Source organism: Larkinella ripae, from assembly GCF_054780775.1.
This window is the reverse complement of record NZ_BAAGVR010000014.1, coordinates 288,357-403,699: the sequence shown is the minus strand read 5'-3', so window position 1 is coordinate 403,699 and position 115,343 is coordinate 288,357. Positions and strand designations below refer to the sequence as shown.

General features: G+C 54.2%; 97 protein-coding genes and 1 tRNA gene (2 of these 98 cut by a window edge). 51 read left to right on the top strand and 47 right to left on the bottom strand.

Translation table 11 applies throughout. The annotated features are described in order from the left end of the window. The 3 genes in view from ACYVHX_RS08495 to ACYVHX_RS08485 are tightly spaced (at most 15 nt apart) and all read right to left on the bottom strand, a layout consistent with a single transcriptional unit that may run on beyond the window. A protein-coding gene (locus ACYVHX_RS08495; protein WP_460671207.1) for a DUF58 domain-containing protein crosses the window boundary here: on the bottom strand, positions 1-50 show its 5' portion. Its footprint begins 1,291 nt before the window's first position; 50 of the gene's 1,341 nt are visible here — the first part of the coding sequence; it begins with the start codon at positions 48-50; its stop codon lies off the left edge, out of view. Continuing rightward, positions 47-1,021, bottom strand: a complete 975-nt coding sequence (locus tag ACYVHX_RS08490; RefSeq protein WP_460671206.1) for an AAA family ATPase — start codon at positions 1,019-1,021, stop codon at positions 47-49. Before ACYVHX_RS08490 ends, ACYVHX_RS08495 begins: the two co-directional genes overlap by 4 nt. A gap of 15 nt (positions 1,022-1,036) precedes the next feature. Next, the gene (locus tag ACYVHX_RS08485; RefSeq protein ID WP_460671205.1) at positions 1,037-2,221 is read right to left on the bottom strand and encodes a DUF4350 domain-containing protein; all 1,185 of its coding nucleotides are present in this window, start codon (positions 2,219-2,221) and stop codon (positions 1,037-1,039) included. 171 nt (positions 2,222-2,392) lie between these two features. On the opposite strand from ACYVHX_RS08485, the gene ACYVHX_RS08480 reads away from it, so the two are divergent. The 6 genes from ACYVHX_RS08480 to ACYVHX_RS08455 all read left to right on the top strand — a co-directional run bounded on the left by ACYVHX_RS08480 (position 2,393) and on the right by ACYVHX_RS08455 (position 9,157). Beyond that, entirely contained in the window at positions 2,393-2,929 is a 537-nt protein-coding gene (locus ACYVHX_RS08480) for a DUF2911 domain-containing protein (RefSeq protein ID WP_460671204.1), read from the top strand. Positions 2,930-2,985: 56 nt separating this feature from the next. After that, positions 2,986-4,935 carry a M1 family metallopeptidase gene (locus ACYVHX_RS08475; RefSeq protein WP_460671203.1) on the top strand — a complete coding sequence of 650 codons (1,950 nt, stop codon included), beginning with the start codon at positions 2,986-2,988 and terminating at the stop codon, positions 4,933-4,935. A gap of 54 nt (positions 4,936-4,989) precedes the next feature. Beyond that, the gene (locus ACYVHX_RS08470) at positions 4,990-5,877 is read left to right on the top strand and encodes a hypothetical protein (RefSeq protein WP_460671202.1); all 888 of its coding nucleotides are present in this window, start codon (positions 4,990-4,992) and stop codon (positions 5,875-5,877) included. A gap of 96 nt (positions 5,878-5,973) precedes the next feature. Beyond that, complete coding sequence (locus ACYVHX_RS08465; protein ID WP_460671201.1) at positions 5,974-7,239, top strand: MFS transporter; 1,266 nt, start codon at positions 5,974-5,976, stop codon at positions 7,237-7,239. 144 nt (positions 7,240-7,383) lie between these two features. Then, a complete protein-coding gene (locus ACYVHX_RS08460) occupies positions 7,384-8,613 on the top strand; it encodes an MFS transporter (protein ID WP_460671200.1) in 1,230 nt (409 codons plus the stop codon). 118 nt (positions 8,614-8,731) lie between these two features. Further along, positions 8,732-9,157 (top strand): DUF3244 domain-containing protein, encoded by a 426-nt coding sequence (locus ACYVHX_RS08455; protein ID WP_460671199.1) that lies wholly within the window; start codon positions 8,732-8,734, stop codon positions 9,155-9,157. Positions 9,158-9,206: 49 nt separating this feature from the next. Here the strand turns inward: ACYVHX_RS08455 and ACYVHX_RS08450 are convergent, their stop codons facing one another. Continuing rightward, the gene (locus tag ACYVHX_RS08450; protein ID WP_460671198.1) at positions 9,207-9,986 is read right to left on the bottom strand and encodes a FecR family protein; all 780 of its coding nucleotides are present in this window, start codon (positions 9,984-9,986) and stop codon (positions 9,207-9,209) included. A 107-nt stretch (positions 9,987-10,093) separates the two neighbouring features. Beyond that, positions 10,094-10,636, bottom strand: a complete 543-nt coding sequence (locus ACYVHX_RS08445; RefSeq protein WP_460671197.1) for an RNA polymerase sigma-70 factor — start codon at positions 10,634-10,636, stop codon at positions 10,094-10,096. Positions 10,637-11,064: 428 nt separating this feature from the next. Here ACYVHX_RS08445 and ACYVHX_RS08440 point away from each other — a divergent pair, with 428 nt between their 5' ends. Then, positions 11,065-11,361 carry an SCP2 sterol-binding domain-containing protein gene (locus tag ACYVHX_RS08440; RefSeq protein WP_460671196.1) on the top strand — a complete coding sequence of 99 codons (297 nt, stop codon included), beginning with the start codon at positions 11,065-11,067 and terminating at the stop codon, positions 11,359-11,361. 42 nt (positions 11,362-11,403) lie between these two features. Beyond that, complete coding sequence (locus tag ACYVHX_RS08435) at positions 11,404-12,846, top strand: Gfo/Idh/MocA family protein (RefSeq protein ID WP_460671195.1); 1,443 nt, start codon at positions 11,404-11,406, stop codon at positions 12,844-12,846. 80 nt (positions 12,847-12,926) lie between these two features. Here ACYVHX_RS08435 and ACYVHX_RS08430 read toward each other — a convergent pair whose 3' ends face one another. Both ACYVHX_RS08430 and ACYVHX_RS08425 read right to left on the bottom strand, forming a co-directional pair. Next, entirely contained in the window at positions 12,927-13,313 is a 387-nt protein-coding gene (locus tag ACYVHX_RS08430) for a RidA family protein (protein ID WP_460671194.1), read from the bottom strand. A gap of 80 nt (positions 13,314-13,393) precedes the next feature. Then, positions 13,394-14,107 (bottom strand): pyridoxine 5'-phosphate synthase, encoded by a 714-nt coding sequence (locus tag ACYVHX_RS08425; protein ID WP_460671193.1) that lies wholly within the window; start codon positions 14,105-14,107, stop codon positions 13,394-13,396. 126 nt (positions 14,108-14,233) lie between these two features. Between ACYVHX_RS08425 and ACYVHX_RS08420 the strand changes: the two genes are divergently transcribed. The 3 genes from ACYVHX_RS08420 (at position 14,234) to rlmN (ending at position 16,439) form a co-directional block, all read left to right on the top strand. Next, positions 14,234-14,689 carry a GatB/YqeY domain-containing protein gene (locus tag ACYVHX_RS08420; RefSeq protein ID WP_460671192.1) on the top strand — a complete coding sequence of 152 codons (456 nt, stop codon included), beginning with the start codon at positions 14,234-14,236 and terminating at the stop codon, positions 14,687-14,689. A 110-nt stretch (positions 14,690-14,799) separates the two neighbouring features. Continuing rightward, positions 14,800-15,387 (top strand): CvpA family protein, encoded by a 588-nt coding sequence (locus ACYVHX_RS08415; RefSeq protein WP_460671191.1) that lies wholly within the window; start codon positions 14,800-14,802, stop codon positions 15,385-15,387. Then, the gene (gene rlmN / locus ACYVHX_RS08410; RefSeq protein ID WP_460671190.1) at positions 15,384-16,439 is read left to right on the top strand and encodes a dual-specificity RNA methyltransferase RlmN; all 1,056 of its coding nucleotides are present in this window, start codon (positions 15,384-15,386) and stop codon (positions 16,437-16,439) included. Before ACYVHX_RS08415 ends, rlmN begins: the two co-directional genes overlap by 4 nt. Before the next feature lies 1 nt (position 16,440). On the opposite strand, the gene ACYVHX_RS08405 is transcribed toward rlmN, so the two are convergent. Next, the gene (locus ACYVHX_RS08405) at positions 16,441-17,865 is read right to left on the bottom strand and encodes an apiosidase-like domain-containing protein (RefSeq protein ID WP_460671189.1); all 1,425 of its coding nucleotides are present in this window, start codon (positions 17,863-17,865) and stop codon (positions 16,441-16,443) included. Positions 17,866-18,125: 260 nt separating this feature from the next. On the opposite strand from ACYVHX_RS08405, the gene ACYVHX_RS08400 reads away from it, so the two are divergent. Beyond that, positions 18,126-19,541: an inorganic phosphate transporter gene (locus ACYVHX_RS08400; protein WP_460671188.1), complete on the top strand. Its 1,416-nt coding sequence runs from the start codon at positions 18,126-18,128 to the stop codon at positions 19,539-19,541. 1 nt (position 19,542) lies between these two features. Here the strand turns inward: ACYVHX_RS08400 and ACYVHX_RS08395 are convergent, their stop codons facing one another. After that, positions 19,543-20,355, bottom strand: coding sequence for a lysophospholipid acyltransferase family protein (locus ACYVHX_RS08395; RefSeq protein WP_460671187.1), 813 nt, complete (start codon positions 20,353-20,355; stop codon positions 19,543-19,545). Between the two features lie 226 nt (positions 20,356-20,581). On the opposite strand from ACYVHX_RS08395, the gene ACYVHX_RS08390 reads away from it, so the two are divergent. After that, complete coding sequence (locus tag ACYVHX_RS08390) at positions 20,582-21,274, top strand: porin family protein (protein ID WP_460671186.1); 693 nt, start codon at positions 20,582-20,584, stop codon at positions 21,272-21,274. Between the two features lie 186 nt (positions 21,275-21,460). Here ACYVHX_RS08390 and ACYVHX_RS08385 read toward each other — a convergent pair whose 3' ends face one another. After that, positions 21,461-22,090 (bottom strand): hypothetical protein, encoded by a 630-nt coding sequence (locus ACYVHX_RS08385; RefSeq protein WP_460671185.1) that lies wholly within the window; start codon positions 22,088-22,090, stop codon positions 21,461-21,463. Between the two features lie 317 nt (positions 22,091-22,407). Here ACYVHX_RS08385 and ACYVHX_RS08380 point away from each other — a divergent pair, with 317 nt between their 5' ends. Next, the gene (locus ACYVHX_RS08380) at positions 22,408-22,782 is read left to right on the top strand and encodes a hypothetical protein (protein WP_460671184.1); all 375 of its coding nucleotides are present in this window, start codon (positions 22,408-22,410) and stop codon (positions 22,780-22,782) included. Positions 22,783-22,832: 50 nt separating this feature from the next. On the opposite strand, the gene ACYVHX_RS08375 is transcribed toward ACYVHX_RS08380, so the two are convergent. Beyond that, a complete protein-coding gene (locus tag ACYVHX_RS08375; RefSeq protein WP_460671183.1) occupies positions 22,833-23,864 on the bottom strand; it encodes an aldo/keto reductase in 1,032 nt (343 codons plus the stop codon). A 135-nt stretch (positions 23,865-23,999) separates the two neighbouring features. Between ACYVHX_RS08375 and ACYVHX_RS08370 the strand changes: the two genes are divergently transcribed. After that, positions 24,000-24,278 carry a hypothetical protein gene (locus ACYVHX_RS08370; protein WP_460671182.1) on the top strand — a complete coding sequence of 93 codons (279 nt, stop codon included), beginning with the start codon at positions 24,000-24,002 and terminating at the stop codon, positions 24,276-24,278. Here the strand turns inward: ACYVHX_RS08370 and ACYVHX_RS08365 are convergent, their stop codons facing one another. Next, entirely contained in the window at positions 24,279-26,594 is a 2,316-nt protein-coding gene (locus tag ACYVHX_RS08365; protein ID WP_460671181.1) for a glycosyl hydrolase family 95 catalytic domain-containing protein, read from the bottom strand. It lies immediately after the preceding gene. Positions 26,595-26,708: 114 nt separating this feature from the next. Between ACYVHX_RS08365 and ACYVHX_RS08360 the strand changes: the two genes are divergently transcribed. After that, positions 26,709-27,233, top strand: a complete 525-nt coding sequence (locus tag ACYVHX_RS08360) for a DUF6265 family protein (RefSeq protein ID WP_460671180.1) — start codon at positions 26,709-26,711, stop codon at positions 27,231-27,233. Between the two features lie 84 nt (positions 27,234-27,317). Further along, positions 27,318-28,430 (top strand): MBL fold metallo-hydrolase, encoded by a 1,113-nt coding sequence (locus tag ACYVHX_RS08355; protein ID WP_460671179.1) that lies wholly within the window; start codon positions 27,318-27,320, stop codon positions 28,428-28,430. Between the two features lie 7 nt (positions 28,431-28,437). Here ACYVHX_RS08355 and ACYVHX_RS08350 read toward each other — a convergent pair whose 3' ends face one another. Beyond that, entirely contained in the window at positions 28,438-29,790 is a 1,353-nt protein-coding gene (locus ACYVHX_RS08350) for a neutral/alkaline non-lysosomal ceramidase N-terminal domain-containing protein (protein WP_460671178.1), read from the bottom strand. Between the two features lie 224 nt (positions 29,791-30,014). On the opposite strand from ACYVHX_RS08350, the gene ACYVHX_RS08345 reads away from it, so the two are divergent. The 6 genes from ACYVHX_RS08345 to ACYVHX_RS08320 all read left to right on the top strand — a co-directional run bounded on the left by ACYVHX_RS08345 (position 30,015) and on the right by ACYVHX_RS08320 (position 35,468). Next, positions 30,015-30,830: an MlaE family ABC transporter permease gene (locus tag ACYVHX_RS08345; protein ID WP_460671177.1), complete on the top strand. Its 816-nt coding sequence runs from the start codon at positions 30,015-30,017 to the stop codon at positions 30,828-30,830. A 3-nt stretch (positions 30,831-30,833) separates the two neighbouring features. Further along, positions 30,834-31,610 (top strand): ABC transporter ATP-binding protein, encoded by a 777-nt coding sequence (locus tag ACYVHX_RS08340; RefSeq protein WP_460671176.1) that lies wholly within the window; start codon positions 30,834-30,836, stop codon positions 31,608-31,610. A 140-nt stretch (positions 31,611-31,750) separates the two neighbouring features. Further along, positions 31,751-32,791: an MlaD family protein gene (locus ACYVHX_RS08335; protein WP_460671175.1), complete on the top strand. Its 1,041-nt coding sequence runs from the start codon at positions 31,751-31,753 to the stop codon at positions 32,789-32,791. 21 nt (positions 32,792-32,812) lie between these two features. Further along, positions 32,813-33,652 (top strand): glutamate racemase, encoded by an 840-nt coding sequence (gene murI, locus ACYVHX_RS08330; RefSeq protein WP_460671174.1) that lies wholly within the window; start codon positions 32,813-32,815, stop codon positions 33,650-33,652. 59 nt (positions 33,653-33,711) lie between these two features. Further along, positions 33,712-35,232, top strand: coding sequence for a PQQ-binding-like beta-propeller repeat protein (locus tag ACYVHX_RS08325; protein ID WP_460671173.1), 1,521 nt, complete (start codon positions 33,712-33,714; stop codon positions 35,230-35,232). 59 nt (positions 35,233-35,291) lie between these two features. Further along, positions 35,292-35,468 carry a hypothetical protein gene (locus tag ACYVHX_RS08320; RefSeq protein ID WP_460671172.1) on the top strand — a complete coding sequence of 59 codons (177 nt, stop codon included), beginning with the start codon at positions 35,292-35,294 and terminating at the stop codon, positions 35,466-35,468. 40 nt (positions 35,469-35,508) lie between these two features. On the opposite strand, the gene ACYVHX_RS08315 is transcribed toward ACYVHX_RS08320, so the two are convergent. After that, a complete protein-coding gene (locus tag ACYVHX_RS08315; RefSeq protein WP_460671171.1) occupies positions 35,509-36,633 on the bottom strand; it encodes a hypothetical protein in 1,125 nt (374 codons plus the stop codon). A 301-nt stretch (positions 36,634-36,934) separates the two neighbouring features. Between ACYVHX_RS08315 and ACYVHX_RS08310 the strand changes: the two genes are divergently transcribed. Together ACYVHX_RS08310 and ACYVHX_RS08305 are read left to right on the top strand one after the other, a co-directional pair. Beyond that, positions 36,935-38,434, top strand: a complete 1,500-nt coding sequence (locus tag ACYVHX_RS08310) for a capsule assembly Wzi family protein (RefSeq protein WP_460671170.1) — start codon at positions 36,935-36,937, stop codon at positions 38,432-38,434. 391 nt (positions 38,435-38,825) lie between these two features. Further along, the gene (locus ACYVHX_RS08305) at positions 38,826-39,272 is read left to right on the top strand and encodes a hypothetical protein (RefSeq protein ID WP_460671169.1); all 447 of its coding nucleotides are present in this window, start codon (positions 38,826-38,828) and stop codon (positions 39,270-39,272) included. Positions 39,273-39,304: 32 nt separating this feature from the next. Here ACYVHX_RS08305 and tatC read toward each other — a convergent pair whose 3' ends face one another. From tatC to ACYVHX_RS08290, 3 genes are all read right to left on the bottom strand, one after another. After that, the gene (gene tatC / locus ACYVHX_RS08300; protein ID WP_460671168.1) at positions 39,305-40,183 is read right to left on the bottom strand and encodes a twin-arginine translocase subunit TatC; all 879 of its coding nucleotides are present in this window, start codon (positions 40,181-40,183) and stop codon (positions 39,305-39,307) included. A 95-nt stretch (positions 40,184-40,278) separates the two neighbouring features. Further along, complete coding sequence (locus ACYVHX_RS08295) at positions 40,279-41,571, bottom strand: serine hydroxymethyltransferase (RefSeq protein ID WP_460671167.1); 1,293 nt, start codon at positions 41,569-41,571, stop codon at positions 40,279-40,281. 89 nt (positions 41,572-41,660) lie between these two features. Then, positions 41,661-42,530: a cupin domain-containing protein gene (locus ACYVHX_RS08290; protein WP_460671166.1), complete on the bottom strand. Its 870-nt coding sequence runs from the start codon at positions 42,528-42,530 to the stop codon at positions 41,661-41,663. Positions 42,531-42,673: 143 nt separating this feature from the next. Here ACYVHX_RS08290 and ACYVHX_RS08285 point away from each other — a divergent pair, with 143 nt between their 5' ends. The 7 genes from ACYVHX_RS08285 to ACYVHX_RS08255 all read left to right on the top strand — a co-directional run bounded on the left by ACYVHX_RS08285 (position 42,674) and on the right by ACYVHX_RS08255 (position 53,977). Beyond that, complete coding sequence (locus ACYVHX_RS08285) at positions 42,674-43,510, top strand: phytanoyl-CoA dioxygenase family protein (protein ID WP_460671165.1); 837 nt, start codon at positions 42,674-42,676, stop codon at positions 43,508-43,510. A gap of 219 nt (positions 43,511-43,729) precedes the next feature. Then, positions 43,730-45,895, top strand: coding sequence for a protein-disulfide reductase DsbD family protein (locus ACYVHX_RS08280; protein WP_460671164.1), 2,166 nt, complete (start codon positions 43,730-43,732; stop codon positions 45,893-45,895). 59 nt (positions 45,896-45,954) lie between these two features. Further along, positions 45,955-46,863, top strand: a complete 909-nt coding sequence (locus ACYVHX_RS08275; protein WP_460671163.1) for a TIGR01777 family oxidoreductase — start codon at positions 45,955-45,957, stop codon at positions 46,861-46,863. Between the two features lie 118 nt (positions 46,864-46,981). After that, positions 46,982-48,928: a polysaccharide biosynthesis protein gene (locus tag ACYVHX_RS08270; RefSeq protein ID WP_460671162.1), complete on the top strand. Its 1,947-nt coding sequence runs from the start codon at positions 46,982-46,984 to the stop codon at positions 48,926-48,928. Positions 48,929-49,080: 152 nt separating this feature from the next. Beyond that, positions 49,081-50,289, top strand: a complete 1,209-nt coding sequence (locus ACYVHX_RS08265) for an acetyl-CoA C-acetyltransferase (protein ID WP_460671161.1) — start codon at positions 49,081-49,083, stop codon at positions 50,287-50,289. Positions 50,290-50,299: 10 nt separating this feature from the next. Beyond that, on the top strand, positions 50,300-52,453 hold the full coding sequence (locus tag ACYVHX_RS08260; RefSeq protein ID WP_460671160.1) for a 3-hydroxyacyl-CoA dehydrogenase NAD-binding domain-containing protein: 2,154 nt from the start codon (positions 50,300-50,302) through the stop codon (positions 52,451-52,453). Positions 52,454-52,480: 27 nt separating this feature from the next. Further along, positions 52,481-53,977, top strand: a complete 1,497-nt coding sequence (locus ACYVHX_RS08255) for a M20/M25/M40 family metallo-hydrolase (RefSeq protein ID WP_460671159.1) — start codon at positions 52,481-52,483, stop codon at positions 53,975-53,977. A gap of 138 nt (positions 53,978-54,115) precedes the next feature. Here the strand turns inward: ACYVHX_RS08255 and ACYVHX_RS08250 are convergent, their stop codons facing one another. Both ACYVHX_RS08250 and ACYVHX_RS08245 read right to left on the bottom strand, forming a co-directional pair. After that, positions 54,116-54,760, bottom strand: coding sequence for a porin family protein (locus tag ACYVHX_RS08250; RefSeq protein ID WP_460671158.1), 645 nt, complete (start codon positions 54,758-54,760; stop codon positions 54,116-54,118). A gap of 297 nt (positions 54,761-55,057) precedes the next feature. Further along, positions 55,058-56,650 carry a MutS-related protein gene (locus ACYVHX_RS08245; RefSeq protein ID WP_460671157.1) on the bottom strand — a complete coding sequence of 531 codons (1,593 nt, stop codon included), beginning with the start codon at positions 56,648-56,650 and terminating at the stop codon, positions 55,058-55,060. 390 nt (positions 56,651-57,040) lie between these two features. On the opposite strand from ACYVHX_RS08245, the gene ACYVHX_RS08240 reads away from it, so the two are divergent. Continuing rightward, the gene (locus ACYVHX_RS08240) at positions 57,041-57,745 is read left to right on the top strand and encodes a hypothetical protein (RefSeq protein ID WP_460671156.1); all 705 of its coding nucleotides are present in this window, start codon (positions 57,041-57,043) and stop codon (positions 57,743-57,745) included. A gap of 338 nt (positions 57,746-58,083) precedes the next feature. After that, positions 58,084-60,543, top strand: coding sequence for an OmpA family protein (locus ACYVHX_RS08235; RefSeq protein ID WP_460671155.1), 2,460 nt, complete (start codon positions 58,084-58,086; stop codon positions 60,541-60,543). Between the two features lie 268 nt (positions 60,544-60,811). On the opposite strand, the gene ACYVHX_RS08230 is transcribed toward ACYVHX_RS08235, so the two are convergent. Beyond that, positions 60,812-68,197: a putative Ig domain-containing protein gene (locus ACYVHX_RS08230; protein ID WP_460671154.1), complete on the bottom strand. Its 7,386-nt coding sequence runs from the start codon at positions 68,195-68,197 to the stop codon at positions 60,812-60,814. 318 nt (positions 68,198-68,515) lie between these two features. On the opposite strand from ACYVHX_RS08230, the gene ispE reads away from it, so the two are divergent. Next, positions 68,516-69,322, top strand: a complete 807-nt coding sequence (ispE, locus tag ACYVHX_RS08225) for a 4-(cytidine 5'-diphospho)-2-C-methyl-D-erythritol kinase (protein WP_460671153.1) — start codon at positions 68,516-68,518, stop codon at positions 69,320-69,322. Between the two features lie 78 nt (positions 69,323-69,400). Here ispE and ACYVHX_RS08220 read toward each other — a convergent pair whose 3' ends face one another. Continuing rightward, a complete protein-coding gene (locus ACYVHX_RS08220; RefSeq protein ID WP_460671152.1) occupies positions 69,401-75,628 on the bottom strand; it encodes a putative Ig domain-containing protein in 6,228 nt (2,075 codons plus the stop codon). Between the two features lie 449 nt (positions 75,629-76,077). Here ACYVHX_RS08220 and ACYVHX_RS08215 point away from each other — a divergent pair, with 449 nt between their 5' ends. Beyond that, positions 76,078-76,683, top strand: coding sequence for a cytochrome c oxidase subunit 3 (locus tag ACYVHX_RS08215; RefSeq protein ID WP_460671151.1), 606 nt, complete (start codon positions 76,078-76,080; stop codon positions 76,681-76,683). A gap of 52 nt (positions 76,684-76,735) precedes the next feature. Here the strand turns inward: ACYVHX_RS08215 and ACYVHX_RS08210 are convergent, their stop codons facing one another. From ACYVHX_RS08210 to ACYVHX_RS08180, 7 genes are all read right to left on the bottom strand, one after another. After that, entirely contained in the window at positions 76,736-77,323 is a 588-nt protein-coding gene (locus ACYVHX_RS08210) for a YceI family protein (RefSeq protein ID WP_460671150.1), read from the bottom strand. Positions 77,324-77,353: 30 nt separating this feature from the next. Continuing rightward, positions 77,354-78,049, bottom strand: coding sequence for a hypothetical protein (locus ACYVHX_RS08205; protein ID WP_460671149.1), 696 nt, complete (start codon positions 78,047-78,049; stop codon positions 77,354-77,356). 41 nt (positions 78,050-78,090) lie between these two features. Then, positions 78,091-78,564: a QcrA and Rieske domain-containing protein gene (locus ACYVHX_RS08200; protein WP_460671148.1), complete on the bottom strand. Its 474-nt coding sequence runs from the start codon at positions 78,562-78,564 to the stop codon at positions 78,091-78,093. A gap of 76 nt (positions 78,565-78,640) precedes the next feature. Next, complete coding sequence (locus tag ACYVHX_RS08195) at positions 78,641-80,263, bottom strand: porin family protein (RefSeq protein WP_460671147.1); 1,623 nt, start codon at positions 80,261-80,263, stop codon at positions 78,641-78,643. Beyond that, positions 80,235-80,804, bottom strand: coding sequence for an RNA polymerase sigma factor (locus ACYVHX_RS08190; protein ID WP_460671146.1), 570 nt, complete (start codon positions 80,802-80,804; stop codon positions 80,235-80,237). The genes ACYVHX_RS08195 and ACYVHX_RS08190 overlap by 29 nt, the downstream gene beginning before the upstream one ends. 163 nt (positions 80,805-80,967) lie before the next feature. Beyond that, complete coding sequence (locus tag ACYVHX_RS08185) at positions 80,968-81,825, bottom strand: hypothetical protein (RefSeq protein ID WP_460671145.1); 858 nt, start codon at positions 81,823-81,825, stop codon at positions 80,968-80,970. 156 nt (positions 81,826-81,981) lie between these two features. After that, positions 81,982-83,229, bottom strand: coding sequence for a bifunctional 3,4-dihydroxy-2-butanone-4-phosphate synthase/GTP cyclohydrolase II (locus ACYVHX_RS08180; protein ID WP_460671144.1), 1,248 nt, complete (start codon positions 83,227-83,229; stop codon positions 81,982-81,984). A gap of 202 nt (positions 83,230-83,431) precedes the next feature. Between ACYVHX_RS08180 and ACYVHX_RS08175 the strand changes: the two genes are divergently transcribed. The 3 genes from ACYVHX_RS08175 (at position 83,432) to ACYVHX_RS08165 (ending at position 86,940) form a co-directional block, all read left to right on the top strand. Further along, entirely contained in the window at positions 83,432-85,417 is a 1,986-nt protein-coding gene (locus ACYVHX_RS08175; protein ID WP_460671143.1) for a T9SS type B sorting domain-containing protein, read from the top strand. Between the two features lie 158 nt (positions 85,418-85,575). Further along, positions 85,576-85,911, top strand: coding sequence for a YbaB/EbfC family nucleoid-associated protein (locus tag ACYVHX_RS08170; RefSeq protein WP_460671142.1), 336 nt, complete (start codon positions 85,576-85,578; stop codon positions 85,909-85,911). 3 nt (positions 85,912-85,914) lie between these two features. Then, positions 85,915-86,940 carry a glycosyltransferase family 2 protein gene (locus tag ACYVHX_RS08165; protein ID WP_460671141.1) on the top strand — a complete coding sequence of 342 codons (1,026 nt, stop codon included), beginning with the start codon at positions 85,915-85,917 and terminating at the stop codon, positions 86,938-86,940. A 12-nt stretch (positions 86,941-86,952) separates the two neighbouring features. On the opposite strand, the gene ACYVHX_RS08160 is transcribed toward ACYVHX_RS08165, so the two are convergent. Next, a complete protein-coding gene (locus tag ACYVHX_RS08160) occupies positions 86,953-87,174 on the bottom strand; it encodes a PspC domain-containing protein (RefSeq protein WP_460671140.1) in 222 nt (73 codons plus the stop codon). A 409-nt stretch (positions 87,175-87,583) separates the two neighbouring features. Between ACYVHX_RS08160 and ACYVHX_RS08155 the strand changes: the two genes are divergently transcribed. Further along, positions 87,584-87,790 (top strand): cold-shock protein, encoded by a 207-nt coding sequence (locus tag ACYVHX_RS08155; RefSeq protein WP_124875441.1) that lies wholly within the window; start codon positions 87,584-87,586, stop codon positions 87,788-87,790. 93 nt (positions 87,791-87,883) lie between these two features. Here ACYVHX_RS08155 and ACYVHX_RS08150 read toward each other — a convergent pair whose 3' ends face one another. The 7 genes from ACYVHX_RS08150 to lysS form a co-directional block, all read right to left on the bottom strand. Beyond that, positions 87,884-88,948: a hypothetical protein gene (locus tag ACYVHX_RS08150; protein WP_460671139.1), complete on the bottom strand. Its 1,065-nt coding sequence runs from the start codon at positions 88,946-88,948 to the stop codon at positions 87,884-87,886. Positions 88,949-89,146: 198 nt separating this feature from the next. After that, entirely contained in the window at positions 89,147-89,875 is a 729-nt protein-coding gene (locus ACYVHX_RS08145) for a hypothetical protein (protein ID WP_460671138.1), read from the bottom strand. After that, the gene (locus tag ACYVHX_RS08140; protein ID WP_460671137.1) at positions 89,875-90,405 is read right to left on the bottom strand and encodes a hypothetical protein; all 531 of its coding nucleotides are present in this window, start codon (positions 90,403-90,405) and stop codon (positions 89,875-89,877) included. Before ACYVHX_RS08140 ends, ACYVHX_RS08145 begins: the two co-directional genes overlap by 1 nt. Positions 90,406-90,436: 31 nt before the next feature. Continuing rightward, positions 90,437-91,072, bottom strand: coding sequence for a response regulator transcription factor (locus tag ACYVHX_RS08135; RefSeq protein WP_460671136.1), 636 nt, complete (start codon positions 91,070-91,072; stop codon positions 90,437-90,439). Positions 91,073-91,148: 76 nt separating this feature from the next. Then, on the bottom strand, positions 91,149-91,688 hold the full coding sequence (locus tag ACYVHX_RS08130; RefSeq protein ID WP_460671345.1) for a sensor histidine kinase: 540 nt from the start codon (positions 91,686-91,688) through the stop codon (positions 91,149-91,151). 666 nt (positions 91,689-92,354) lie between these two features. After that, a complete protein-coding gene (locus ACYVHX_RS08125) occupies positions 92,355-92,816 on the bottom strand; it encodes a 3-oxoacyl-ACP synthase (protein WP_460671135.1) in 462 nt (153 codons plus the stop codon). Positions 92,817-92,823: 7 nt separating this feature from the next. Continuing rightward, the gene (gene lysS / locus ACYVHX_RS08120; RefSeq protein ID WP_460671134.1) at positions 92,824-94,554 is read right to left on the bottom strand and encodes a lysine--tRNA ligase; all 1,731 of its coding nucleotides are present in this window, start codon (positions 94,552-94,554) and stop codon (positions 92,824-92,826) included. Between the two features lie 192 nt (positions 94,555-94,746). Here lysS and ACYVHX_RS08115 point away from each other — a divergent pair, with 192 nt between their 5' ends. Together ACYVHX_RS08115 and ACYVHX_RS08110 are read left to right on the top strand one after the other, a co-directional pair. Then, entirely contained in the window at positions 94,747-95,598 is an 852-nt protein-coding gene (locus ACYVHX_RS08115; RefSeq protein ID WP_460671133.1) for an SPFH domain-containing protein, read from the top strand. An 83-nt stretch (positions 95,599-95,681) separates the two neighbouring features. Next, entirely contained in the window at positions 95,682-95,855 is a 174-nt protein-coding gene (locus ACYVHX_RS08110; protein WP_460671132.1) for a type II toxin-antitoxin system antitoxin, read from the top strand. Between the two features lie 53 nt (positions 95,856-95,908). On the opposite strand, the gene ACYVHX_RS08105 is transcribed toward ACYVHX_RS08110, so the two are convergent. Further along, entirely contained in the window at positions 95,909-96,745 is an 837-nt protein-coding gene (locus ACYVHX_RS08105) for a type III pantothenate kinase (RefSeq protein ID WP_460671131.1), read from the bottom strand. 180 nt (positions 96,746-96,925) lie between these two features. Here ACYVHX_RS08105 and ACYVHX_RS08100 point away from each other — a divergent pair, with 180 nt between their 5' ends. From ACYVHX_RS08100 to ACYVHX_RS08080, 5 genes are all read left to right on the top strand, one after another. Further along, the gene (locus ACYVHX_RS08100; protein ID WP_460671130.1) at positions 96,926-98,167 is read left to right on the top strand and encodes a serine hydrolase domain-containing protein; all 1,242 of its coding nucleotides are present in this window, start codon (positions 96,926-96,928) and stop codon (positions 98,165-98,167) included. Further along, entirely contained in the window at positions 98,164-98,310 is a 147-nt protein-coding gene (locus ACYVHX_RS08095) for a hypothetical protein (RefSeq protein ID WP_460671129.1), read from the top strand. The genes ACYVHX_RS08100 and ACYVHX_RS08095 overlap by 4 nt, the downstream gene beginning before the upstream one ends. Positions 98,311-98,329: 19 nt before the next feature. Beyond that, positions 98,330-98,806, top strand: coding sequence for a Panacea domain-containing protein (locus tag ACYVHX_RS08090; RefSeq protein ID WP_460671128.1), 477 nt, complete (start codon positions 98,330-98,332; stop codon positions 98,804-98,806). Beyond that, on the top strand, positions 98,793-99,155 hold the full coding sequence (locus tag ACYVHX_RS08085; RefSeq protein ID WP_460671127.1) for a hypothetical protein: 363 nt from the start codon (positions 98,793-98,795) through the stop codon (positions 99,153-99,155). Before ACYVHX_RS08090 ends, ACYVHX_RS08085 begins: the two co-directional genes overlap by 14 nt. 80 nt (positions 99,156-99,235) lie before the next feature. Then, complete coding sequence (locus ACYVHX_RS08080; RefSeq protein ID WP_460671126.1) at positions 99,236-100,207, top strand: DUF4886 domain-containing protein; 972 nt, start codon at positions 99,236-99,238, stop codon at positions 100,205-100,207. A gap of 18 nt (positions 100,208-100,225) precedes the next feature. Here ACYVHX_RS08080 and ACYVHX_RS08075 read toward each other — a convergent pair whose 3' ends face one another. The 6 genes from ACYVHX_RS08075 to ACYVHX_RS08050 all read right to left on the bottom strand — a co-directional run bounded on the left by ACYVHX_RS08075 (position 100,226) and on the right by ACYVHX_RS08050 (position 107,717). After that, on the bottom strand, positions 100,226-100,786 hold the full coding sequence (locus ACYVHX_RS08075; RefSeq protein ID WP_460671125.1) for a cupin domain-containing protein: 561 nt from the start codon (positions 100,784-100,786) through the stop codon (positions 100,226-100,228). 295 nt (positions 100,787-101,081) lie between these two features. After that, complete coding sequence (locus ACYVHX_RS08070; protein ID WP_460671124.1) at positions 101,082-104,144, bottom strand: CotH kinase family protein; 3,063 nt, start codon at positions 104,142-104,144, stop codon at positions 101,082-101,084. 919 nt (positions 104,145-105,063) lie between these two features. Then, on the bottom strand, positions 105,064-105,909 hold the full coding sequence (locus tag ACYVHX_RS08065; protein WP_460671123.1) for a DUF2382 domain-containing protein: 846 nt from the start codon (positions 105,907-105,909) through the stop codon (positions 105,064-105,066). Between the two features lie 51 nt (positions 105,910-105,960). Then, positions 105,961-106,380: a YsnF/AvaK domain-containing protein gene (locus ACYVHX_RS08060; protein ID WP_460671122.1), complete on the bottom strand. Its 420-nt coding sequence runs from the start codon at positions 106,378-106,380 to the stop codon at positions 105,961-105,963. A gap of 366 nt (positions 106,381-106,746) precedes the next feature. Then, a complete protein-coding gene (locus tag ACYVHX_RS08055) occupies positions 106,747-106,995 on the bottom strand; it encodes a hypothetical protein (protein ID WP_460671121.1) in 249 nt (82 codons plus the stop codon). Between the two features lie 230 nt (positions 106,996-107,225). Beyond that, entirely contained in the window at positions 107,226-107,717 is a 492-nt protein-coding gene (locus ACYVHX_RS08050) for a hypothetical protein (RefSeq protein ID WP_460671120.1), read from the bottom strand. A 458-nt stretch (positions 107,718-108,175) separates the two neighbouring features. On the opposite strand from ACYVHX_RS08050, the gene ACYVHX_RS08045 reads away from it, so the two are divergent. Beyond that, the gene (locus tag ACYVHX_RS08045) at positions 108,176-108,835 is read left to right on the top strand and encodes a DUF4142 domain-containing protein (RefSeq protein WP_460671119.1); all 660 of its coding nucleotides are present in this window, start codon (positions 108,176-108,178) and stop codon (positions 108,833-108,835) included. A 195-nt stretch (positions 108,836-109,030) separates the two neighbouring features. After that, positions 109,031-109,393 carry an SPW repeat domain-containing protein gene (locus tag ACYVHX_RS08040; RefSeq protein WP_460671118.1) on the top strand — a complete coding sequence of 121 codons (363 nt, stop codon included), beginning with the start codon at positions 109,031-109,033 and terminating at the stop codon, positions 109,391-109,393. A 424-nt stretch (positions 109,394-109,817) separates the two neighbouring features. On the opposite strand, the gene ACYVHX_RS08035 is transcribed toward ACYVHX_RS08040, so the two are convergent. The 4 genes from ACYVHX_RS08035 to ACYVHX_RS08020 form a co-directional block, all read right to left on the bottom strand. Next, positions 109,818-110,675 carry an alpha/beta fold hydrolase gene (locus tag ACYVHX_RS08035; RefSeq protein ID WP_460671117.1) on the bottom strand — a complete coding sequence of 286 codons (858 nt, stop codon included), beginning with the start codon at positions 110,673-110,675 and terminating at the stop codon, positions 109,818-109,820. Positions 110,676-110,902: 227 nt separating this feature from the next. Continuing rightward, positions 110,903-110,973 (bottom strand) — tRNA-Gln (locus tag ACYVHX_RS08030). Between the two features lie 87 nt (positions 110,974-111,060). Continuing rightward, positions 111,061-111,960, bottom strand: a complete 900-nt coding sequence (gene fabD, locus ACYVHX_RS08025; protein ID WP_460671116.1) for an ACP S-malonyltransferase — start codon at positions 111,958-111,960, stop codon at positions 111,061-111,063. 161 nt (positions 111,961-112,121) lie between these two features. Further along, positions 112,122-112,514, bottom strand: coding sequence for a thiol-disulfide oxidoreductase DCC family protein (locus ACYVHX_RS08020; protein WP_460671115.1), 393 nt, complete (start codon positions 112,512-112,514; stop codon positions 112,122-112,124). A gap of 224 nt (positions 112,515-112,738) precedes the next feature. On the opposite strand from ACYVHX_RS08020, the gene ACYVHX_RS08015 reads away from it, so the two are divergent. Both ACYVHX_RS08015 and ACYVHX_RS08010 read left to right on the top strand, forming a co-directional pair. After that, positions 112,739-113,473, top strand: coding sequence for a succinate dehydrogenase cytochrome b subunit (locus ACYVHX_RS08015; RefSeq protein ID WP_460671114.1), 735 nt, complete (start codon positions 112,739-112,741; stop codon positions 113,471-113,473). A gap of 75 nt (positions 113,474-113,548) precedes the next feature. Beyond that, on the top strand, positions 113,549-115,343 hold the 5' portion of the coding sequence (locus ACYVHX_RS08010) for a fumarate reductase/succinate dehydrogenase flavoprotein subunit (RefSeq protein WP_460671344.1). 143 nt of this gene lie beyond the right edge of the window; 1,795 of the gene's 1,938 nt are visible here — the first part of the coding sequence; the start codon lies at positions 113,549-113,551; its stop codon lies beyond the right edge, outside the window.

Genomic DNA, 115,343 nt, shown 5'->3' with positions numbered 1-115,343 from the left:
AGCATCAGCCAGACGCGGGTCGAGACGTAGAGCGCGCGGACGGTTTTCATCGGGGTACCTCAATCTTCTGCACCACCTGCCCGATTACTTCGTCCGCCGTGCCGCCTTCCATCTCGCGTTCGGGCGTGAGCAGTATGCGGTGGCGCAAAACCGGCCCGGCCAGCTCCTGCACGTCTTCGGGCGTGACGAAATCGCGGCCCCGGAGCGTCGCCAGCGCCTTGGCACTGTTCAGCAGGGCCACCGAAGCCCGGGGAGAAGCGCCCAGAAACAGCGATGGGTTGGTGCGCGTGTGCTGCACAATCTGGGCAATGTATTCAAACAGCTTATCCTCGATGTGCACCTGGTGGACCTGGGTCCGCAGCGCCTGCAACTGTTCGGCGGTCAGTGCCGATTGCACCGCTTCGACGGCGTCGGCCAGGCTGCGCCGTTCGTGGTGGCCTTTCAAAATGTTGATTTCTTCCGGAATGGTGGGGTAACCGACCACGATTTTAAACAAAAACCGGTCGAGCTGGGCTTCGGGCAGACGATACGTCCCTTCCTGTTCGACGGGATTTTGCGTGGCCAGCACCAGAAACGGATCGGCCAGGGGGTGGGTGATGCCGTCGTTGGTGACCTGCCGTTCTTCCATGACCTCGAACAGAGCCGCCTGCGTTTTGGCCGGGGCGCGGTTGATCTCGTCAATCAGGACGATGTTGGCGAAAATGGGTCCGCGCCGGTATTCAAAATCCGTGGTTTTCGGGTTGAAAATGGACGTTCCGAGCACATCGGACGGCATCAGGTCGGGCGTGAACTGAATGCGGCTGAAATCAACCGAAATGGTTTTCGCCAGCAGTTTGGCCATCAGCGTTTTGGCCACGCCCGGAACCCCCTCGATCAGCACGTGGCCGTCGGCCAGCAAGGCCGTCAGCAGCAGGTCGATGGCTGACGTCTGGCCAATAATGACCCTGCCCATTTCGGTGCGGATGGCCTCAACGGCGGTTTTCAGGGTGGTTAAATCCAGGCGGTTTTCGTAGGGAGACATGGTGTGAAAAGGCGGTTAGGCTTTCGCATTGACATAAAATTTTTCAATCAGTTCATTCAGCCGCAGCAGGTCGTACTCGCTCATCATCTGCTGTTGGGAAAAGGCAATCTGGCGAAACAGCGCCTGCACATCCGAGTCCGAAACGCCACTTTTGCGGGCCAGCGTCTGCTTGAATTCTTCGTCCGGTCTGGAGGTGTCCAGGCCAAACTGCTCCCGAACATACGCCCGAAAATACTGAATCTTTTTCTGGGCCAGGTTGCTGTGATCAGCCCGCTGGTAATACAGCTGTCCCACGGTTTTGACAAATTCCAGCGAGGTGTTTTTGGGCGGCTCGACCACCGGAATGATGCGTTGCGTGCGCTTTCCGGCCAAAAAAACGTACAGCAGCAGCCCCACAATCGTCAGGTAGTAAGCCCACGTCAACGGCGGCTGGGTCAGAACGTAGCGCAGGAGCGACTGTTCGCTTTCGTCGAAACGGCCCTGTTTCTGGTATTCGTCCCAGAAAGTCGGTTGCGGGGGCAGATACGACAGCGCCTTGTAGGCGTAATCGGCGGTGGCGGAGTCCAGAACGTAAAAATTGGTGAAAGCCAGCGGCAGGTTGTGGATGTAGAAATCGCCCTTGCCGTACCTGATTTTCAGGAAAATCGGCTCGTTCCGGGCGTTGCGCCCCAGCACCGTGGTGTGGGCGGCTTTCGTGGTGACGAGAAAATTCCGCCCGTCGTCGTGCCGGAAATGGTAATCGGGGCGGTTTTTCAACGCCGGATTGGTGAAGTTCATCCCCAGGGTCGTGTCGCGCAGCGAGGGAGTTTTCAGATCCGCCCGGAAGCCCAGCAGCCGACCCAGCGAATCCGGAAATTCGTAGGCCGACAGAAAAACCGTATTGCCCCGCTGCACGTACGCCAGCAGCTTCTCGCGGTCGAAACGGCTCAGGCGCAGGAAATGACACACAAAAATATACGTGCTGCGGGCGGGCAAAGTGCTGTCCGACAAGTGGTTAAAAGTCGGTTTTCGCAGGCTCGTGACGGGTTGCCGGTTCAGCAGGTCGGGCAGCAGATCGAACACCACTTTCGTGCCGAACGGGATCTTATCCTTGTTGCTGTACGTCGGGTTCCAGTTGATGGGCTTCGGGCGGTAGTATTCAAACAACCCATAAGCCACCACGGTAGCGAGCAGAAAAAGCAAGTATTTATTCGGTTTCAAACGGTAATGGTTTGTTTCTTGCAGGACGACAGAACGGCTGGCGCTGGCATCCGGGCAATTGATGACGATTCAATCAGCTCGCGGGTTTTGGTGCAAGTTATACGAAGTTAGAAACCCGCAACCAAACAAATTTTTATAACTTTCCTGCTTTCCATGCAAAATCATTGATTTATGAAAAAAGTCCTGTGGATTATCGGCATCATTGCGGTTTTGGTCGTCGTTGCTTTTTTGGGAATTCGTTCGTACACCAAGTCGTCCAGCCCGGAGGCTACTGCCGAAATTAACCAGAATGGCGTTCAGGTAAAAGTAGAATATTGTCAGCCTTATAAAAAAGGCCGTAAAATTTTCGGCGGCTTGGTGCCCTATGGCGAAGTCTGGCGGACGGGGGCCAACGAAGCGACCCTCATTACGCTGGAACAGAACGTGACCGTGGCGGGTCAGCCGCTCGACGAAGGCGAGTATTCGCTCTGGACCGTGCCGTCGGAAGGCAGCTGGGTGGTGATTTTCAACCGCGAAACCGGCCAGTGGGGCACGGATTACGACCAGGCCAAAGACGTGTTGCGGGTGCCGGTGGTGGCCCGCAAACGCAATGCCGTCGCCGAACAGTTTTACATCAGTTTTGCACCGCAAGCGGGGGGCACCGATATGCTGCTGGCCTGGGATCAGACCGAAGCTCTGGTGCCGATTCGGGTGCGGGCAAACGAATAAAACCGCCCCATCAGTTGAACGGGCCGATGCGTCGGAAGTCGGCCAACCCTGAATGCATGAAGGATCTTGCCCTCATTTTCTGTCTTTTCGGGATGGTCCGGACCGGCTTTGCGCAGTCGGACTCAGCGGCCCGGCCGCTGAGTCCGCGCCTTGCCAATTACCAGATCCGGGTTCAGCTTGACACCCAAACCCGGCGGCTGGAGGGCACCGAAACGCTGGTCTGGAAAAATCCATCCACGGACGTGATTCGGGAATTGCAGTTTCACCTCTACCTGAACGCTTTTCGCGACGACCAGTCGACGTTCATGCGCGAGTCGGGCGGCCAGTTGCGGGGCGAATTCATCGACCGGGATGAGGCCGAATCCTACGGGTCCGTCGATATTCTGTCGATAAAAGCCCGGGCGGGTGCCGCCGGCAGGGGGGAGGATCTGACGGACTACTACCGATTTTTTCAGCCCGACGATGGCAACCGCGCCGACCGGACCGTGATCCGGGTGCCGCTTCGCCAGCCGGTTGGCCCCGGTCAGACCATCACGCTTGACATTGCTTTTCGGGCCAAACTGCCCCGGATTTTTGCCCGGACCGGTTACAGCCGGGATTTTTTTCTGGTGGCGCAGTGGTTTCCCAAAATTGGCGTTTATGAACCCGCCGGGACCCGCTCGGCGAAAGAAGGCCGGTGGAATTGCCACCAGTTTCATGCGCATTCGGAGTTTTACGCGGATTACGGCGTCTATGAAGTGACGCTGACGACACCCCGGCAATTCCGGATCGGTGCGACCGGCCAGTTGAAAAATGAGCGACAGAACGCCAACGGCACGAAAACCCAGCGCTGGTACGCGGAGGATGTTGTCGATTTTGCCTGGACTGCTTCGCCGGATTTCGCGGTTTTCGACGACCGCTGGCGGCACGTTGCCATTCGCGCCCTGATGCAGCCCGAACACGCCAGCCAGGCGCAGCGGCACATCGACGCGGCCAAAACCGCCCTGGCCTATTTCGATAAACACCTCGGCCGCTATCCATTTACCACCCTGACCATCGTTGATCCGCCCGTCTGGGCGCTGGGCGCGGCCGGCATGGAATACCCGACGTTCATCACGGCCGGAACAAGCTGGGGCATGCCGGCCGGTTGGCGGCTGCCCGAGCAGGTAACCATTCATGAGTTTGGGCACCAGTATTTTATGCAACTGCTGGCGACGAACGAGTTTGAGGAAGCCTGGATGGACGAGGGCATCAACCAGTATTACGAAGGCCGGATTATGGACGAAACCTACGGACCGAAAGCCTCCATCATCGATCTGTTCGGTTACCGGATGGGGAACCTGGAAGCGTCGCGCGATTATTATGTTCACCTCGATCAGCCGGCAATTGAACCTGCGTTTGGCAATGTCTGGCAGCTTCCCGATGCCTATTACGGCGAACTGATTTACTTCAAACCCGCCACCTGGCTGCGGACGCTCGACGGGCTGGTGGGTCGCCCGGTGATGGACGAAATCATGCGGACGTATTTTAACCGCTGGAAGTTCAGGCACCCCGGCAGCGCAGACTTTATTGCGATTGTCAACGAAATTGTCAAAAAACGGCTCGGAAACCGCCTTGGCGCAGACATGAACTGGTTTTTTGATCAGCTGCTGTACGGCAACCGGGTGTGTGATTACGAATTAAATGCCGTTCGTAACCGGCCGCAGGGAGAAGGGTACCAATCGGAAGTGACGGTTTTTCGGCGGGGCGATGCGCAACTGCCCGTGGAGGTGCTGGTGCATTTTGCGGACGGAGCCGAACGGCTGCTGCGGTGGGATGGCCAGGCCCGCAACCACACGTTTGTCGTGACGCACCCAACCCGCGCGGAATGGGCTCACGTCGATCCCCAGCAGAAAATCTACATCGATACCAATCTGAACAACAATAGTTACACGACCCGGCCGTCCGCCCTCCCGGCGGCCAAATACGCGGCCAAGCTGCTCTTCTGGGTGCAGAACTGGATGCAGTGGCTGATGTGGCTGGTTTGACGGAGAGAAGGATGAATGATTGATGATGAACGATGAATGTTTTTTTGAGACAGGATGGTGATTGTTAATTCATTTTGGGTGACGGTGCGTTCGTGGCGGCTGGTGTTGTGGCTGTACGGAAGCGGTTTCTTGCTGGGCTTGCTGATGCTGTTACCGGCGTATGCGGCTCTGCGCCAGGAAACCGGTTTTTCGCGGGAATACCTGAAAGTACTGGACGGTTTTGATTACACGGTTTATACCGATTTCAGGCAGTACCACGGGTCGGTGATCAACCCTTTGCTGACACTCGGTTTCTGGCTCGGCGTTCTGTATTTGGTTCTCGGACTCTTTGTTTCGGGCGGTATTTTAGGGCAGGTTTCGGGTGCGTCGGGTCGTTGGCAACCCTTCCGGGTGGGGCGGTTTCTGGCCGTTGGTGCGCATTATTTCGGGCGGTTTTTTCGCTTGTTTCTGTGGACCGGCGGTTTTCTGGCGCTGGCGGCTTTGCTTTTTGGGCTGGTTGGGGGCCTGGTCCTGTCCGGGCTGAGTGAGGTGCTGAATGAGCAGGAAATGATTTATATGCTGCTCGGATTTTCCCTGCTCTTTTCCCTGGTGGCCCTGGTGGTGCTGTGCGCCGGCGATTACGCCAGAATCCTGCTGTTTCGCGAGGATACCACCCGGACGCTCGCGGCACTGCGGCAGGCGCTGCGGCTGGTGCTGGCTGATTTTCGAGTAATTTTTGGTTTATATCTGCTTCTGATGAGTATGGGAGGGGGCGGTTTTGCTATTTACCTATGGATTGATTCCTGGATTGAGAGCCGTGACTGGCCGGGCCTGCTGGCGGTGTTCGCGGTTCAGCAGGTTTTTATTTTTTCAAGACAGTTTCTGAAGGTTTGGACGCTGGCCACCGCCACCCAGGTGCTCGCAAACCGCCCGCACCAACCGACTATTTATCAATCCGTTTAGCGGCCTGAAGCGCAATCGGTGCTACCTTTGTGCAGTCGTGGCGAAATCGGTATCTTGCCATCTTTTATTTTATCCTAACTTCCTTTGACCAAACGAATGCAGTCCACTGTTCCTCCTCCACCGAAAGTTTCGTATAAAGCCTTATTCGGTCTCCCCGTTATTGTAGCCGCTTTGGGCTATTTTGTAGACATCTACGATCTGCTGCTGTTTGGGATTGTGCGCGTTCCGAGTCTGAAAGAGTTGGGATTGAACGACGAGCAGATTTCCAGCGTCGGAGCCAACATCATCAACTGGCAGATGGGCGGTTTACTCATTGGCGGTATTCTCTGGGGCGTTCTGGGCGATAAACGCGGGCGGCTATCGGTGCTGTTCGGGTCCATTCTGACCTACTCCATCGCCAACATTGCCTGCGGTTTTATCGACCGGGTTACGTTCATGAACCCCACCGATTATTACGCCCTGATGCGGTTTGTGGCCGGCGTCGGGCTGGCGGGCGAACTGGGCGCGGGCATCACGCTCGTCTCGGAAGTGTTGCCGAAGCAACTGCGGGCCATCGGGACGTCGCTGGTGGCCGGGGTTGGGCTGTTCGGGGCGGTTTTTGCGTATTTCACCGTCGAGTTGTTCAACTGGCAAAATGCGTTTTTTGTGGGTGGGGCCATGGGCATCGGCCTGCTGCTGCTGCGGGTTGGCGTCATCGAATCCGGGATGTTCACGCAGGTGTCGGAACAGCGCGAGGTTGAAAAAGGAAATTTCTTCGCGTTTTTTACCAACAAAAACCGGTTTTCACGCTACATGAAGTGCATCGGAATCGGGTTGCCAACCTGGTTTGTGATCGGTATTCTGGCCACGTTCAGCAATGAATTCGGCAAAGCATTCGGGATTACGGAGCCCGTCAAACCGGGTCTGACCATCATGTGGTGCTACGTGGGGCTGGCCTTCGGCGATCTGGCGAGTGGTGTCATCAGCCAGGGACTGCGGTCGCGCAAGCAGGCGGTGGCGCTGTTGATGGGGTTCACGTTGCTGGTCAGCCTGGTTTATATCTTCGTGATGCCCAAAACCGTAACGGGCCTGTACATGTATTTCCTGGCGATGGGATTCGGAATCGGCTACTGGGCCATGTTTGTCACCATCGGCGCGGAACAGTTCGGAACCAACCTGCGGGCGACTGCGGCCACCACCGTGCCAAACATGGTGCGCGGCATGGTCATTCTGATGACAAGCCTGTATACATCTCTTAAACCGTCGATTGATGTGGTCAATGCGGGGGTCGTGGTCGGCGTTCTCAGTTTCGCGATCGGTTTTTACTCCATTCTGACCATTCCCGAAACGCACGGCAAAGATTTAAATTATTTGGAGGAATAAGGAATGAAATGATGAATGTAAAATGATGAATATCAAATGTAGAAGTAGTCAGAAGCCCTTAAAACACGTTTACATTTGATATTCATCATTTTACATTTATCATTCATCTAACAAGTAAGCCTAACTTCAAGCCCACCTGCTCGCATGACGCCCTCCTCTTCTGCTGGCTTCCGACCGCTTTTCTCGCTTCCGGTTATTGTAGCCGCATTGGGGTATTTTGTGGATGTCTACGATCTGCTGCTGTTCAACATTGTGCGGGTGCCCAGCCTGAAAGATTTGGGATTGGATGAAAAGCAGGTGTCGGTCATTGGCGGAACGGTGTTGAACTGGCAACAGGCCGGTTTGTTGCTGGGCGGTATTTTGTGGGGGGTTCTGGGCGATAAACGCGGACGACTTTCGGTGCTGTTCGGGTCCATCATCACCTACTCCGTTGCCAATGTTGCCTGCGGGTTTGTGCAGGACCCAATAACGTATGCGCTCCTGCGGTTTGTGGCCGGTTTGGGGCTGGCGGGCGAACTGGGTGCGGGCATCACGCTCGTTTCCGAAATTCTGCCGAAAGAACTCCGGGGCTACGGCACCTCGCTGATTGCGGGCGTGGGTTTGTTTGGCGCGGTGGTGGCGTATTTCACCGTCGTGCTGTTCGACTGGCGGACGACCTACTTCATCGGGGGCGGTTTGGGTTTATTGCTGTTACTCCTTCGCGTGTCGGTTTTTGAATCGGGAATGTTTCTGACCATCAAGGAGCAGGTCGTTCAGCGGGGCAATTTTTGGTCGCTGTTCTCGAACCGAAAGCGGTTGCTGAACTACCTGCGGTGCATGGGACTGGCGGTTCCGACGTATTTTGTGATCGGCATTCTGGCCACGTTCAGCAACGAATTCGGCAAGGCGCTGGGGCTGACCGAACCGGTTACGCCGGGCCGGGCGGTGATGTTCACGTACATCGGGATGGCGGTCGGTGATCTGGTGAGCGGCCCGCTGAGCCAGTGGCTTCGGTCGCGTCGGCGCGCCATTGGTGCCCTGATGACCTTGAATCTGATTTTTGTCGCGGTTTACCTCTTTGCCGGTATTTCGTCGGTATCGTTATTTTATGCGATTTGCGTTGGGCTGGGCTTCTCCATCGGGTATATTGCCTTGTTTCTGACGGTTTCGGCCGAACACTTTGGCACGAATCTGCGCGCGACGGCTACCACTTCCATCGCCAACAACGTCCGGGCTACCACCCTGCTGACCATTCCGCTCTTTCAATCCCTCAAGCTCTCGGTGGGCGTCATCGGCGCTGCGGCCCTCGTTGCCTTCCTTTGTTTCCTCATCAGTTTCTGGTCACTGGCTACGCTGGAAGAAACCTACGGCAAGGAGTTGAATTACGTGGAATAGGCAACTCTGAACCGTTCATCCTTTTTTTCGGCCATTTCTCCCAGGACTCCGCTCCTGCGATTACCGGACGCATCTTTTTGGTGAATTAGAACAGTGAACAACAAATCTAACGAACACCATGAAAACGATCGTCCGCACGGCCAATGCCTTTCTTTTGGGCGCCCTACTTTTTGTCGGAACCGCAGCCTTTGCACAAGTGCAGGCCAATGAGAAGCCCTTTCTGGTAGCTACCTACCCATCAGCCAACCCGTTAAAGTTGTGGATGAACGTACAGAAGAACGATCCGAAAAGTAAAATCGTCGTTCGGCTGCTCGATCAGAATAACCGGATCGTTTTTTCGGAAACCATGCCCCGGAATATGGACAAATACCGCCAGCGGTTTGATATGAGCGCCATGACGGATGGCGCGTACACCTTACAGGTCACCAACGGCAGCGAAACGGTCGAAAAAGCATTTCAGGTGAAGACCTCAGGCATTGAGGAACGTTCGACGCAGCGGGTGCTGACCATCGTTCCGGTGAACGAGAACCTGACGGGAATGTAAAACGAAGAAGTGGGGGAGCGAAAAGCGTCAGGCGGTTTTAGTCGCTCCCTCATTCCTGATGAGCCCAGGCTGTGTACAGGGAAGGATCGACGTTGCGCCGGATCAATTGGGTCGATTTTTCGTTGTATTCGGCCATACCGCCCTGTTGCAGCGCGTATTTTTTCATTTCCCCCAGTAATCCCGCCGGGTGAACGATGAAATTGATCTGCCCTTTCTCAACCACCACCCGTACTTTTTTATTCTGCTCACTGACGTACAGGCGGGCTTTTCGGGCTTCGGTCACGACGTGATCGGCCGTATGAACCAGCAGCCGAAAACCGATGGGTTGCTGATTCACAACCACCAGGGCTTCGCCCTCAACCCAGATGTTGCGGTTTGGCCCCGACCAGTCGGAAGACACCTTGACGCTGGAGTTTTTGTTCAGAATAACGGCCGAGCGATCCGGCAGGTCAACCCGCATGTACTGTTCCGATCCCGATTGGTAGATAACGTCGGCGGGCAACTGCGCCTGGCGCAGCAGCCGAATGCTCAACCCGAGGGCGACAATGCAACTGATCCAGATAATAATTCGCAGAACTTGCTGCCCGATCGTACGGTAAAGCGGGGGTTCGGGTTCGGCCGGTACGTTTTTGGTCTGCCGGGCAATGCCTGCCCACATCCGTTGCCAGTCGGGCGATTCAAGGCCGGAAACCGCCGGATTGCTCCATTGTTTGCGCATCAACCCGCGCAAATGCGATTCATTGTCCGGATTTTGCAACCAGCCGATCACCCATTGTTCTTCTTCAGGGCTGCATTCATTGCGGACGTATTTAACCAACAAATCCTCCATTTATAAATGGGTGATTGAATGAATGAGTACATGACCGGGCCGCCGGAGCGATGAATAGCTGCCGCAACGATAAGCGTGATCTTTGATGCTATTCACTCATTCAAAATTTAATACGCGTGTCGTTCAAAGTAGGTGCCTAAGGTTTCGTAGGCTTTTTCCAAATGCTCGTCGATGGTCCGGGTCGACAGATTCATGCGATCCGCAATCTGCTGGGACGTATAGCCTTCGTGGCGACTGAGTAGATAAATTTCACGACGACGCGGGGGAAGCTGGGCGACGGCCTGCTGGTAGAGGAGTTCCAATTCCTGGTAAAGGACCTCTTCTTCGGTATCGGTGCCCGATTGCGTGGTCAAACGTTGTAGGATTTCCTGGGGCTGGCACTGGCTGTGCCGTTCGCGAAAAGCGGCCAGAACCAGGCTGTACGTCATGGTGAATAAATAGCCGTTCAGGGGCGTATCTTCGTCGAGGCTGCTGCGCCGTTCCCAGAGCGAAGTGAACACGTCACGCACAACCTGCTGAGCCGCTTCCGGCGATTTGAGAAAGCTAACCGTGAAGTAGTAGATCCGCTGAACATAGCGGTCGTAGACGCGCCGAAAGGCCGTTGGATCAGCGTTTCGCAGTTGTCGAAGAAGTACCTGTTCAGCCTGCATTCTACAATACACGTTTTAAGAGATGTCTGATTAATGCGATTGTCAGACAGAGAATAAACAAATTAATCGACAGCCTCCAAACAGTACACTCCCGGATTTATACCTGTTTGCTTCTGAAATCCACCCATTTGCCCGAATACACTTCGTACTGACCAAATAAGCTTCGGTAGTTGGACCCCATCGACGTGTACAGATTGTGGAGGTAAATATACACAGAATTGACGGAAATGCAGAAAATGAGCTTACCGTTCAGTAAACAATTGCCGCAAAGGGCAGTACTACCCATGTAGATAGGTTCAGATTCGTTCAGGAATTAATTAATGGGTCTGAACTTACTAAAATTTTTTCATATTCTGCTTTTTTTTATCGAAAACCCTCTAGTTTTATTAGCTATTATCCTATTTTGCCCCGAAACAAACCACACGAACATGACTTTACAGGAATTCACCGAAGAGATCCGGCGCCGGGTTGGCACTGACAGCGGTCTGAATGCAACCGTTAAACTCGCTACGGATCAGGGCGTTATTTACATCGACGGGCGGCAATCGCCAACCGTTGTTTCCAACGAAGATGCAGAAGCCGACAGCACCATCCGGGTTTCGCTGAGTGATTTGCAAAAGTTGGGAACCGGTGAACTGAATCCCATGACGGCTTTTATGTTTGGTAAGCTGAAAGTGCAGGGCGATATGGGCCTTGCCATGAAAATCGGACAGAAATTAGGGTAGATGGTCCACCCAATTTTTCGTGTTCTAAATCCCTGAACCCTTATGAAATTCTCTTCCCTTTCCCGCCGGCAGTTCCTTCAGGGCAGCGCCCTGGCAGTCGCCGGTTTTACGATCGTACCGCGTCATGTGCTGGGCGGCCCCGGTTTTGTAGCCCCCAGCGATAAATTGAACATAGCCGCGGTCGGGTGCGGAGGTAAGGCCGACGTTAACATTCGGCTGGCGCACAACAACGGCTCCGATAACCTGGTCGCGCTCTGCGACGTGGACGACCGGCAGGCGAAGAAATTCCGGGCGCAGTTTGCCAAAGCGCCCTATTTCAGGGATTACCGCCAGATGTTCGACAAGGAAGCCAAAAACTTTGATGCGGTGATTATCTCGACGCCCGACCACATGCACGCGCCCATTGCGATGGCGGCCATGCAGCTGGGCAAGCACGTTTACTGTGAAAAACCGCTGACGCACGACATTTACGAAGCCCGAATGCTGACCGAAGCCGCCCGGAAATACAAGGTGGTGACCCAGATGGGCAACCAGGGCAGCAGCGGTGACGATACGCGCAAAGTAGAAACCTGGATTCAGAAGGGCCTGATCGGTCACGTTCATACCGTCAATTGCTGGACCAACCGCCCGGTTTGGCCGCAGGGCGTACGGTCGCCGAAAGACAAGGGCGAATCGCAGCCGGTGCCGTCGGAGGTTGACTGGGATTTGTGGCTCGGCACGGCCCCGCTCCGCCCGTACCACGAAGCCTATATGCCGACGCGCTGGCGGGGCTACTGGGACTTCGGAACCGGCGCTCTGGGCGATATGGGCTGCCACTTCATGGACGTGCCGTTCCGGGCGCTGAAGCTGAAATACCCGACTTCGGTGGAATGCAGCGTGGGCTCGGTGTATTCGGATTTCTTTGAGGAAGCTTTCTACGACGACGTTTGTCCCCCTTCGTCGGCAATTCACCTGACCTTTCCGTCGGACGACCGGAAGGTGAAAGAAATCAGGCTTTCGTGGTACGACGGCGGCATTCGCCCCCAGGTGCCGGAAGGGATTCCCTACGAGAAAGTATTTACCAACATCGACGGCGGCATTATGTTCATCGGCAGCAAGGGCATTCTGGTGGCTGAGTTGTTTGGCAACAATCCGCGGTTGTTTCCGGAAGAAAAATTCGGGGACAAAAAAATGCCGGATGCCGAAAAACCGCTGGTCGAAGGAAAAACCGAGGGGCATCAGCAACAATGGGTGAAAGCCTGCAAACAGGGTTTCGGCGCTTATACCAGCTCGTCGTTCGACGAAGCCGGGCCGTTGACCGAAACGGTGTTGATGGGTAATCTGGCGACACGCAGTTACCTGCATCGGGAATCAAAAACCGGTGGCGGCTACGGTTTTCCGGGCCGTAAAAAACTGTTTTGGGATGGCGCCAATATGAAAATCACCAACTTCGATTACGCCAATCAGTTCGTAAAACGGCAGTACCGGGGAAGTTATTCGCTGTAAGGAGTTTCTAATCAACTGCTACCAAACCGGCAAGGCCCTGGCGACTCCGCCGTTGAGCCTTGCCGGTTTTAGTTTTGAATTCAGTCCTTTCTTCGCACCGCCACCGCGTCAATCTCGATCAAAAAATCGTAGTGCAATTCGTTCGTCGGAACCACGGCGCGGGCGGGCTTGTGCGCCCCGAAAAAACCGGCATACACGGCATTGACCTGATCCCAGAGCGCAATATCGGCAATGTAAACCGTGGTTTTCAGGACGTGGTTCAAGTCGCTTCCGGCCGCTTCCAGAATGGCGCGGAGATTTTCCAGCACCTGACGGGTCTGGTCGTTGATCGAACCGGTCATTTTCTCCTTCGTAACGGGGTGGATTGGCAACTGCCCGGACACAAAGATCAGGTCGCTCCAGACGGTGGCCTGGGCGTAGTGCCCGGCCGGAAGCGGAGCGTTGGGCGTTTCGATGGATTGAATCATGGGAGTTGGCAAGAAACAGAAAACACGCGCAGCAGGACGTTACCACCAGGAGGGACGTCTTTTCTTTCTCGTTTGGCTGTTCATTCCAATTGTTTCAGATAGAGTTGAATGGTATTTTCGAGGCCAAAATAAAGGGCATCACTGATGAGCGCGTGGCCAATCGACACTTCCAGCAAACCGGGAAGGCTTTGTTGAAAATACCGCAGATTCTCCAGACTCAGATCGTGACCGGCATTAAGTCCCAGACCCAGGTCCAGGGCGGTTTTGGCGGCCTGAACAAACGGAGCAATGGCGGTTTCCCGGTTTTCGGCGTAGTGGGCGGCATAAGGCTCGGTGTAGAGTTCAATCCGGTCCGTACCCACTTCTTTGGCGCCCTGCACCATGGCCTCATCGGCATCGACGAAAATCGACACCCGAATGCCCAGGTCCTTGAACCGCTTGACGAGATCGGTCAGATACGCCCGGTTTGACAGGGTATCCCAGCCGGCGTTGGACGTAATCGCATCAACGGCATCGGGCACGAGCGTCACCTGCTCGGGCCGAACCCGCGTGACCAGTTCGATAAATCGCTCGTCGGGATTGCCTTCAATGTTAAACTCGGTGGTCACCACTTCTTTCAGATTCAGAACGTCCTGATACCGAATGTGCCGCTCGTCGGGGCGCGGATGCACCGTGATGCCCTGCGCGCCAAACCGTTCGCAGTCGAGCGCTACTTTGACCACATCGGGATTCGTACCACCCCGCGAATTCCGAAGCGTGGCAATTTTATTGATATTAACACTCAGGCGCGTCATTTTGAAGGATGAATGGTTGTACTGTTAAATGGTTAATGGTCGGTTTTGTTCGTAACTTTGCCAATCTTTCATTGGTTCCGGAGTAAAAGTACTCTTAACCATTAACTTTTAATTTTTAACTGGAAAATGGCGCTGAAGCAACAAATCGATACGGATATTAAAGAGGCCATGAAGGCCAAGGAGCAGGATCGGCTGCGGGCTTTGCGGGCCATCAAATCGCTGATTCTGCTGGAAGAAACCAAAGATGGTGCGGCCGGGGGCGATCTGAAACCCGAAGACGAGCTGAAACTGCTGACCAAAGCCGTGAAACAACGCAAAGATTCGGCGGATATTTACCGCACGCAGGGCCGCGACGACCTGTTGCAGACCGAATTAAAGGAAATTGCCGTCATCGAAAAATACCTGCCGCAGCAGCTATCGGAAGACGAACTGAAAAACCGCCTGCAAGCCATCATCGCCCGCGTGGGGGCTTCCGGCCCCGGCGATCTGGGTAAAGTGATGGGCGTTGCCACCAAAGAGCTGGCGGGCCAGGCCGAAGGGAAAACTATTTCAGCCATGGTAAAGAATTTGCTAACGGCTTAGATGGATTGAACGGTTCGGGTGGCTAAAAAGGGTTACAGGGTTTTAAGGAACCGTCCAGCCCTTTTTAGTCATCAAAACCATTTCAGCCATTCAACCATCCAGTTGAAACCTTGAAAATCCTCGACATTATTATTCTCATCACGCTGGCCTACGGTGCGTACAATGGCTACCGCAAGGGCTTGCTGGTGGAAATTGTGGCCATTGTGGCTTTCATCGTGGCGATGATCGTGGGCTTTAAATTTCTGGGTTTTGGCATCGATTTGCTGGCGCCGTACATCAGTATGGAGGTGGCCCGGCGGTTGTTGCCGTGGCTGGGCTTTTCCGTTATTTTTTTTCCGACGGTTTTTTTGATCAACCGCATCGGTTTTTCCCTGCGCCAATCGCTGAAATATACGCTGCTGGGCACGTTCGATAGCCTGGCGGGAGCCGCCGTTGGAATTTTTACCTGGGTTTTCGGAATTAGTGTAATGCTCTGGTTGTTAACCTGGATGGGAATACGAATGCCCGTGAAACACACGCAGGAAACGGTTCTCTATCCGGTCGTCAAACCCATTGCCCCCGTCGTGATGGACGTCACCTCGGGCTGGATTCCGGTGGGAACGAACTGGATTCGCAAACAGAAAGAAGAATTTTCGCGGAGCTGGTCCGACGACAAACCGGACCACCAACGAGCCGAAAGCGAAGAGAAAGAAGGATGATAACGACAAAGCAGGACATACGAAAACTCAGTGAAGATCAGCTGAAAACCTGGCTCACCGGCCACGGCGAACAGGGTTTTCGGTCGAAACAAATTCAGGAATGGCTCTGGAAGCGTTCGGTGCGGACGTTTGAGGAAATGACCAACCTCTCGTTGAAAACCCGGAACCTGCTGGCCGAGCATTTTGAAGTACGCACGCTGGCGGTTTCGAAGCAGCAGCAGAGCGCCGACGGAACCATCAAATCGTCCTTTCGGCTCTACGACGGCAACCTGGTGGAAGGGGTGCTGATTCCGGCCCTGCGGAAAGACGAGGACAACCGGATGACGGCCTGTATTTCGTCGCAGGTGGGTTGCTCGCTGACCTGCAAATTCTGCGCGACGGGCTATATGGACCGCAAACGCAACCTGGAAGCAGGCGAAATGGTCGATCAGGTGGTGGCCATCGATCAGCAGGCCAAAGAAGCCTACGGCACCGGTTTGACCAACATTGTCTACATGGGCATGGGCGAGCCGCTGCTGAATTACACGAACATGCTGGAATCGGTCGAGCGGATTACGTCGCCGAACGGTTTGGGCATGGCGGCCAAACGGATTACGGTTTCAACCGCCGGAATTGCCAAAATGATCAAAAAACTGGGCGATGATCAGGTGAAATTCAACCTGGCTCTTTCGCTGCACGCGGCCAATGACGACAAGCGGAACCAGATTATGCCGATCAACGAAAGCAACTCGCTGCCCGCGCTGGCCGAAGCCCTGAATTATTTCTACCAAAAAACCGGGACGCGGGTAACGTTTGAATACATTGTGTTCAACAACTTCAACGACACGTTGCAGGACGCCAAAGAGTTGTGGCAGTTCACCAAAAAAGTGCCCGCCAAAGTCAACATCATCGAGTACAACCCGATTGCGGAAGCCGATTTCCGGAACACCGAAGCCGATAAACTCGATCAGTTTGCCGGTTTTCTGGAAAACCGGGGCGTCATCGTGAACATCCGCCGGAGCCGGGGGAAAGACATCGACGCGGCTTGCGGGCAACTGGCCGGAAAGCAGTAACCTATTTTTGGGGCCTCATCGGGAAACCGGGTGCGGGCAGTTTTAAGTTGGCATCGTCGAACAGGAGCACCCAGTCGTCTTCGGATGGCGGTGTCACACCAAATTTATCCCGGGTCTGGGCCACCCCGATTCGCAGGGCTTCCCCCGTTCGCGGGTTGAACCAGTGCATTGCCATCGGTTTTCCCGTCATTTTCTTCATGTTCAGATACAGGGTCCGGTTTCCTTTGGGAATATAAAGAATGTAACTGCTGTTGTCCGTGGTTTTGGCGGCACACACATAATCCAGGTCACCAAACGTGCCCCGACCCGATAGAATAATGTCGTCGGTTTGGTCGGGCACGAGCTTTTCCCAAAACCGGGATTCGTAGAATTTAAAGCAATACGACACCTGCTTCATGCCCGGAGTACTCATCAGGGGCTTCCAGTTTTTAAATGAATAGCTGGCATTGCCGATTTCCCCCGAACTGAACGACGTTCCTTTACAGCCGGTCAGAAAGCCCTCGTACATCTTCCGTCTCATCCATTGGTAGTTCTCATTATCCGCGTAATGGGGCGAGTCGTGTTCGTAACTCAGGTCCAGTTGGATGATCATCCGGCCTTTGTTGTACTGGGCCAGTTCGGCTTTGTACTGCGGTCCTTTTTCCATCAGCAGGGATTCGGTCCAGACATATTCCCCGTCAATGTCCATCATTTTTCCAAAAACCGGGTGGTCTGCCGACCAGCTTACGCCCAGTTGCATATCAAAATGGCCGGACCATAAATGCTTGAGATCGAACGCTTTGACGCCCGCGATCAGGTTGCGTTCGAACGCGAGCAGGTCGCCGTCGGCGTTGTTATCACCGCCCGCAACCCACATGATGTTCTTCGTATCTTTGTAGCGCTTCCCGATAAACTCGCCGTATCGGCGCATTTTCAGCGTATCGTTGTGTTCGCTTTTCAGCTCATCCCACCATCCCTGCGAAGGATCGGTCTGGTAGCCGAGGTAAACCGGCAACGCCATCACGAAAAATCCTTTTTGTTCGGCCAGTCTAAAAAACCGGTCTACGTGCTCAAAATAGGGTTCGTTGGGGGTCGGAAAATCCCATTTTACTTTCAGGGGAGAAACGCCCTGCCAGTAGGGTGGATTGCCGCCCATCTGGGAAGGAGCGTTGCTGAGAACCGACGTCAGGACGGTATTGAAACCTTTTACCTTGAGACTGTCGAGGAAAGCGGCTTCGTCTTTTTCCGACAGCGCCTGGATTAAACCCCAGGCCGAAAACTCTTTGATCAGAAACGGTTGATGGTTCTGATCCACCAGATAGCGTTTATTGTCGCTGAGTTGCAGCGGAAAAACCGCATGGGTCTGGGCGACAACACGGCCCAGCACCAGGAAAGTCAGCAGAAAAAGAGCGGTTTTCCGGTGCTTCACAGAACACGTTTTCTTCATTGTTTTTCAGCGATTGGCGCGTTACTTTTATCGGATCGCAACGCGCATTCCGACAACCAGCAAGGAATTGTAAATTCGTAAATTAACCTGAATTATGGATACGGTCCGGATCAGCTGGACCGTAATGAAGCGGTTTTGACAACTTTACCGTAAAATTGCTTAACATTGAGTTAACATTGCCCTCAAAAGTTTCCCGTACTTTTGGGGCATATTTTGATTGAGTTTTTCAGTAAAGCTCAGTATCACTGACTTGTATCTGCATGTTCGGATTAGAAACGGATATTTTTATCCTCCTCGCTCTCTGTCTCTTTGCTGCCTGCGCGTTTGAATTTGTGAATGGATTCCACGATACGGCCAACGCCGTAGCCACGGTTATTTATACGAACTCACTGAAACCCAATGTGGCCGTAGTCTGGTCGGGGATCTGCAATTTTGTTGGGGTACTGCTCGGTGGCATTGGCGTTGCGATGGGCATTGTCAACCTGCTGCCCGTCGAACTGCTGGTTGATCAGAACGTCTACCACAGTATTGCGATGGTGCTTGCCCTCTTGTTCAGCGCCATCATCTGGAATTTAGGAACCTGGTATTTCGGTTTACCCAGTTCGAGTTCGCACACCCTGATCGGTTCCATTTTGGGGGTCGGGCTGGCTTTTTCAACGATGGGCGCGGCTGGCGAACGCGGAGGTGTCAACTGGGAGGAAGCCGAAAAAATCGGGAGGGCGCTGCTGCTCTCGCCCCTGATCGGGTTTAGTCTGGCCATTATTCTGATGTTTTTGCTGCGTCGATTGGTTGGCAACAAGGATCTGTTCAAAGAACCCAAGAAAAACGCTCCCCCGCCAACCTGGATTCGCTCCATTCTGATCATAACCTGTACGGGGGTCAGCTTTTTTCACGGATCGAACGACGGACAGAAGGGCGTGGGACTGATCATGCTGATTCTGATCGGAATTACACCGGCTTATTTTGCCCTGAATAACAACATCGACCCGACAACCATGCGGGGGAATCTGGTGCAGATTTCGCAGATTGTCAACAAAATCGACACAACCGGTTTGTCAGATGCCGATCGGGGCCGGGTTACTCAAACAAAAGTCGAGCTTGTTGACCTTCAGCGGATGATTGATATTCCGCTGGAAGATGGCAAATTCAAAGCCGCCGAACGCTTGCAGATTCGGCGCGATTTGCTGTTAATCAACAACAATGTCAAGAAATTGATCGAAAGCGAAGACGTAGAACTGAGCGCAGCGGACACCAGCACCCTGACCACGAACCTGAATGAGAAGGTGGGTTTGCGCCGGTTTACGGATTACGCCCCGCTCTGGGTCATTCTGATGATTGCGCTCTCGCTCGGCTTGGGCACCATGGTCGGCTGGAAGCGGATTGTGGTGACCATCGGCGAAAAAATCGGAAAGCAGCACCTGACCTACGCCCAGGGCGCTTCGGCCGAACTGGTTGCGGCCACTACCATTGCCCTGGCGACCCTTTACAAAGCGCCGGTCAGTACAACCCATATGTTGTCGTCGGGGATTGCCGGGAGCATGGTTGCCAGCAAAGGAATCAAAAATTTGCAGGGCGGCACGGTGCGCAACATTGCGCTGGCCTGGGTTATGACGCTGCCGGTTTCGGTCACGCTTTCCTTCACGCTCTACCTGCTCTTCCGCTGGATTCTGGATTAAGTTAAAGCCAGGTCATTTTTTCCTTTGGAAGTTCCTGCTCGATGGCTTCCCGCACCTTGTCGATCAGCGACTCAACCGACTCATCAACGCTGTAGTCTAAAGGCGGTTTGAAACGCACGCTCAGTTGCGTGTTCCGCTTTTTAAACCGCAGGCCTTTTTTATCAAATGCGCGCCGAAAACCGTTGATCACCACCGGGATCACAATCGGATTGGTGTTTTTCAGAATGTGCGCCGTGCCCTTGCGAATGGGGGCGTAAGGGCTGGTGGTTCCCTGCGGAAAACTGATTACCCAGCCGTGTTCGAGGGCCTGCGCGATGCGTTCGCTGGCCGTATCATCAACTTCCCGCTTGACATCCTGCCCCTTGGCCCGCCAGGATCGCTCGATCTGAATGGCTCCGCCCAACGCAAACGCCCGGGGCACAAAACCGCCTTTCATGGTTTCGCTGGCCGCTACGTAATAGTTCCGGGCGCGGGGCCAGAACAGGTAAACCGGTGGAACGATGGAGTTCCGAAATCCCCATTTGACACTGCAAAAAATGTGGTAGAAGGCAATCACGTCGGCAAAATAGGTCTGATGATTGGACAGAAAAATCACATCATTAACGGGCAGATTCGCCAGATGCTCGGTTCCTTCAATCGTTAATTTGTTGTAAAGCGTATATCTGAAATACGTGATCCAGCCCACAATCGCCATCAGAATGCGCTTGATGAACAGGGAGTTACCAAACGGATCTTTTTCAAAAAGGCCCAGAACGTCCAGTTTGTCAAGCGGTTTTGGCAAAAAGCTGTGATAAGTTGGCGCTTTATGAGTCATCGGATACAGGATTGAGCCTCTAGTTACTAAAGCTAAAAAATCAATACAATGTTTTCGGTAAAAAGTACTATGGAATAGTGACATTGAAAATAAATATCGATAAAAAAACGGCGGGCATTAATCCATTGCCGTCCGCGCCTGTCCAAGCATCAGATTACAAACAAAACACCCCGGACAGCCATCACGACCGGTTTTGCAGTAAACAACCAACCTATTTTTATCGATCATGAAACGATTTACCTTGGCCGGAATTGCCGCCCTGACTTTCTTCCTAATCCAAACCGTATCCGCTCAGGTGCAGGTCGGTTTTCGGGCGGGCGCCAATTGGGGAGCGGTTTCCAAACCTGATTTTTTGGATGCGTTTTCGCCCACCTTTCGTCTGTCGCCCGGCCCAGCGGGGGCCTTGTTTGTCGAAGTTCCCATCAGCGACCGCGTGAGCATCCGGCCAGAAATTTCGTACATCCAGAAGGGGTTTGTGATCGACGAGGGATTTGAATTGCCCATCGGCAACTGGAATCTTCCGCTGGGCGCGCGGGTTTCCTACCAGACCCGCTACCTGGAGCTGCCGGTTCTGGCCAAAATCAATCTGAACGAAGGCCCGGTTCAGGTGTACCTGCTGGCCGGTGCGGCTGCCGGATATGCCGTCGATGGGCGCATTCGGACCCGGACGAGCGGTATTTTCCGGAGCCAGCCCATTGACGTTGACATGAATATGAATACGATGAGTTACAACCGCTGGGATTTCAGCGCCATCGGCGGCATCGGGTTGAGCGCCGAAGCCGGGCCCGGGAAGTTCTTTGTCGAAACGCGGTATGAACACGGTTTTTCGCGCCAGTACGATTTGCCGATCCTTCGGCTTCCCATCCGCAACCGCGGACTGAGCGCGTCGATTGGTTATTCGTTTGCGCTTGGGCGGTGAGAAGAAATAGACAAGAATAGCAAATGATGAAGGGTGTCGCTTATGGTGTCTTTCGATATGCGGTATTCATTATTCGATATTCCTTAGAAATCAACGATTGTTTGTGTGTGTTTAAGGGTTAGAGTTGAACTGGAAAAGCCCGGGGCGTTTGCACCGGGCTTTTTTGATTGCGGGCGATTTTCGTCCTTACAGAATTCCTTTCACGAAACTCAGTACGCTGTTCAGCTGCCCCTTGACCGCCGGTTCGGCCGCTTTGGCAACGGGACCTCCTTTGCTCAGTTTGGAGAGGCCACTCAGCGCCGTGTTGACGAGCGAGTTGCCGGAACTGGCGTTTGAGCCGCCCAGCGCCGAAAGACCGGCTTTAACCAGATTCAGGTTACTCGTCAGGCCGCTCACTTTCGAGATCAGGTTGCCGCCCCCCATCAGCTTTTCGATCTGGCTGGCCCCGAGTACGGTTTTTGCCAGACTCACGGCTTTTTGCAGCACATCGCCCTTGAGCAGTCCGCTCTGCGCCAGGGGTAACAATTTCTTCAGCGCACCGACTTGCCCCAGCAATTTGTCTTTCAAACTGCCCGTGCTGCTTTTCGCTTCGGTTTCGAGGGCCGTTGTGCCGGCTTGCAGGGCCTGTACCGTTTCGGCTTTCGCTCCTTTGGCGTTGGCCGCGACGGCGCGATCGAGCAGAGCCGCCGTTGAGTCGGCGTTCGGTTGAATAAGCGGGTGTACGGAGGAGGCAAGCACCGGTGGAGCCGCCACGGCGATTTGTCCGGAGGTCACGGCCGCCAGTGAGAGGGCAAGGCTAACAACGATTTTTTTCATGGTCGTGCGATTGATCTGATTTTAGATGGCGTTTGGTTTGCAAATTGAACAGAAAATTAATGTTTCTACAAGCATCAATGGTGCCAGACCTGCGTTTAATTGCCGGAAAGCGTTTTCGGCCGCACCCGTTTGTCCGCAACTGAACAGTCGGTGTCCGGCTCCGTACACTTTTAAAAAACCGGCCAAGGAGTAGTGTCATGACTGTCAACGAATTACGCTTTGGCACCGGCATTGGCACAGGATTGGCATATAGCTAATCGAACAAGTAAACAACGATACGAACACACAAACAACACAAATACTAAACAACAAATACCATGATGAATCTGTTGAGTTCCCTGATCTGCACCGCTTTGTTGAGCACCACATCCGTTGATCCCGCAGCCGCTCCCAAAACGCTTTCGTTTGATGCCAGTGCTTATGTTACCGTTAACAACCAGATCCGGGTTGCGGTTGAAAAAACGTCGGCCGAGCCGGTTGAGGTGCTGTTGCGTGACAAAAAAAACCGGGTTCTGTTCCACCAGTTTGTTGGCAAAAAAGAACAGAAATATGCAGTAAAACTGAACGTTGCCGAACTGTCCGACGGAGCGTATGAACTCGAAGTGAAGTCGAAAGACGGCAGCATCCGCAAAGAAGTCAACCTGGGGCCACAGCCCACGGAAGCGCCTACGCGCCTGGTGGTTATGAACTGAAACCGTCCGCTCCAATCCATAAAAAAAGCCAGGTCGCGCCTGGCTTTTTTTTAGTGAATGTACTTGCGACGATCCCCCGCCTGGCGCTCCACCATCCAGCCCGGGTATTCGGGCGTCAGTTTGCTGACTTCGTCCAGTTTTTTAAGCTCATCGGCGGTCAAAACCACGTCGACGGCTTTCAGATTGTCGTCGAGTTGCTCCGGTTTTTTGGCCCCGATAATAACGGTGGTGACGGCGGGTTGGTGCAACAGCCAGGCCAGCGCCACCTGAGCTACCGTAACTCCTTTTTCGGCCGCTATCTGATCCATCACGTCGATGATGTCGAACGCTTTCTCTTTGTTGACGGGCGGAAAATCAAAATTCAGGCGCCGGGCATCGTCCGGATTTTTGTTGCGACCGTATTTCCCGCTCAGTAAACCGCCCGCCAGCGGACTCCAGACCATCAGACCCACTTTCTGATCGAGCAGCAGCGGAACAACCTCGCGCTCCAGATCCCGTCCGGCAATGGTATAATAGGCTTGCAGCGACACAAATCGGGCCAGATCCTTGTATTCGGAATAGGACAGGGCTTTCATCAGGTGCCAAGCCGCCAGGTTGCTGCATCCGATGTAGCGGACCTTGCCGCTGCGCACCAGATCATCCAGCGCCCGCAGGGTTTCTTCCAGCGGGGTCAGCAAATCAAAACCGTGAATCTGGTACAGGTCGATGTAGTCGGTTTGTAACCGGCGCAGACTTTCCTCGGCCTGATTCAGAATGTGTTTTCGGCTGAGGCCAATCTGGTTGGGACCTTCGCCCATTTTGCCCCGCACTTTGGTGGCAATCACCAGATCGTCGCGTTTAAGGCCGAGGTTCCGGATGGCCTGCCCCGTCAATTGTTCCGATGCGCCTTCGGAATACACATTGGCGGTATCGATGAAATTAATCCCCGCGTCGATGGAGCGTTTAACCAGCTCATCGACCGGTTTTTGATCCAGTTGGCCAATGGCCGCCCACATGGTCTGTCCGCTTCCACCGAACGTCATGGTGCCCAGACAAAGCTCTGAAACCAGTAAACCGGTATTTCCCAATAGGTTGTATTTCATAAATTCTCCGAGCGTTTGGGTTTGATCGGCAGCGCTTCCGTGCGTTGCGTTGTTGATTCTAACAAAAGCCGCTGCAATTCGTTTCAGTCTATAAATGATCTTTCTGTTATGCGCCCGGTTTTGTTATTCCTAGGATTGAGTCTGTCTGCCACCGTCGGTTTTGGTCAAACGGATACGACACGGCAGGTAAATCCCCAAAAACCGACGACCATTGCGCCGGTGGTAACGCCCTCGAACAGTGCACCCCTCACCGCCCCATCGGCTGATCCGGTAGCGACGCCCGGCACGGTGATCAACCCGCGCGAAAACCGGGGTCGGCGCAAAGTCCGGGTGATGCCGCCGAGCGAACCGAATGCGTTTGGCGTGGGAGCTACGCTGGAAAAGAAAGACACCACCCGCCGGAAAGACAATTGATCACGGTTGACTGTTTACGGTTATTGAGCCGCCTGCTTGCAGGTTCAAGGTCAAAAAAACGGGTTCAGCCGCTTCGGCCGTAGCTCGTTCCGATGCTTTCACCCCGTACTTTTTGAACGGCATTTTCAGACGGACGATACCGCCTTTTTCGCTTTTTACCGTCACTTCGGTAGTGGCCCCGGCGCGTCGTTGCGCACTGACCAGAAAAGCGCCTTCCGTTCGTAAATCCGTAAAACCGGCTTCGTTCCAACCCGCCGGAATGGCCGGAAAGACCTCAATAAAACCGGCGTAACTCTGGAGCAGCATTTCCTGCAAACCGGCGGCAAACGCAAAGTTGCCTTCGAGCGTGAAGGGCCGGTACGTAAATTTTGATTTGCCGGATTTGGTCTGATCACCGTTCAGATGAAACGAATTGGTGGAGCAAAAGGCGGAGGCAAACGTGCGCAGGGTTTCGGCGGCCCCGGCGCCGTCTTTGGCCCGCGCCTTGAGGCTGCCCAGCCAGGCGTAGGAATAGCCGCACCACCAGTCGGGCCCGATGCGGTCGAGCAGGGCCAGCGAGTTCCGGATGATCTGCTGCGAGGCTTCGCCGTCTTCCCACCGAATCAGCCCCAGCGGATGAATGGCCATGACGTGCGAAAAGTGGCGGTGGGATTCATTGTAGGGCAAACTGGCCGCAAACATCAGTTCTTTCTGGTCGGTCAGGGCAAAATCGCTCCACTGGCTTTGAATGGCCTGCCAACGCCGGGCATCGGTTTCATTTCCCAGGGCTGTTGCCATTTCCGTTGCCGCTTTGAAGACGAACTTCATCAGGGCCAGGTCGTAGTTGGTGTTGGTTAAAAACCAGGCTTCCAAACTGTTGTTTTTAATTTCCGGACTGGAGCTGATGGGCAGTTTTCGTTTCCCGGTTTCATCCAGAACCGTCAGTTGCTCCAGGTGCTGGGCGACGCCCTTCAGCCACGGATACGCTTTATCGCGCAGAAAAACCGCATCCTGGCTGTACCGCCAGTGCAGGTAATAATGGTGGGCGAGCCAGGCCGAAACCGTGGGCGAGAGCGAATACTGGATCCAGCCGCCCATTTCTTTGCCCGTCAGCGTGGTAACACCCGGCACCGCCAGGCCGTCGGTTCCGAAATACCGTTTCGTATAGTTCTGGTACGTCGCCCGGTTTTCTTCGAGGTGGTTGATGTAGCCAAGGCTTTCTTCCATATGGTTGCCGCTGTAGCTCGGCCAGTAACTCAGCTGCGTGTTCAGATCGTGGTGGTAATCGCCTTTCCAGGGTGGAATCCGGCCATTGTCGGCCGTCCAGACGGCTTGCAGCGAAATCGGTGGTGCATCGGCGCGGGCGGCCGCCCCAAATTTATACGTTTCCAGATACCATTGTTTTTGAAGCAGCGAATCCGGCACCTGCACCGACGATTTCGCCCAGAACCGCTGCCACCAGCTGCGGTGCGAATCCAGATCGGCGGCATAGGTCCGGCCAACGGGTTTGATCGGAACCAGCGTTTTCTTCTTTTCGGGATAAGCCGACGTAATCGTCCAGGTACCTTCCAGCGTGTCGCCCTGCCGCGTCCATTGAATCGTCACGTCGTACGAAAAACCGCCCCAGCCTTCCTGGTGATACGTAATTTTATCCTTTTGCCGGATCACCTGGCCTTGCGCGTAACCGAGTCGGACCAGATCGTCGCCATCGACGACGGCGTTTTCGGCTTTCTTCTGAATCGATTTTCCGTAGGCGGGTGGAAGGAGGTCAAGGGCTACTTTTTTGGGAAGCTGCTCAAACCGGAACCAGCCAACGGGCTCCGTCGCGTGGACGAAAGACCGCAAAACCGCCCCGTTCTGCCATTTCACTTCCGCAACGGCGTCCTGGATGAGCAAGCGCGCCGACTGCACCGGCCCCCATTTTTTGGTGTTGAACTCCAGCGCGGCCCCCGGAATTTTGGTCGGACCCGGCTCTTGATCGTACGGTTTATCGAAATAGTCCTGGACAATCTTGTACTCTTTTTTCAGCACCTGTTCCTGCACCCATCGGTACCTGAATTCGGGCCGGTCGAGCCCCTTCATCGGGCGCAGATCCCACAGATCGGCGCGGTCCAGCGAAAACCGGACCTGACCGTCTCGCTGCCAGATCAACGCGCCGAGCATGCCGTTTCCCAGTGGCAGGGCTTCGTCCCAGCGGCTGGGCAGCTGCGCAAACTGCAAGTCATACGGACCGGGCCGGAGCGGCTGGGCGAGGGCCGAAAGGGCGAGAAAAAAACCGCAGGCCAGTCCGGCCCAGAACCGGCGGAAAATACGGAAACGCAGAGGCTCAAAAATCATAGGGTTTAGCAGGGTTCGTCCGAAGGACAAGGTCTGCAAGGCCGTTCAAAAATGCAAATCTTGCGTCTCATCGCCCGGATTTTAGTATCTTGCCGCTTCACAAAACCTATTCCCATGAACCTGTCTGGTACTTTCTGCGGTGGCAAACTGCGCGGTTTCGCGGCTCTTTTCGCATTGGTTGCCTTTTTCTCCGTCATTTCTCCGGCGCACGCCCAAAAAGGGTCCCTGTCCGACGTCAGCTTTATGGAAGGCCGCTGGCGGGGCACGTTCAACGGCGGTCCCATCGATGCCGCCTGGGCCGCTCCGGAGGGCGACAACCTGGCCGGTTTTATGCGCATGATGAAAGACAACAAAGTGACGATGTATGAACTCCTGATCTTTGAACAAACCGACAAAGGCCCCATTGTGCTGGTGAAGCACTTCAAACCGGGTTTGATCGGTTCGGAAGAAAAGGACGTGTCGGACCGGTATTCGTTCATTGAAGCCAAAAAGAATCAGGCGCTGTTTGAAAAATCAGATGGTTCCATCCGGATTATTTACGAAAAACGCTCGGATAATCAGCTCGTTATTCAACGCGGCAAGCAGGAAAGCGGCAAGTGGGTGTTCGCCGATCTGTTCGTGTTTAACCGTGTTAAGTAAGGAACTTGGCCGGGGGGCCGGGTGTTGTGACGGGAAGCCGGTCTGCGGCACAACACCCACCCCATGAAAAAAGCCCTCAAGAGAATGGCTCTAGTCATCGTTACGCTTCTTATCGTACTCATTCTGGCCGTCGTTGCCTTCGTCAATTGGTCTCCGCAGTTTGGAGCCAACGCCACCGGCGATCGGTTGAAGCGCATTCAGGCGTCACCCAATTACAAAGACGGCACGTTTCAGAACCTGGTGCCCACTAGTCTCGATCTGTCGTTGCGCAAAATGGTTCCGGCCACCTGGAAGATGCTCACGGGCGTTCCGGGCGCTGAGCCCGCCGACACCATCCAGACCGTGCCGTTCGACGCGGCCGTTTTTGAAGGCAATGGCGGACCGGAGCAGGTGGCCATCAGCTGGTTCGGCCATTCGTCGCTGCTGATCCGGATTCAGGGCAAAACGCTGCTGACCGACCCGGTTTTTGGCGAACGAGCCTCGTTTACCTCCTTCAGCGGTCCGAAGCGGTTTTTGTATGACCATTACATGAACGTGGATGAGTTGCCGGCGGTGGATGCCGTTATCCTGTCGCACGACCATTACGATCACCTGGATTACGAGACGTTCACGAAGCTAAAAGGAAAAGTAAGCCGGTTTTTTGTGCCGCTCGGCGTGGGCGCGCACCTGGAAAAATGGGGCATTGCGCCGGAGCAGATCACGGAGCTGGACTGGCACGAATCGGCCAAGCTGGGCGATCTGACGCTGGTTTGCGCCCCGGCGCGGCATTTCTCCGGGCGCGGCCTGACCAACCGCAACGGAACACTCTGGTGTTCGTGGGCGTTGCAGGGAACGCAGAAACGGGTTTACTACGGCGGGGATACGGGCTATTATCCGGGACTGAAAACCGTGGGGGACAAGTACGGTCCGTTCGATGTGGCGCTGCTCGAGTGCGGGGCTTACAACGAAGACTGGATCGATATTCACATGATGCCCGAACAAACTGCCCAGGCCCAGCTCGACGTGAAGGCCGATCTGCTGATTCCGATTCACTGGGGCAAATTCAACCTGGCGCTGCACACCTGGCGCGATCCCATCCAGCGGCTTCTCAAAAAATCGGCCGAACTGGGCACCAAAGCCGCCACGCCCCGGATTGGCGAGGTGGTGGTGCTGGGGGCAACGGTACCCAACGGGCACTGGTGGGAAGCCCTGCCGTGATCAGATCTTACAGCCGGTCCAGCAACCCTTTCATCATTTCCACAAAATAAGCGCCGTTTTCCGGGCCAAACCAGTTCATGGTCCTGGTTTCGTAGGCTTCCTTGTGGTAATACTGATCCGGCGTGATGTACCCGACGTACCCGCCGTTGAAGCTCGTAACCATTAAATTAAGCCCTTTTCGGTCGGCCTGACGCGCCAGATCGGCCACCAGTTCGCCCGAGAAATCGCAGGGCGTGCCCAGCAAAACCGTTGACCCGATCCGCAGGGCTTTCAGATCCGAGGGATAATCGCCGTAGACGGTATGAAACAACCAGCCGCGCACCCGCCAGTCGTCGGCGATGCGGGCCTGGGGTTCGCGGAGTTGCAGCGGCAGGGTCAACACCTCCAGCGTGCTGTCCGGTTTGGTCGGAAACTGCGTAAGGGTCGGCACAATGCGGTTTTTCAGGCTGTCGGCGTAGGTCCGGATGGTCGCAAACACATCGGGCTGCTCCTGCGTTTTTGAGCCCGTGCTGCCTACCGATCCGGCCATGAAAGCCACAAAACTCCCGGACTGCTTTTCCAGCTGATCGACCAGAACGCCCGGATAATCGCGGCTCAGGTACTGCGCGTCGGCCACCGCCCGAAAAACCGTTGCGTGACCGCCGTAGGTGCAGAGCAGCGCCGATTCACCGGTTTTTTTGCGGAGCTTCAACAGCCGGATGTTTCCGTCCACTTGCCCTTCGTTGTTCATCCGGTTGTACACCAGACCGGGGGCCGCAATCTGCTCAAAACCGACTTCAACGGGCGCCAGTTGCCGCTGCGCCAGCGTAATGGATTTCAGAATGGCGTCGGTGATGTGATCGACCACCCGCTGATCAAAATCGCCCGCAAACAACTCGCCCACCAAACCGGGGGCCCAGCCGCCCAGGCTGTTGTGGCTGTGAATCGCGCCCGTGAACACATTCGCCCACTGAAACCCGATTTCCGGCAGTCTTTTTTTGAGTTGTTCGGTTACCGTCGGGGGCGTAATCAGCAGATCCAGCGCCACAACGGCCACCCGGGTGCTGCCGTTGGTCAGGACAAAGGTTCGGACGTAAATCGAATCGCTGACGGTTTTCCAGTGTTCACCCCGGCGGACGCCGTACCCGCCCGTTGGGGTGGTAAACGACGGCGTCAGATTGACTTTGGCCCAGCCCGCCCGCAAGCCGGTTGCCGGATTCGGCGGGGGAGCCAGATCCAGCAGTTGCTGCCGCGTATAGCGGTAGTAGTCGGTTTTTCGGTACGGTTTATCATCGACCGGCGCCACGCTGACGGCCAGAAAAAGCAGGATGAGCGCAACCAGGCCCAACAGGATTTTAGAGAGTATTCGCAGGTATTTCATGATTTTCGAATACCAAATCTAACAAAATCTAACCTTGTATCGTCAAAACCAGTTATTAGGGTGTCGTTTAAAGTTTTCAGTTGACGGTACACAGTTTTCAGTATACGGTTTTCGCCAGGCCGACGGTTCGGTTTACGATTGACTTAGTATAAGCTGAACCAAAAACCGTATACCAAAAACTGTAAACCGTATACCAAAAACCGCGTATTCATCGATTTTTACGAATGCAAGCCAGCACTACTTCCTCAAAAACCGACTCGGCCGCCAAGCCGGTCGTCTCCCGGCGGCTCGACCGCATGTTTCTGGCCTTAAGCGATGTAGCCTCGTTTATCGGTCAGTTTTTCAAAGAAGTTTTTATGCCACCCTACGAAGGGAAAGAAATCATCCGGCAATGTTACGAGGTGGGCGTTCGTTCGCTGCCGCTGATTTCGCTGACGGGTTTCATCACCGGCATTGTGTTCACCAACCAGTCGCGCCCGTCGCTGGCCAATTTCGGAGCCACCTCCTGGTTGCCGTCGCTGATTTCCATTGCGCTCGTTCGGGCGCTGGCTCCTCTGGTAACGGCCCTGATTGCTTCCGGGCGGGTGGGGTCCAATATCGGCGCCGAATTGGGTTCGATGCGGGTGACGGAGCAGATCGAAGCGATGGAAGTGTCGGGTACCAACCCGTTTAAATTTCTGGTGGTGACGCGCGTGCTGGCCACCACCTTTATGATTCCGACGCTGGCGATGTTTTTTGTTTTTCTCGGCGTCATGGGGTCGTACGTCAACGTGGCCCAGAACGAAAAAACCAGCTTTATGTCGTTTATCGAGACGTTTTTCAGCTCGATTTCCTTTCTCGATATCAATTCCACCGTCATAAAGGCCATTATTTTCGGCTTCACGATCGGGATTGTCGGCTGCTACAAAGGGTACAATTCGTCGAAAGGAACGGAGGGCGTTGGCAAGGCGGCCAACTCGTCGGTGGTAACATCGATGTTTCTGGTTTTTATTGAAGAGCTGTTGTTTCTCCAAATCATAAATGCCATTCGCGCTGCCTGACGCATGAACACGAAAAAATCGGTCAATCATCCGAAAGAATCCGTGATCGTCCTGCGCGATCTGAAAATTTCTTTTGGCGATCTGCACGTGCTGAAAGGTGTTGATCTGGATCTGTATCAGGGCGAAAACCTGGTCGTGCTGGGTCGGTCGGGTACGGGAAAATCCGTGTTGATTAAAATCATTGCTGGTTTGCTGGAGCCGGATCAGGGCACGGTTAACGTACTGGGCGAAGATGTTCGTCAAATGAACAAACGCGAACTGGATGCGCTGCGCCTGAAACTGGGGTTTTCCTTTCAAAGCAGCGCCCTGTACGACAGCATGACCGTCCGGGAGAACCTGGAATTTCCGCTCATCCGGAACGTCCGGAACCTAAGCCGCGCGGACATCGACAAGGCCGTTGAGGAAGCGCTGGAAGACGTGGGCCTGAGCCAGACCATCAACCAGATGCCGTCGGAGTTGTCGGGTGGTCAGCGGAAACGGATCGGGATTGCCCGCACGCTGATTCTGAAACCGGAAATCATGCTGTACGATGAGCCCACCGCCGGGCTGGACCCCATTACTTCCAACGAAATCAACAACCTGATCAATGAGGTTCAGGAGCGCCACAACACGTCCTCAATCATTATTACGCACGATTTGACCTGCGCCAAAACCGTCGGCGACCGGATTGCGATGCTGCTCGACGGCCGGTTTGAACGGCAGGGCACTTTTGAAGAAGTTTTCGATGATCCAAACGATGAGCGCGTAAAACAGTTTTATGAATACAACTTTGTGGACTAATCCGTTTCACTGATTGATATTGGTATTTTTCCGTTGAAAATCAGTGCTTTACGTAATTAGTCTTCAGTGAGACAACCAACCTATAAACTAATTTTTCAGGAAGATCCGGGATCTACTCTCCATACCTAAAAAGCTAAACAATGAAAGCTGCAGAAAATAAGCGGGCGGTTTACGTCGGTATTTTTGTTTTTATCGGAATTGTCATCCTGATCACCGGAATTATGGTGCTGGGCGGGCAACAGAAACGCTTTGTCAAAAGCATCCGGGTGAATGCCATTTTCGACAACGTGGGCGGGTTGCAGTCGGGGGCCAATGTCTGGTTCTCCGGGGTGAAAATCGGCACGGTTCGTAAGATTCAGTTCTACGGCAATTCGCAGGTGGAAGTAACGATGAACATCGAGGAGTCGTCCCAGCAATACATCCGGAAAGATGCGCTGGCGGCCCTGAGCACCGACGGCTTGATAGGGAACAAGATCGTGGAAATTGTGGGCGGCAGCACCAAGGCCGAAACCGTGGAAGACGGGGATATTCTGCACGCCAAGGCGGCCCTCAATACGGAGGAAATCATGACCACCCTGCAGGCCAACAACAACAACCTGCTCCGGGTGACAAGTGATGCCAAAAAGATTCTGGACGAAGTGCTGAAGGGCAAAGGCGTTGCCGGGGCGGTTTTGCGGGATTCAACCCTGGCGGATCGTTTCAAAAACACAATGGCCAATTTGCAGACGGCCTCCAGCAGCGCGGCCCAGGTGACGCGGTCGCTGAGCACGGCGTCGGGTTCGCTCAACCAGTTTGCGACCAACCTCAACCGGAAAGGTACGCTGGCGAGTGATCTGGTGTCCGACACGACGATTGTGCGGGATTTGCGGGCATCGACGGCGCGGTTGCGTACTGTCTCCAACACGGCCAGCGAAGCGACGGATAATGTGAAACGGGCGACCGAAAAGCTCAACAGCAACAACAACGCGCTCGGCTCCCTGCTGAACGACGAAGTGGTGAACCGCGACCTGAAAAGCACCATTCATAACCTGGAAACCAGCAGCCAGAAGCTCGATGAAAACATGGAAGCCCTGCAACACAACTTCCTGTTTCGCGGTTTTTTCCGGCGTCGGGCCAAGGAAGAGGCCAAACAAAAAGCCGCAACGGCCGCTTCCAGTCCGGATACGAACGTGAAGAAGTGACGGAAACCGTATCTTTGCGGCATGTCATCGACTCAACCCATTGGCGTGTTCGACTCCGGCTACGGCGGTCTGACGGTTCTGAAATCCATTGTCCGGCAATTGCCGCAGTATGATTACGTCTACCTGGGCGACAACGCCCGCACGCCCTACGGAACCCGCTCGTTCGAAACCGTGTATCACTACACGCTCGAATGCGTTCAGCACCTGTTCGCGATGGGCTGCCGCCTGGTTATTCTGGCCTGCAACACGGCTTCGGCCAAGGCGCTCCGCAACATTCAGCAGCTTGATCTGCCGACCCTGGCTCCCGACCTTAGGAACCGCCCGGTCCGGGTTCTGGGTGTAATCCGGCCTACGACGGAAGTGATCGGGCAGTACTCAAAAACCGGCCACATCGGAATTCTGGCCACGCGCGGAACCGTAAGCTCGGAATCGTACACGGTCGAAATTGAAAAGTTCTTTCCGACTCTGAACGTATACCAGGAAGCGTGTCCGATGTGGGTGCCACTGGTCGAAAACGGCGAACACGACAGCCCCGGCGCGGATTATTTTGTTCAAAAACACCTTAATCGCCTGCTGGTCCAATCGCCGGAAATCGATACGGTTTTGCTGGCCTGTACGCATTATCCGCTGTTGCTCCCCAAAATCCGGCAATTCATTCCCGACACCCTCACGGTTTTGAGCCAGGGCGAGATTGTCGCCCGGAGTTTAGAGGATTACCTCCACCGCCACCCGGAAATCGACGCCCAATGCAGCCGGGGCCAGACGCTGAACTTTTACACCACCGATTCGGCGGACGAATTTGCGCAGAAAGCCGGTTTATTCTGGGGCGAAACCGTGCGCGCCGAGCGGCTGACGTTGTGAAACGAGTCTAAAAACCGGGTTGGCGTGTCTTAAAGAAAACCGTACACTGCCGAACCGCCATGTTTATCCGACGAAAAACCATCTACCTCCTTGCGGCTCTGGGCGTTGTTTCGGGGCTGGTGCTGGTTGGTTATCCGTTGACAAAGCCCAAACCCGCTCCGAAACGGGACGAATGGACGACGGTTTTTAAAGGACTGGGGACGCTCTCATCGCCCCGGCTGGCCGACCTGAACAACGACGGTATTCTGGACGTGGTGATGGGGGCGGGCGGCATCGAGTTCCGAACGAGCGATTCGGCTATTCTTGCCGTCAACGGCGCCAACGGTCAACTGCTCTGGAACGTTCGGGCGCGGGATCAGATTTTCGGCTCTCCGCTCTTCCGCGACATCACCGGCGACGGTGTGCCCGAGGTGTTCATCGGGGGGAGGGCCGCCGAATTCAAAGCCATCGACGGCGAATCCGGTTCGGTCATCTGGGATTATTTCACGAATTCGGACAACCGCACGCCGAGCGATTCGGGCACGTATAACTTCTTCAGTCCGCAGTTTATTCCCGATCAGGATGACGACGGTTTTGAGGATTTGGTAGTGGCGGCCGGTGGGTACGTCAAAGCCCTGCCGTACGATCCGAAACGCCCGCCCGGCCGGTTACTGGTGCTCAGCAGCGCCACCGGAAAACGGCTGGCAGCCGCCCTGATGCCCGACGGTTTCGAGATTTACATGTCGGTGGTGGTGGCTGATTTTCAGCGCGATGGCAAGCTGTCGATCCTTTTCGGAACCGGGGGCGAAACGCTGGAAGGCAGCCTGTACAAAGCGTCGCTGGCCGATTTGATGAACAACGATTTGTCGAAAGCGAAGCGGCTGGAGTCGGGTTACGAAAAAGGATTCGTGGCGCCCCCGGTGTTGGCCGACATCACGCAGGACGGGATTCCGGACATCATTGCAAACGCCGTCAACGGACGGATGATTGCCATCGACGGGACAACGGAGCGGATACTCTGGCGGGTCAGCATTCCGAAAACCGAAGCGTATGGTTCGCTGGCGGTGGGCTATTTTACGGACGACGACGTGCCGGATTTTTTCACGAACTACGGCATCGGGACCTGGCCCCAGCTGAACCGTTCGGTGCAACTGATGGTGGATGGAAAAACCGGCCGGATTGCGTTTCGGGATTCGCTCGGCAGCTTTCAGGAGAGCAGTCCGCTCGCCTTCGACTACAACCAGGACGGTTTCGACGACGCGCTGTTGAGCCTGAACGACAACCAGCTTTCGACCATCAGCAACCAGGTGGTGGTCATCGATTTCCGCAACGATACGACCTATCGGATTGGGCAGCGGGCCGTCGGTGCCAACGTGGCCTGCACACCCTGGCTCGGCGATCTGGACGCCGACGGGTTGCTGGATCTGGTCTACGCGCACGAAATCAATCCGGTTGATCTGCTCTCGGTAGATGAGAAGAAAGGGTTGAAGATCAATAAGCTCAAATTGAAAACACCGGCTTCGAAAAACCGCGTCTGGGGCGCCTACATGGGCAGCAACGCCGACGGCATTTTTCGGGCCTACCGAAAACCGTCGCGTTAATTAATCGCCCGCGGCCCCGGTTTTAGCCGCGGACAGATAAACCGTTACTTTCCTGTCGGATGAAAACACGTTTCGCAAGGGCGCTGGTTTTTCTGCTGCTTTATCCGGTTTTGGACCGGCGCAACCGGCCGCCGATTCGGTGGTTATATTCGGAAAACCGGACGGATTTTTCAACGCCTGCAAACCCAACGCCCGACGCGGTTTTGTCGCCATTTCGGAGCGACCGGTTTTTGTAAAAGTGGATCGGATGTAGTACCAACGACCTAAAGTCCGGCGCTACGGGTTGTTGATTTTTAAAACCGTATACGCAGCCTGATTCGGCTGGCGGATTTTTGCGCCCACGTTCGTATTGGTGCGGTCGTCGTCGTGAATCACCAAAAGGTGGCTGGCGTCAAGAAACGTCAGGTCTTCGGCTTTGTGGTTGAAATGAACGGGCTGGCCCGCTGCGTCGCGCACGAGCGTAAAAGGCTGGTTGTTCAGAAGGGCTTCCGGCGTTGCCGTCCACAGGTACGCGTCCAGGTGGTTGTTGCTTTCAATGGACGTCAAGACCCAGAATAGCTTACGGGTGCGGTCGTATTCGATGCTGGATAAGGCCAGCGGCTTGGGCAGTTCGGCCACCGTGGACGGATCGAAGTCGGCCACGACGCGCCAGGTATCCCGGAGTTGCAGGCGTTCGCCATCGGCGGTTTTTTCCGCAAAAAACGGTACGGACACGATGCGCACCCGGTAGTCGAATTTATCGTATTTCTCGCCTTCTTCCCGAATACCGAACAGCAGCAGCGAATCCATCACGGCCAGCCCTTCCACTTTGAAATACGGCAGGCCGTTGGGAAACGCCGGGCGGTTTTGCGCCAGAACCTTGCCGAGTGCTTCCCGGTATGCCACCGAGTTTGGCGCGTTTCGGACTGGGGCCAGCACCTGCGGCTGCGCTTCCCGGCCTTTTTTCCAGTACAGAATGGTGTTGTAACCATCCCAGTCCGTCGAACCCGGTTTTACGCGGTCGAAAGCCGTCGTCAGAAAAATGTACTCATCGTTGCCCGCAAAATCTTCGTATTTCCGGGCAATCCGGAAGGCGTCGGCCAGCAGGGGAGTGGGCCGGGCGGTGGTGTCGGCAAACGATTTCCAGGACTTGGTAAATACCGAACTTAAACCGGCGGGCATGTCTTTATCGTTGGCGACGAAAACCGTGCCGTTATCGTACAAAACCGCCGAGGCTTCGCACCAGACCGGGTTGTTGTCCGGCATTCGGGTGCCAAAATCACAGCAGGAAAGCAAGCCTTCCGTTTCGATGGCTGCGCTTAAAACCGCACCCGGTTTTCCGGCGGTTTTCCGGCTTGTTTTGCATTCGATGGTTAAAAAGAAGACCAGCACCAGGCTGAGCGGCACGCAATACTTTCTCATGAAGAAATCGGAAACGGGCGATGATCCCCGCAAAATTAGCGTTATACTCCGCATTGCGTCTATTTTTTGCAACACTTTTCGGGCATCTTGCGTATATTCATATATAGATAAAAAGGTTAGAATTACAGGCCCCGCATTTGACGGGGTTTTGTTTTTTGAGCCATTATCGATCAACTTTCCGGTTTGCGCCCGCTGCCGGCCCTTTTTTCCTCCAGCATTGACCGAATGCTAAAAGTCCTGACTGCTGGTAACTGATTTCCGCCTTATATTTACAAATCTGCACGTTGAATCTTAGCATGGCATGAAGCTACTCTACCCGATTATCCTGACCGGGTTCTTTTTTGCGCATCCGGTTTTTTCCCAATCACCCCGCCGGTTTCAAAACCGGATCGATGCCGAACTCGGCGCCCTGGTTTCGTCGACCGACCGAACCCCCTTCTGGCTGCGGGCCAATCAATTTGGTACCGTACCATTATCGGCTCCGGTCGGCACCGTCCGGCTAGGGCTGGCGGGTGCGGTCTTGCTCCGCGATACGGCCCACGCCCGGCGCAACCGCCCCTGGACCCTATCGTACCGGGCCGAAGCGGTGGGCAACGTCGGCCAGTCGAGCCAGTTGTTGCTGCCGGAAGCCTACCTGAAGCTGGCCCACCGCGGCATCGAGTTCGTGGCGGGGCGTCGGCGCGAGGTGATCGGGCTGGTCGATTCAACGCTTTCGTCGGGTTCCTACGCCTGGTCGGGGAATGCGCTGCCCATTCCGAAGGTGCAGTTCGGAACGCGCGGGTTTGTGCCGCTCGGCCGCCGGGGCTGGCTGTCGATCAATGCTTTTATGGCGCACGGCTGGTATGCGGATACCTGGTACATGCGGCATTCGTTTCTGCACCAGAAGTCGCTGTTGTTCCGGATCGGAAAACCGGCGTCGGCGGTTCGGCTGTATGCGGGCATCAACCACAGTGTTCAGTGGGGTGGGCAATCCGATTACGTCGATCCCAAGTTGGCGGTCAACGGCAAGTTGCCCGGCCGACTCGCCGATTTTCCGAATGTGTTGTTTGCCATTCGCACCAACGGGTTGAACAACGACCGCATCTCGTCGTTCGACTACGTTAATTTGTACGGCAATCACCTGGGAAGCATCGACTTTGGGGGCGAACTGCGGTTTTCGGGCCTTAATCTGCTGCTGTATCATCAACACGTTTTCGAGGATGTTACCGGCATGTTTTTCAAGAATCTACCCGACGGCCTGAGCGGTATCCGGCTGCGCAATAACCGTCCCGCGGCATCCGGTTTTCAGCTAAACGATGTCCTGTTTGAATTTCTGACCACCCTGAGCCAGAGCGGCCCTACCTTATACCAGGCCGGCAAAAACTGGAAAGGGGCCGATAATTATTTCAACAACTCGCAATACCGGGAAGGCTGGACGTATCAGGACCGGGTCATCGGCACGCCCTTTCTGACCCGCCGTCAAGACGTTCGGACTGTCTACCAAAATTCCAGTGACTGGGCGATTGTGAACAACCGGGTGCAGGCCTTTCATGCGGCCCTGCGGGCCACCGTAGCCCGGCAGGTCGATGTGCGCCTGAAAGTCTCCTACAGTCGGAATTACGGCATTCCGGAGATTTTCTTACCGGGTCCGCCCGCGCAACTCTCAACGTGGGTCCAGGCCGGTGTTCCGTTGCGCTGGCTGAGCGGAGCGCACCTGACGGCCGCGCTGGCGGTTGATAAAGGGCAACTTTACGAAGATGCGGTGGGCGGTTTTCTGGGGCTGCGTAAAACACTCTGGTTGGGAGCCCGGCCGGAGCAGTGAGGCAAGAGCGTAGCGATTCTGGTTAAAATCGGTACACGCGGGGCCCCTGACCGGGTCTATACGCTCTTTTTTTTGCGCAGAATATACGTTAACTCCGGTTTCTCCGTTGTACGGTTTATTGCCCAGACTGGACCGGGTGTTACTACCTAAGCAGCATTTTACACGTTTCAGATTCTGGTTTTCCCAGTTGATTCTTGTCCCAATTGGATTCACGTAGTTTGGTTACCACCTTTGTATCATCGCGATGGATGGCCGTATCGCCCTCTTTCCGAACCAGTAAACAACAATACAAAGATGTAATAGTCAATACGTTGTGAGGAAACTACTACTATATTCTGTTCTAGTCGTCTTGGTGCCCACAGCACCCGGTTTTTCGCAGGCATCCCAAAAAATGAATAGGATGCTGAGCCTGGGCCTGGGTTTGCGGTCATACGACCTGGGTGGCGTATGCAATGGCGCGCTATTTGAACTGGGCTTTAGCGATAAAATCAGTGCCGGCGGTTTTTTCGACTACGCGCTGTTTGGAACCAAAGTCGGTGACCGGCGCTGGAAGTCGCAGTTCCTGAATGTCGGCGTCCGGGGTTCCTACCATTTAGCCAGTCTGCTGGGGGTGGGTGATTCCAAATTCGACCCCTACGCGGGGGTGTCGCTCGGCACGCGCGGCTCTTTGTCCCGGGCCGAATTCGCCCGGAATGGGTATTTTAAAACCCGCCCCAAAGGCGTTTTTCCCGGTGTCCACGTTGGCGGTTTTTACCACTTTAGCTCCAAAATAGGCGGTTTTGCCGAAGCGGGATTGGGAATAGCCGCCCTGCGGCTGGGCATAACCGGAAAGTTTTAATAAAAAAGGGCCGTCTGAGCAGCCCTTTTCCTTTAATCTTCGTACCCGTCGGTTTTCATCAACTCCTGTTCGTCTTTCAGCCGCAACCGCTGCACATAGCCCGACACCCAGATACTGACTTCGTAGAGCAACGCCAGCGGAATCGCCACCAGAATCTGACTGTAAATATCGGGCGAAGGCGTGATAATGGCGGCAACCACCAGAATGACCACCAGGGCATGACGGCGATAAGCCCGCATGAACTGCGGAGTCAGCATACCAATTTTTGACAGCACGAAAGCCGCAATCGGCATCTGGAAGGTCAGTCCGCAACCCAGGGTCAGGGTGGCCAGGGTAGAAATGTAGGATGTAATGTCGAATTCGTTGACAATCCGGGGATCTAACTGGAAGTTAGCCAGGAAGTTGAGCGCCAGCGGGGAAACAATGTAGTAGCCAAAAAGAACCCCCGCGAAAAACAGGGTAGTTACAAAAAACACAGCACCCCGTGCGGCCCGGCGCTCCGACTGCCGTAAACCGGGCATGATGAAGCGCCAGAGTTCCCAAAAGGCGTAGGGAAACGCAAACAACAACCCGATCATCAACGAGGCTGTTAGTCCCATCGTAAACTGCCCGCCAACTTCACGGCTTTGAAGCGTAAAGTTTATTTTATCGACGCATAAATCGGCAAACCCGGTTTTTTCGGCCAGTTTACACATCATCCGGTACGTCCAGAAGTTGGGGCTTGAAGGGCCTAAAATAACCAGATCGTAGATCTCGCGAATGTAAATGAACGCCAGAATTGCAAAAACCGCAATGGACGCAATGGCCCGCACGAGATGCCACCGAAGCTCCTCTAAATGCTCGAGAAAGGTCATCTCCGACCCGTCTTCAACCTCGCTCTCGCTATCAAACTCCTGATCTATGGGCTTCATTTAACGTTTTGAATGAGTGAATGAGTGACTGAGTAAATAAGGTCAAAGATCACGCTTTTGTTGCGGCCGCTATTCGCTCAGTCACTCATTCAAAATTAATTATACAAGGGAAACGCTTTCATCCAGGAATTGATTTCATCCTTCACGTGCTGGATTTTGGCTTCGTTGTCGTGGTTCATCAACACCTCGTCTATATATACGACAATTTGTTCCATATCGGATTCTTTCATGCCGCGCGTCGTAACGGCGGCCGTACCCACCCGCATGCCGGACGTTACCATCGGCGATTTATCGTCGAACGGAACCATGTTTTTATTGATGGTAATGTCGGCTTTGATCAGCGTGTTTTCCGCCAGCTTTCCCGACAACCCTTTCGTGCGTAGGTCGATCAGCATCAGGTGGTTGTCGGTGCCACCCGAAATAATCTGGTAGCCTTTGGCCAGGAAGGCAGCCGCCATTGCCTGCGCATTTTTCTGAATCTGGTTGGCGTAATCGCCGAAATCGTCGGACAGGGCTTCGCCGAAAGCAATGGCTTTAGCCGCAATAATATGTTCCAGCGGACCACCCTGCGTACCCGGGAACACGCCCGAATCGAGCAGCGACGACATCAGCCGCAGTTCGCCTTTCGGCGTTTTAATACCGAACGGGTTTTCAAAATCGTTCCGCAGCATGATCATGCCGCCCCGTGGACCGCGCAGGGTTTTGTGCGTCGTTGTCGTCACGATGTGGCAATGATCCATCGGGTCGTTCAGCAGGCCTTTGGCAATCAGACCCGCCGGGTGCGAAATGTCGGCCAGCAGCAGGGCGCCAACGGAGTCGGCAATGGCCCGCAGCCGGACGTAATCCCAGTCGCGGCTGTAGGCCGAAGCGCCACAGATCAGGAGTTTCGGCCGTTCGCGCTGGGCGGTTTCTTCTACTTTATCGTAATTAATGAAGCCGGTTTCCTGCTCAACCCCGTAGAAGGTGGGCCGGAAATACTTGCCGGAAATATTGACCGCCGAACCGTGCGTCAGGTGACCGCCGTGCGACAGGTCGAAGCCCAGAATGGTGTCACCCGGTTTCAGGCAGGCCACGAAAACCGCCGTGTTGGCCTGCGCGCCCGAATGCGGCTGCACGTTGGCCCACGAAGCTCCGAAGAGTTCTTTGACGCGGTCGAGGGCCAGTTGCTCAATTTCATCAACGACTTCGCATCCTCCATAATACCGCTTGCCGGGTAAGCCTTCGGCATATTTATTCGTTAAGACCGTTCCGGCGGCTTCCAGAACCTGCTTGGAAACAAAATTTTCGGAAGCAATCAGTTCAAGACCGGACTCCTGACGGTGCTGCTCTTTGGCGATGAGCTCAAAAATCTGCGTATCGCGGGCAACGGAGGTGGCTGTAGTCGACATAATTAGCAATTAGCTATTCAGAAATTGGATAACGATTTGTAAATATCTACGGACAAAAGTACGGAGAAAAACAGCAATCTGGTTGTCTTCTACTTATTATGTTGAAGCGATTGGTATTTCAGGGGTGTCGTGCCATTGTGCAGCTTAAATTGGCGGTGAAAATGCGAGATATTGTTAAAACCGCACTCCAGTCCGACCTGGCTGATGCTGAGATCCGACTGCACCAGCAACTTGCGGGCGTGGCTGATTCGCAGCTCGTTGAGGTATTCGATAAAGGATTTGCGGGTGCGCTTCCGGAAATACCGGCAAAAAGCCGCCGGGGCCATTCCGGCCACGGAGGCCATGTCGTCCACCCGGATTTCTTCCCGAAAATGGGCCAGCATGTAATCCAGCACCCGCTTCATCCGCTCGGTTTCGGCTTCGCTGGCTTTCAGTTCGTAGTTGTCGCTGGCCAGCATCACCGCGTCAGGGTCGTCGGCCAGTTGTTCGAGCAGGTGGAGGAGCCGCAGCAGGCGCTCCAGTCCCTCGCAGTGGAGCAGGCTTTCCAGGACGGTTTTTACGTCGGCGGTTTTCTTCGCGCCAAACCGCAACCCGTAGCGGGCGCGGTTCAGCAGAGCCGAAAGCGAGCGGGTTTCGGGCAATTGCGGCAGCAGGCTGTCGCCTAAGGTCTTGGCAAACTGAACAACAATGGCCTCGGCCTGCTGGTCCGAATCCGGCTGGTAGTATTCGTCGTCGTTGCGCCAGAAATGGGGCAGATCCGGCCCCAGCAACACCAGGTCACCGGCGTCGAAGGGTTCGACATGATCGCCGACAAACCGCTTGCCGTGACTGTGAACGATATACGTCAGTTCGTATTCGGGGTGAAAGTGCCAGGGCGCATCGAAATACGGTAATTCCAGATGAATCACCCGCAGCGAGTTATGATCTCCTAACTCAATTTTTTCAAACAAAGCTTTCACATCGTACAGTATCTTTACTCACTACGAGTAATTGGGGGAACAAAAAGTCAAAATTATACAGGAATCGGAATAATTATTAAATTTTTACAAGAAACAATTGAATCAAATTTGTACTACTGATTTTTCCTAAACCATTGAATTGTATGCAAGTGACTGCTGACAGGACTTCGTTGCTACAAGAGCTGAATGAAGAGTACGCCGTCAGCCCGGAAGCGATTGCGTTTTACCGTAAAAACGGTTACGTGAAGTTAAAAAATGTGCTTAGTCCGGAAGTGCTACAGTATTACGGAGACGTGATTACCGACTTGGTGTTTAAGCTGAACACCTTAACCAAGTCCATGGAGGAACGAACGACCTACGAGCGGGCTTTCCTCCAGATTATGAACCTCTGGCGGGAAGACGAAACCGCCAGAGAGTTTGTCTTTTCGCACCGGCTGGCCAAAATTGCCGCCGATCTGATGGGCGCGGAAGGCGTCCGGCTCTACCACGATCAGGCGTTGTACAAAGAACCATCGGGCGGTTTTACGCCCTGGCACGCCGACCAGTTTTACTGGCCGCTGTCGTCGCCCAAAACCGCCACCGTCTGGATTCCGTTGCAGGATACGCCGATGGAGATGGGGCCGCTGGCGTTTGCCGAACAAAGTCAAAGCGTCGAAATTGGCCGGAATATGGAAATCAGTGACGAAAGCGAGAGCGTGCTGGCCCAGGAATTAACCCGCCGTAATTTTAACATCAATGATTCGCCGTTTGATCTGGGCGAAGTGAGCTACCACGCGGGCTGGACGTTCCACCGCGCCGGACCGAACTCGTCTGATACGCCCCGGAAAGTGATGACAATCATCTACATGGATCAGGAACAGACGATTACCAAACCGATTAACACGTATCAGGAAGCCGATTGGACGACCTGGCTCGAGAGTTTTCCGATTGGGAGCAAACCCGAGAGCGCGTTGAATCCGGTTTTGTTTGTCAGAGACTAACGAGCAGAGACAGGAGATAAGCGAACGGCGTCAAAAACCGCCTTTTGCCTTTTCTGTCTTTTTTCTAGTTCTGTAAAATAATATAGGTTGGTTGTGCAGAACACCCCGCTGGAGCTCCGGCAGGGTGTTTTTTTATGCGTTCGAGTGATTTGTGAAGCAATTGGAGATATTTTTGCAGAATCCGTGTTGTTAGGGTGGGCAATTCAGTAAGCCATTGCTATGAAACAAGTTAGTAGGTTATTTTCTTTTCTGACGGCTTTTCTCGTCGGGCTGACGACTTCCGCACAAATTCAGCCGGACCCGACGCACTGGACGTTCAGCGCGTCCAAAACGCAGGCTAAAGTCGGCGAAGTAATTGAAATCCGGATGAATGCCACGATCGACAAGACCTGGCATATGTATGCGTCGGATCTGAATCCGGACATTGGCCCGATTCCAACCACCCTGAAAATAAAGGAAAACGGCAGTTTTGAAAAAGTCGGCCCTTTTGCTTCCATCGGCCCGAAAGAAGAATTTGAAGAGGTCTGGGGCGGCAAAGTGCGGTTTTTTGAAAACAAGGCCGTGCTTATTCAGAAAGTCAGAATTTTGAAAGCCAATCCGGTGATCGAAGGCACGCTGGAATACCAGACCTGTTCGGGAACGACCTGTTTGCCACCGGCTGAAAAAGAATTTACGGTTTCCGTAAAAACCGCCGGCGTATCGGAAGCACCCGCATCATCGACCCCGAACCCGCCGGCGGCTGTTGCCAAAACCGCCGAGCCCGCGCCGGTTTCGAGCCCGCGCGATCCGGTTTCCAGCGTGGCGGCTGCGCCCTCAGCCGGGGCCGTTGCGGCCGATACGGAAACGGTAAAACCGGCGGAAAAACCGGTCGAACTTCCGCAACTGGCGGGCCCGTCGGAAAAACCGGACGAATCGCTGCTCGGGTTTATGCTGGCGGCTTTTCTGTCGGGCCTGCTGGCGCTGCTGACGCCCTGCGTTTTTCCGATCATTCCGATGACGGTCAGTTACTTTACCAAACAGGACAACGGCCTGTGGAAAGCCGTTCTGTACGGCTTGTCGATTATCGGCATTTACGTGCTGGTGGGCACGGTGGTTTCCCGGATCAACGGGCCGGCCTTTGCCAATTTTGTGAGCACGCACTGGTTGCCGAACGTCCTTTTCTTCGCCGTTTTCTTTGTGTTCGGGCTGTCGTTTCTGGGACTGTTTGAAATTGTGCTGCCCACCTCGCTGGTCAATTCGATGGATGCAAAAGCCGAAAAAGGCGGCACGCTGGGTATTTTGTTTATGGCGTTTACGCTCGTTCTGGTGTCGTTTTCCTGCACCGGCCCCATTGTGGGCAGTTTGCTGGTGGCGTCGGCGGGGGGTGAAGTGCTGAAACCCATTGTCGGCATGGCGGCTTTCTCGGCGGCTTTTGCCATTCCGTTTACCTTGTTTGCGGCTTTTCCGCAGTGGCTCAAGAGCTTGCCCAAATCGGGCGGCTGGCTCAATTCGGTCAAGGTCGTACTCGGTTTTCTGGAACTGGCGCTGGCGCTGAAATTTCTGAGTATTGCCGATCAGGTGTACCACTGGAACCTGCTCGACCGGGAAGTGTATCTGGCGTTCTGGATTGTCATTTTTGCGTTAATCGGTTTTTATCTGCTCGGAAAAGTCCGGCTGCCGCACGACAGCGAAACCAAAACCGTCAGTGTGCCGCGTTTGCTGCTGGCCATTGTCACCTTCGCGTTTGTGGTCTACATGATCCCCGGTTTGTGGGGCGCGCCGTTGAAAGCGCTGGCGGGTTATCTGCCCCCGGAGACAACGCAGGATTTCGGTTTTCGGGGCAATGCCAACACGGCGTCAACCGCCAATTCGCTATCGGAAAAACCGAAATACGGCGAGCTTTTCCGCTTGCCCCACGGATTGCAGGGCTTTTTTGATTACAAGCAGGCCCTGGCCTACGCGCAGAAAGTAAACAAGCCGGTTTTTATCGATTTCACGGGCCACGGCTGCGTCAATTGCCGGGAAATGGAAGCCCGCGTCTGGTCGGAAGATCCGATTCTAAGCCGGTTGCAAAACGATTACGTGATCCTGGCGTTGTACGTTGACGACAAAACCGAACTGCCGGAGTCGGAATGGTACACGTCGCCTTACGATCAGAAACAAAAGAAAACGATTGGCGCGCAGAATGCGGATTTGCAGATCGTTCGTTACAACAACAACGCCCAGCCGCACTACTGCCTGGTCGATCACGAGGGCAAGTTGCTGATTCAGCCGAAGAATTACGATCTGAACGTCAACACGTTCGCCGGTTTTCTGGACGAGGGCAAGAAAGCATTCGAGATGCCCGCAGCCGCCCAAACCGGGTCAGCCGCACCAACCCGGCCGGAAGTATCGGCCTTGAACTAAGCCGACCGCGTCAACAATTCGGTTCCACTGCTGGTTAAACAGGATCACACCGATCCGTCATGGCAACAACTGTTTTAATCACCGGCGGCACCGGCACCATTGGCCGCCGACTCACCCACCTGTTGCTTCAGCAAGGCTTTGCCGTCTCGCTGCTGAGTCGTTCCAAAAAAACCATTCCGAACGTAGCGGTTTATCAGTGGGATGTGGAGAAAGGGCATATCGATCCGCAGGCTATCCGCACGGCGGATCACATCATTCACCTGGCCGGAACCGGTATCGCCGATGAGCGCTGGACCCAAAAACGGAAGCGGCAAATCATCGAAAGCCGGACCCAATCAACCCAATTGCTGGCCAGCGCGCTGCGTTCCGGTAAACATTCGGTCAAATCGTTCATTTCCTCATCCGCCATCGGGTATTACGGGGGGGATACCGGCGACCGCCCGCTGACGGAGACCAGCGAAGGCGGCAGCGATTTTCTGGCCCAGGTGGTTCGTGCCTGGGAGCGTTCCGTCGATGAAATAGCCGGCCTGGGCATCCGAACTGTCAAACTGCGCATCGGCATTGTGCTGAGCATGGAGGGCGGTGCGTTGCCCAAACTGGTGCAACCCATTCGGCTCGGCGCCGGTGCTCCACTGGGCTCCGGGCAACAATACATGTCGTGGATTCACATCGACGATCTTTGCCGGATGTTCGTGCGGGCCGTAACCGACGCAAGCTGGCAGGGAATTTATAATGCCGTCGCTGATAAACCTGTGACGAATGAGACGTTTACACGTCAAATAATAAAGTCACTCAACAAGCCCCACTTACTACCGCGTGTTCCGGCTTTTGCCATCCGACTGCTTTTTGGTGAAATGGCGATTGTGGTTTTGGGTGGTAACTACGTGTTGAACAGACGAATACGCGAAGAAACTGATTTTCAATATACCTTTGGTGACCTGGCTAGCGCCCTGAAGGACTTGTTATAAACGGCATTCACCCAGCAGACATTAACTTAGGTTGATTGTAAATTTGCTTGCTAAAGCAATTGTAAAAATCAACGAACCACAACGCTAATGAAAACCGTATCCGCCGAATCGTAACCCAATGATTGAGCAGCTATTGAAAACGAGTGCTACCCGTTTCGTATCCAGTTATCTGGTCTTAAGCATTGATGTAATCATTTGCATTCTATCATTTTCGGTGGCTTACCTGCTGCGCTTTAATTTTGAAACAAACGGGCTAAACGGGGCCGATTTCCTGTATTGTCTGAACGTTACGGTTAGCATCCGATTGCTGTTTTTTCTGTTGTTCCGGTCCTACCAGGGCATCATTCGCCACACGAGCCTGGAGGATGTAACGTTGTTGCTTTATGGGGTGACGTTGAGCGCCATGGTTACCGCCCTGGGTTCTTTTTTGCTCTGGCAGTGGTCGGGACAGCGCCACGTTTACATCCCGGTTTCCATTTTGCTGATCGACTTGTTTTGTTGTCTGGTGATTTTGTCCGTCAGCCGGTTTATGGCGAAAGCCTTTTACTGGACTTTAATCGCCGGAAAAGAAGGAATTCGTCAGCCGGTTTTGATTTACGGGGCCGGCGACACGGGTTTGCTGACCCGGAACGCACTGGCCCAGGATTCGACCCAGCGGTATGCCGTCCTGGCGTTCATTGACGACAATCCGTACAAAATTCAGAAGGTGATTCAGGGCGTAAAAGTCATCTCGCGGCAGGAAGCCTACAAACGGTACATTCAGAATCAGCCGATTCGCCCGCAGGTTATTCTGGCGATGGGAGCCGCCGACCTGCACCAGAAGAATGAGATAACGGAGTTTTTTCTGCACCACCAGGTCAGCGTCAAAACCATTCCGAGTGTTGGCCAGTGGATCGGTGGCGAACTAAAATCATCGCAGATTCGGGATGTCCGGATTGAAGATCTGCTGGAACGGGAGCCCATCCGCGTCATCAATCCGGCTACGGGCCAGCAATTGCGGAATCGGGTGGTGCTGGTAACGGGGGCGGGTGGCTCGATTGGCAGTGAACTGGTTCGGCAGGTTATTCAGCATCAACCGCATACGGTTGTCTTGCTGGATCAGGCCGAGTCGGCCCTTTTCGACCTGGAATTTACCCTGCGCCGGGAGTGTAAAACCGCCCTGGCTTACACCCGGCTCGTGTTGAAAATTGGCGATGTGGCCGACGAAATCCGGATGCAGCATATTTTCCGAGACATCAAACCGGATTTTGTGTTTCACGCGGCTGCTTATAAGCACGTTCCGCTCATGGAGCAACATCCGTACGAAGCCATCCGGGTCAATGTGCTCGGGACGAAGATCGTGGCCGATCTGTCGCTTCAGTTCGGCGTTCAGAAATTCGTCATGATTTCGACCGATAAAGCCGTTAACCCGACCAACGTCATGGGAGCGACCAAGCGCCTGGCCGAAATGTACGTGCAGAGCCTGAATCATGCCGACGAAAAATTACACCGGACCCGGTTTATCGCGACCCGGTTTGGCAATGTACTGGGTTCTAATGGGTCAGTTTTGACGGTTTTCCGGCAACAGATCCAGGCTGGTGGCCCCGTTACGGTCACCCACCCGGATATCATTCGCTATTTTATGACCATTCCCGAAGCCTGCCAACTGGTGCTCGAAGCCGGAACCATGGGCAAAGGGGGTGAAGTGTTTGTCTTCGACATGGGAGAACCCGTGAAGATTGCGGAGCTCGCCCGAAAAATGATCCACCTTTCCGGGTATACCGCGGGTAAGGAAATTCAGGTGGTGTATACGGGGCTACGGCCGGGCGAAAAACTGTTCGAGGAGCTGCTGAACGATGATGAGCAGACCCTGCCCACGCACCACCCCAAAATTATGATTGCCCGCATTAACCCGCCGGAGCGTCACGAAATCAACGCGGTCGTGGAGGAATTACGCTACCGACTGGCGGAAGGCGATGCCAACAAACTAGTACGAATCATTAAATTGGTCATTCCGGAATACATCAGTAAAAATTCCGTATTTACTTCCCTGGATGCGCAGAAAACGGAAGCCCTTGAGTTCTAATGACCTCTCATTTTCTGGGACAAAAAGAAATATCCCATTCTGCCGACCGATTTTAGCCGAATAGCTTGCGGTCTATCCGTCCTACCGGTAAGTTTGTTTTCTGGTGATTGGCTATTCGCATCGCATTGCCAGATCCAACAAGCGACACCTTTATGGCCGAAGCCTTCATTTATGACGCTGTCCGGACGCCCCGTGGGCGGGGTAAAAGTGACGGCTCGCTCCACGACGTCCAACCGATTCAGTTGCTGACGGCGGTTTTGCGGGAACTCAAAAACCGGAATCAGCTCGATACCGCCCTCCTCGACGATGTGATCATGGGCTGCGTGACGCCCATTGGCGAACAGGGGGCCGACATAGCCCGCACCGCCGTGATCGAAGCCGGTTATGCCGAAACCGTTGCGGGTGTTCAGTTAAACCGCTTTTGTTCTTCCGGCCTGGAAGCCATCAACATGGCGGCTGCGTATGTGCTGGCGGGTCAGTTTGATGCAGTCATTGCCGGTGGGGTGGAGTCGATGTCGCGGGTTCCGATCGGTTCCGATGGTGGGGCGCTTTTCATGAATCCGCAGATTGTAGCCCGGCATCAGATTGTTCCCCAGGGTATTTCGGCTGACCTGATTGCGACGAAATACGGGTTTAGCCGGGCCGATGCCGACGCCTTTGCCGCCGAATCGTACCGCCGGGCGATGGTTGCCCAGCGGGAAAACCGCTTTGTACGCACGCTCCTCACTCTGAAAGACGATCTCGGTCTGACCCTGCTCGACCGCGATGAAGGGGTCCGGCCCGGCACGACGGTAGAAAGTCTGTCCAAATTAAAACCGGCTTTTGAAAGCGCGGGAAAGATGGGTTTCGATGCGCTGGCGCTGCTCAAATACCCGGATTTAACCCGGATCAATCATGTTCATCACGCGGGCAATTCATCGCAGATTGTCGACGGAGCCGCCGGGCTGCTGATCGGCTCGAAGACGTTCGGCGAAAAAACCGGTCTGAAGCCCCGCGCCCGCATCAAAGCCTTCGCCGTGATCGGCACCGAACCTACCATCATGCTCACCGGTGTTGTTCCAGCGACGCAAAAGGTGTTAAAAAAAGCCGGAATGCAAGTCCGCGACATCGACTTGTTCGAGGTAAACGAAGCGTTTGCCGCCGTTCCCTTGTTTTACATGGACCAACTGGGTGTTGATCATAACCGGCTGAACGTCAACGGGGGAGCCATTGCGATGGGGCACCCCCTCGGGGCTACGGGCGCCATGCTTTCGGCCACGCTGCTGGACGAACTGGAGCGTACCGGCCAGCAAACCGGTCTGGTGACCCTCTGCGTGGGCGGAGGAATGGGCGTTGCTACGGTTTTTGAACGGGTTCACTAAGCCATTGACCATGATTGATTACACCAAAAACCGCCACATTGCCATTCTGAGCTGGAACATGACCAGCGCACCGATGAACGTGCTCAACGACGAGTCGATTCCGGCCCTGGAAGCCGCATTGCAACGGGCGTATACCGACCCGGAGGTAAAAGGAATTGTCGTTACGTCGGCGAAAAACGAGTTTATCGCCGGGGCGGATTTGAAGATGATCCTCCGCAATAACGACAAAGAGCCGGCTGAAATGCTGAAGGTTTCGGCGGAATTGAACCGGATTTTTCGGGCCATCGAAACGTCCGGAAAACCGGTCGTGGCCGCCATCAATGGCACGGCTCTGGGCGGAGGGTACGAATTGTGTCTGGGTTGTCATCACCGCGTTGCGCTTGAAAATCCGAAAGCCCTGATCGGTTTGCCCGAAGTAACGCTGGGTCTGCTGCCCGGCGGGGGCGGAACCCAGCGGCTGCCCCGGATGCTCGGGATGGAAACCGCCCTGCCGTTGTTGCTGGAAGGCAAACGGGTTGGCCCCAAAGAAGCCCGCACGCTGGGGCTGGTTGACGAGCTGGCGGTTTCGCGGGATGAACTGCTGGAAAAAGCTTTTGCCTGGATCGAAGCGAATCCCGAACCCCTGCAGCCCTGGGATGAGCGCGACAAAAAAACCGGTAAAATCGTCGGCCGGGAGCATTTTAACGTACCGGTTGGGGCGGTGCAAAGCCCGGCGGGTGCCCGGATTTTCGGGGCCGGAACGGCAAGAGTGATGGAAAAAACCCGGGGAAATTACCCCGCTCCGCTGGCTATCCTCTCGTGCGTGTACGAGGGCTTGCAGGTCAACATCGACCGCGCACTGGTGATCGAAGCCCGGTATTTTGTGCAGGTGGCCACGTCAAAAGTGGCAAAAGGCCTGATTCAGACAATGTTTTTGGGGCTGAACGAAGCGAACAAAGGCACGGGCCGCCCTACGGATATTCCGCCCACCGAAGTCAAAAAACTGGGCGTTCTGGGTGCTGGCATGATGGGTTCGGGCATCGCCTACGCAGCCGCCCTGGCCGGGATTCAGGTCGTGTTGAAGGATGTGTCGGTCGAAACGGCTGAAAAAGGCAAAGACTACACGCGGGCGGTTTTTAAAAAAGCCATCGAAAAGGGCAAAGGAACGCCGGAGAAAGCGGAAGCAGTCCTGAAGTTGATTCAGACCACCGCCGATGTCGACACTCTGAAAGGCTGTGATCTGATCATCGAAGCGGTTTTTGAAAACCGGGAGCTGAAAGCGCAGGTGACGCAGGAAGCCGAGCCCCTGCTGGCCGATCAGGGTGTCTTTGCGTCAAATACGTCAACCTTGCCGATCAGCGGACTGGCGCAGGCGTCGGCCCGGCCCGGGCAGTTCATCGGCCTGCATTTCTTTTCGCCCGTCGATAAAATGCCGTTGGTTGAAGTGATTCGCGGAAAGGAAACGTCGGCGTATGCGCTGGCCTTTGCGCTGGATTTTGTGAAGAAAATCCGCAAAACGCCAATTGTGGTGAATGATTCGCGCGGATTTTTCACGTCGCGGGTCTTTAGCACTTACACGGCGGAGGGGCTGGAACTGCTGAAAGAAGGGGTGAACCCGGTTTTGATCGAAAACGCAGCCAGAAACGCCGGGATGCCGCTGGGGCCGCTGGCCATTACCGACGAAATAGCGCTGGATCTGGTGTATAAAATCTCGGGGCAGGGCGTTCGGGATGGGGTGCTCACCGAAGCGGACACGGCTTACCAGATTGCCCGGACGTTTGTGGAATTGGGCCGGTCGGGAAAAAAAGCAAAAGCCGGTTTTTACGATTATCCGGAAGGGGAAACCAAGGTTCTCTGGCCGGGTTTGCCGACCTTGTTCCCACCTCTTGACGAGCAGCCCGCGCCCGAAGTGATTCAGAAGCGGCTTTTTTACCGCCAGGTGCTCGAAACCGTGCAGTGCTTGGAAGAGGGCGTGATTACAACGCAGCGGGATGCCGACATCGGCTCCATCCTGGCCTGGAGTTTTCCGGCGTACACGGGTGGGGTGTTGTCATTTGTCAATTTTGTCGGAATAACGAACTTTGTGCAGGAAGCCGACCGGCTGGCCGACACGTACGGGGAGCGGTTTCGCCCAACCCGGCGGCTGCGGGAGATGGCCGAACGCGGTGCAAGTCATTTTGAATAAACCATCACCAACAGATCATCAACGACCATGCTGAAAGCATACAGTCTGTCACTCACCGGTTTTTTAGTTGCTGCGATGACGGTGGCGCAGCCGGTTTCCAAACTGCCCGAATCCAAATTGAGCCGGGCCGAACTCGAAGCGCAGATGCGGTTTCTGGCCGCCGATGAGTTGCAGGGCCGCCGGACGGGCGAACCGGGTAACCTGGTGGCGGCCCGGTATATTGCCGAGCAGTTCCGGGCGCTGGGCCTGAAACCGGTGGCGGGCCAGCCGGATTATTTCCAGAAAGTGCCGTTTCTGCAGGCCAGACCGGCGGCCTACGCGCGCCTGCGGATTGGCGCCGATTCGTTGCAGCTGGGCAATCAGTTCGTGGTGATCAGCGGACCAAAAACCGATCTGAAAGCCGAGACGGTTTACGTCGGCTACGGCCTGACCGACGCGGCTGACGGCTATAACGGGCGGGATGTGCGCGGGAAAATCGTCGTGGCGCAGGTGGGTTCGCCGGAGGCCACAACGAATCGCGGTTTGCTGGCCGCTTCGGAGCAAAAGCGAAAGCTGGCGGCCGGTAAAGGGGCCGTAGGCCTGATTGAACTCTATACCAGAGGTACGTATCCGTGGCCGATTGTGACGCGCAGTTTTCAGGGTGAACAACTGACGCTGGCTGCTTCCACCGACTTGCCCGGCCTGTTGCACCTGTGGGTCGATAACGGCAAAAATCAATTGGGCAATTTAAAAGAAGGCGCTAAAACCGTCAGTATCCAGACCTCCGGGCGGGCGCAGCGAATCATCGACGCGGTCAATGTGGCCGGGGTGATCGAAGGAACGGACCCGAAACTCAAAAATGAATACGTGCTGCTGTCGGCCCATTTCGATCATGTGGGCGTCGGCAAGCAGGGCGGTCAGCCGTATACGTCAGCGGACAGCATCTTCAACGGTGCGCGCGACAACGCCTTCGGAGTCGTTGCGCTGCTGGCATCGGCCAAAACGTTACAGGCGCAACGGCCCAAGCGGTCGGTTTTGATTCTGGCGTTGACGGCGGAAGAACTGGGCTTGTTGGGCAGCCGGTATTACGCCGAACATCCGTTGATTCCGCTGAAACAAACCGTCTTTAACCTGAACAGCGACGGCGCGGGTTACAACGATACAACGATTGTCTCCGTGGTTGGGCTGAACCGAACGGGCGCAAAGGCCGAAATCGAAACCGCCAGCAAAGCGTTTGGGCTCGGTGTTTTTGCGGACCCGGCGCCCGAACAAAACCTGTTCGATCGCTCCGATAACGTCAATTTTGCGGCTAAGGGCGTACCGGCCCCAACGTTCTCGGCCGGTTTTAAAGCGTTTGAAGACGATCTTTTCAAATATTATCACCAGGCGGCTGATAATCCGGACACGATTGATTACCGGTATCTGCTTAAATTCTGTCAGGCGTTTTCGTACGCGGCCCGGCTGATTGCCGATAAACCGACCCGGCCGCAGTGGGTAGCGGGGGACAAATACGAAGCCGCTTCCAAGGCGTTGTACGGAAATTGACGGACTAGCTGAAAAAAATTAGCAGGGCGTCATACCTGTCGAATGAAGAATGCCGAATGTAAAAGTTCTGGCTTGCGAGAGACTTTTACATTCGGCATTCTTTGTCAGTCCGGCGACCCGGTTTACCGCTACGATTTATTAATAATTCCGACCGACGCCAAAGCTATAGCCGAGCGTGAAGGCGAAGGTTGAGTTGCCGAGCCAGGGCGCGGGATTCGTGCGAACGTTTGTGATGCCGAGCGTATACCGGGCGTCGATCAGGAAACGCTGACGGTCTTTGACCTTGAAATTGGCCTGAAAACCGGCGGTGCCGCCCAGATCAACAGACTCAAATTCTTCTTTGGTGTCAGAATCCGGATACGATTGGCCCTGATAGATGGATTTGGTGCGCTTAGCATCCAGCAAAATTCCGAGCGACGGACCAATGAACAAATTAGGCCGGAAATTGCCGCTCAGATTCAGGTAATAACGGGCAACAACCGGAATTTCCAGGTAGTTGAGGTGCTGGACGTGGCTGCTGCGATCACTGGGGTTATCGTATTTCCCACCTCGTTGCGAATACAGGATATCGGCCGAAATGCCAAAGTGGTTGATGGCGCTGTAACTGACAAAACCGCCGGCCACCAGACCCAGCTTGGCACCATAATAACTGCTTTTTCCATACAGGCTTGACACGTTGACCCCAATGCGCGGGCCGGCGCTCCAACGCTGGCGTTGCTGGGCCAGCAGGGTAGTCGCACTGGCAACCAGAAAAAGCATTCCAATTATTATTCCTCTTTTCATTGTGCAATTTAATTGAGTCATTCTCATGAAGTGGGTTTGATTAACATTCATACAACTGTTGAGGCTACAAAATGTTTATGCCTACGCTAAAGGGCGCAAAGATAACGGTTTCGACAAAATTACGAAGTCTTAAAAATACCGTTTGATCGGAAAACCGTCCAGCCGGGGTTTAAAACCTGCCTGAACCATAGATCTTCAAAATGCAATTTCCTGTCCGACAAACCCACGTACAATTAGGGCGGTTGTCCGGGCGTTTGCGGATCGGTCCGGCGAGATCAGGACCGAAAACCCCCCGGTTTAATCGGCCGTACCGGTCATTTTTTGGGCCATAACTTTGGCTTCGTCGATGATTTCCGACGGATATCCGTTCAGTTCCAGAATTCGAATGGCATTCCGGGTTTTAAGATTTCCTGCTTTGAGTTTATAATCAAAAGCGATGGCGTCATGGTCGACGATTTCGGTAAAATGATACAAATTAAACGTCTCTTTCAGGTAGTCTGTCAACTCAATATCGTGGGTACAGACAAAAACCAGGTGTTGATTTTTGTTCAGATACGTCAGCACCGCTTTCCCGGCCGCAATCCGTTCAATGGAATTGGTTCCCTTGAAAAGTTCGTCCAACAGAAAAAGCGTTTGATAATCAGAGGAGGATGCTTCAATCATTTCCCTGATCGTTTGCACTTCTTCAAAGTAATAGCTTTTATCATTCAACAGATCGTCGGAAATTCGGATGGCCGAAAAGATGCGGGTTGGAGCAAGGACGAACTCCCGGGCAAAACAGGTATTGATGGTCTGGGCCAGAATCGCATTGATGCCGACGGCGCGGATAAAGGTCGTTTTACCCGACATGTTTGATCCCGTTATCAGCGCTGATTTGCCCATTAAGGAAATCGAGTTGGCGACCGAATTGATGATCAAAGGATGGTATAAGTCGACGGCCGTTAAACTTTTCTGGGTGTCCGTTATAGCGGGCTGGCAGTAAGTCGTCAGCCCGGCCCGTAGCGAGCTGATGGAAAGCGCGGTGTCGGTCAGGCCGACGTATTGAAAAACGCGCTCAACATCCGCTCGTTTCGTATCCAGTTGCTTTAATATGTGAAACAACAGCAGCGGTTCAAGCAAAAACAGGGCTTTGAAAAGCTCCGTAATCGCTTCTACGACCATGCCTATTTCACTTTCCAGTTTCGCATTCAACTTAAAGAAAAACATCGACTGGCCTACTTCATCCACGGTCTGGATGGCCCGGTTCAGCTCATCCGTATCCGGTTTGAGGACTTCGTGGCTGAGGATTTCTTTGGCAACCTGATTTAAGAGAAGAAGCTGCGGAAGCGAAAGAAGATAGTGGTATACGTTTTTCTTGTTCCAGTAATGAATTCCGTAATTTACCATCAGCAGAAGTGGTAAAACCAAGAGCACTGCCGAGTAAAAAGGAATCAGAATGATCAGAAACAAACTTGCCACGGATAACCACCTCGCAAACCGGAACCAGTCGGGCGGTTGTAGATGAGGTTTTAAAAAGAGCGAAGGAATGTAGTACGCATCCTGGTGAGAAAGCCGGTGCAGATGAAGACCAATCGTTTCCCGCAGTTCCGGATCGTTCTGAAACGCCTGGGTAAGTTGTTCGAGCCGCTGATTGCCGGTATTAGTCAGATCAATTTTTCGGAGTTTCGCGTATAAAAATTGCTGGCCTACCCGGGAAACGGTCCGATCCACGAACATGAAGATTTCGTCAAAATCGAGGTCGTGATACGTTTTATCCGAAATAACCTGCGCGTCAGTTTTCGTGCGGTTTACGAAATAGTATTCAATCAGGGAGAATTGAAAGGATTGCTGTTTTAGTTTACCGTAACTGTCTTTTAAAAACGCGCTTATTTTTTTAGCTGATTGAAACATTTCGAAGAATGATTGACCACCCTATCTGCCTTTTCGTGGAAGAAACCGTAAGTTCATCAAAATGGCAGGTTCTGCTCCACAAATTGGACAAACGGTTGATTCGCACGGCGGGCGGGTGGCTAGCGTGGCCTTGCCCACAGCCGGTGGATGGCCCAGTGGCTGCCTCGTTTTGAAAACCGGACGTGAAGCCACGACGAGGTCCGCATCGACCCGGAGGAGGACTGAGGTGAAAGTATTCGTTTGTTTAAACCGCTCATTTTCTGTCGAATGGTTCGGCAGGGTCGAAAAAACCGGGTGAAAAAAGAAACGGTCTTCCAACGATCCTTTCGCCAGCGGGGTCATTAAACCGGTAGCTACCACACACCTTATTTTCAACGAAAAATTACAAAGATGAACGTAGTTAAATGGACCGTTGCCGCCCTGTGGTTGTTTATGGGCGCAGCGTGTCAGGACCGTGAAGTGGGACCGGATGGCCCGACGACCATCGTTAATTCGGATTTTAAGGCCAATACCGACGGCTGGGCCGCCGAAATCACCGATTATGCTCCGGCTCAGGAAGAGATCATCGAATTTCAGTCCGGACACAAAGCCCTGCCGGCTCCCCTGGATGAATCCAAAAAATCGTTTATGATTTCGAGCCATAACCGCAGCGACGATCTGTTCATGTTCCTGAAAAAGAAAGTGACAGGTTTGCGGCCAAATCAGACGTATCAAGTAACGTTTGAGATCGAACTGGCGTCCCAGTATGCCACCAACAGCTTCGGCATTGGCGGTTCGCCGGGCGGCAGCGTTTACCTGAAAGCCGGTGCTTCGGCTCTTGAACCAAAGAAGATCAAGGAAGGCGACCATTACCGGCTGAGCATCGACAAAGGCAACCAGCTGGAAGGCAGCGCGGCTGTGCCAACCCTGGGAAACATCGGGGCCGGAGAGGACGTAACGCAGTACAAACTGATTCAACGCACGACTCCGCAACCCATCACCGTCAAGACCAACGACGGGGGCGAACTCTGGCTGCTGGTCGGCACCGATTCCGGTTTTGAAGGACTGACGACTTTGTACTACAACAAGATCAAAGTTTCGGCCGAATTACAGTAAACCATTTATTGCGGGTGTAAGGCCGTCTGATAATTTATCAGGCGGCTTTTTTATGGGATCGCCGGTGGGCCATTCAGAGCCTGTTGGCTGGCATGATTTGTGCACCGGTTGATTGAGTACCAGAACTGGTCTTTTAGCAATTAATTGTTTGTTAAAGCAATAATAATTTTGAATGCTCACTATTTTTGGCTTCCGTGAAGCTGATGAGATGCCGAACGTCGGTACGACTTCTGGACGAATGATACGGGTGACGAGTCTGAAAACCGACTCATGGCCTGATAAAGAACTAACGACTGAACCCGGTTCGATGGGCCTTTGGCTCCGGACCCCATTTTCTTATGGGCACTTGTAATTACACACGCTGGCGTAAACTGCTTTTTTTCTGCGGCCTGGCTGGTTGGAGTACCGGCGTCAGCTTTGCGCAATCCGATACGTTGCTGTTGCAGGCAAACCGGCAATATACCCTCAAAGCCTACGCGCGGGCGATCGAACTCTACACGCAGATGTTGAGTGAATCGTCGGGGAAACTCACGACGGACCAGCGCATCACCGCCCTGGCCAACCGGGCCCATGCCTACCAATTGTCCGGCGACCTGAAAAAAGCCGAACAGGCGTACCAGGAAGTAATGACGGGCGCCGAACTAACGGGCGCTCAGGCCGCCACGTACCTGCATTATGCCCAGACACTGGCCAGCAACGGGAAGTACAATGAGTCGCAGTTGATGTACGACAAATACAATACGCTGAGAGACAAAACCGCCGAATCAGCGCCCTTTGTTGAGCCGGCTTCGGGCGTGATTGGAAAGAAAACTCCCACGCGCTACCGGCTGGACGTGCTGTCTCTGAATACATCGAATGCCGAATTCAGCCCGATGTATTACCGCGACGGGCTGGTTTTCGTGTCGGGAAAAAAAGCCGGTGCCGCCATCGAAACCGCCGGGAAGGGCGGAGGGGGCAGCTACCTCGATTTATTTTATGTGCAGGATCGGCAGCAGCTGAAAACCAGCCAGATTATCAAACCGGATGGGACCGTTGTAAAACCGGCGCCGACGGCCGCGGTCAAAAACCGGTCGGCCAGCCCGCGCAGCCGCGCATCGGCCAATGACTCCCGCACCCTTGGCGGCTACGAAGGTGGAATTAATATTTCGGACGGGCTGCGGTACTCGAAAACCGTTCAGCCGTTTAGTCGCGCCATCAACAGCCGGTATCACGAAGGACCGGTTACCTTTTTTAATGATGGTTATCAACTTGTTTTTACACGCAATAATTACGACGGCCGGCGGGTGCGGCAGAGTTCGGAAGGCGTCACCAACCTGAAACTGTATACCGCTGTTCAGCAGAACGACCTCTGGACCAATATTGAAGAATTGCCCTTTAACAGCGATGATTACTCGGTGGGGCACCCGGCCCTGAGCAAAGACAACCGGCTGCTGTTTTTTGCGTCGGATATGCCCGGTGGCGTGGGCGGGACGGATCTGTACGTTTCCCGGAATGAAAATGGCAAGTGGACCAAGCCGGTGAATCTGGGAAAGGGAGTCAACACCAAAGGCAATGATTTATTTCCGTTTATCGACGAGCGCGGCAACCTGTATTTTGCCTCCGACGGCCGGAAGGGCCTGGGCGGACTGGATATTTATTATGTTCCGCTGACCAATGGAGTGGTGACCGGTGCGGTTGAACACCTGGAAGCGCCCATCAACTCGGAAATGGACGATTTTGGGTTGATTACCGACGGCAACCGCAAAGGCGGTTATTTCAGCACCAACCGGCAAAAAGGCAATGACGATATTTTCCGGTTTACCCGCGAAAGCTCGCTGTACGGTTGCCGAAACCTGACCATACGGTTTTACGATGAGGTGACGAAACAACCCGTTGACAGCGTGCAGATTGACATCAAGGCCCGGGGAGATGACCGCAAAAACCGGGCGGTTGTTACCCGAAAAGATGGCCTGGTGCAATTGTGTCTGGAGTCGAACAATGACTTTACGTTCCGGGCGGCCAAAGACAGTTACATAACCAGTACGGTCGGTTTTTCAACCCATTCGTTAACGGACGATTCGCCCTCGCGGCTGGAAATTGCGCTCAATCAGCCCCCTAAAATTGTGGATACGGTGCAGTATGTTCCTCTTGAGCCAAACGAAGGTTGGGATATTGTTGATTCACAGAAGGCGCGGGTACGCGGTACAGTGATGAGTGAACAGAATCAAAAACCGATTGAGGGCGTCACGATTAACCTCAAAAATGATTGCGATGGCATGATCCGGCAGTTTGTTACCGGAGCCGATGGCCGGTATGAGTTCGAACTAACGGAAGGCTGCGATTACACGCTGAGTGCCTCGAAAGAACGGTACGGGACCAATACGAGCCGCATTAAAAAAATCAGCACCAAGGCCACCACCAAAGTGCTCTCGGCCGATCTGAACATGCTGCGCGTTGGTGACATTGTTCAGTTGGACAACATTTACTACGATCTGGACAAATGGAACATCCGTTCGGATGCTTCCCGCGAGCTGGATAAACTGGTGGCGACCATGCAGAAATACCCCTTGTTATCTGTCGAGATCCGCTCGCATACCGATAGCCGGGGCGATGCGGTTTATAACCGCTACCTGTCGGCGCAACGGGCCAACTCGGTGGTTAGTTACCTGGCATCAAAAGGCATCAGCCGCAAACGGATGGTAGCGGCTGGGTATGGCGAATCGGTGTTGTTGAATGACTGTGCCAATGATGTTGACTGCACGGAAGCTGAACACCAGCGTAACCGCCGAACCGAGTTTAAGGTGCTGTCGATCAAATAATGCCAAACGCTTGTCGATCCATACGCTTTTCAACTTGTCTTTCCGTCGCTGAACCGGCCCGTGAGGGTTCCAAACCCGTTTTTTGGCCATAACTCGTCTAAACCGCCGGCGTTTCCTGAACAGGACCGAAGTTCGTACGATGCGGTTTTCTGGCTTTGCGAACCCGGTTTCGGGGGAAAGCGTTTCTAAACCCCGATTATTACTACTGTATTCACACAAAAAAAACCGCAGACAACCCGTCTGCGGTTTTTTATTTTGAATTGATTGCTTAGCGGTTGATCAACAAGCGTTTGATGATTTGCTGATCGGTCGTTTTCAGTTGCACAAAGTGAATGCCGGTTCCACCTTCACTCAGGTCGACGGTTTTCTGCTGCGACTGACCCGTACCAACGATGGACTGTTGCCACATAATCCGGCCCAGCACATCCACCACCTGCAATTGCGCTTTCTTCTGTTCGGCCAGCCGGTAGCTGATCACAAACCGACCGTTGCTGGGGTTGGGGCTAACCGTTAATTCCGCAGTCAACTCGGCATCCGGGGCGGCCTCGCGACCTCCATTGGGGCAGGTCAGCGTTTTGGGAGATCCTTTCAGGGTGAAGCCGCTGCCCGGCACCCGACCGCTGATCGTGTGGGACTGACCATCCCTGAGCGAAGACGGCACCGTGAAATTGTAGCCGTGGACCCCGTTGCCTTTGCCCGCCGATTGCAGGTCAGGCCGGGCAATGTTGGCATCCACCTGGCCAATTACCGTCGTCCCATCCAGGAACTCCAGGGCAATGATGGTATTAGGCTTATCGCGATCCCAAACCCAACCCTGAATGCTGCTGCAATTGACCACATCCAGATACCCGTCGTAGTTGCCCGGACCGCTGAATCCTCCCGTCGGGGGAGGATTGCCGGGACCACCGCTGGTGTTGACCGTCAGGGTGATGGCTCTGGTAACGGGGCTGCTCTTGCCGTCGGTGGCTGCGTAGGTCAGATTAAAGGTCCCACTGGCCGTGGGCGTTCCGTCGATCACCCGGGTGCTGGCGTTGAAGCCCAAGCCGGCGGGCAAACCGCTCAGCGTATAGGTCAACATATCCCCGTTCGGATCGGTGAAAACCGGCAGGGTGGTGTTGTAGGCCGTGTTGACCGTGCCCGTTGGCAGTGAAACCGTGGGGGCCACCGGCGGCTGGTTGCCCGGCGTAGCAGTATTGACCGTCAGGGTGATGCTGATGGAGACAGCCGCACTCTTGCCATCGGTGGCCGAGTAGGTCAGCGTTGACCCCCCCGCCCCGGTGGGTGTGCCTGAAATGGTCCGGTTGGCCGCGTTGAAGCCTAAACCGGCGGGCAAGCCGCTCAGCGTGTAGGTCAACGCATCATTGTTAGCATCCGTGAACATCGGCAGTTGGTTGCTGTAGGCGGTGTTGGCGGTGGCCGTCAGCGTGGGAGCCGCAGGAGCGACGGGCGGCTGGTTGGTCGGTGGCACCCCGGTTCCGGCACAGTTGATGGTTTTGGGGGCCCACTTGAGCACGTAGGTTGATCCCTGCACCCGGGCCCAGATGGTGTGATTCTGACCATCCTTGATCTGGTCGGGGATGGGGAAGTCGTACCAGTGTTCGCCGTTGCCCTTGCCCGCATCCTTCAGGTGCTGGCGGAAAGCATTGGCAACAACAGATCCAAGCGGGGTGCCGGAAGCAATCGAAGCGCCGTCGAAGAACTCAACAGTGAAACTTGCGTTTACTTTGTTCCGATCATAAACCCAGCCCGAAAGGGTACTGCAATTGACTTCCTGGGTCAGATACCCCTCAAAGTCACCCGTAACAACAGTTCCTCCGTTGACCGTCAGCGTCAGGTTCAGGTCGGTTTTGGCCTCTCCGTCATTGGCTGAGTAGATCAGCGGGAAGCTGCCCTGCTGGGTGGGTGTGCCCGAAATGGTCCGGCTGGCCGCGTTGAACGAAAGACCGGCGGGTAAACCGCTCAGCGTGTAGGTCAGCGCATCGCCGTCCGCATCCGTAAACACGGCTAAGCTAGTGTTGTAGGCTGCATTGATCGTGCCCGTTGGCAGTGAAACTGTGGGGGCCACCGGCGGCTGATTGCCCGGCGTAGCAGTATTAACCGTCAGGGTGATGCTGATACTCACGGCGGCACTTTTGCCATCAGTAGCCGAGTAGGTCAGCGTTGACCCCCCCGCGGCTGTGGGCGTTCCGTCGATCACGCGGGTCGTGGCGTTGAAGCCCAAGCCGGCGGGCAAACCGCTCAGCGTGTAGGTCAACACATCCCCGTTCGGATCGGTGAACACCGGCAGGGTGGTGTTGTAAACCGCGTTGACCGTGGCCGTCAGTACTGGAGCCGCAGGAGCCACCGGCGGCTGGTTGCCCGGTGCTGTGGTGTTGACCGTCAGGGTGATGCTGATACTCACGGCCGCACTCTTGCCATCGGTGGCCGAGTAAGTCAACGTCGAGCCGCCCGCGGCCGTGGGCGTCCCGTCGATCACCCGGGTGCTGGCGTTAAAGCCTAAACCGGCGGGCAGACCGCTCAACGTGTAGGTCAGCGCATCGTTGTTAGCATCGGTAAACACCGGCAAGGTGATAGTATAAGCGCTGTTGACGGTGGCGGTCAGGGCTGGAGCCGCAGGAGCGACCGGCGGCTGGTTGGTGGGCGGTACGCCAGTTCCGGCACAGTTGATGGTTTTCGGTGCCCACTTGAGCACGTAAGTTGATCCCTGCACCCGGGCCCAGATGGTGTGATTCTGACCATCCTTGATCTGGTCGGGGATGGGGAAATCATACCAGTGTTCGCCATTGCCCTTGCCCGCATCCTTCAGGTGTTGGCGGAAGTCACCAGCCTCGATCGACCCCAGCGCTCGGCCCGCGTCAATGGATGGGCCGTCGAAGAACTCGATGAACACATGGGCATTGGGGCGGGTGCGGTCATAGGCCCAGCCCGAAAGCGTGTTGCAGTTGACTTCCTGAGTCAGGTAACCATCGAAGTTGGCGGCTGGTGCGGTAGCACCCCCGTTGACCGTCAGCGTCAGATTCAGGTCGGTTTTGAGCGTGCCGTCGTTGGCCGAGTACACCAGCGGGAAGCTGCCCTGCTGGGTGGGCGTGCCCGAAATCGTGCGGTTTGCCGCATTGAACGACAAGCCCGTTGGCAGTCCGCTCAGCGTGTAGGTCAGCGCATCGTTATTAGCATCGGTGAACACCGGCAGTTGGTTGCTGTAGGCTGCATTGATGGTGGCCGTTGGCAGTGAAACCGTGGGGGCCACCGGCGGCTGGTTGCCCGGCGTAGCAGTATTGACCGTCAGGGTGATGCTGATGGAGACAGCGGCACTCTTGCCATCGGTGGCCGAGTAGGTCAGCGTTGACCCCCCCGCCCCGGTGGGTGTGCCTGAAATGGTCCGGTTGGCCGCGTTGAAGCTTAAACCGGCGGGCAAACCGCTCAGCGTGTAAGTCAACGCATCGCTGTTCGGGTCCGTGAAAACCGGTAATTGCTGGCTGTAGGCGGTGTTGACCGTGGCCGTCAGGGTCGGAGCCGCGGGAGCGACTGGTGGCAGGTTGGTCGGTGGCACGCCGGTTCCTTCACACTTCAAGGTTTTCGGTGACCACATCAGCACGTAGGTCGACCCCTGCACCCGACCCCAGATGGTATGCGTCTGGTTGTCTTTCAGGCTTTCGGGAACCGTGAAATTGTAGCCGTGGGCGCCGTTGCCTTTGCTCGCATTGAGCAGATCCTGCCGAAAAATGTCGGCCGAAATAGAACCGATCGAAACCGCCGTAGCCGCCGTCGCTCCGTCCAGGAATTCAACGGTAACCGGGGTGTTGGGTTTATCCCGATCCCAGACCCAACCCGAAATCGCACCGCAGTTCACGTTGTCCAGATACCCTTCAAAATTTCCTACAACGACCTGTGTTCCGTTGACCGTCAGGGTGATAGTTACATCGGTTTTTTTCTGGCTGTCAGCCGCCGAATACGTCAGCGGGAAGCTGCCCTGTTGCGTCGGGGTGCCCGAAATCGTGCGGTTTGCCGCATTGAACGATAAACCGGCCGGCAAGCCGACCAGCGTATACGTCAGCGTTTCGGAATCCGTGAAAACCGGTAATTGCTGGCTGTAAGCGATGTTAACGGTGGCCGTCAGGGGCGAAACCGACGGCGGAACCGGCGCCGGATTGGTGCTGCCGCCGGCCGCAACCGCCAGTGAAACCGGCAGGTCGGTTTTGATCTTTCCGTCATTGGCCGAATACGTCAGGGTAGAATTACCCGTTGCGGTAGGCGTTCCTGAGATGGTCCGGGTGGCTGCGTTGAACGAAAGCCCGGCGGGCAACCCGCTCAGCGTGTACGTCAAGGCATCACTGTTTGGATCCGTGAAAACCGGCAATTGCTGGCTGTAAGCAACATTGACCGTAGCCGTCAGGGGCGAAACCGTGGGCGCGACCGGCGGCTGGTTGGCCGGTGGCACACCCGTACCTTCGCAGGTCAGTGTTTTGGGCGACCACATCAGCACGTACGTCGAATTTTCAACCCGACCCCAGATGGTCTGCGTCTGGTTGTTCTTGATGCTGTTGGGAACTGCGAAACTGTACCCGTGGGCGCCGTTGCCTTTGCCCGCCTTTTTTAGATCATCCCGGTAAATATTCGCAACGGTGGTGCCGATTTTCGTGGCACTTTCAATCGTGGGGTTGCTGCCGGTAGCCGCCAGGAATTCGACGGTGTAGGGAGCATCGACTGCATCGTAGTTGAAAACCCAACCCGTAATGGCGTTGCAATTGACCTGATCCAGATACCCTTCGAAATTGCCGACAATAACCGGACCGGTGTTCGTACCAACCGTTAGGGTAAAAGTAGCCGTAACCGCCGGATTCTTGTTGTCATTGGCCGTGTAGGTCAGGGTATACGTGGCGTTTTGCGTCGGTGTTCCGCTGATCACGCGGGTGGCTGCGTTGAACGTCAGCGTGTTGGGCAAGCCGGACAGCGTGTACGTCAAGGCATCTCCTTCCGGATCGGTGAAAGGCGTCAGGGTTGTGTTAAAGCTGGTATTGACGGTGGCCGTCAGGTTGTTGATGGAGGGCGCAACCGGCGGCTGGTTGACCGGCGGGCCGGTGGTTCCGGACGTTGTCTCCGTCGCCGTATTGCTGTTGGGGGATATGTTCCCCGTCGGATCAACGGCCCGAACAAAGAAATAGTATTCCGTACCCGACGACAGACCCGTGGCGTTGTAGGTCGTTCCGGAATTGACATCAGCAATCTTGACGTTGTTGCGGTAGACTTCATACCCGGAAACGTTAACGTTGTCGGTCGAAGCCGTCCAGGTTAACCGCATCGAGTTTTGAGTAACGTTGCTGAGTGACAGGTTGGTCGGAACGGTCGGCGGTTGTTTGTCCGATGCGTCGGAAACCACGTTAAACGATTTCTCAACCGGGCGGGCGGGTTTAAAACCGTCGCCACCGTGCTGGGCGGCCCGAACGGTCACTTTTCCCAGACGACCCGTCAGGAACACTTTGCCTTCCGCGACGACCGCAGGGCCTTCAATGACGTAGAAAACGACCGGTTTTCCGGACGAAGCCGACGCTTCGGGCGTGAACGGCGGGGAATTGGGCGCCCGGTCGCTGATGTTGTTGAGCGTAATCGTCTGCGAATTGCCGTCGCAGTTCGGGTAGATATACCGGATGGTTTCGGTTTTTAATCCGCCCGCATCGGTTACCTCCAGTTTGACACCGTACCAGTAGGTCAGCGTACCGTCACAGCCGATGGGTGGCAGCGAAGCCACCGGCGTCTGGCCGTCGCTGATGAAATCATCGTGCTGGTGGTCGTTGTGAAACAGCGAAACCGTCCATTTGTAGCTCAACTGATTGGCCGGGGTTTCGTCATTAATGACGGCCGACAGCGTGATGTTCCGGATCTGGGTCAGGTCCATCTGCGTCTGGTTGTCAATGCTGGTACTGACAATAACCGGGGCGGCATTGGTGGCGCTGCTGACCGTAATGACTTTCTGCGTCTGGTGGGTTTTTCCGTCCGGATCGGTAACGGTCAGTTTGACGGTGTAATTCGTTGAAGTCGTCGAATTGGTGGTAAAGGTTTTTTCCGGATTGGCGGCCGTACTGCTCGTGTTATCGCCAAAATCCCAGGCATACGTCAGGGCTTTGCCTTCCGGATCGTACGACGTGTTTCCGGTAAATTTAACGTTCAGCGGGCTCGGGCCATTGGATTTGTCCGACAGAATAATGGACACCGGAGGGCTTCCGCCCGCTCCACCGTTGTAGATCATCCGACGCACGCGTTCCCCGCCGTTTTCCGGATAGCGCAGGTAATACATGTTTTTATCGACCGGATTGAACGCTACGCAGGTGATGTACTGGTAGGAACTACCGCCGTCCAGCACTTTCCCGATGGTTTCGGGCTGGGGCTGGTTGTCGCTGTCGAAAGCCATTTTGCTAATCCAGCCGCCGTTGAAATCGGCAAAATAATACGCATTCTGGTATTCGGCCGGGTAGTTACCACCGCCGGGGTGCCAGCTTCCGCCAACGGCACAATAACCGGGTAGCTGACCGGCAGCCGTGTTGCGGCTATCGGTGATGGTTCCGTTGCGGTTAATCTGCCCCGGTCCCGAACGCCAGGAAACCACCGGTTTGGTGAAATTAACCCCCGCCGGTTTGTACTCGGTTTTGTTGTACGGGCGAGTCGACGGATTCTGACCTTCCTCGAAAGGCCAGCCGTAGTTGGCGCCTTTCTTGATGACGTTGATTTCTTCCCAGTCTGTAAAACCGACGTCCCCAACGTACAGAGCACCCGGATTCCCGGCGTTGATGTCCGTGCTGCCGGTGTTCGGGCGAACGTTCCCGCGGAAGGGCTGGCGCATGCCCGATGCATAGATCCGGCTTTTGATGGCCCGCGGGTTGCCCCCGTCATAATCGGGGTTACCCGGTAAACCGTCACCGTTTTCGGGGTTGACCCGGAGAATTTTGCCCGACAAAGAATAATTGACCTGTGACCGGTAGCTGCCAATGTTCTCGGCCGCGGTCATAAAACCGTTCTGAATGGATTGGTTGTAGTAGGATTCGGAGTAACCCCCCTGGTCGAAGGCGGCCGCGGCCCCGTCGCCGGTCGGGATGATCAGCGAGCCGTCGGTTCCCATCATAATCCCGCCCCCCGCGTGTGAGTTGGACGTCAGCGGAATACAATCGCCGGGAATGCCCTTGCTGGGGTTGTTCGGGTCGGGCGCACCGATCAGGATTTTTCGGCTGTCGCCCCGAATGGAACGAAAACCGTCGTCCTTGTTGGCTTCGTAACGGGTGACGCGGGCGTAGGTGCCCTGCCATTTGACCGACGCGTATTTAATGACATAAAAAAGATAAAACCGGCCGTTGTTCAGGAAGTTGTTGTCCAGCGTCATCCCCAGCAAACCGAAATCATCATAGCGACCAATTTCACCGGAGATATCCAGCAACTGGGATCGTTGTTTGGTTTGCGGATCGACCCGGTACACCCGGCCGTCGATGGTCCAAACATACATACCGCCGTTTTTGTCGAAGGTAAGCCCAACGGCACCGGATAAATCGTTTGCGTAAACTTCCTCAGAAAAACCGGGTTTGTACTGGCTGTAGGAGTTGGTGACAAAACACACCAGGAGTGTGAAAACGAGGGCGTAGGATTTGAGTTGGGTACAAAGATTTGTCATAAGATAAAATTTACATTGATGTGGCCACTCAGCGCAGATCTTACTCACATTAACGGGACGAGATGGGATAGAATAAAGCCATTTCAGGGGATAGGACGGTTTTTACCGGACTAAGAACAGTATATTTAGTGCCTGAAATTTTGAGTTTCGTTGCGAAACTTCGCAAGAAATATAAGAAAAATGCAAATGCCTTCAATTTGAACGGTAATGGTTTTACTGAACGGTAAAAGCTAATGCGTTGATAATCAAAATAATTGGCAACAAAATACGTATTCATTTGTTCTGAAAAAATTATTAAAAGGACCTAGTCTAACTGGAATGATTCGTTTCCCCAATGCCAAAATTAACATCGGTTTACAGATCACCGAAAAACGGTCGGACGGTTTTCATACTCTCGAATCCTGCTTTTATCCGGTTCCGCTGAATGACCTGCTGGAGATTATTCCGGCGCCCCAAACTTCGTTTGAAATGGGCGGCACCAGCATTCCGGGCCCGGCCCATACCAACCTCTGTCTGCGGGCCTACGAACTGCTTCAAACTGATTTTGACCTGCCGCCCGTCCGGATGTATCTGCACAAACTGATTCCGATTGGGGCTGGTCTGGGGGGTGGGTCAGCCGATGCTTCGTTTACATTACGTCTTTTGAATGAGCTGTTTACGTTAGCGTTATCGGTAGAGCAACTAGAGACGTATGCCCGCCAGCTGGGAAGCGACTGTGCTTTTTTTATCCAGAACCGTCCGGTGTATTGCGTTGAAAAAGGCGATCAGTTTGAAGACATTGAATTATCCCTAAGCGGCTACACGATTGTTCTGGTTTACCCGAATCTGGCCATTTCGACGGCGGAAGCTTACGGCGGTGTTCGTCCGCAAAAACCGCCTGTGTCGCTGCGCGAGCTCCTGCAAAACCCCGTTTCGGGCTGGCGGGAAACGGTCCGGAACGACTTTGAAAATCACCTTTTCAAAATGTATCCAATTTTGGATAAAGTTAAACAAGAACTATACCAGATGGGCGCCGTATACGCCAGCATGAGCGGTTCCGGCTCCACTATTTATGGCCTTTTTGAGCAAGTGGTGCCCTTACCGGATCATTTTCAGGCTTATCAGGTCTGGCAAAAGGTGTTATAACCGCCTTTTGCGCCCACCCGTCCCATCAACAAAGAACCCGCAACGACTACTGGCGGGTTCTTTGTTGATGGCATCGGATCAGCGATTAATCAGCAATCGTTTGGTAACAACCTGCTTAACCGTTTGCAACTGAATTAAGTACAAGCTGGCCCCGGCCGTACTCAAATCCACCGTTTCACGTTCAACATTTCCGGTGCCGATCGTCGGTTTTTGCCAGATCGACCGACCTACCATATCGACCACCTGCAAGTCGGCCCGTTGACCGGCGTTGACCCGGTAGCTGATTTCGACCCGGCCCCGGCTGGGGTTCGGGCTGACGCTCAGCTCCAGGCTGATTTCGGCGCTTTCGGGACTGCCTTGCCGGCTTCCGTTGGGGCAGGTCAGCGTTTTGGGGGATCCTTTCAGCGTGAAGCCGCTGCCCGGCACCCGACCGCTGATCGTGTGGGACTGACCATCCTTGAGCGAAGACGGCACCGTGAAATTGTAGCCGTGGACCCCGTTGCCTTTGCCCGCCTTCTTCAGATCCTCCCGATCAATGTTGGCATCCACCTGGCCAATCACCGTGCCACCATCCAGAAATTCGACGGTAACAACGGTATTAGGCTTATCGCGATTCCAGACCCACCCCTGAATACTGCTGCAGTTGACTATATCCAGATACCCGTCGTAGTTACCTGGACCGCTGCTGCCATTGCCTGGGGTGCTAGTGCCATTGACCGTCAGGGTGACGGCTCTGGTGACGGGGCTGCTCTTGCCGTCGGTGGCTGCGTAGGTCAGATTAAAGGTCCCACTGGCCGTGGGCGTTCCGTCGATCACCCGGGTGCTGGCGTTGAAGCCTAAGCCGGCGGGCAAACCGCTCAGCGTATAGGTCAACGCATCCCCGTTCGGATCGGTGAACACCGGCAGGGTGGTGTTGTAGGCCGTGTTGACCGTGGCCGTCAGCGTCGGAGCCGCAGGAGCGACCGGTGGCTGGTTGCCCGGCGTAGCAGTATTGACCGTCAGCGGAATGCTGATGGAGACAGCGGCACTCTTGCCATCGGTGGCCGAGTAGGTCAGCGTTGACCCCCCCGCCCCGGTGGGTGTGCCTGAGATCGTCCGGTTGGCCGCGTTGAAGGACAGGCCGGCGGGTAAACCGCTCAGCGTGTAGGTCAGCGCATCGCTGTTCGGGTCCGTGAAAACCGGTAATTGCTGGCTGTAGGCGGTGTTGACCGTGGCCGTCAGCGTCGGAGCCGCGGGGGCCACTGGCGGCTGGTTGGTCGGTGGCACCCCGGTTCCGGCACAATTGATGGTTTTGGGGGCCCACTTGAGCACGTAGGTTGATCCCTGCACCCGGGCCCAGATGGTGTGATTCTGACCATCCTTGATCTGGTCGGGGATGGGGAAATCGTACCAGTGTTCGCCGTTGCCCTTGCCCGCATCCTTCAGGTGTTGGCGGAAGTCACCAGCCTCGATCGACCCCAGTGCTCGGCCCGCGTCAATGGATGGGCCGTCAAAGAACTCGATGAACACATGGGCATTGGGGCGGGTGCGGTCGTAAGCCCAGCCCGAGAGCGTGTTGCAGTTGACTTCCTGAGTCAGGTAACCATCGAAGTTGGCGGCTGGTGCGGTGGTGCCCCCGTTGACCGTCAGCGTCAGGTTCAGGTCGGTTTTGAGCGTGCCGTCGTTGGCCGAGTACACCAGCGGGAAGCTGCCCTGCTGGGTGGGCGTGCCCGAAATGGTCCGGTTGCTGGCGTTGAACGACAAGCCCGTTGGCAGTCCGCTCAGTGTGTAGGTCAGCGCATCGTTATTAGCATCGGTGAACACCGGCAGTTGGTTGCTGTAGGCTGCATTGATCGTGGCCGTTGGCATTGAAACTGTGGGCGCGATGGGCGGCTGGTTGCCCGGCGTAGCAGTATTGACCGTCAGGGTGATGCTGATGGAGACAGCGGCACTCTTGCCATCGGTGGCCGAGTAGGTCAGCGTTGAACCCCCCGCCCCGGTGGGTGTGCCTGAGATCGTCCGGTTGGCCGCGTTGAAGCTTAAACCGGCGGGCAAGCCGCTCAGCGTGTAGGTCAGCGCATCATTGTTGGCATCCGTGAACACCGGTAATTGCTGGCTGTAAGTGGTGTTAGCGGTGGCCGTCAGCGTGGGAGCCGCAGGAGCGACTGGCGGCTGGTTGGTCGGTGGCACCCCGGTTCCGGCACAGTTGATGGTTTTGGGGGCCCACTTGAGCACGTAAGTTGATCCCTGCACCCGGGCCCAGATGGTGTGATTCTGACCATCCTTGATCTGATCGGGGATGGGGAAATCGTACCAGTGTTCGCCGTTGCCCTTGCCCGCATCCTTCAGGTGCTGGCGGAAGTCACCAGCCTCGATCGACCCCAGTGCTCGGCCCGCGTCAATGGATGGGCCGTCGAAGAACTCGATGAACACATGGGCATTGGGGCGGGTGCGGTCATAGGCCCAGCCCGAAAGCGTGTTGCAGTTGACTTCCTGGGTTAGGTAACCATCAAAGTTGGCGGCTGGTGCGGTGGTGCCCCCGTTGACCGTCAGCGTCAGGTTCAGGTCGGTTTTGAGCGTGCCGTCGTTGGCTGAGTAGACCAGCGGGAAGCTGCCCTGCTGGGTGGGGGTGCCCGAAATCGTGCGGTTGCTGGCGTTGAACGACAAGCCCGTTGGCAGTCCGCTCAGTGTGTAGGTCAGCGCATCGTTGTTGGCATCGGTGAACACCGGCAGGGTGGTGCTGTAGGCTGCATTGATCGTGCCCGTTGGCAGTGAAACCGTGGGGGCGACGGGCGGCTGGTTGCCCGGTGTAGCAGTGTTGACCGTCAGGGTGATGCTGATGGAGACAGCGGCACTCTTGCCATCGGTGGCCGAGTAGGTCAGCGTCGAGCCGCCCGCCCCGGTGGGCGTGCCTGAAATGGTCCGGTTGGCCGCATTGAAAGAAAGACCGGCGGGCAAGCCGCTCAGCGTGTAGGTCAGCGCATCATTGTTGGCATCCGTGAACACCGGCAGTTGGTTGCTGTAGGCGCTGTTGACCGTGGCCGTCAGCGTTGGAGCCGCGGGAGCGACTGGTGGCAGGTTGGTGGGCGGTACGCCGGTTCCTTCACAGGTGATCGTTTTCGGTGACCAGGTCAGCACGAAAGTCGAGTTGAGCACCCGCCCCCAGATGGTCTGTGTTTGGTTGTTTTTGATACTTTCGGGAACCGCGAAACTGTACCCGTGGGCGCCGTTGCCTTTGCCCGCTTTTTGTAAATCCTGCCGGAAAATGTCGGCGGAGGTTGAGCCAATTGAAACCGCCGTAGCGACCGCCGTACCCGCCAGAAACTCGACCGTGACCGGGGTGTTCGGTTTGTTGCGATCCCAGACCCAACCTGAAAAACTAGTGCAATTGACCTGATCCAGGTACCCTTCAAAGTTGCCCGTAACTACCGGGCCGGTTCCGCCAGCCGCAACGGCCAGTGCAATGGCCAGATCGGTTTTGAGCGATCCGTCGGTGGCCGAGTAGGTCAGCGTAAAGCTGCCTTGCTGGGTCGGTGTGCCCGAAATGGTGCGGTTTGCTGCCGTGAACGACAGGCCCGCCGGTAAACCGCTCAGCGTGTAGGTCAGCGCATCGTTGTTGGCATCGGTGAAAACCGGCAGTTGCATACTATACGCTGCGTTGACCGATGCCGTCAAAGGCGAAACCGCCGGAGCCACTGGCGGTTGGTTGCCCACCGGAGCTTCCAGGGTTTTGGCGTTGGCCGTGTTGCTGTTTCCGGAGCTATTCAAAGCCGCATCCCGGGCCACCACCACAAAGGCGTAGGTGGTGTTCGGGCTTAAGCCCGTAACCGCAAACGTGGTTCCGTTGACACTATTGGTGTTGATCTTGTTCCCATCGCGGTAAACGTCGTATCCCGTTACGCCCACGTTATCGGAGGACGCATTCCAGTTGAGTTGCAGCGAGTTGGGAGTAATGTTGGAAGCCGCCAGACCACTGGGCGCCGTCGGTGCCTGCGTATCAGGCGTCGAAGGGGCGTTGTTGGTCACCATAAACGACCGTTCGACCGGCTGGGCGTACTTGTACTGGCCGTTGCCGTGCTGGGTGGCCCGGATCGTGACGAGGCCAATCCCGCCGGTCAGTTTCACCTGACCGTTTTCAATGGTGGCAGGACCGTTGACTGAAAACAAAGTGACCGGCAAACCCGACGAAGACGAAACCGGTGGCCGGAAAGCCGCAGTTGTGGGAGTTTTGTCCGCTATCGGATTAAAGGTAATCGTTTGCTGCTGGCCCGAACACGTCAGGTAAATGTATTTGGTGTAGGTGGTCGTCAAACCGCCACCGTCAGTAACATTAAGTTCAAGCCCGTACCAGTAACTGGCTTCGCCGTCGCAATTCCCTTCCAGCAGGTTGACCGTGCCGCCCCGGTCGTTGATAATAGAGACCGCGTGCCGGTGGTCATTGTGGTACAGGTAAACCGTCCACTGGTATTTCAACTGATCGGAGGGCGTCTGCGCATCCGTTGCGGTCGCATTCAGGTTGATGGTCTGGGGCAGGGAAATCTGGTTGTAACCGTCTACGGAAGTCGACTGAACGACCGGGGGCGTGTTATTGAGCGAAACAACGGTTTGGGCCGTGTGGCTTTTGCCCTGGCCATCCGTCACTTTCAGGGAAACATTGTAGGTTTTTTGTCCCCCGTTCGTAAACGTTTTGGCGGGCGGATTCATCGTCCGGTTGATGGAGCTGCCATCGCCAAAATTCCACTCGTAGCTGAGCGGAGTTCCTTCCGGGTCGTACGAATCTTTCGCCGAAAAATTAATGGTCAACGGGCTGCTGCCGTACGATTGGTCTTTGGCGATCACCGCGGTCGGGGGCTGGTTCGTCGTGAACGCCAGCTGGCGAACCAGCGATTTTTCACCCAGCGTAACATAATAAATGTTCCGGTCGTACGGATTGAACGCCATGCCCACAATCCGGTCGGAATATTCCGTTACCACCATTTTGTTGGTCATCTTGAAGAGGCTGTTCGACTCCGGACTTTCGTCGTGGCCGAAACGCGCCCCGGCAATCCAGCCGCTGCCGTAGTCGGCGAAATAATACGTATCCTGCAACTCTTTCGGGTAGTTGCCCCCGCCTTCGTGCCAGACGCCACCGACGATGCAGTTGCCTTCCAGCGGGCGTTTGTCGGCGCTCGTAACCGCGTTGCCCTGAATGATTTCGGTGTTCTTGTTTTCGCGGTACTGAATCCGGGGTTTGATCGGATTCGCCGGTTTGAAGGCTTCGCTTTTCCAGTAACCCAACCGGCCCTGGCTGTGGCCTTCGTAGTAGGGCCAGCCAAAATTCTGGCCGGGAGCCGACACGACGTTGAGTTCTTCCCAGGACGAAAAACCGACATCCCCGACGTAGAGCACGCCCGGATTTCCGTTGTTGGGATTGGAATCGCCGGTTTTGGGCCGCACCGACATCCGGAATGCCTGCCGGAATCCCAGGGCGTAAACCCGGTTTTGGGCCTCTTTCAAATCCCCACCCTTGAAAAAAGGATTTGACGGATAACCGTCGCCGTTTTCGGGGTTGATCCGGAGAATTTTACCGCAAAGCGAGAACAACGCCTGCGATCGATACGCCCCGATGTTTTCCGAAATTTTATTTTTGTCGTAGGAGTTACAGCCGCCGTAGCCTTCAGAGGGGACGGTTTTGATGATTTTTTTGTCGATGGCTTCGCGGTACCAGGTCGTGGCATTACAGCCAATGTCTACTTCGATAAAGCTGGACCCATCGCCCGTTCCCAGGAGAAGGCTGCCATCCGCGCCGGTTACCAGACCACCTCCCGCGTGCGAAAGCGTCACAATCGGGATGCCATTTTCCAGGGTTTCACCGATCAGGATCTTCCGGCTGGCCGGGTCCGCTTTGTATTCATTGCCGGGATTGACGGTGTAGCGCGTAAGCCGGCCGATGGTGGTAACATCTTCGGTCGTTTTGTTGGGCTGATAACCGGGTTTGCCGAAATTTTCGTACCAGTACATATCAACCATGTAGTAGACATAAAACCGGTTGTTGTTCAAAAAGTCGCGGTCGAGGGTCATGCCCAGCAACCCGTGGTCGCCATAACCGGCCACTTCTTCCTGAATGTCGAGAATGACGGTGGGTTTGGTTTCTCCGCGCTTGATGCGGTAAACCAGGCCGTAGCGGCAGGCTACGTACAGGTTACCGGCGTTATCGAAGACAATACTGGTGGCGGCTTTGAATGTGACGGCAGGGTTGGGAGTTGGGGTAGCCGAATTAATGTAATCCTTGTCTTCCATATTAATTCCCACCTGCCCGTATCCTATCAGCGATAGAAATACAGACAATATCAGAACAGCACACGTACGTGAAGTAAAGGAGTTGAGCATAGAATGAAGAGTTGAATGAATATGATAAGCACCTCAGCCAGAGCCAGAAAAATAGAAGAATCTTAATATTTCGGAAAGATAGGCAACAAAAACTGGGCCGCAAAACCGAAAGTTACTTTAACTTAGTATTCGGTTATACAATTTGGACTTGCTTTTGTCCAATTAGTAGGTAAAAACGCTTAACAAACAGGATTTTTTTGCCTATGAATCAACAGTCGTACATACGGTAATAAGTGATTCAGCGGTCAGACACTGTTCCGGTTTTTTGACTACTTTTAAGCAAACAGGGCGGTTTTTTTCAGCGGGCTGAATAGTAATTTTTTTTGTCAGGCCCCCGGGCCGCCAAACCATTTCGGAGTGGTTTGCGTTTGGCAATCAGACCCTAAATCCCGCAAGTACGTTATCCAATGGAAACCCGTCGCCGGAAAAATTTTATGCTGCGTCGCCGGGAGCCCAAGCGCTTCATGCTCTGGCTGTGTATGCTGGGAAGTCTGTTTCTGTTTACCGTGCTTCTGGTAACCTACGTGGTTCGGAAAATTGGCCATGACTGGCGGAGCATTCCCATGCCGACGGTTTTTCTGGCCAGCACGGGCGTCATTATCGCCAGCAGCCTGTCGTTGCACATTGCCAACGGCGCTTTCCGGCACGAGCGGTTTACCCAATACCGGCTCTACCTGGGCACGACGGTTTTTCTGGGGACTTTGTTTACGGTTTTGCAGGTGCTGGGCTGGCGGGAACTGATGCTGAAAGGCGTTTATTTGCAAACCAATCCGTCGGGCAGTTTTCTCTTTCTGCTGTCCGGGCTGCATTTACTGCACATTTTGCTGGGCCTGGTTCTGCTGGGCATCGCGTTTGCGGAAGCGATGCGCCGGATTCCGTACGTGGAGGCTTTTGTCTACAGCGTTAATCCGCCGAACCGGCTGAAAATTGACCTGATCACGCTGTACTGGCATTTTGTCGACGTCCTGTGGCTCTACGTCTTTTTGTTTTTGCTTTATCAGCAGGGAGTCTAATTCAGGCGCTCACCGCAGCGGTTTTAGAGCTCCACGGCGGTGAGCGCGGTTTTTACGAATTGGTATCCTTGAAAACCATTTGCAGCTTCAAGCGCACTTTTTCATCGACCGGAACCATCATCAGCGACGGTTTTTCGATTTTATAATCCGATAAATTAATCTCCAGATTCCCTTTGATGGTCAACTGGGCGTTCTCGTCCTGCCGGGTCGCCTGAATGACGACGGGCCTGGTGACGCCGTGAAACGTCAGATTGCCTTTGACCGTCAGGCTGTTGCCGTCCTGCTGAACGTCGTTGCTGGTGAAGGTCACCTTGGGGTATTTCAGCGCTTCCATTTTTTCCAGCGCGTGCGAATCGCGGTTGGTGTTATCGCTGTCGAAACTGGAAAGTTTGGCGGCTGCCGCGACGCTCTCGATCTTGTTGGCATCGTCGAGCACAACCACGCAGGCTACATCACGGCTGACACCCTCGAAGCTGTGCATGGGGTGCGTCATGGCGTAGGTAATCGTTGATTTGGCCCGGTCAGCCATCAGCTTCCGTTTGGTAGGAGCGGGGTTGGAATGGGGTTGGTGAAAAGCCACCAATCCTGCGCTGACGAGCAAGATCCAGCCCGTCAGCCGGGAATTTGAAAATGTCTTCATGGCAAGAGGGTGAAGTTTGTTGATGAATGATTAAAACTTTATGATCACAATGGCTGCGGCAAACGACGCAAACGTGGTGTAGGCAGCCGCGCGGTGATACGGTTTCAGGCTGGCGTTTTCGGAAACTTGGTGGGCCAGAATATTGGTGGCCACCATGCCCGCCAGGTGCGCAACCGCCAGGTATTTGTGCAGCTGAATCGAACTGAACCCACGCCGGGTGCTGCTGGTCGGTAACTTGGGCGGGGCCGTCAGCGACAGCAGCGCCGTGGCGCCGTAGGTGTAGTTGATGATCGTCGCCATCGTTTCGTGCTGGTCCTTGATGCGGATGTAATCCAGCCCTTTGGCCCGGTAAAGCCGCGACCCCAGAATTCCCTGCGCCACAAAACCGGCCAGCGTGGCAAATCCCAGTACCTGGTGTGTCACCAGCATCGTCCGCCGAATCTTCAGTTCCTTGGCGCGACCTTCGGGCGTTAACGGAGCCAGATTCGTGAGCCGCAGCAGGCCCTTGGGTCCCCAGAAAGCCCGCTGCGTGAAAATGATCTTCTTCGGGAGCAAATCCTGTCCATCGGCCGAGCTATCCGCCAGTTCGGCCAGTAAATCATCGGCATCCGCCGGAGCTTTCAGGCTGGTATCGGCCGGCGTAACGGTTTTGGTGCGGGTCGAATCCTGCGCCCGGGCTGGCAGATAAAGCAGGCTACACAGGCAGATAATCAACAGATGCTTCATGGCTGATGTCAAAATGATACGTAAAACAGGTTGTTCCGTTCTTATCCTTCAAAAACGCGCAGACTGGTTCCGGTCAGGGTCGTTTTGTACGATTTGAGGTTGGCCTGGTTCGCAGCGGCCGGTACCACCACCTTGCCGGTCTGATCGAATTCGGAACCGTGGTTGGGGCAGTAGAAATCATCGTCGGCCGGGCGGTAAGTCACCAGATTGCCTTCGTGCGTGCAGATTTTCGACAGGGCCACGTAACCCCCGCTTTTCACCTGCGCAATCAGCACATCATCCTTGTACACAAACTTCTTCGTGGCATCCTTCAAGCTGGCATAGGCACTGCTGTTCAGATCAATGGTGAAATCGACCTTATCGCCGGTGCCCGGATTGGGATCCGGCTCATCCGACCCTTTCGAGCAGGACGTGAGGGTACCCATGCAATAAAAGGCCATCAAAGCGGCACTGCTCATGCCCAGACTCCGAAGAAATTCACTCCGCTTGATTGGTTCCTGTTGATTGGTTTCCATAAAATAGTGAGTTGGTTGTGAATTAATGTATCTACATTGTTTACGCTAAACGGATTCCGGACCTCAAAAAGTGTTGTTACAACCGATAGCGGACTGAGAAAAAGACCCCGGTGCTGGTCAGCCGGATTTTGCCAAATCCCAGCGTAGCTCCCCGGGCGTACTTCAGGAACGGTTCCACCTGCCAGGAAAACCGACGGAAGGGCCCTTCCGCGCGAAAATTGCGCTCATACCCAACCGAGAAATTCCAATGACTGAAGGCGTGTAAACCGGTGGTACCGTTCCATCCTTTGTATTTTTGGTTGGTAGAAGTTGGTTTGGTGCCCGGCGGGTAATAGTACTCATACGTTTCCTTCTGCATGATGTACGAAGAGGCTCCGGCGCTGACGAACCACCGTCGGCGGTCGTTCAGCAGCACGTCATAGCGCACATTGAGCGGAATATCGAGGACCGTACAAACCGCGCCGACGCTTTCGTACCAGGGACCGTACCAGTGCTTGGCGATCGTATCCGGAAGAGTGTATTCGGAAGCTGGTGCCGTGTATTTTTTGACAGACCGCAGCACCCCGCTCTGCACGGTCCAGCGCCGTAAAAACCGGTACTCCACCAGCACGCCCGTTTCGAAATCCCTGGCGGCTTTCGGGCTTTTGCCCACGAAATTGAGATCCGGAGCGGCCACAAACCGAACCGACAAAGCCGGGTATCCAATCACCGGAATCGGGGGCATCGTTTTGGGCACGACCGGCGGCCGCATCGGTTCCAGATCCGGTTCCGGCAACGACGGCAAAACGGGTTTCGCCGGGGGCCGGGCCGGGATGTACGCCAGATTGCCGGATAAAGCAACTGGTCCCGTTTCTGAAACCGGGGTTTCCGGGGCCGGTTTTTCGGATAAAGCAAGGCTGCCTTCACCGGCCTTCGCGCGGTTTTCCGAAGCCGGTTTTGGCCGGTTTTTGCGGGTTTGGACCAATCCGTCGGCCCGCGCATCATTGTCATTTCCAGCCACCCGCGGACGCGGTACATCTCCGCTTGGCAACTCATCAAAACGGGCCGACGCCGTTCGCCGGGATGCCGGACCGTTTTTCCGCCGGGCGGTTTTCGCCAGTCGGTTTTCCGTCGCCGAACGGATTGAAACCGTTTGGGCGACCGATTCCGGAGCGTTATTTTTTACGTCTTCACCCGGTTTTTTCGCCGGAGCCGGTTCTGCCGAGCGCGCCGTTTCTGCCGACCCGGTTTTCGACGGAACGAAGGCGGTTTTTTCAGCCGGTTTTTCCGACACCCGGTTTTCTGATTTCACTTCCGAAACGGCGGGCGCGTCGGTCCCGGCCGGAACCGGGGCCGGAAGGCTTGCGTCGCCCGAACGACCGGTTTTTTCCGCAACTGACCCCCCCGGCGCATTCTTGCCGGACAACGCTGACCCGGGCACCTGGCGGTCGGCAACGGTTTTCAGATTTTTCGCAACCACCCGGATGGCCGACGGGCCGTCGCCGGGCGGTACGATCAGCGAAACCGTGGTCAGCAACAGCAGCAGCAGCGGCAAACCCCAGTAAATAAACCGGTCGAGGAACCGCGACCGGTCATTCTCGTCGAGACGTCGGCGCAGACTGTTCCAGTCCTCTGGATTGTAAGGCGGTTCAAACTCCCCGGCAGACGACCGGAAGAGCTTGTCCAGTTCGTCATCGGGAAGTTCTTGCAAACTCGCCATGGCATCTACGATTTAATAATTGTTTCAACTGTTCTCGGGCACGTGCCAGATTCGATTTGGAAGTCCCAACCGAGATATTCAACTGTCCGGCAATTTCTTCGTGCGTAAAGCCATCGATGGCGTATAAATTAAATACCATTCGATAAGCGGGTGTTAATAACTGAACCACTTCCAGCAGCTCCGCGTGGCTCAACTGGTCGAGGGCACTGGCTTCTGCGTCGGGAAACTGCCCGGCCTGATCAATGTCTTCGTGGTAGCGGTGTTTCCGGTTTTGCCGGTAGTAGTCCAGGGCGGTATTGATCATGATCCGGCGCAACCACATCTTGAACGGCACTTCCGGCCGGTACAGGTTCGAGCGGGTAAACACCTTCATAAAACCGTCGTTCAAAATCTCCACGGCTTCGTCCCGGCTGTACGAATACCGCAGGCAAATTCCCATCGCGTAGCCGTAGAACTGCCGGTAAAGCTGCTCCTGGCTTCTGCGATTGCCATTCTGGCATTCCTGCAACAATCCGGCGATATCTGGGGAGGGAACGGTCATGCGTCGGGTTTCATCGTCAGTACGCGAATCGGCGCAATTGGGTTGCGTCAACCGGGTAAAAAGTAGTTTACGGTTTTCAGCGGGCGGTTCTCATCAACAGATATAGATTGGTAGAATACTAGGTAAAAAAGTGAGAACCGGCCCCCTGAAAACCGTAAAGACCTCAGGGCGCGGGCGCTTCAGCCGTGTTGTTGTTGACAATCGGCCACACGGCGGGTTGCGGAAAACTGATGCCTTTGTTCAGGCCCCGTTTGCCGTTATCCTGCTGAAAATAATACAGCGGCCAGCCTTTGAACGTCAGTTGCTGGTGGCCGGCCACCGTAATCGAGCCAAAAAGCGATTTGTCGACCGTTGAAGGAATTTCCTTCAGCGTTTCTTCGTACAAAGGCCAGACGGCATTGTTGCTGAAATCCGCCTTTGTAAAGTTATTCTTATTTTTCTTATCGTTCCGAAAACCGTACAGCGTCCGGCCCTGACCATCGGTAAAGTAAATGGTTTTGCCGGTTCCTTCCTTGTAGTCGGACGTATAGGATTTGCCGTTGTGCCCCACCAATTGGGCATTCGCCATCATGATGGAATAATTCGGTTTGGCTACGAACCAGATGTTACCGACGTTTTCGCCTTTTACGTCACCCTGAACGGCATCATCCTTGAAATAATACAACGGCCAGCCCCTGTAGGTGCTTTGTTTGGCCCCATCGGCCCGCGTAATGGTCCCGAAATCCGTCGCGGCCAGACCCGCAGCCAGTTTCGGATTTTCCCGGTAAAAAACCGGCCAGTTGGTCAGGCAGTTGCCCGTACAGGTCGACGCGCCGGTGCTGTCGTAATCGTTCGAGAAAAAATACAGGGTGCGGCCGGTTTCGTCCGTCATGACATTGCCCAGCGAGGTATTGGTGAGGTTAATCGCCGGTTCGGCGGGCGTTGGGTCGGCATCTTCCGAATCGTTGCCGCAGGACTGGAGGAACCCGACGGCAATAAGCATCAGGGCGACCACAGGAGTCGCAATCCATTTCGTTTTCATAGCAAAAGAGATAAAAAGGTTAGAACTACAAACGCGCGTCCTGTGAATCGATTCGTTGGCCAGTACGGCGAAAGCCGGAAAAGGGTTGCGTGTCTGGTAAAAAAGGACAAAAAAAGCCCGACCGGATGGTCGGGCTTTGGATACGGAAGCGGGTGGTTACCCGACCTGATCGGTAAAATGCCGGAGGATATGGCCCATTTTGTCGCGTTTGGTGCGCAGGTACACTTCGTTGTGCGGATTGGGCTGGATATCAATTGGAACGGTTTCCACAATTTCCAGTCCGTAGCCCATCAGGCCCGCCCGTTTTTTTGGGTTGTTAGAAATCAGCCGGAGCTTGGTAACGCCCAGATCCCGCAGAATCTGCGCGCCAACGCCGTAGTCGCGGGCGTCCATCGGCAGGCCCAGTTCCAGATTGGCTTCCACCGTATCGCGGCCCATTTCCTGGAGTTTATAGGCTTTCAGTTTGTTGATCAGACCGATGCCCCGGCCCTCCTGAAACATGTACAACACGATGCCTTTGCCTTCTTTTTCGACCATTTGCATGGCCGCGTGAAGCTGCTCCCCGCAGTCGCAGCGGCACGAACCAAAGATGTCGCCCGTGACGCAGGAGGAATGGACGCGGACCAGCACCGGTTCGTTTTTCTCCCAGGTTCCTTTGATCAGCGCCAGGTGCGTGTCGTCGGTATTGATCTGTTTGTAGGCAATGAGTTCAAAATCACCGTATTCGGTGGGCATCTGAACGCCGATTTCGCGCCGGATCAAGCTTTCCTGACGCAGCCGGTATTCGATCAGATCCTGAATACTGACCAGCTTCATCCCGAATTTATCGGCAATTTCGCGCAGTTGCGGCAGGCGCGCCATCGTGCCGTCTTCGCTCAAAATTTCGATCAGAACCCCGGCGGGTTGCAAACCGGCCAGGTGGGCAAAGTCAACGGCCGCTTCGGTGTGACCGGCCCGGCGAATAACGCCCCCATCGACGGCCCGCAGCGGGAAAATATGCCCCGGACGGCCCAGATCTTCGGGTTGGGTTGCCGGATCGACCAGCGCCTGCAGGGTTTTGGCGCGGTCGCTGGCCGAAATGCCGGTGGTGCAGCCGTGGCCCAGCAGATCAACCGAAACCGTGAACGGCGTGGTGTGGACGGAGGTGTTGTTGCCAACCATCATTTCCAGGCCCAGTTCGTGGCAGCGGGCTTCGGTCAGCGGAGCGCACATCAGGCCCCGACCTTCGCGAATCATGAAATTGACCATTTCGGGCGTGATTTTCTCCGCGGCACAAATCATGTCGCCCTCGTTTTCCCGGTCTTCGTCATCCACGACGATAATGATTTTTCCGTCGCGAATATCCTGAATCGCGTCTTCAATGCGGTCCAGTTGAATGCCGGGATTGGTACTATTATTGCTCATCATACTGATTAGAAATAAGACAGGAGATGTGAGATCGGCAACCAGCAGACCTTCGTTACGTTCGTATCCGTCGTTTGGTTTTTGTCTTTTCGCACACGTCTTTTAGAACATTGTTCCGCAAAGATACGTTCGATACGCTAAATTTGTGTTTCAGACGTTTTTGATAAAAACAGTAGTTGTAGCTCGAAAATCTTTACCTCCCGTGAGAGTTGTCAGGAAGTGGTCAGCCGGTTTTTGGTGGTTCGACCGGCATCAGGTCCGGTTTTTCCTGATCGGCGCGTGTTTTATTCTGAATTTAAATGCGTTTGCTCAAACAAATGTTGTGGACTGGTGCGTCACTCCACCGCCGGCGGCTGCAAAAGGCGGTTTTACCGTATCAAGCACGAAAGGCTGTAATCCCTTCACGATTACGGTCAAAAACACGACCAACAATCCGGATAATTTATTTAAATACATCTATGAATACAAAGGGGGCGACCCGGTTGCAACCAATGCCGGTGTGGCAGCAACAACCTATACGTTTGTAAAACCGGGGAAGTATAAAATCCTTCAGGTAGGCAGCAATGGAACCGGCTCGGTGGCCTGCCAGGAGGTGGAGGTGCTGGATGCCACACCGCCTAATTTCCGGGTGTTTACCTGCGCCGACCGGCGGGTGAAGGTTGACATCATCAACGACGGAATTGCCAGCCAGTACGATGAATTTAAAATTGACTGGGGGGATGGAAACGGTTTTCAGACGGTTGCCAAAACCGCCATTTCCGGCCTGATGCATACTTACACTTCCGACGCCACCCGAAGCATCCGGGTGCAGGGAAATTATCGGGCCGTGAATTGTGGAGGCATGGCAATCCAATCGGTAACGCCCGGTGGTACCATGACGCAGCCCCTCATCAACCGCCTGGCGACTACCGGAACCAACGTCACGCTGCAAATACAGGTTTCGACCGGCCAGGTGGTTACGGTTCAGAAAAAAAACGCGGCCGGAACCTTTGAAAACACCGCCATCACCCGCAGCGGCAGCGGGTCCGTCACCATCCCGAACATAACCGCTCATCCGACCTGTTTCAAAGTTGTTTCGCAGGACGGCTGCGGGAATATGCTGACGTCGAACGAGGTCTGTAGCATCGGTCTGGAAGTGGAAGCCCGGGAAAAACAGAATGCCATTGGCTGGACCGTGCCCGGGAGTCCGGCGGGCTTTCAGAATTATACCCTGACGAAAAACGATGCCGTGTTCCGTACCATCACCAACGTCAATACCAATTCCGTCAGCGATGCGGAAGGACTCAATTGCAACGAAGAATATTGCTACCAGATCAGGGCGCAGACCGGTTCGGCGGAAATCGTATCCGACCGGACGTGCGTAACGGCCCGTTCGGCGGAAGCGCCCCCGTCTTTTTCAACGGTGCAGGTTTCGGTCAACGGCGATAACCGCGTTGATTTGCGGGGCCTGCCGCCCGTTCCGACTTCGCAGAGCCCCAGCTATAAAATGATTGTTTTCCGGCAGGACGGCGGCTCGTTCGTTCAGACCGGCGAAGAAGTGGATCGCAACATTCACCAGGACGGGGGTGTGCAGCCCCAGCAGCAGTCGTATTGCTATCAGGTTGTTTATCAGAACGCCTGCGGAGTGGCGTCGGAACCGTCCCAGACCGTTTGTACGATTTACCTGACTTCCCATTCATCTGCGACCATCGACTGGACCAGCAGTTCGCCTTTTGCCGACGAAGCCGTGGATCGGTACGTCATCGAAAAAATTGACGAAAGCGGGGTGGTCTGGCAAGAGGTGTCCGTCGGCACCCAGACGTCGTACCGGCCCACGCAGAACGACCCGGACACCGAACGGTTCCGGTTTCGGGTCAAGGCCGTATCGAAATCCGGGGCCATTAGCTATTCCAATTTCTACACGTTCTCTCAGGCGCCCCGGCTTTTTATGCCCGATGCGTTTACGCCCAACGGCGATGGCGTGAACGATTTGTTCGAAGTAAAAGGGAGTACGTATTTTGAATCCGTTCAGCTAACGGTGTATAACCGCTGGGGCGAGGTCGTGTTCCGCAGTGAAAACCGCGAAGGCTGGGACGGCAAAATCGGCGGGCAGGCTGCCCAGCCCGGCACGTATGCCTACCGCATTACCGCTACCGACCAGAAGGGGGCGAAAACAGAAAAGGCGGGCTCGGTGTTACTGATTCAATAGACACCGGAAGAAAGACCAAGAAGGAGGAGGAAGGACAAGCGACAAAAGAAAGCAAAAACCGGGCGAGCTGTTCATTCCTTGTTACCTTTGTCGGAGCCTTTGGATACCGTTTTGATCCTTCTCTTGTCTTTTGTCTCACTTCTTTTTTCGAAACTAGTATGTTCAACATGATGGATATGTTCGGGAAGGTGAAAGAGTTTCAGGCTCGCATGAAAGATGCGCAGGCCAGTCTCAACACCATTACTGAATCAGGAGAGTCGGGTGCCGGGATGGTTCAGGTGACCGTCAACGGCCTTAAACAGGTTATCCGGCTGAATATTGATCAGGAACTGATCCGGCCCGACGATCGCGAGATGTTGCAGGACCTGGTCGTGGCGGCTACAAACAAAGCCCTCGAAAACGTAGAACCTAAAATAAAGGCCCATCTCCAGAAAGCAACCGAGGGGTTGTTGCCCAATATTCCCGGTTTCGACCTGGGAAGTATGATGTCGTAAGACATGGATCAGCTTGCCATCGTGATATTGAATTACAACGGCAAATCCTACCTGGAGCGGTTTTTACCGACGGTGCTGGCGCATTCGGAAGGGTGCCCGGTATACGTGGCCGACAACCGTTCCACGGACGGTTCCGTCGTTTTGTTGCACACCAAATTTCCGGCGGTGCGGCTCATCGAGCTGCCGGTTAACTTCGGTTACGCGGGCGGCTACAATGCCGCCCTGAAACAGATCGAAGCCACGTATTACCTTCTGCTCAACTCCGACGTGGAAGTCAGTTCGGGCTGGTTGGGTCCGCTGCGGACCTTCATGGAGCGCAATCCCCAAACGGCGGCTTGTCAGCCCAAAATCCGGGCGCATAAAAATCCCCGCCTGTTTGAATACGCCGGTGCGGCCGGGGGCTACATCGATTATTTGGGTTACCCGTTTTGCCGGGGGCGGCTTTTCGATACCACCGAAGAAGATCAGCAGCAATACGACGATGCCCGGGAAATTTTCTGGGCTACCGGCGCGTGTATGCTGGTGCGTTCCGATATTTTTCACCGCCTAGACGGTTTTGATCCCCGGTTTTTTGCGCACATGGAAGAAATTGACTGGTGCTGGCGGGCTAAAAATGCGGGCTACCAGATCTGGTATTGCCCCGATTCGACGGTTTACCACGTCGGGGGCGGTACGCTGCACCAATCCAACCCGCGCAAAACCTTCCTGAATTACCGCAACAGTCTGGCCATGCTCTACAAGAATCTGCCAACGGGCCACGTCTTCCTCAACGTTCTGATCCGGCTGGTGCTGGACGGCATTTCGGGCCTGAAGCTGCTGGCGTCGGGCCAATGGCGGAATACCCTGGCGATTCTGCAGGCCCATTTTGCGTTCTACAGCTGGATTCCTTTTCTGCGTCGGCAGCGGTATGCGCTGGCCGAGTTGCGCAAAAACCGCATCACCCACCCGGAAATTTATCCGCGCAGCATCGTCTGGCAGTATTTTGTGAAGGGAAAAAAGACGTTCCGGGCGCTTTGGAAAACCGACTAAGCCGGTAGAAAGCTACAATTCCCAGATCGTGGGATTATTGTGCCGCCGGAGGTGTTTGCTCATTTCCATCCAGAAAGCCATAATCAGATAGAGAACAACCGGCGAGCCCAGGGTAAGGCAGGAGGTATAAATAAAATACAAACGAATGCTACTGGCGGAGATGTTCATCCGTTCGCCCAACCGCGTGCAAACGCCAAATGCCTGACTTTCGACGAAATACCTGAGTTTGTTCATCGTAGTAACATTCCTGATGATCAGTACGTGACTCAAAAAAACCGTACGGCCGCTAAATCCGGGTCGGTTCTACCAAATATACACGGAACAAATTGTATCAACAATCCCACCCGCGAATTGTTTAGGTCAACTAGTTAAGAAAAAAAATATTTTGTATAATTATGTCGCCAAATAAGACAATTATTTTCAAAAAAAATTGTTTACAAATTCGTAACAAATTTTGTTACTTTGTGTTTACTAAGGCGTTGTCTTATAAAAGTGTAAGATATTTGCTATTCAACAAAGTCAATGCATAGACGGCCAGTTCCATCCGTATCGCCCATTTCGTGTGTTAACCTGGAACCTGTTTGAAGACTTTTGTTAAGAATACTCCAGTCAGTAATGTTTTATTTTTAATTTTTTAAGTTTTATGCAAACAGGTGTTGTTAAATTTTTCAACGAGAGCAAGGGCTACGGATTTATCGTCGAAGATGATACGAACCGTGACATTTTCGTCCACATTACTGGCCTGAATGGCACAACTATTCGGGAAACAGACCGCGTATCCTTCGAGGTAATCGAAGGTAAAAAAGGCCTTAATGCCGTTAAGGTGAAAAAACTGGAAGGAGCCTACTAAAACATCTCCTTCGAAATCATAAAAAAAACCCGATCACATTTGACCGGGTTTTTTTTATGAGCTGGCAGCCATTACAACGGGCCAGCGACCGAATCAGGAAAAAAGCTGCCAGTCGCAGGTCACCTGATACGTTCCCCCGTACCCGGAAAAGGTAAGAATCATGTCGGGGCTGTTCGTGCTGCCGCTCCACCGGGCCGTCAGGGATGGAATCGTGACGGATACCGGCTTAGGTGTAAAAGGATCATCACTCCAGATGTTGATGATCAGATCAAAAACCCGGCTGACGATATAGCCCACCGCTGCGCCAATAACCGCCCCCAGCAAACCGCCCACCGGGAATCCGGCGGCAATGATGGCGGCTTTTACTTTGGTTTCGATCAAATCCAGCAGCTTGTTGGTGAAGTCCGATATCCCGCCCATATCCGCTTCCGAAAGAATCAGCGTTACGTAGTACGTTTTAGGGAATGCTTTTCCTTCCTGCAGGTTAAAGTACGTGAGTCGCCGGGGCGGTGAATACACCTGCTGTTCGCCATCATCGAAGTCGCTTCGTACCCGAAAGCTCGTGCCTTTTTTGACTTCCCCGTCTTCATCCACCGCAATGTAGGTACAATCGACTTCATCATCTCCGCTTTCACCACCCAGGAAATCACTGGTTTCGTCCAAGCATTTTACTTTATGAATACGAAACTCAAGCTTATCGGTTGTACTGGTGGCGGCAGCAGCAGGCTGTCCGTTCTCCTGCTTCTGGGTAAAATTAGCCACTTCACGGGCTGTAAAAGCAAGGGCGTCCGGAAAGTCGATGGCTCTGACCTGTTCGTCGACCGATTGAGTGCTGCTTAAATCGACCGTAGCCAGGTCACCAAAATGCTTTGCTCTGACTACGGCGGGGGCCTTCAGGCGTTCGATGGCTTTGGTGGAGGCAACTTGTTTCTTGGCCTGCGGCATACTGTCAAACCGGGCTTTAAGGGCGCTCTCAAAACTACCCGGTTTGGCGTCGATCGGATACTTTTTAGCCTGGGTGTGATTGGCGGCCACCTTCTCAATTGCCAGTTCGGCTTCCCGAATGATGCGCTGCGCGATCGCCCGGAGTTTGGGATCGGTTAATTCCGCTCCCTGTGACATCGTGATCTCGGATGTGGATTTTGTTAGTTCAGACATGATTGTAATTGGTTTTGGAACTAGGTGAAAAATAGATTTGTGGACGTGTCATACCGTACGCGTATCAACGAATCAAAGGTCTGAACTTCAGAGATCTCGCGCGCCCGCCAATTCTGGTGGTTTTAAAAGGCATGAAAAAAGGCCACTCCGCTCGGGAAATGGCCTTTTGGTTTACTTTGGCAGGTATTTGCCGGTACTTTATAAATACCGTAATGTTTTGGCCTGCCAGAAACCGTATGCAAACAGAACCTGTGAGACGATCTCCAGGCAGTTTCTGGCCAAAGACATTTTTACAAAAAGCAGAAAATCGGTCTGGTATATTTTTTCGTTGAACAGAAAGAAAAGCAGGGTAAACAGATTTGCCAGGATGAGTCCGGTGCTGAACCAGACATACGGGATTTTGACGAGTGACACTTTATGCTGCTGCTGGATGAGAAACCAGAGCTGAAGCATAGGCAGAAGGGTGGTATAGAGGCCGCTCAGGGTCGGTGTCAGCACGGCGGGCTGGTTATAACCCGAAATCCAGACGTAATCGATCAGCGCCAGCAACGCCAGCAACACTGAGATTCGGAAGGTCCATTGACCGATCCCAACGGGCACCAGGATGAGGCCGTAAAACCAGCCCAGAAAAAGGAAGTTTTTCAGATAAGCCAGAATTTGTAGGAAGTAAGTATTGTCAATCTGCCACCGGATCAGGTAGGGCTCCCAGAATGAATAGTACGTGTTTACGTCCGTAGACCAGATAAAGAGCTGTTCGATGATATTGACGCTGATCGTGGCCACAAGGTAGCCGAAAAACACCCGTCCCGGTTTGTTGAGATACCGGTACCGGACGAGCGCCACCAGCGCGGGCAGCAGCATCATCACGATTGTGAATTGCCCAAACTGAGTCAGCAGGTCGTTGTACTGACTTTCTTCGGGCGTCATTACGAGCGTCCTTTCGGAATTTTAACGCCACACGAAACCGTTCCCCGCTGAGCTTCCTCCGCATTTTTGAAATAGAACACGACCAGAAAAACGTTTCCCTGTTTTTTACACAACGTGTAGTTCCACACAATGGCGGCTTCTTCTTCCGGCTGCAAACTCAATAAGTCGTCGATGGGATACCAGAATTTAAAAATGGTGTCCTCGCCCGCTAGCTGTACCGATTGCTGAATGTCCGTGTAGGCAATGCCATCCAGCACCCGGTTTCCCATCACAATGACATTTTCGGCCAGGGCAGGAACCGCCTTCTGAATAAACTGATGGTTCAGTTTTACCTTTTTGGGCTTTAAAATATCTTCCACGACAAATTCGATGTAAGTAAGACCCGCTTCCTGCGCAGCGACGAATTCTTCCGGTTCGATGTTTATGTACTGGTTTTCCAGATTCCAGTATTGTAAACTAGCCGTGTTCACCGGAAAGTCGGTGAAGTGCCCGGCTTCGGTCTCGTTGATAATAATTGTCTTTGCTTCCATTGTCGTAGATAGGGTTTAGGGTGCTGGAAATTCAAACTAGTTTCTCCGCGATGGCTTTCACAATGGCTTCGGGGGCGGAGTTGACGTGGAGTTTTTCGTAGATATGCTTTACGTGCCAGTGTACGGTATGGTAGCTCAGGCAACAGGCATCGGCAATCATTTTGTAGCTCATGCCTTTTACCAGGCAGCCCAGTACCTGGCGCTCCCGGTCGGTCAGTTCTACGTAGGTAGGCTGCGCCTGCACAAACTGGTGCTGAAACATCGTCAGAACCTTGGCGGCCACGGTTGGCGACATATGCGCTCCGCCGTTTGCCACGTCGATTATGGCTTGCAGAATAACGTCCGGGTCCGGGCTTTTCAGAACGTAGCCCGAGGCTCCCCCGCAAATGGCCGAAAAAACCTTGTGATCATCTTCAAAGACGGTTTGAATCAGCACCTTGGTGTCCGGATAAGCGGCTTTGATTTTCTGCATGGCTTCGATCCCCGAAATCCCGGGCATCTGAATATCCATGAGAACGACATTCGGCCGGTGTTTGCGAACCTTAGCCAACGCGTCGTTGGCATCGCCGTACGAACCGGCCAGGAACACCCGCTCCGAACTGGCGAGAAAAAGGCTGAGATTTTGCCGAAAGCTTTTATTGTCTTCAAAAAGAACGACACGGATCATAATCGTTAGCGATTCTGTGGGTACCCCTAAAGATCAACGTCTTTACGGTATAGATACCCCACCAATTCTGGCGGTTTTACAGCTCGGGCACGACCAGTAAAAGGCGGGTCCCGTTGCCGGATGACGAATCAATAATCAGATCAATAAAACTATCGGCTGCCCGGCTGCGGAAGTTTTTCAGGCCGTTGCCGTCGGTCGGTTGGTCAGGATCAAAGCCTACACCGTTGTCTTCAATGCGTAAATGAAGCCCCCGGGCCGAGCGCGTAATCTGTACGCAGGCTTCGGTAGCCGCAGAATGCTTAGCGATATTATGAATTGCTTCCTTAAAAATCAAATAGAGATTCCGTCGTTGTTCGATGCTGATCCTCAGTGCCTTGTTTAAGGAGCCATGGTTTTCAAACTGCAAGGCGATGTTCTGGACCGTCAGGAGTTGAAAAGCCAGTGAGCGCATTTTCTCGAATAATTTTTCGGGTGAATCATTGTCAGGATTGATGGTCCAAACCGTATCGCGGATCGAATGAATGGTTTCTTCCGAATCGGCTTTGATCGTAGCCAGCAGCGATTGCACGTCCGGCTGGGTGCTCCCCACTTTACGCTGCACCATGTTGGTGGCCATTGCAATACTGCTGAGGGTAGCGCCTACCTCATCGTGCAAATCGGCGGCAATCCGGTAGCGAAGCGATTGCACCTTTAGTTTCTGCCGGAAATTATAGAGGATAAAAAAATACATCAGTGCGCCCAGCAATACCAGCACATACACCAGTACGGACGGAATAAACCACCATTCTTCCGTTAGTTCCCGTTCAATGGAAACCGGAACGCGAACAAAGGCCGTAACCCGCTGATCGACAACGTGCCGCACGGTCAGCACGTATTCTTTGCCAGCGAGGTTCGTGTACCGCGCCACGGGGTAGGGACTCCTGATCCAGTGCCGGTCAAAACCTTCCAGTTTATAGTGGTAACTGCCCGGGCGGTTTGGCACACTGGAAAACGTAAACGTTATATCGTTGGCTAACGCTGCCAGCCGAATGGCCTGATTGGCCCGGTAAGGAAATACGGCTCCATTGACCGTAACACGCTGCACATAGACCTGCGCGGGCGGCCGGGAAGGGATAACGTGCAGAAAAAGCAGCAGACCCAAATGAAGGTATTGTGTTGGCATCGGCAACGCATAATACCGTACGTAGCAATCAGTAAGTAAGGTAAGAGTAAAAAAGGAGATTATAAAGGGGCAAACCGGCTTACCGCAGCATGACAAATGATCACTGCCGCCATAAACACGTTAGCAGATCGTAATGATCCGTAGCGTTTTCCCGTTAAAAACCACTTCGTCGTCGGTTTTGGCGTGGTTCAGCCGGGCGCCGATGGGTGAGGCTGCCGAAACCGCAAAATAGTCGGTTTGGTCAAGGGTAATTTTCCCGGCGCTGATGGCGATGAAAAAATTACCCTGACTCGTGATCACCAGGCTCCCCGGCTGGCCGCTCGTATACACTTTACTGGCGTCAATCCGGGCCAGCTCCTGCTCCAGTTTGCGGGCTTCGGCTAGTTGCTGGGCGTGCCGGTCGCGTTCGATCTGGGCCATGGCCCGCCCGGTTTCGTATTTGTCGCCCGCGCTGCTTTTGGATTCTTCGTTGGCAGCCGCCTGAGCCGCTTCCATGGCGGTTTTGGCCGTTTCGATGCGTTGGGTAACGTACTGCTGGCAGCGCTCAAGAAGCACCTGCTTGGTTGTCGCGTAATCCACCATGGCGGTTTTACTGGCCCGTCCAGTTTTTCACCTGATCCAGCGTTGGCATCGGCACGTCCAGTTTTAACTTCTTCCGCATGCCGCCCAGGTCGTTGAAAATTTTGTTGGCGTTGGCACCGCTGAGCTGGTTGACATGCTGATAGCCCATTTTTTGCAGCGCCGGAACCCAGGCCGCCGGAATGCCCAGTTGCTCGAAATCCGCGTCGGTCGAAAGCTCCAGTTTTTTTTCGGGCCGCATCTGCGGGAAAAACAACACATCCTGAATCGACGGCTGGTTGGTCATGATCATCGCCAGCCGGTCGATGCCCAGGCCAACCCCCGCCGTGGGCGGCATGCCGTATTCGAGCGCCCGCAGAAAATCCTCGTCCATGGCCATCGCTTCTTCGTCACCGCGTTTGGCCAGCTCCAGCTGTTCTTCAAACCGGGCGCGCTGGTCGAGCGGATCGTTTAGCTCCGAATAGGCGTTGGCAATTTCCTTGCCGTTGCAAATGGCCTCAAACCGTTCGACCAGACCCGGTTTGCTGCGGTGTTTTTTGGTCAACGGCGACATTTCCACCGGATAGTCCGTAATGAACGTCGGCTGAATCAGGTTGCCTTCCACGGCTTCGCCAAACAGTTCGTCGATGAGCTTCGATTTGCCCATCGTGCTGTCGGTTTTGATGCCCCGGTTTTCGGCTACGGCCCGCAGTTCGTCTTCGCCCATCGCCGACACATCCACGCCGGTGTATTCCTGAATGGCTTCAAACATCGTGAACCGCTTCCAGGGGCGCTGGAAATTGATGAGTTTATCGCCCACGGGCAACTCGGTTTTTCCGTGCAGATCCAGCGCAATCTTCTCAACCATTTCCTCGATCAGATCCATCATCCAGTTGTAGTCCTTATAAGCCACGTACAACTCGACCTGCGTAAATTCCGGATTATGAAACCGGCTCATGCCTTCGTTGCGGAAATCCTTCGCAAACTCAAACACACCGTCGTAGCCGCCCACGATCAGGCGTTTCAGGTACAGCTCGTTGGCAATCCGCAGGTACAGCGTCATGTCGAGCGTATTGTGGTGGGTGCGGAACGGCCGGGCAGCCGCGCCCCCGTGAATCGGTTGCAGAATCGGCGTTTCCACTTCCAGATAACCGTGATTGCTCAGAAACGTCCGGATGGAATTGACCAGCTGCGTCCGCTGAACGAAAGCCGTCCGGACTTCCGGGTTCACAATCAGATCGACATAGCGCTGGCGGTAGCGCTGCTCCGGGTCCGAAAAGGCGTCGTAGGTTTGTTTGTTGCCTTGCTCATCCACCACTTCTTTAACCACCGGCAGCGGCCGCAGCGATTTGGTCAGCAGCCTGAACTCCGTAACGTGGATGGAGATTTCGCCGGTCTGGGTTGTAAACACGTAGCCTTTCACCCCGATGATGTCACCGATGTCGAGCAGTTTCTTGAAAACCGTATTGTAAAGCGTTTTGTCTTCGTCGGGGCAAAGGTCGTCGCGCCGGAAATACAGCTGAATCCGGCCGCTGGCGTCCTGCAATTCGGCGAAGGAAGCCGAGCCCATGATGCGGAAACTCATCAGCCGGCCCGCAATGGAAATGTTTTTATAGTCGGTTTTGCTGCGTTCGTAATTTTTATGAATGTCGGCCGCCGTGACGTTGACCTCGAATAAATCGGCGGGGTAGGGGTCGATGCCCATCCGCATGAGTTCTTCGCGCTTGTTGCGCCGGTTAATCTCCTGTTCGCTCAGTATCATCTTGAAGTAGAAAAGATTTGCAAATATAGGGGATCGGAACACGGATTTAACAGGTTGAACGGATTCGAACGGATTACTTTGTCCGGGCCAGGAACCTGGTAGCAACAATTTTTTGCCGACTATCCGAAAACCGCTGGCGTCGAATTAAAATAATTGCTACTATTGTGATATCATAATACTATCAAAAAAGCCATGGCAGAAAAGACCCTTACCTCCACTTCCGGTTACATTCTATTGCTGATCGGCGTTCTTCTACTTGGCCTTTCGGGCTTCGGGTTTGTGTCCGGTTCCATTGCGCTCGGAATCATTTCCTTTCTCGTTTCCATCACCCTCATGGGCGGTCTTATTGTGATTAATCCCAAAGAAGGCGTGGTAACCACTTTTTTTGGTGATTATACCGGGACGATGCGGCAAACCGGTCTGCGGTGGGCGAATCCGTTTTATAACCGCCGGAAAATCAGCCTTCGCGCCCGCAACCTGAACGGCCAAACCCTCAAGGTGAACGATAAAATGGGAAATCCGATCGAAATTGCGGCCGTTGTCGTCTGGCAGGTGGCCGATACCGCCAAGGCGCTGTTCGAAGTCGATGATTATACCCTCTTCGTGCAGATTCAGTCGGAAGCGGCCGTGCGGCACTTGGCCAGCACCTGCGCCTACGACAGCCTGGAAGACGAGGACGCGACGGTGACGCTCCGCGACAGCACCGGCAAGATCAACCATTTGCTGGAGCAGGAACTGAACGAGCGGCTGGAACGCGCCGGTGTTGATGTGCTCGAAGCCCGGATCAGCCACCTGGCCTACGCGCCCGAAATTGCCGGAGCGATGCTGCAACGTCAGCAGGCAACGGCGGTGGTGTCGGCCCGGAAACAAATTGTAGAAGGTGCGGTGGGCATGGTCGAAATGGCGCTGGCCCGACTCGCCGAGAAAGACGTGGTGGCCCTGGATGAAGAACGCAAAGCAGCTATGGTCAGCAACCTGTTGGTGGTCCTCTGCGGAGAAAAATCCGTCAACCCCGTCGTCAACGCCGGAACCCTGTATAGTTAGAATTAATAATGAACAAGTAACAATGAATTTGCTCCCGATCGCGCTTCATGGTTACTTGTTCATTATTCATTGGTTATCAACGAATGGCTTCGGAGAAAAAAGCTTTTGTCTTACGGATTAATCCGGAAACGCTGAAGGAACTCGAGCGCTGGGCGCAGGAAGAGTTTCGGAGCGTGAACGGCCAGATGGAGTTTATCCTGAACGAAGCGTTGAAGAAACGAAAGAAAGCTTCCAGTCCGGATAAACATACGGAATAGCCGACCAGTAGACTGCGGTCCGCGTGGGTGGCTCGCAACCTGTCCCGGGCGGACTAAGGTGTTTCGGTGAGGAAAACCCGGGCGCCAATTTCCCGAATTCCTTCCAGAGTAAGGTTAGGGATAATTTCAACAAAGTCAGCGCTTAAAGTTGGAATGGCCGAGGCCATGCCGCCCGTTGCAATGGCAATGCAGTCGCCTTTTAACTCCTCCCGGATGCGGTTGATCAACGAACGCACCAGCCCTTCGTAGCCCAGCACCACACCCGCCTGAATGGCGTGGGCCGTGCTGGTCCCCAGAGCCGATTCGGGCAAAACCAGCGGTACTTCCGGCAGTTGGGCCGTCGTCGAAAACAACGACCGGACGGCGGTTTTCAAACCGGGGGCAATGGCAACGCCGAGCATCTGGCCTTCGCCGGAAACCGTCGTGAAGGTGAGCGCCGTACCGAAATCGACCACCACGCAGTTTTTCTGATACCGGACGTAAGCCGCCAGGGCATTGGCGACCAGATCGGTTCCGATGGCGTAGGGCCGCAGGATCTGCAACGGCAAGGTATGGTAAATGGCCGGACCGACGACAACGGGCTCCTGACCAAAAAGCCGGGCGAGCGTGGCCCGCAAGGTCGGCGTCAGTTCCGGAACTACACTGCTGATCACCACGGCGGTGATGGCATTCAGCGGAATGCTGGCTTCCATCAGCCACAAACGCAGCAACCGTTCGTAGCGATCCCGTTCGGCCGGAACCGCATCCGTGTCGCCCACCTGGCGGTCGGTGATGTGAAAAGCCATCGGTTCGTCGAGCAGCGAGCGCGTCCGCCAGACGTGTCGCCATTGCTGCTGATCATATAAACCAAAAACAGTATCGGAATTGCCTGCGTCAACGGCGAGGAACATAAGGGGTATCGTGTCAGTAGAAAGTGCAAAGATAGCACGAAAGACCGTTTTGAAAATCAACTCACGGGGCAAAATCACACCGGGGGTTGGCCGTTGTCCATCCGACGATTCCTGATTTTTCGTTGAACAATTCGGAGGAACCCGTAATTTAAGGGGCAGGTTTTCAAAACCAACTGACGTATGGTTGTTAATATACCGCATCGGGTCATCCTTCTCGGTTTCGGGATTGTGCTGGCCGGACTGCTCACGAGTTGCCAGAAAGACCCTGCGGACCCTGAACCGGACAAGCCGTTGACCTGGTTCGATTCGTTCGCCCGGGCGCTCGACGATTCGCTGAAAATCAAAAAGATCGGATACGGTTTTGTCATTCTGGAGGGGAGTGAGGTGCGGGCGTCGGGCCGGGGCGGTTTGAAATCGCTGGCGACCGACCCGGAAGGTGAAAAACCGTTTACGCTGGATACAAAAATGCACATTGCCAGTATGAGCAAAACCATCACCACGATGGCGTTTCTGCACCTGGCCGCCGAAAAAGCAATCAAAACGACGGATAGAATAGCGCCGTATCTGCCGCCGGCCTGGGCAAAAGGAGCCAACATCGGCCAGGTGACGTTCCGGGATTTGCTGACCCACCGCAGTGGCATCATCGGCCTCACCAACAGTTGTGCCAACGGAGCCTATTCCGAAAATACGTGGTCGGGCCTCCAGCAACTGATTCAGAAAGGCGTTTCGACCGCCAACCGGGGCAGTTACTGCTACCAGAATGCCAATTTTAGTTTGTTTCGGGTGTTGATTCCGGCGATGCTGGGGTATTTGTTTACGGGCAATGAGTTCACGGACGATCAGCAGACGCAGCGGTTGTACACGGAATACGTTCAGAAAAACGTCTTTGAAAACGTGGGTTTAACCCGGGTGGTAACGACGCAGCCGCCGGGCGATCCGACCTACGCCTATGCCTATCCGAATGCGGGTCAGACGGGCTGGAATCCCGGCGGTTTTACCACTACCGTTGGTGCGTACGGCTGGTATCTGACGCCCGCCGAAGCCGGAAAACTGTTTGCGACGGTTTTGTCAACCGCCGATCAGCGCGTGTTGACAAGCGCCTGGAAAGATACCCTGATCACGAACCGCCTGGGTAATTTTTCCGGTACGGTTTCCGACGGCGCCATGCACTACCACGATGGCTGGTGGAACCTGAAACTGGCGAATTACCAGGGCCTTCGAACCGTCTGGATGAAGTTGCCCAACAACGTCACAGCGGTTTTGTTTGTCAACGCGATCCACGGCGTACGGGGTAATTTTCCGAGCGACGACGGCAACGATATTGTGCAGTATCTGAGCCGGGCCTATATGCTGGGCCGTTCGGCGAAGTCAGGCCGGAAAGCGGTCGGAAAACCGGTGCTCGAACAACCCGACCTCCATTGATTCCACCGCTTAACCGCTGGAAATTAGGCGGCTTCGTTGTATCTTTACCTCTTGATTTTCAGGGCCTGCGCAGCGAGTTGCGCGCCTGGAATTACCGGACTGAGGAGGGCAAGTGCCGCACCAAAAGTCCGGCTGATCAGTAAACAATAGATCGTGAACCGTATGTACCCGGCATTGCTAATTGCCAGACAGTTTATTAATAAGGGCATCGCCGAAGGCCGTCCGCTGACGCCGATGAAGCTGCAAAAGCTCATTTACATGGCGCACGGACTGCATCTGGCCCGGCACGAAAAACCGCTCATTGCCGAGAAAGTCCAGGCCTGGTCGTATGGCCCGGTTATTCCCGATGTGTATTCCCGCTTCAAACGATTTGGAAATAATCCGATAACGACCCCGATTCCGACGGGTGAGTGGGAGGAAGAACTTGATTCGCAGGCGCAGGACTCCATCAATTTTGCCTGGGATATTGCCCGGGATTACAGCGCTATTCAATTGTCCAACTGGACGCACGTCGAAGGGTCGCCCTGGTATCAGTCGGTGAGCCGCAGCGACGGCGGCCTGGTTGAGCAGGAGCCCATCGATAATGATTTGATCAAAGACTATTTCACCGAAATTATCAGACGCGATGTCGGAGAGTGAAGACAGCCAGAAAACGAAAGAGAATTTCCGGAAGCTGATCGAATCGTCGTCGACCAACCCGCTCAACAGCGAACTTTCCCGCAGCGAGTTTGAGAAATATGATCAGGAAGAACGCCGGACCCGGTTGGTCGGTCTGGCGCAGGATATTCAGGAGCGGAAGAAGTTTGCCCAGTGGATTTTCTGGATGGTGGTCTTCTGGCTGGTGGTCATTCTGGGCATTATCATCGCCGAAGGCCTGCACTGGCTGGACATTCCGCAGGCCGTAACCATCGCGCTGATCGGTTCGACGACGGTGAACGTGACGGCTTTTTTCGTGATCGTAACGAAGTATCTGTTTCCGGGAAAATAAGCCTGACCGCACTCCTGTCCAGTAGTATAATAGACAAAAAACCGCCTTTCTCCGAAATCGACTCTTTCAATCGGATTAAAATGGATCTTAAGATCAGCGCTTTTCGGTTTCGCCAGCGGTCCACGGCGATCGTCTGTTTTCTGCTCGTATCGGTTACGCAATTAGCCGGCGCCCATCCCGGTTTTCCCGCGGCAAAAACAAGAGTCCAGGCCGTTCGTCTGTTCATCATTGGCAATAGTTTTTCCGGCAATGCGGCCAAATACCTGCCGGAGTTGAGCAAAGAAGGGGGCCACCAACTGACCATCGGGCGGGCCGAACTGGGCGGTTGTTCGCTGCAACGGCATTGGGAACTGGCCGAAGCGGCCGAGGCTAATCCGGATGATCCGAAAGGGAAGGCCTACAACGGCAAATCACTGAAAATGTTGCTGTCGGACGGCACCTGGGATGTGGTAACGCTCCAGCAATATTCCATGCTCTCCGGCGATGTGGAAACCTACCGGCCCTACGCCCGGAAACTGTATGATTACATCAAAAAGCTGCAACCCAACGCCCGGATCGTGTTTCATCAAACCTGGGCCTACCGTTCGGATGCCGACGGTTTCGGGAAAATTGCGGGTGAAACCCTGGCCCGGAGCGAACAGGAAATGTGGGCGAAATCAAGGGCCGCTTATCGGACCATTGCCCGCGAACTGGGCACGTCGGTTATTCCCACCGGCGATGCGTTCTGGCAGGTGAGTTCGGATCCGCAGTGGGGGTATCAGAAAGACGCCCATTTTGAGGCCCGTAACGCCCAGGCTCCGAAGTTGCCGAACCAGGATCATTCCCTGCACGTCGGTTATGCCTGGAATCAGGATAAGCTGGCGTTTGACTCGCACCACGCTAATGACGCCGGTTGCTACCTGGGCGCGCTGGTGTGGTACGGTTTTCTGTTCAATGAATCGCCGGTTAACCTGACCTTTGTGCCCGAAAAAGTCCCCGCAGATTTTGCCGCGCAACTGAGAAAAACCGCCTGGAAAACGGTTCGCGCAGCCGAAAACCGGGTTGAAAAATAGGCACAACCCATTGACTGATTAATCAACTTTCAAGGGTGGGCCCACCACCTGCATTTCGTGGTCGGCAAAGATTTTAGCAATTTCGGCCTGAGTCGGTTCTTTTTCCAACGCGGCCATCGTGACAAAAAACTCTTCCAGTTTGCCGGCCGGTTGAAGAATCACCGTCATCCGCCCTCTTTCGCTGACCTGCGTCCAGGCATGAGGTACTTTTCGAGGCAGGAAAATACTGTCACCCGTTTTGAGCCGGTATTTGTCCTGTCCGACCAGAAAGGCGTATTCCCCTTCCTGAACCTGAAAGATTTCGTCCTGATTGGGGTGTACGTGCAACGGGGTGCCGCGTTTTGGGGACAGGGAAGTCTGCTCAAAAACCGCCAGATCGCCATTCGTATCTTTTCCGGATACTTTCACATCGAGAATGTTGGAATTGACACCCCTTAGTTGAATGTGTCCGTGGTAGCGGCCCTCGCCCGCTTTTATCTGAAAACCTTTCGAATCGCGGGCGGTTTCAACCGGTTTATACGCCGGGGGAGCCAGTGAAGAGGCCGCCAGGCTGGCCTGAATAAACGTTCGGCGTTTCATGCGCAATAGGGGTTAAGAAGCGTGATGGTCGTAGAAAAATTTCGGCGCAGTTGGTTGGAAAGGCGCATTACGCTCAAAATACGAACCACCTTCCAAACAGCCTCGCTATTTTTAGTAAGCGTACGACGGACTTTTAAAAATTAAAGATCTTTGCGGTTTTTTAGCAGATCAAAACCTTGGCCTAGCTACGGACGCACTTTTGATTCGCCTGGTGGACTACTGAAAGAAGGGAAATAAACAAAAAGCCCCTCCGCGCGGAGGGGCTTTTTGTTTTAAGCCTGAAAAGAGTGCTGAATCAGGGTTTCAGGAGTTTAAGCGTTACCGATTGCGACCCGCTCACCGTACGCAGCAGGAGCAGACCGGTGGGCGTTTTTCCGAAAGGAATGCGTTGTTTCTCAATAGCCCCGGGCTGTTCGACCCAGCGCTCACTGAGCAGCCGGCCCTGGCCATCGGTCAGTTGCAAACGCAATGGTTGACCCTGACCGCCCCGCACCTCGATCTCCACCGCATCGCCCGGTAGCGGATTGCCCAGTACCGTCACCTGCAGGCCGGAGCCGACTTCGGCTGATTGGCGCAGCGAGCTGTTGCAGGTCAGGGATTTAGGCGAGCCTTTGAGCAGGTAGGTGCTGCCCTGCACCCGGGCGGCTACCGGCCGCGGTACGCCGTCCTTCAAGGCGTCGGGCACCGTGAAACTGTACGCATGGGCGCCGTTGCCCTTGCCCGCAGCCTTCAGATCGTCCCGGTAAATACTGGCCACGGTACTGCCGAATACCTCGTTCGTTCCATGATGATAAAACTCCACGGTCATCGGGGCGTTGGGTTTGTTGCGATCCCAGACCCAGCCGCGAATGGTGCCACATTCGACTTTGTCCAGGTAGCCCTCAAAATTACCGGTCACGTTGACGGGCGGAACGGGCTGGTCGGTAATCTTCAGTTGAAAAACAACAAAACTGGCGTTTGATCCGTCATTGGCGGTGTAAGTCAGGCTCGTGACCGCCGACGCGGTGGGCGTGCCGGAAATGGTCCGCGTCGTAGCCGCAAAACTGAGACCTTCGGGTAAACCGGCCAGCGTGTAGGTCAACGTGGGCGAGTCAGGATCTGAAAAACCGGGTAAGCTGGCCTTGAAAGGAGTATTGACAACGGCGGCCAAGGGGGCCACGACCGGCACGACTGGGGGCTGGTTCGTGGGTGGCGTTGCGCCCTGGCAGGTTAACTTTTTAGGCGCATCTTTCAGCACGTAGGTACTGCCGAGTACCTGGGCAACCAGAACGTGAGTCTTGTTGTCTTTCAGGGTTTCCGGAATACTGAACGTAAATCCGTGCTTCCCGTTGCCTTTGCCTGAGTTCTTCAAATCCTGGCGGAAATCATCGACGATGATGGTAGAGATGACTTTCGTGTCGTCCAGTATCGTAACGTACAGGGGCGTGTTGGGCTTGTTGCGATCCCAAACCCAGCCGCGAAGCGAATTGCAATCAATTCCTCCCATATACCCTTCAAAATTACCGGGTAAGGCATTGACCGGATAAACCGTAACCTGGATGGATGCCGAAGGAGGGCTTTCGCAGCCCACTTCCTGACGGCACTTTGCCGTGTAAAGGGTGGTTACATTAGGCTTCACGCTGACGGAAAAGCCAACCTGCCCCGTGCTCCAGACCACCGTCTGGCTACAACCACTGGCAGAAAGGACCACCGTTTGCCCTTCCGTAATATCGGACTGATTGCTGCTTATAACCGGAGCCGCCGGAGCCGTGCTGCACAGATTAGTGCCAATCTGGATGGAAGCGCTGTAGGTAAAATTATCGTTCTTGGCGACTATTTTCAGCCGGTAAAAGGCCAGGGGGGATTGATCCTGGTGAATAAAATTGTACTGCTGCCCCTGGCCTTCGCCCGTAGCCTCCTGAGTAGCTACATTGCTGAACGTAATGCCATCGGTACTAAATTCAAGTTCAAACTGCTTTGCATCGGGCTCCTGAAACGTGGCCCATTTGAGATTTTTTCCGTTTTCCAGGGCGGTACCGTTAAAGTAATTTAGCTCAATACCGGGGGAGTCTTCCGGGAAGAGCGAAAAATATTCGTCCAGAAAGCTAAGGCGCTGATCGAGCCAGGTGTTGACAATTGGGAGATCGCCGGTCTTGACCGTTCCCGGCCATTTCATACTTTCCCGGGCATAAGCACCTTCGGTAGTCAGCTGATTGAAATTGCCGGCCAGTTTGGTTTTCAGGTTCTGGGCCGAAAAATCGTTTTTTCGTAAGGCAAACCAGCGTTTACGGGCTTTGCTCTTAAAGCTGGCCGGGTCCAACGCTAACAACCGATCAAATAGCCCCTGGGTAAGAATACTCCGGGTTTCCTCCGACCGTTCGGCAATCGTCGTGTACCCAAACGTGCCGTCCAAATCCCAGGGGATTAGAAAATACGGTTCGTTTTCTTTGTACCGGGCCACAAACTGATTGTTGCCTACATTATCCGTAGCGTTCACCAGATTCAGGAAAATAAAGTAATCGACCAGGTTATCGATTTTCAGCTTCTGGGCAGCATTGGCCTGGAAATCCTGGGCGGACGATTTGACAATAAACCGTATCAGTTCGTATAAATTGTTCCAGTAGGGGTCGGGATAATCCATCTCAAATTCCGCCCAAACTTCCGCGTTGGGATCGCTGGGGAACGGTGGCAAACCGACAAATTTGGTCGCGTCCGACCAGCCGTCGGCTTTGTACAGTTCACCCCTGATCGCCCCGTTATCACTTGTCTTTTTCAATTTGAGCTGTTTCCGATCCATGGGCTCCGTAAACAAGTACACCCCCGCGTAGGCATCATTGATAAAAACGTCGCAGTATTTGGTTCGGATGGCGGAGTTGGCGTCGGGCTCCTGGGCTTGATAATAGAGCTTGTGCATGTTTAACCACAAGGCGTGAGAGGTCGCATTGGCGAGCCGCAACGGTTCATTGTACATTGCCAGCAAATACCACTTGCTATCCGAGCGCATTCCGAGCAGGGAGGTCTCTAGTTCATCATCTCCATTCGGATCCTTCCATAACTCCATGTTGTAGGATTTCTTCGGAAACTTACGCGAGATGTTTCCGCGATTCCGGATACCCATACTGGCGGTAAACGTCGGTTGGTCACCGTTCGCCAGAGTGAATGTGCCCTTCGTCCGGTCATCGGTGTTGCTAATCACCTTGTTCCCCTGCGTTTTAATCTCGATGAGGGGTAGGTTCGTAAAATACAGGGTATAGGTACTATTGCCGTTCTTTACCTTATACGGTTTTCCGACTTCAAATGAGCTGACCGACTGGGTAAAGACGTAGTCTTTGCCAAACCGGAGTGTAGGAAAGGACTCTCCGACCGGAAAAACCGGCAATTGATTACAAACAATCAGCTTTAAAGAATTATCGATTTGGTAGCGCCCGGACTCTACCGTAATTGGTTCGGCAATCGCTAAGGAGAATTGTAAAAAAACAAGAATCAATGCGGTTAAAAGACCCCTGTGCGGCCTGTCATAAATAGAGCTCCAGTTCATGTGGTTAAAGTTTTTCATTGAGTTTTGAATTGACCTGTTCTCAACAAGTCTTGAATACCCTAGCAAATGCTAAGCCATTGGGTAATTTACAGAATAAATGGAAATATTTTTGTTTTATCCAACAATGTAATCAGCTTGCAAAATTCAGAAGGTAGTAACTAGAAAGTAAGAATTAGAAATTTGGCGAGATGAGTAATAAAATTGCCGGACAAGCAGAAATAGACTGGCTGTAAATTCATGATGCTCAGGTGTATTCGTGCTCATAGTTTCCTGAAACCGGAAAAGTGTCTGAATACTGTGACCAAACGATATTTTTAGGAAATCAACTGCTGAAGAATTTAAATATAGTTTGTATGTGGTTAACTGTCAGCTATAAAGATGCAGTGTCTTTTAGAATCGCTCCGCCTGGCATCCCAGATTTGGAGAAGTTGGGCCACAAAAACTAGGCATCACTTATTTTCGTAAGTAAACCGTCCGCCAGCTAAAAAGCTGGGAAGTAAGAAAGAAAAACGGTCGGCATGTTATTTGTGGCCATGCGCTCCCTGCTTATCGCAACAAAACAGGGATGTGAGTAACGAGCGGAATTTCCGGTGACAGATTCAACACAGGGTAAGGGTGATGAACTCAGAAAACGTGAGCCAGGAGGAAAGGAGCAGATTGGAAGAAAAGCAGAACAAGGTTTGTTACCGTCGCAAAATCAGGTTAAAAAAAAGCGGTAACCGATTTTCAGTTACCGCTTTTCATTCCGCTTCAGGCAGTTTTATAAATCAGTGGATCGGTTTTGAAGGTGATCCTCACGTACGTTTTCAACATCCACTTCCGTTTTGCGGACCGAATCCCGAATCGTTTCCTCCCGTTCGTCAATTTCTTTGCTTAGGGAAACTTCTTCGACCACCCGGGCTTCCTTGGTGACCACCGGAACTTCCGCCCGTTCGGTCAATTCGATCTGGCCTTCCTGGAAGTTGGCTAAATCGGCTGCCGTAGCGGGCCGATCTACCGGCTGACGCTCGACGTTTACCCGCTCCTGGCGAAGCCGCAGTGTTTCTTCCACTGGCCGCTCCACAATCCGGCTACGAATCCGGGCGCCCCCCGTCGTTACTTCCCGCTTGCCTACCTGCAGGTTTTCCTCAATGACCGGAATCGACTGGGTGGTATCCGTGGGAATCGTTTCGTTGATCGTTGATTCTGCCTGGGGATAAACCACATCGCCCGCGGTATTGATTCCGGAGCTATAGCCATACTGACTGGCCCGCTCATCAACATTGATCGCACCGGCATCATCCAGAATGTCGGCGGCCCGCTCAGCTTCAGCCGATGATTGGGTATGAACGGTCACCAGCGAGTTGAGCCGCCGGGCTACTTCACTATACCGGTCGGCTTCGTCGTTGCTGCCGAACAAAGAGCCAAAGAAATTACTGATGCTATCCCCGAATCCTTCCGAATCGTCTTTCTGTGGGCGATAACCGTTCCGGTCAACCTCCGTATTTGAGGGGTTGGCCGTAGACAGGTCAATATCGTCATGGGTAAACCCTTCGTTTACCAACTGCTCGACGGCCTTCTGCGCTTCCGTTTCATTGTCGAACAAGCCAATTACTGTTTGTGCCATGATTTTACTGATTTAACGTTGAATAAAAAATATATATAAACTAGGTACTTGCTATGGATGATCCGGTGAAGCAGCCTGCCGCTCGACGGTTACTTCTTCCCGGCGCAGGGTCACCTGCTGGGATTGTTGGGTCATGCGCTGCTGCTTGCTGATTCTGACTTCTTCGACCAGCATCAGGCGTTTTTCTACGACGATGACTTCCTGCAAAACGGGAATAATCATCGTTTCGCCTTCATACCGCACCGCCGGTGGAGGTGTTTCAATGTATTGGTTGATGGGTACCCGCTCCACTTCAAACTCTTCGGTCAGCAGGGGAAGTTCAAAGTTTTTTACTTCTTCCACGACCCGTTTGCTGATGCGTACTGTACCGGTTTCCACCACTCGTTTATCGAACACGGCCCGTTCTTCCACCACTGGAATGGTCTGCCTGGGTTGGGCAGGTTGATTGTCGAAGGAATCTTGCAGGCTCATAGCGACCAGGTAAACAACGAAGTTGATAAGCCACGGTTAGCAAGGATGGTGCCAGCGGTGTTAGCGCCGAGGGGAGCCTAACAGCCAGTGAGTTATAACTTTTTCAAAGAATAATGAACGGGCAAGTCACTCTACAAAAAGGATTGTTTTTTTCTACATTGGGGATGAAATGCACCAAGTTTCCCCGTGCCATTGCCTGAATCAATTATCCCAAAATCAGCACAGCGTAGGTTTTGCACCGGACCTGAATGACGCACGTCTTTCGGTTGATACTTGAAATTTCGAGCTGTAGTACATTTTTCAGACCTGCAAGCCGTGGGCGATTAAAAGACCCAACTTCCTACGTAAAGCGGGCGAAAAACCGGGTTACACTTTCCCCTTATGATCCCAGTGGTCTTTGATGATGGCGCCGGTTGCGTCTTTGAGCAAGCGTCGCGTGAATTGATCTCCCCGGATGATGCCCCGGTCGTTGGCCTTGCCGATGTACATCAAAACCGGGTTTCCTTCCTCATCGGTTTTCAAAGCCACATCGTAGCGGCTGAATTTAAAGGTAATCAACTGCGAGGGAGCGTATTTTTTGTTGAGCTGTTTCATCAGGCTCTCACCAATTTTCATAAGTCGATCAAGTTTAGGAGATCCAAAAACCGGGTTAAAGCAACCGGCAAATAATCGCAAGCTCTACCTGCTCAGTTGAGTGGAATTCAAATCACTACCTGAAAGGGATAAATGGCATCTTCGTACTGGAAGCCTGGATGCCTGCCTTTGGGCGGTGCTCAATCGGAAAACAATGACCGTAACCAACCGGGAGCTACGGTCATTGCCATCACCAATCCATATACTTCGAATCAGGGTTGAGAACCGTTTGGCGACGATTCGCCTGAGCCGGATGAACGGCCGCCCGGTTTCGGCGTGCGGTTCGATTTTTTGTCAGTCTGCGAATCCGTGCCCGTGTTACCCGTTCCCGAAGCCTTATTCAATTCGGCATCAGACCGGTTTCCTGCGCGCCGGTTTCGGCTTTGCTGGCCCGCCCCGGCGGGGGAAGGTTGATCCATCGTACTGGCCGCTCCCGAACTACCCTTAGTGCCCAGGCGCGTGCCTTCGCCGGTTCGTCCGCTTGATCCGGTGGTTTGCCCACTGGCACCGGGAACCTGTTTGTCCGAGTTGGTATTTTGCGAGCCGGAGCCGGGGTTTAAGCCGGTTGATCCGCTGGTTTGGCCGCTTCCGCTGGCGCCGGTTTTGTGCTGGCTGGACGAACTATTGGCCGAGGTCGACTGAGCAAGCGTCTGCACCGTGGTCATTATTATCAGCATTCCTGCTGCGATCACTGCCTTTCTCATGGTTGCGTTTTGATTTCTGGTTATTTGGTAAATCATTCATAACAACTGGTATTGATGGAATGAGAGTACCCGAAAAACAAAAGAATGAGGATTCGGCCGGTGGTGTCGTTCAGCGTCCGTCGTGGGCAGCTGTCGATCCGTGATTCGTTTGGAAAAGAAGCTACGATGCCAAAGTTTCTTTAAACCACTACGGTTTAATCCCTTTTAGGGAAATGGTGGCAAACACAGTGGCAACCGGCCCGAATTTTTATTAACGGGCCCGGGGTCACGGTTCAATTCCCGAAAACCGGATCTCGCCGATAAAGGGCTGCCGGTATTTTCCGGGATGGACCAAAACCTCATTTTAGAAGAAAAATTTCGTCAACCTCTTCCCGATGCAGTTCCAGTACCAGCCGGAGCGGTTCTGTTGCGTAACCGTCCATCCGGCCAGTTTATCTAATTTACCTACTTAAAAACGTATGAAAACAAGATCACTTTTTCTCAGCTCATTGGTCTGTCTGGTGACCGTGGGCGGAGTACTGGCTCAACAAACAAACGCTACCTCATCGGGCTCGGCCACAATGGTTGGCAAAGAAACCGCTGCCGAATTTATGAACCAGAATAAACAGGGAGCCGCTGCCGTTGGTGCGGTACGCCCGACCTCCGACAAGTTGTCCAGCGCCGACCAGGCTCTGATGATGGAGGTGGCCAAAGGCGGGATGCTGCAGTTGGAACTGGGAAAAATGGCCGTCCAGAAAGCCAGCCATCCGGAGGTTCGGCAACTGGCGCAGGCCGAAGTAGAAGAGCAAACCGGTCTGTCGGCCAAACTGAAAGAAATTGCCATGGCGAAAGGGATTACCTTACCAGCTTCGCCCAGCGAGCAAACGACCTCAATGCTAACAAAAATGCAGGGCATGTCGGGCATGGAATTCGACCGGATGTATGTGCAACAGGGCGGGGTCGATAACCACAAACTGCTCGACCAGACCTTATCCAAAGTGGAATCCAATGCCACCGATGCCAGCTTGAAAGGGGTCGCCAAAGCGGCTCATCCCCTGGTGAAAGCACACTTGAAAGTAGCACAACAAGTGCTGAGTAAACTCGGGGCGAAGGGCAGTACCGGAACCGGGATGCCCTGATGAAGCGCCTGAAACGCTGAAAAACGGCGAACGGTATCATTCCTGAAATGCCAGGATGCAGGGTCATTCAACGGATGCTGCCAGCAACCGACAGGCGGCTCAAGTCTGATACAAACCGGGATAGACGCATCGGCGGATTGTTAACGCGGTGCGTCTATCTTTTGTGGTGAAATAAACTCATCAACTCCTGCCTATATGCCGCTGCTTTCGACCAAAGTTCACGGAATTCTGGATTACATCACCGGAGTGTTTCTGATCGTGTCGCCCTGGGTTTTTGGTTTCGACGATCAGGGTATGGCCCAGTGGATACCCATTTTCCTGGGTGTGTCGGCGATCCTGTATTCCCTCTTTACCGACTACGAGCTGGGGTTGGTCCGTCGTCTGCCCATGCGACTGCACCTGACGCTGGATGTGGTAAGTGGTATCGTGCTGGCCACTTCACCCTGGCTGTTCAACTTTGCGGATTACGTCTACCTGCCCCATGTCATTTTGGGAATTTTTGAAATAGGTGCCGGACTGATCACCCGGCGGACCCCAGCTTCTGTCCATTTGAAATAAGAGATCAGGTCGCCAATCCAACAAACACGGTCGCAAATGGGGCAAGAACCCAGGCGACCAGGTGAATAAATCAGGTAAGTTTTTGTAGGATTGAAGCTCCCTGCCGGGTGTATCGCCCTGGCTGGTATCCATTTCTCTCGAATGAAAAACTCCTGTTCGCTTTCCAAAACTTCATAGGTTTCAATGCATGAAGATGGATAACGATTTGCCCTAGGTGCCCGAACCGGATTACAAAACGGTAAACTTCATTCCCACGGGTGTCATACCTGGAATCTGTTCTTTTTTGGCCATCGCGATGAGTGGTCAAGAATGGAAAGTGGATAGGAATGCAGTTTTGAAAAAGAGTTTTATTTTTTCTTTCTCGCGTTTGTGCAGCCGCAACTTCTGAGGGTTTAGACCGAAACGTTCTGCCAGCACCTCTAATTTACTTGCCGGGTATCGATTGACTCAGAGTTAGGGTACGGATGAACTGATTACTGATCGAAAAGAACCGGGTAGGGTCACTCAACCAGGGGTCATGCCCTGCCTCATTAAGTACATGCAACTGGGCCTGAGGAAACAGCCTGATGTAATGCTCCAGCCAGTCATTGCGTTCACCGGTTTTACGATTATAATTCAACGTTCCGGAAAAAAGCAGAATAGGCATCCGTAGCTCTGTTAAGCGTTCCGGTTTTGGGGCAGACCGCATGCTTAATAGAGTCTCATGCTGAGGACTACCAAACTGTAATTCAAATTGCTTGCTAACTGTAATCGTATCTACTTTTATTAATCCATTTGAATCAGAGTTAAAGACCAGTCTTTTTTCTTGCATAGTAAGTTTGGTAAGTGGACCATATCCTATTCCATCTCTCACAAAAGGCTCTTCCTGCCCTTTCCACTCCACCGTACCCGTTAGAATCAAACCCTTGATATCTTCCGGATGGTGGTAGGCGTACAACATCGCTAATAAGCTCCCCCAGGAAGAGCCGACTAGTACTACTTTTTGCAGGGGTGAGAGGGATTTGATGAGCCGGTGTAAGTCCTTTACATGGTCCTGCCAGACATAGGAACTGTCTCTGTCACTTTTACCACACCCACGTTGATCATAGTAAATGATTCGTGCCGATTCTTGCAAGGCATCAAACTCGGGTCGAAGATACCAGTGTTGGGCCGCAGCTCCCCCATGAAGGACAATCACCGTTTGGGGTTTATTGCCGACCAGCCAGTAGGCCAACCTGGGCTTTCCTTCGACAAATCCATCCTGACCAGCGCTGGTTAGGGAATTATAGAGCAGCGCCAGCAAGATTAAGTACCTTTTCACGGGGAGGTAGTTTTCGTCGGCATTCAATCTACAGATTCTGAATTAGCTTTCGACGTTACTAAACTCTTTTTTGTGAAGCTATCTAACGCTATCCGCAATTTAATTGCAAAACGCCAGAGAATTTAAAAAGGCGAGAAGCAGACTATCGCCAACGCACAAAAAAAGGCTACTGACTCGTTGAGAATCAGTAGCCTAAAACAGGTTGTCAGTTGCCGGGGAAGGATTCGAACCCTCACAAACAGAACCAAAATCTGTCGTCCTACCCTTAGACGACCCGGCAATTGCGAGTGCAAAGATAACAGTTCTGCGCGTAAAAAAGCAAGAAGCCGCTTAAAAAAGTTAGGACGGGGCGGCCCCGTCCTAACTCTTAATTGCTTACGCTCTGGGTTTCGGCAGTAGGGATTATTTTTTTGACCAGACCCTGGAGTACTTTACCCGGGCCACATTCCACAAAAACCGTGGCACCGTCGGCGCTCATGGCTTCAACAGACTGGGTCCAGCGGACGGGGGCGGTGAGTTGGGCAACAAGATTGGCTTTGATTGTATCGACGTCCGTGGCCGGTTTGGCGTTCACGTTCTGGTAAATCGGGCAGCGCGGCTGGCTAAACGGAGTCGTTTCGATGGCCTGGGCCAGTTCGGCACGGGCCGGTTCCATCAGGGGAGAGTGGAAGGCTCCGCCCACCTGCAAGGGCAACACCCGCTTGGCACCGGCTTCCTTCAGTTTTTCGCCCGCCAGCCGAACACCTTCGAGCGAGCCCGAAATCACGACTTGGCCCGGGCAGTTGTAGTTGGCCGGAATGACAACTTCCTTGAATTGCGTGGCTGCGGCCACCTCCAGGCAAATCCGTTCGATGGTGGCATCGTCGAGCCCCAACACCGCAGCCATTGTCGATGGATTGAGTTCGCAGGCTTTCTGCATGGCACTGGCGCGTTGGGCCACCAGCCGTAAACCGTCTTCAAACGATAAACCGCCAGCCGCCACCAGGGCCGAAAATTCACCCAGGGAGTGCCCGGCCACCATATCGGGATTGAAGTCCTCAACGGTCTGGGCCAGAATGACGGAGTGCAAAAAAATGGCGGGTTGCGTCACACTCGTTTGCTTGAGTTCCTCGTCGGTGCCTTCAAACATCACCTTCGTGATTTCAAACCCCAGAATGTGGTTAGCCTGCTCAAACAGGTATTTTGCTTTTTCGGATTGCTGATACAGCCCCAGCCCCATGCCGGTAAACTGCGCCCCCTGACCGGGGAAGATATAAGCTTTTTTCATGGTCGAAAGAGTGTCGTTGGGAATTGGCCAGAACTCGGATCAAACTGCTTAAAAGAAAACCAAGATGGCTGCCGCGAGTAGATCTTTTAGATCCCTTAATCCGTTAATCGGTGTAATTCGGGTTCAGGCCAGTTCCTGACAAAGTAACTGGCTTCCGGCAATTATTCCAAAAACCGGGCTTTTAACGCTGGCGTGGGAATCCGGCAGGCGGCTTCCCGGCCAAAAAACCGGTAGCGGTTTTTCGCAATCAGATCATAGGCCCAGTCGCGCAGGAAACGCGGAAAAACCCTGAAAACCGTAAACGCCGGCCAGGCTCCGCTCAGGTGCCGGGCAATGGCCAGGGCTGCGTCGGATTTGACATACGACCGGCCGTTCCGGATCAGAACGATGCTGTCCACCGGGCCGGATGCGGGCGGAAACCGGGCCAGCAACCGGCGCCCTGCGTCGGATTGCAGCGCGGCAAATCGAAAGCGGTTTTGCGGGTCCCGGTCAATGATGAAATGAACCGCGGCATTACACAGATTACACACGCCGTCGAAAAGGATGGTGTCCATAGAAGATGCTTAAAATAATCCTATTCCAATGCTTGATAAACAGAACAAAATCCGCAACCGATCTGTTACTTAATAGGCCGCAACCTCTACCTTTTATTGATTCCAAATAAGCGTAAAAAAAAGGGGTTTTTTTGGTTCGAATTGCTTTGTGCTGTAGTTTTGACCTCTACGAATCGGTTAATTTTCAAGCCGGTTTACTAAACAAAAATTTCTGATTTTAGAATATGTCTTGGGTAACAACAACACTTTCCAGCACCCTTGGCCGCAAGGTTGTCATGTCGCTGACGGGGCTGTTTTTGTGCACGTTCCTCATCGTCCATTTAGTTGGGAACCTGCAATTGTTCAAAGGCGATGAGGGCCAGGCCTTCAACGAATACAGCTACTTTATGACCCACAATCCGGTCATAAAAACAATCTCTTACCTGCTGTATGCGTCCATTATCGCTCATGCCGTGATGGCGCTGGTGCTAACCCGTTACAACCAGGCTTCGCGACCCGTAAAATACGCGTATGCCAAACCGGAAGCCAACAGTCCCTGGAACTCACGGAACATGGGAATTCTGGGAACGATCCTCCTGATTTTCATCGTGATTCACATGCGGACGTTCTGGTACACCATGCACTTCGGGCCGATTACGCTGGCGGGCGAGCAAATTCAGCCGGGTTCCATTCCGGAAGTAACCTACGACGGAGAGCCCATCAAAAACCTGTACGCCGTGACGACGTTTGCGTTCTCGTTCCTTTGGTACGTGGCCTTGTACGTGGTGTCGATGATTGCCTTGTCGTTTCACCTGGTACACGGTTTTAAGAGCGGTTTTCAGTCGCTGGGCGTTCGGCACAAGAAGTACATTCCGCTGATCGAATTCATAGGAACATACGGTTTTGGGGTGCTGATTCCCGCCTTGTTTGCGGCCATGCCGGTGTATATCTACCTGAAAGTGCACCATATTATTTTTTAATCAGAACAGGGTTTATCACGACGAACTGAACCGTATCTGTCTATGATCGATGTATTAGAAGAGCAAGAAACCGGAATCAAACTCGATTCGAAAGTTCCGGAAGGGCCGCTGGCTGAGAAGTGGGCGAAACATAAATTTAATTTAAAGCTGGTTAACCCGGCTAACAAGCGGAAATACGAAATAATCGTTGTCGGAACCGGTCTGGCGGGTGCTTCGGCGGCTGCCGCGCTGGCGGAACTGGGCTATAATGTAAAGGCATTCTGTTTTCAGGATAGCCCCCGCCGGGCGCACAGTATTGCGGCCCAGGGCGGAATCAATGCCGCTAAAAATTACCAGAACGACGGCGACAGCGTTTTTCGCTTGTTCTACGATACCATCAAAGGGGGCGACTACCGCGCCCGCGAAGGCAACGTTCACCGGCTGGCCGAAGTGAGTGTCAACATCATCGACCAGTGCGTGGCGCAGGGCGTACCGTTCGCCCGCGAATATGGCGGGGCGCTGGCCAACCGTTCGTTCGGGGGCTCGCAGGTGTCGCGGACGTTCTACGCCCGGGGCCAGACCGGGCAGCAGTTGCTGTTGGGTGCTTACAGCGCCCTGAGCCGTCAGGTTTCTAACGGAAAAGTGAAATTGTTCACCCGGACCGAAATGCTCGATCTGGTGATTGAAGGCGGCAAAGCCCGGGGAATCATCACCCGGAATCTGGTCACCGGCAAAATCGAATCCCACTCGGCGCACGCGGTTTTGATCTGCTCGGGCGGCTACGGCAACGTCTTTTACCTGTCAACCAACGCGATGGGTTCGAACGTAACGGCGGCCTGGCGGGCGCACAAAAAAGGAGCGCTGTTTAGCAATCCGTGCTTCACCCAGATTCACCCGACCTGTATTCCGGTCAAAGGAAACTACCAGTCGAAACTGACCCTGATGTCGGAGTCGCTGCGGAACGACGGACGGGTTTGGGTGCCGAAAACGAAAGAAATGGCCGAGAAAGTCCGCAAGGGCGAAATTAAGGCGAAAGATATCAAAGAAGAGGACCGCGACTACTTTCTGGAGCGCCGGTATCCGTCGTTCGGTAACCTGGTGCCGCGCGATGTGGCTTCCCGCAACGCCAAAATGGTGTGTGACGAAGGACGCGGTGTGGCACCGACGGGTCTGGCGGTTTACCTCGACTTTGGCGACGCGATCAAACGCGATGGCCGGAAAGTGATCGAAGCCAAATACGGCAACCTCTTCGAGATGTACGAGAAAATCGTAGACGACGATCCGTACGAAACACCCATGAAAATTTACCCCGCCGTTCACTACACGATGGGCGGTTTGTGGGTCGATTATAACCTGATGACCAACGTGCCGGGGCTGTATGCCCTCGGAGAAGCCAACTTTTCCGATCACGGTGCCAACCGGCTGGGCGCGTCGGCGCTGATGCAGGGGCTGGCTGATGGTTATTTCGTCATTCCGTACACGCTCGGCGATTACCTGGCTACGATTGGCCCGGCGGATAAAATTCCCGTAACGCACGCAGCCTTCAGGGAGGCCGAGAAAACCGTGCAGGATACGGTTAAGCAACTGCTGTCGATCAATGGCCAAAAAACCGCCGAAGAGTTTCACCGGCAGTTGGGCCACATCATGTGGGAGTATTGCGGAATGGCCCGAAATGCGGAAGGACTGGCGAAAGCTAAAGTTATGATTCAGGAGCTGCGGAGCGAGTTCTGGAGCAACCTGCGGGTAACCGGCACGGACCTGGAACTGAATCCGGCGCTGGAGCAGGCTTCCCGCGTGGCCGACTTCCTGGAGCTGGGTGAATTAATGGTTGACGACGCCCTGAACCGCAACGAATCCTGCGGAGGACACTTCCGGGAAGAGTATTCAACGG

What these genes read in the sequence shown, in the direction of transcription:
- ACYVHX_RS08490 (WP_460671206.1), bottom strand. Translation starts at nt 1,021, where the DNA reads ATGTCTCCCTACGAAAACCGCCTGGATTTAACCACCCTGAAAACCGCC.
- ACYVHX_RS08480 (WP_460671204.1), top strand. Translation starts at nt 2,393, where the DNA reads ATGAAAAAAGTCCTGTGGATTATCGGCATCATTGCGGTTTTGGTCGTC.
- ACYVHX_RS08475 (WP_460671203.1), top strand. Translation starts at nt 2,986, where the DNA reads ATGAAGGATCTTGCCCTCATTTTCTGTCTTTTCGGGATGGTCCGGACC.
- ACYVHX_RS08470 (WP_460671202.1), top strand. Translation starts at nt 4,990, where the DNA reads ATGGTGATTGTTAATTCATTTTGGGTGACGGTGCGTTCGTGGCGGCTG.
- ACYVHX_RS08465 (WP_460671201.1), top strand. Translation starts at nt 5,974, where the DNA reads ATGCAGTCCACTGTTCCTCCTCCACCGAAAGTTTCGTATAAAGCCTTA.
- ACYVHX_RS08460 (WP_460671200.1), top strand. Translation starts at nt 7,384, where the DNA reads ATGACGCCCTCCTCTTCTGCTGGCTTCCGACCGCTTTTCTCGCTTCCG.
- ACYVHX_RS08455 (WP_460671199.1), top strand. Translation starts at nt 8,732, where the DNA reads ATGAAAACGATCGTCCGCACGGCCAATGCCTTTCTTTTGGGCGCCCTA.
- ACYVHX_RS08450 (WP_460671198.1), bottom strand. Translation starts at nt 9,986, where the DNA reads ATGGAGGATTTGTTGGTTAAATACGTCCGCAATGAATGCAGCCCTGAA.
- ACYVHX_RS08445 (WP_460671197.1), bottom strand. Translation starts at nt 10,636, where the DNA reads ATGCAGGCTGAACAGGTACTTCTTCGACAACTGCGAAACGCTGATCCA.
- ACYVHX_RS08440 (WP_460671196.1), top strand. Translation starts at nt 11,065, where the DNA reads ATGACTTTACAGGAATTCACCGAAGAGATCCGGCGCCGGGTTGGCACT.
- ACYVHX_RS08435 (WP_460671195.1), top strand. Translation starts at nt 11,404, where the DNA reads ATGAAATTCTCTTCCCTTTCCCGCCGGCAGTTCCTTCAGGGCAGCGCC.
- ACYVHX_RS08430 (WP_460671194.1), bottom strand. Translation starts at nt 13,313, where the DNA reads ATGATTCAATCCATCGAAACGCCCAACGCTCCGCTTCCGGCCGGGCAC.
- ACYVHX_RS08425 (WP_460671193.1), bottom strand. Translation starts at nt 14,107, where the DNA reads ATGACGCGCCTGAGTGTTAATATCAATAAAATTGCCACGCTTCGGAAT.
- ACYVHX_RS08420 (WP_460671192.1), top strand. Translation starts at nt 14,234, where the DNA reads ATGGCGCTGAAGCAACAAATCGATACGGATATTAAAGAGGCCATGAAG.
- rlmN (WP_460671190.1), top strand. Translation starts at nt 15,384, where the DNA reads ATGATAACGACAAAGCAGGACATACGAAAACTCAGTGAAGATCAGCTG.
- ACYVHX_RS08405 (WP_460671189.1), bottom strand. Translation starts at nt 17,865, where the DNA reads ATGAAGAAAACGTGTTCTGTGAAGCACCGGAAAACCGCTCTTTTTCTG.
- ACYVHX_RS08400 (WP_460671188.1), top strand. Translation starts at nt 18,126, where the DNA reads ATGTTCGGATTAGAAACGGATATTTTTATCCTCCTCGCTCTCTGTCTC.
- ACYVHX_RS08395 (WP_460671187.1), bottom strand. Translation starts at nt 20,355, where the DNA reads ATGACTCATAAAGCGCCAACTTATCACAGCTTTTTGCCAAAACCGCTT.
- ACYVHX_RS08390 (WP_460671186.1), top strand. Translation starts at nt 20,582, where the DNA reads ATGAAACGATTTACCTTGGCCGGAATTGCCGCCCTGACTTTCTTCCTA.
- ACYVHX_RS08385 (WP_460671185.1), bottom strand. Translation starts at nt 22,090, where the DNA reads ATGAAAAAAATCGTTGTTAGCCTTGCCCTCTCACTGGCGGCCGTGACC.
- ACYVHX_RS08380 (WP_460671184.1), top strand. Translation starts at nt 22,408, where the DNA reads ATGATGAATCTGTTGAGTTCCCTGATCTGCACCGCTTTGTTGAGCACC.
- ACYVHX_RS08375 (WP_460671183.1), bottom strand. Translation starts at nt 23,864, where the DNA reads ATGAAATACAACCTATTGGGAAATACCGGTTTACTGGTTTCAGAGCTT.
- ACYVHX_RS08365 (WP_460671181.1), bottom strand. Translation starts at nt 26,594, where the DNA reads ATGATTTTTGAGCCTCTGCGTTTCCGTATTTTCCGCCGGTTCTGGGCC.
- ACYVHX_RS08360 (WP_460671180.1), top strand. Translation starts at nt 26,709, where the DNA reads ATGAACCTGTCTGGTACTTTCTGCGGTGGCAAACTGCGCGGTTTCGCG.
- ACYVHX_RS08355 (WP_460671179.1), top strand. Translation starts at nt 27,318, where the DNA reads ATGGCTCTAGTCATCGTTACGCTTCTTATCGTACTCATTCTGGCCGTC.
- ACYVHX_RS08350 (WP_460671178.1), bottom strand. Translation starts at nt 29,790, where the DNA reads ATGAAATACCTGCGAATACTCTCTAAAATCCTGTTGGGCCTGGTTGCG.
- ACYVHX_RS08345 (WP_460671177.1), top strand. Translation starts at nt 30,015, where the DNA reads ATGCAAGCCAGCACTACTTCCTCAAAAACCGACTCGGCCGCCAAGCCG.
- ACYVHX_RS08340 (WP_460671176.1), top strand. Translation starts at nt 30,834, where the DNA reads ATGAACACGAAAAAATCGGTCAATCATCCGAAAGAATCCGTGATCGTC.
- ACYVHX_RS08335 (WP_460671175.1), top strand. Translation starts at nt 31,751, where the DNA reads ATGAAAGCTGCAGAAAATAAGCGGGCGGTTTACGTCGGTATTTTTGTT.
- murI (WP_460671174.1), top strand. Translation starts at nt 32,813, where the DNA reads ATGTCATCGACTCAACCCATTGGCGTGTTCGACTCCGGCTACGGCGGT.
- ACYVHX_RS08325 (WP_460671173.1), top strand. Translation starts at nt 33,712, where the DNA reads ATGTTTATCCGACGAAAAACCATCTACCTCCTTGCGGCTCTGGGCGTT.
- ACYVHX_RS08320 (WP_460671172.1), top strand. Translation starts at nt 35,292, where the DNA reads ATGAAAACACGTTTCGCAAGGGCGCTGGTTTTTCTGCTGCTTTATCCG.
- ACYVHX_RS08315 (WP_460671171.1), bottom strand. Translation starts at nt 36,633, where the DNA reads ATGAGAAAGTATTGCGTGCCGCTCAGCCTGGTGCTGGTCTTCTTTTTA.
- ACYVHX_RS08310 (WP_460671170.1), top strand. Translation starts at nt 36,935, where the DNA reads ATGAAGCTACTCTACCCGATTATCCTGACCGGGTTCTTTTTTGCGCAT.
- ACYVHX_RS08305 (WP_460671169.1), top strand. Translation starts at nt 38,826, where the DNA reads ATGAATAGGATGCTGAGCCTGGGCCTGGGTTTGCGGTCATACGACCTG.
- tatC (WP_460671168.1), bottom strand. Translation starts at nt 40,183, where the DNA reads ATGAAGCCCATAGATCAGGAGTTTGATAGCGAGAGCGAGGTTGAAGAC.
- ACYVHX_RS08295 (WP_460671167.1), bottom strand. Translation starts at nt 41,571, where the DNA reads ATGTCGACTACAGCCACCTCCGTTGCCCGCGATACGCAGATTTTTGAG.
- ACYVHX_RS08285 (WP_460671165.1), top strand. Translation starts at nt 42,674, where the DNA reads ATGCAAGTGACTGCTGACAGGACTTCGTTGCTACAAGAGCTGAATGAA.
- ACYVHX_RS08280 (WP_460671164.1), top strand. Translation starts at nt 43,730, where the DNA reads ATGAAACAAGTTAGTAGGTTATTTTCTTTTCTGACGGCTTTTCTCGTC.
- ACYVHX_RS08275 (WP_460671163.1), top strand. Translation starts at nt 45,955, where the DNA reads ATGGCAACAACTGTTTTAATCACCGGCGGCACCGGCACCATTGGCCGC.
- ACYVHX_RS08270 (WP_460671162.1), top strand. Translation starts at nt 46,982, where the DNA reads ATGATTGAGCAGCTATTGAAAACGAGTGCTACCCGTTTCGTATCCAGT.
- ACYVHX_RS08265 (WP_460671161.1), top strand. Translation starts at nt 49,081, where the DNA reads ATGGCCGAAGCCTTCATTTATGACGCTGTCCGGACGCCCCGTGGGCGG.
- ACYVHX_RS08260 (WP_460671160.1), top strand. Translation starts at nt 50,300, where the DNA reads ATGATTGATTACACCAAAAACCGCCACATTGCCATTCTGAGCTGGAAC.
- ACYVHX_RS08255 (WP_460671159.1), top strand. Translation starts at nt 52,481, where the DNA reads ATGCTGAAAGCATACAGTCTGTCACTCACCGGTTTTTTAGTTGCTGCG.
- ACYVHX_RS08250 (WP_460671158.1), bottom strand. Translation starts at nt 54,760, where the DNA reads ATGAAAAGAGGAATAATAATTGGAATGCTTTTTCTGGTTGCCAGTGCG.
- ACYVHX_RS08245 (WP_460671157.1), bottom strand. Translation starts at nt 56,650, where the DNA reads ATGTTTCAATCAGCTAAAAAAATAAGCGCGTTTTTAAAAGACAGTTAC.
- ACYVHX_RS08240 (WP_460671156.1), top strand. Translation starts at nt 57,041, where the DNA reads ATGAACGTAGTTAAATGGACCGTTGCCGCCCTGTGGTTGTTTATGGGC.
- ACYVHX_RS08235 (WP_460671155.1), top strand. Translation starts at nt 58,084, where the DNA reads ATGGGCACTTGTAATTACACACGCTGGCGTAAACTGCTTTTTTTCTGC.
- ACYVHX_RS08230 (WP_460671154.1), bottom strand. Translation starts at nt 68,197, where the DNA reads ATGACAAATCTTTGTACCCAACTCAAATCCTACGCCCTCGTTTTCACA.
- ispE (WP_460671153.1), top strand. Translation starts at nt 68,516, where the DNA reads ATGATTCGTTTCCCCAATGCCAAAATTAACATCGGTTTACAGATCACC.
- ACYVHX_RS08215 (WP_460671151.1), top strand. Translation starts at nt 76,078, where the DNA reads ATGGAAACCCGTCGCCGGAAAAATTTTATGCTGCGTCGCCGGGAGCCC.
- ACYVHX_RS08210 (WP_460671150.1), bottom strand. Translation starts at nt 77,323, where the DNA reads ATGAAGACATTTTCAAATTCCCGGCTGACGGGCTGGATCTTGCTCGTC.
- ACYVHX_RS08205 (WP_460671149.1), bottom strand. Translation starts at nt 78,049, where the DNA reads ATGAAGCATCTGTTGATTATCTGCCTGTGTAGCCTGCTTTATCTGCCA.
- ACYVHX_RS08200 (WP_460671148.1), bottom strand. Translation starts at nt 78,564, where the DNA reads ATGGAAACCAATCAACAGGAACCAATCAAGCGGAGTGAATTTCTTCGG.
- ACYVHX_RS08195 (WP_460671147.1), bottom strand. Translation starts at nt 80,263, where the DNA reads ATGGCGAGTTTGCAAGAACTTCCCGATGACGAACTGGACAAGCTCTTC.
- ACYVHX_RS08190 (WP_460671146.1), bottom strand. Translation starts at nt 80,804, where the DNA reads ATGACCGTTCCCTCCCCAGATATCGCCGGATTGTTGCAGGAATGCCAG.
- ACYVHX_RS08185 (WP_460671145.1), bottom strand. Translation starts at nt 81,825, where the DNA reads ATGAAAACGAAATGGATTGCGACTCCTGTGGTCGCCCTGATGCTTATT.
- ACYVHX_RS08180 (WP_460671144.1), bottom strand. Translation starts at nt 83,229, where the DNA reads ATGAGCAATAATAGTACCAATCCCGGCATTCAACTGGACCGCATTGAA.
- ACYVHX_RS08170 (WP_460671142.1), top strand. Translation starts at nt 85,576, where the DNA reads ATGTTCAACATGATGGATATGTTCGGGAAGGTGAAAGAGTTTCAGGCT.
- ACYVHX_RS08165 (WP_460671141.1), top strand. Translation starts at nt 85,915, where the DNA reads ATGGATCAGCTTGCCATCGTGATATTGAATTACAACGGCAAATCCTAC.
- ACYVHX_RS08160 (WP_460671140.1), bottom strand. Translation starts at nt 87,174, where the DNA reads ATGAACAAACTCAGGTATTTCGTCGAAAGTCAGGCATTTGGCGTTTGC.
- ACYVHX_RS08155 (WP_124875441.1), top strand. Translation starts at nt 87,584, where the DNA reads ATGCAAACAGGTGTTGTTAAATTTTTCAACGAGAGCAAGGGCTACGGA.
- ACYVHX_RS08150 (WP_460671139.1), bottom strand. Translation starts at nt 88,948, where the DNA reads ATGTCTGAACTAACAAAATCCACATCCGAGATCACGATGTCACAGGGA.
- ACYVHX_RS08145 (WP_460671138.1), bottom strand. Translation starts at nt 89,875, where the DNA reads ATGACGCCCGAAGAAAGTCAGTACAACGACCTGCTGACTCAGTTTGGG.
- ACYVHX_RS08140 (WP_460671137.1), bottom strand. Translation starts at nt 90,405, where the DNA reads ATGGAAGCAAAGACAATTATTATCAACGAGACCGAAGCCGGGCACTTC.
- ACYVHX_RS08135 (WP_460671136.1), bottom strand. Translation starts at nt 91,072, where the DNA reads ATGATCCGTGTCGTTCTTTTTGAAGACAATAAAAGCTTTCGGCAAAAT.
- ACYVHX_RS08130 (WP_460671345.1), bottom strand. Translation starts at nt 91,688, where the DNA reads ATGGCCACCAACATGGTGCAGCGTAAAGTGGGGAGCACCCAGCCGGAC.
- ACYVHX_RS08125 (WP_460671135.1), bottom strand. Translation starts at nt 92,816, where the DNA reads ATGGTGGATTACGCGACAACCAAGCAGGTGCTTCTTGAGCGCTGCCAG.
- lysS (WP_460671134.1), bottom strand. Translation starts at nt 94,554, where the DNA reads ATGATACTGAGCGAACAGGAGATTAACCGGCGCAACAAGCGCGAAGAA.
- ACYVHX_RS08115 (WP_460671133.1), top strand. Translation starts at nt 94,747, where the DNA reads ATGGCAGAAAAGACCCTTACCTCCACTTCCGGTTACATTCTATTGCTG.
- ACYVHX_RS08110 (WP_460671132.1), top strand. Translation starts at nt 95,682, where the DNA reads ATGGCTTCGGAGAAAAAAGCTTTTGTCTTACGGATTAATCCGGAAACG.
- ACYVHX_RS08105 (WP_460671131.1), bottom strand. Translation starts at nt 96,745, where the DNA reads ATGTTCCTCGCCGTTGACGCAGGCAATTCCGATACTGTTTTTGGTTTA.
- ACYVHX_RS08100 (WP_460671130.1), top strand. Translation starts at nt 96,926, where the DNA reads ATGGTTGTTAATATACCGCATCGGGTCATCCTTCTCGGTTTCGGGATT.
- ACYVHX_RS08090 (WP_460671128.1), top strand. Translation starts at nt 98,330, where the DNA reads ATGTACCCGGCATTGCTAATTGCCAGACAGTTTATTAATAAGGGCATC.
- ACYVHX_RS08085 (WP_460671127.1), top strand. Translation starts at nt 98,793, where the DNA reads ATGTCGGAGAGTGAAGACAGCCAGAAAACGAAAGAGAATTTCCGGAAG.
- ACYVHX_RS08080 (WP_460671126.1), top strand. Translation starts at nt 99,236, where the DNA reads ATGGATCTTAAGATCAGCGCTTTTCGGTTTCGCCAGCGGTCCACGGCG.
- ACYVHX_RS08075 (WP_460671125.1), bottom strand. Translation starts at nt 100,786, where the DNA reads ATGAAACGCCGAACGTTTATTCAGGCCAGCCTGGCGGCCTCTTCACTG.
- ACYVHX_RS08065 (WP_460671123.1), bottom strand. Translation starts at nt 105,909, where the DNA reads ATGGCACAAACAGTAATTGGCTTGTTCGACAATGAAACGGAAGCGCAG.
- ACYVHX_RS08060 (WP_460671122.1), bottom strand. Translation starts at nt 106,380, where the DNA reads ATGAGCCTGCAAGATTCCTTCGACAATCAACCTGCCCAACCCAGGCAG.
- ACYVHX_RS08055 (WP_460671121.1), bottom strand. Translation starts at nt 106,995, where the DNA reads ATGAAAATTGGTGAGAGCCTGATGAAACAGCTCAACAAAAAATACGCT.
- ACYVHX_RS08050 (WP_460671120.1), bottom strand. Translation starts at nt 107,717, where the DNA reads ATGAGAAAGGCAGTGATCGCAGCAGGAATGCTGATAATAATGACCACG.
- ACYVHX_RS08045 (WP_460671119.1), top strand. Translation starts at nt 108,176, where the DNA reads ATGAAAACAAGATCACTTTTTCTCAGCTCATTGGTCTGTCTGGTGACC.
- ACYVHX_RS08040 (WP_460671118.1), top strand. Translation starts at nt 109,031, where the DNA reads ATGCCGCTGCTTTCGACCAAAGTTCACGGAATTCTGGATTACATCACC.
- fabD (WP_460671116.1), bottom strand. Translation starts at nt 111,960, where the DNA reads ATGAAAAAAGCTTATATCTTCCCCGGTCAGGGGGCGCAGTTTACCGGC.
- ACYVHX_RS08020 (WP_460671115.1), bottom strand. Translation starts at nt 112,514, where the DNA reads ATGGACACCATCCTTTTCGACGGCGTGTGTAATCTGTGTAATGCCGCG.
- ACYVHX_RS08015 (WP_460671114.1), top strand. Translation starts at nt 112,739, where the DNA reads ATGTCTTGGGTAACAACAACACTTTCCAGCACCCTTGGCCGCAAGGTT.